We start from the raw sequence: 112577 nt of genomic DNA, 5'->3' as shown, positions 1-112577 counted from the left end.
GCAGCAGCGAGACGGTGAAGCCGATGCCGCCCAGCGTTCCGGCCGCCAGCAGGTCGGGAATCTTCAACGCGGGTTTCTTGCCGCGCATTCCGATGCGCACTGCCACCCAGCCGAACAGCGTGATTCCGATGATCTTGCCGACCGGCAGGGCCACGGCAATGCCGAAGAACGCTGGCGACAGTTCGGACGGAGATACCGCCGGGATCACCACGAATGCGGCAGCGAACGCGAAGACCGGCAGGATCGCACCGTTGACCCAGGGCTCCAGCACCTCGCGGGCACGCACCGACGGCGTGTATGCGATGGCCAGCCCCAGCATGACGCCAGCGATGGTCGCATGGATGCCGGAAAGCAGCACCAGCGCCCAGACCACGACTCCGACGATGATCATGGCGGTCACGATGAGCCGCGGATGCCGGGTCGGCAGCATGCGCGACAGCACAGCGAACACCGCCACACCGACGAGAGAGAGTACGAGGTAGAGCCAGTTCAGGTCGTGTGCAAAGAGCACCGCGATGAAGATGATTCCGATGATGTCGTCGAGGATCGCCAGCGCGAGCAGGAAGACGCGGACCGCGGCCGGCAGCCCCTTGCCGAATACCGCGAGCACACCGAGTGCGAACGCGATATCGGTTGCGGTCGGGATCGGCCAGCCGGTCGCCGTATCGCCACTGCCGGCGAACATCAGATACACCGCGATCGGAACGAGAACGCCTCCGGCGGCGGCAATTGCCGGTTGCACGGCCTTATGGGGTGTGTTCAGCTCACCGCGCGTCAGCTCATACTGCAACTCCATCGCCACGGCGAAGAAGAAGATCGCCAGCAGCCCGTCCGAGATCCAGTGCGCCACCGACATGTCGATGCCGACTCCGGGGATCGCGATGTGAAACCCCAGCACCTGATCGATCGGACCGAAGGTCGGCAGATTCGCCAGCAGCAACCCGAGTGCAGCGGCGACCAGCAGGAGCACCGCCGGGAACTGCTGCGTGCGCAGAAGGTTCTTGGATTCAGACATCCGTCCCATGCTATCTCCGCCCGGTTCGCCTGCCCCGGTCGTCACGTGGTCAGAAGCGGTCGCCACTCGGGGATAACCTCGAATAGTGACTCCCGAGCCCACCAACACAGAGGCCATCCGCGTCATCGGCCGATTCGAAGCCGGACGCGGGATTCCCGACGAGATGCGTGCGGACGTACGCATGCTCGGCGCCCTTCTGGGCCAGGTGCTGCGCGAATGCGGCAGCCCTGGACTGTTTGAAGATGTCGAACGTCTCCGCCTGGCGACGATCCAGGCGTACGAAGAAGAGAGCACGGACGCGTTTGAGCGCGCGACGCAGATCGCGGACTCGTTCACGGTGCAGCGCGCTGATGAGGTTGCGCGTGCGTTCACCTGCTACTTCCACCTGGTGAACCTTGCCGAAGAGCACCAGCGGGTGCGCATTCTGCGCGAACGCGCTGGCAAGCCCGGACGTGAGAATGCAACCGACACCGTCGCGACCGCCTATGCGCAGTTGCGCCGGGAGGTCGGCGATGACGAGGCCCGGCGTCGGCTGGAGGATCTCCGCTTCCACCCGGTCTTCACCGCGCACCCCACTGAGGCACGCCGTCGGGCGGTTTCTGCCAGCATCCGTCGCCTGTCAGAACTGCTCACCCAGCACGACGCGGCCAGCGCCGGTGGCTCTGAGGAGCACCGCGCACGCCGACGGATGCTCGAAGAAGTCGACACGCTCTGGCGCACCGCACCGCTGCGCGGGCAGAAGCCCTCGCCCACCGATGAGGTGCGCACCGTGATGTCGGTGTTCGATGAGACGCTGTTCACCACTGTCCCGCACGTGTACCGTCGCATCGACGATGCCCTGCGCGGCGAAGATTCCGGCGCTAGCGCTCCGATCGTTCCCGCCTTCGTGCGCATCGGATCGTGGGTGGGCGGTGACCGCGACGGGAACCCGTTCGTGACAGCTTCGGTCACCAGAGAAGCCGCCCACATCGCCTCCGACCATGTTCTTCGCGGACTCGAGCGCGCACTCGACCGCATCGGACGCACGCTCACTCTCGACGCCGAAGGCACGCCTCCCAGCAGTGCCGTCGTCGCCCTGTGGGATGCTTTTGCGGCATCGGATGCCACCACCGCAGCCGAGATCGCAGCCCGCGCACCCGACGAGCCGCACCGCCGGGTGCTGCAGGCGCTGTCGCGTCGCATTGCCGAAACCCGCCTCCACCTGGAAGGCGGCTACCAGGCCCCCGAGGAGCTGCTCGCCGATCTGCGTGCTGTGCAGGATTCACTGGCAGCATCCGGGGCGAAACGGCACGCCTTCGGTGGCATCCAGCACCTGATCTGGCAGGTGGAGACCTACGGCTTCCACCTCACCGAACTCGAGGTGCGCCAGCACTCGCAGGTTCACCGCGAGGCCCTCGCCGAACTCGATGCCGGCGGCGCACTCAGTGAGCGCACACAAGAGGTGCTCGAGGTGTTCCGTGCGGTCGCGGAGATTCAGCGCACCTATGGCCTGCGGGCTGCCGGGCGCTATGTCGTCTCGTTCACGACATCGGCTGAAGACCTTGCGAACGTGCACCGCCTCTCGCGCTACGCGCTCGGCGATGATGTTCCCGAGCTCGACGTCGTGCCACTGTTCGAGACGTTCGCCGATCTGCAAGCTGCCCCCGGGATCCTCGCCGAGGTCGTCACCTTCCGCGAGTTCCAGTCCCGTCTGGCCGCGACCGGAAACCGTTTCGAGGTCATGCTCGGCTACTCCGACTCGTCGAAGGACGTCGGCCCCGTCGCCGCAACACTTGCGCTGTATGAAGCGCAGGAGAAGATTGCCCTGTGGGCGAAGGATGCCGGCATCGCGCTGACCCAGTTCCACGGTCGTGGCGGCGCCCTCGGCCGTGGTGGCGGGCCCGCGAACTCCGCGATCCTCGCCCAGCCTCCGCACTCCGTCGACGGCCGGTTCAAGCTCACCGAGCAGGGTGAGACGATCTTCGCCCGCTACGGCGAGCCGGCCATCGCCATGCGACACATCGACCAGGTTGCCGCAGCCACGCTGCTGGCCTCGTCTCCCACCGTCGAGGCGCGCACCAGCGGTGCTGCAGCCCGCTTCGCTGATGTCGCAAGCATCATGGATACGGCCTCACGCGAGTGCTTCTTCTCGCTGGTGAAGGCGGACGGCTTCGCACCCTGGTTCGCCACGGTGACGCCGATGGAGGAGATCGGGCTGCTCGCTCTGGGCTCTCGCCCCGCACGCCGCGGTCTCTCGGTCGAGTCCCTGGAGGATCTGCGAGCGATCCCGTGGGTGTTCGCTTGGACACAGGCGCGCATCAACCTGGCCGGCTGGTTCGGCCTGGGCACGGCCCTCGAGGCCGTCGGTGACGAGGCTCTCCTCAGCGAGGCGTACCGCGAGTGGCCGCTGCTGCAGACGATGATCGACAACGTGGCGATGAGCCTGGCGAAGACTGATGAGCGCATCGCGCGTCAGTATCTGGCGCTCGGTGACCGTGACGATCTCGCACAGCTGGTGCTGGATGAGCTCGCCCTCACCAAAGAGTGGGTCATCCGCCTCACCGGAGGCACGGGTCTGCTCGAGAACAAGCCGATCCTGCAGCGCGCCGTGACACTGCGCAGCCCGTACGTCGATGCGCTGTCGCTACTGCAGCTTCGTGCACTGCGCGAACTGCGCTCGCCCGCCGCTGTTGCCGAGTCGACCACGGAGACAGCCGAAGGGTCTGGCGCAGCAGAAGAACAGCGCCGACTGCTCCTGCTGTCGGTCAGCGGCGTCGCAGCGGGTCTGCAAAACACCGGGTAAGCCCGCCCGAAAACCTCGCGTGTGATGACTGCGAAACACGCGAGGTACAGTGGGAACTCGTGCCGGACCTTGCACGCCCTCTTATGCGACACGATCGCACCTCCTTGACACTCTTCAGAAAGTCGTCCCGCGTGACCGCTACTCTTACCGAATTCCACCCGCTCGCCGAGACCGTTCAGCCCGTGTTCGATACGGTTCTGGCGCGCAGCCCGCATGAACCCGAATTTCAGCAGGCAGTGCATGAGGTCCTCGGAACGATCTCTCCCGTGCTGGAACAGCACCCGGAGTACGTCGAGGCCGGCATCCTGGATCGCATCGTGGAGCCGGAGCGCCAGATCATGTTCCGCGTACCGTGGATCGACGACGCCGGAAAGATCCAGGTCAACCGCGGCTACCGCATCCAGTTCTCGTCTGTTCTCGGCCCGTACAAGGGCGGCCTGCGCTTTCACCCCTCGGTGAACCTGTCGATCATCAAGTTCCTCGGATTCGAGCAGATCTTCAAGAACGCGCTCACCGGTCAGGGCATCGGTGGCGCGAAGGGCGGAAGCGACTTCGACCCGCACGGCAAGACCGACGCAGAAATCATGCGCTTCTGCCATTCATTCATGGGCGAGCTGTACCGTCACCTCGGCGAGCACACCGATGTTCCCGCTGGTGACATCGGAGTCGGCGGCCGTGAGATCGGCTATCTGTTCGGCGCTTACCGCAAGATCACCAACCGCCACGAGTCCGGCATGTTCACCGGCAAGGGCACCGGCTGGGGCGGCGCCGAGGTGCGCACCGAGGCCACAGGTTACGGCGCAGTGTTCTTCGCCCAGGAGATGCTCGCCGTCCACAACGATTCGTTGCAGGACAAGCGCGTCGGCATCTCTGGCTCCGGCAACGTCGCGATCTACGCGATCCAGAAGGCCATGCAGCTCGGCGCGACGGCGGTCACCGCATCCGACTCTTCCGGCTACGTCGTCGACGACGCCGGCATCGACCTTGATCTGCTCCGTCAGATCAAGGAGGTCGAGCGCGGCCGCATCGTCGAATACGCCAAGCGTCGTCCCGGTGCCCGCTTCATCGAGGGTGGCAGCGTCTGGGAAGTGCCCGTTGACATCGCGGTGCCTTCGGCAACGCAGAACGAGCTCAACCTCGCCGATGCTGAAGCGCTTATCGCCAACGGCGTGCGCGCGGTTTCGGAAGGCGCGAACATGCCCTGCCTGCCGGAGGCCGTTGAGGCATTCCAACGCGCTGGCGTGCTGTTCGCGCCGGGCAAGGCGGCAAATGCCGGTGGCGTTGCAACCTCGGCGCTCGAGATGAGCCAGAACGCGTCCCGTCAGCGCTGGACCTTCGGCGACAGCGAGAACAAGCTGCGCGAGATCATGTCCAACATCCACGACGCCGCCTTCCAGTCGGCTGAGAAGTACGGTGTTCCCGGAGACTACGTCGCCGGTGCCAACATTGCGGGGTTCCAGCGGGTTGCTGCGGCGATGCTCGCCCAGGGCGTCATCTGATCTCTCGCTTCTTTACGAAACGCCTCATGCTTCTCGGAGCATGGGGCGTTTCGCTACGCCGGGGTGTCGTCGGCGTGCCGAGCGAGTGACGAGGCGTAGCGCTCGGTGAGCTGCACCATGAGGTCGGGAGTGTCCCGGTCCACCCCGAACACGTGTCCAGGAAAGTCCAGTTCCGGCTGCGCCTCGGCGATCTCCTCGGCCTGATCAGGCGAGAACAGCTGCAGCGGATCTCCGGCAGCCACCCAACCGATCGGGACGACAGTGCCCTCCGGGAGGACAGCGCGACGCTGCACGATCGCGTTGACACGCACTTCGCACCGAGGACCGATGATCGCACCGTTGAAGATGCGCGCGCCCGAGGCGAAGAAGACCTCCTCGCCGACCGTCGCACCGGCGATGCTCGCCAGCGTGCCGACGAGGGTGTGGTCGCCGATATGCACGGCGTTGGCCGCGGTCGCACGGATCAGGGAGTTCTCCATCACGATGACGTGCTCGCCGAGTCTGATCGCACCGCCCTCGGCCGTGATGACGGCGCCGTGCAGCACCTGGCAGCCGGGACCGATCTCCACGTCACCGGAGATGACGGCGGTGGGCGCGATGACAGCAGTGTCATGAATCCGGGGCCGAGCCCCGAGGTGCTCGTACAACATGCCGCCAGACTAGCGCGTTGTCCGGCAGGAGGTCGGAGTCATCGTGCGTCGAGCCATTCTGCGAAGGTCTGCTGTCCGAGATCAGCGTGGACGCTGGGCAGCGCCGAACCATCCCGCATCGCGCGCCCCCACTCTCCAGGAAGCGACATCGCGGGGATCCAGCCGCGTGCACCCTGCGATCGGGCGTAGGCGCGGACCATGTCCACGAGTTGCTCTTCCCGAGGTCCCGCAAGGTCAGTGGCTCTTCCCGTCGGAGCGCCCTCTGCCAGATTCACCAGCCGCTCGGCGACTTCTCGTGCGGCAATAGGCTGCGTGCGCATCCGCAGGGCAACGTGGAACGGACCGAATGCCCCGCGCTCGTACACTTGGCCCGCGAACTCATGAAACTGCGTGGCGCGCAGAATGGTCCACGGGATTGCACCCGCCATCACGGCACGCTCGTGAGCGAGCTTGGCGCCGTAGTACCCGGCGTCGACCCCATCGATGCCGACGATCGACAGCGCGATGTGATGGCCGACTCCGGCTGCCTGCTCAGCCGCGAACAGCGTATGCGTGGTCGCCTCGAAGAATGCGGTCGCCGTGGACTTGTTCATCGTGGTGGTCGCGGCGACGTCGATGACGATGTCGACACCGCGCATGGCATCCGCCGCACCTGACCCGGTGACCAGATCGACCCCGACGCTGCGCGCGAGCACGACGACATCATGTCCGCGAAGACGCGCGACCTCCACCACGTGCGCTCCGACTTGTCCAGTGCCCCCTGCGACCGCGATTCTCATACGATCCAGCCTGCCGTGCGCCGACCACGCACACAACGCCCTCTCTCAGGCAGCAACCACCGGCTCGGGGAACAGCGCGGTGATCAGCTGCGCCACCCACCCGAGGATGTCGATGTCGGCCGGCATCGGCACGACAACTGCTTCTCCCCCGGCGACGAGCTTCGCTTTCGGATACAGGCGCTGCAGTCGCACCTGCATCGAATCCGCCAGATGTGCCGGCGCGACGCGCAGGTTCGATCCCATAACGACCACATCGCTCAGGCCAGCTGCGGCTGCTCGACGGCGCAGGCGAGCGACGGCGAAGAGCCCTTCGACCTCTTCGGGCGGTGTGCCGTAGCGGTCGGTGAGCTCTTCGATCACGAGGTCGATCGCGTCGTCCTTCGCCGTCGCGGCGGCCGCCGCTGAGAGCTTCTGGTACGCCTCCAGCCGCAGCCGCTCGCTGTCGATGTAGGTCTCCGGGATGCGGGCATCCACCGGCAGTTCCATCCGCAGCTCGGTGCCGCCGTCGGTGTCTTCGCCCCGGAAAGTCGCGACTGCTTCGCCGACCATTCGCAGGTACAGATCGAATCCGACACCGGCGATGTGACCGGCCTGCTCGCCTCCGAGCATGTTGCCGGCACCGCGCAGCTCGAGGTCTTTGAGTGCGACCTGCATGCCGGATCCGAGATCGTTGTTCACCGCGATGGTCTGCAGTCGGTCGGCGGCGGTCTCAGACAGCGGCTTCATCTCGTCGTACAGGAAGTATGCGTATGCGCGCTCACGACCACGACCGACTCGGCCGCGCAGCTGGTGCAGCTGCGAGAGGCCGTACTTGTCTGCGCGATCGATGATGATCGTGTTGGCGTTGGAGATGTCCAGGCCCGTCTCCACGATCGTCGTCGAGACGAGCACGTCGAACTTGCGCTCCCAGAAGTCATCGACGACCTGCTCGAGCTGATGCTCGCCCATCTGTCCGTGCGCGACCGCGATCCGCGCCTCCGGAATAAGTTCGGCGAGTTCTGATGCGACCCGTTGGATCGACTGGACGCGGTTGTGCACGAAGAACACCTGTCCCTCGCGCAGGATCTCCCGTCTGATCGCCGCCGCGATCTGCTTGTCACTGCGCGGACCGACGAAGGAGAGGATCGGATGCCGGTCCTCCGGCGGCGTCTGCAGGGTCGACATCTCACGGATGCCGGTGACCGCCATCTCCAGCGTGCGAGGAATCGGCGTGGCGCTCATAGCCAGGATGTCGACGTTCATCTTCAGCTTCTTGAGCTTGTCTTTGTGCTCGACGCCGAACCGCTGCTCCTCATCGATGATGAGCAGTCCCAGATCCTTGAACAGCACCTGGTCGGTGAGAATGCGGTGGGTTCCGATGACCATGTCCACCGAGCCGTCAAGCAGCCCCTCCAGTGTGAGCCGTGCGTCCTTGTCGGTCTGGAAGCGCGAGAGGGATTTGACCTTCACCGGGAATCCGGCGAACCGCTCGGTGAAGGTTTCCAAATGCTGCTTCACGAGCAGCGTGGTGGGAACGAGCATCGCCACCTGCTTGCCGTCCTGAATGGCTTTGAACGCCGCGCGCACGGCGACCTCGGTCTTACCGAAGCCGACGTCTCCGGACAGCAGCCGGTCCATGGGGATCGGCCGCTCCATGTCGGCCTTGATCTCGTCGATGGTCTGCAGCTGGTCGGGAGTCTCCGCGAACGGGAAGGCTTCTTCGAGCTCACGCTGCCACGGTGTGTCCGGCCCGAATGCGTGTCCCTTCGCCGACATCCGCGCGGAGTAGAGCTTGACCAGTTCGACCGCGATATCGCGAACAGCTTTGCGTGCCTTGCTCTTTGCCGCTGACCAGTCGCTGCCTCCCATCTTCGAGAGTGTCGGCGCTTCCCCACCGACGTACTTCGACAGCAGATCGAGCTGATCGGTGGGTACGTAGAGCTTGTCACCCGGATAGCCGCGTTTGGAGGGCGCGTACTCGAGCACGAGGTAGTCGCGGGTGGTCTTGGTGGCGTTGCGTCCGCCGGTGGAGACTTCTCGCTGGGTCAGTTCGACGAATTTCGCGATGCCGTGCGTGGCATGCACGACGTGGTCGCCGTTTTTGAGCTGTAGCGGGTCGACGACGTTCTTGCGGCGCGAGGCGAGCTTTCGCACGACCCGTTGATCGCCACCGATCGTGCGGCCGTAGAACTCGTTGTCGGTGAGGACGGCGAGCTTGATCTCGGGCACCTGGAAGCCGGATTCGAGATCACCCATCACGAGCGTCGCGATACCTGCCTCGGGCGCTTCGGTGAGCGACTCGACCGTGCGCGCTGCCAGCCCGCGGTCAGAGAGCACATCGTTCGCACGGTCAACGAGGCCGGAGCCGGAGGCGACGACCACCACGCGCCAGCCGTCGGTGAGGCGCGCAGCCACGAACTCGATGGCACCGTCGACGTTGCCGTGGAAGGACGGAATGATCGACGAGTCGATGTTCGCCGCCGCGTCGTCATCGGTGGCGAAGGGGCTTAGCCGCCACCAGACGCCGTCGCGCTCGCGCACGATCTCGCGCAGGCGCGCAACCGTGAGGAAGTCGCCCGCGCCGAGATCGATGGGAGCGGATGCCCCGGACGTCGCTGCGCTCCACGCCGCATCGAGGAACTCCCGGTTCGTGTCGCCGAGGCTCTGGGCCCGAGCACTGGCTCGTTCCGGATCAATGAGTGCAGTTGCGGTCCCCTCGGGGAAGTACTCGATGAGCGCTTTCAGCGGGCCCGACACCGCCGGCAGCAGCGATTCCATGCCCTCAACGGGGATGCCCTCCGCCATCTTCTCCAGCATCCCGGCGATCGCGGGAAAACCGGCGATAAGAGAACGGGCGCGCTCGCGCACGTCGGAAGTCAGGAGCAACTCGCGCGTCGCTGCCAGCTCTACCCGGTCGACATCACCGGGCAGCGAACGCTGATCGGTGACCGAGAAAGCGCGGATCTGGTCGATCTCATCGCCGAAGAATTCGACGCGGAACGGATGATCGCTGGTCGGTGGGAACACGTCGAGGATGCCGCCGCGCACAGCGAACTCGCCACGACGCGAAACCATGTCCACGCGCGAGTACGCTCGTTCGACAAGCTGTTCGACCGCGTCATCGAGCCCGAGCCCGCGCGCGCCGAGGCCCAGCACCACGGGAGCAGTGTCGCCGAGATTGCCGGCGATCGGTTGCAGCGCAGCGCGCACGGATGCGACGACGATGAGCGGGCGCTCTCTGGTCCAGGTGGTGATCCGACGCAGCGTCTGCAGTCGCTGTCCCACCGTGTCTGGGCTCGGACTCAGCCGCTCATGGGGCAGCGTCTCCCAGGCCGGGAACCGCAGGATCTCAGCATCCGGAACATACGAACCCAGCGCCAAGGCGAGCGATTCCGCACGTCGTCCGGTCGGCGCGATCACCAGCAGGGCGGGCGGACGCCCCACCGCTGCCCGCTTGCCGAGCAGCCCGGCGATGGTGGGAACATCAAGCCCATCGACGAGCCCGAGATCGGCATCGGTCTGCGCCCAGGTGAGGGCGTCTTCGTACAGGGTCGCCTCTTCCAAGGCGCGCAGAATCCCGGGAACAGTCACCAGATGAGCTTAGTCGCTGCCTCGGACACGGGACAGGCGAGCAACCATTACGATCCCGAGAACAAGTCCTCGATTTTCCCATGGATCAGGGGTAAAATCGACCATCCCACCCCTGGAGGAACGATGGTCGATGCCGTCGTCCGTGCTGACAAGTCCGGCGCGGGCAGATATGCGTTGCGGCGACGTGAGCTTGCCGATGCCGCACTGGCAGCCATTGCCGCACGGGGCTTCGCCAACACCGGTCTCCGCGACGTCGCCGCGCACACCGACCTCTCCCTCGGCATCCTGCACTATTACTTCGACGACAAAGACGATCTGATCGGCCAGGCCATCTGGCAGTACAAGTCCGAATGCGTCCAACGCTACGACCCGATCATCGCCACCTCACGCAGCGGCGCGGAACTCGCCGAACGATTCGCCCAGGCGATGGCCGCCACGTTGCGTGATGAGGCCGACATGCACCGGCTCTGGTACGACCTGCGCAACCAGTCACTGTTCCAAACCGGGTTCCGCGACACGATCGTCGCGCTGGACGGACTGCTGTCCGAGATGGTCTGGGCGGTGATCTCGCGCTACAGCGAACTCGAAGGCCGCACGCCCACGGTCGATGCCACAGCGGCGTACGCCCTGTTCGATGGCATCTTCCTCAACGCCCTGATCGCCTTTCTGCGCGGTGAGATCACTGCCATCGAGCGGCTCAGAATCGCCAGCATCCAGCTTCTGCGCCGCGCCGTCTGAGCCGCTCTGATCGGCGGATCGCGGTCAGGAGGTCGCCGCGGCCCGCAGCAACGCGTGGCCGACGGCTCGTGCGATCGGCGCCTTCTCCAGCGCTGTGCGCACCCGCAGCGTGCTGATCGTCACAGAGCCCTCGCTCCAGCGCACGGTCGCCGTGCTGGTCGCCGCTCCCCGCAGCCACCCGGAGAAAATCGCCGAGTGCACGATCGCTGCACGCAGTGGACCGGGGGTGCCGCTGATCACGAACTCGCCGAGCAGATCTTCGAAGGCGATGCCGAGGATCGTGTCGCCGGGAACCTCAGCGAAGGCACCGCGTCGATCCAGCCACTCAGTACGGGGCACCCAGTCCCCGTCCCCCGCGCGCAAGGCCAGACGCGCCGACGGCAGATAGTCGAACGCCGAGCCCAGGGCATCCTGCGTTTCCGCGAGGACGAGCACACGCCCACCCGAGCGGGCGTGCTGCTGCGCTTCAGCGGTGAATGAAAGTGACACGAGCAGATCCGCTTCGACGTCGACCGGCACGCCGAGCGCGCTCAGCCACTGGGCCGTAGCTTCGTCTCCCGCCCGCACTGCACCACCGGTCCACGCGGTGTCAGCGACGACCAGGATGTCCGCGGCATCGCGGGCGAGCAGCGCTCCCCCGCCGTGCAGTTCAGCCTCGACACGGTGCTGTCCAACAGCCGCGGACACGGGGATGTTCAACATCCGCTCTTCTCGATCGCCGGGCACGGCGTATTCGAGAGCCGTCTCACCGTCGACGCGCACGCGGATGACGGCATCCTCCGGCAGACCGGCTGGCGAAGGCAGTGACGTCACCATGACCGGCAACTCCGCGCCGGCATAGAGGCTATAGGTCTGTGGGCGCAGCGCCACGGCATGCTCGCCGTTAGCAAGCGCGAACTCCGCGGTGTACTGCTTGGGCCTGCGGTTCATGTCGAACAGGCCGTTGGCCTCCCACTGCACATCGCTGAGCTGCGTGAGCACGTAGCCGCTGATGTCGTCATGCAGGCGGATGCTGGTGGTCTGATAGCGGTTGGCGACCAGCTGCGCGTGGTGCAGCTGACGAACCAGCTCCTCCCACGAACCGAACGCCTCTTCCAGCCCCAGCGAGCGGAACCGCGGCATGAGCCCCGTTCCTTCCGCCGCGCCGAACGCCCAGTCCGCCCCGAGGGCGAACCACCAGGGTTCAGCGCCATCCGCGTCGTACTGATCGAGCGCATGCGGCAGCGCCCAGTTACCGAACTCGCTGAGCACGAGCGGTTCGGCGCCGGTGCGCTCAGCATCGCCGTGCGGCGAGAAGGTCCAGTCCGGGCGCGCGGCGAAGTCGGCGATCTTCTCGTCCCACAGTGCGCGACTCTCCGGAATCCCGCGGTAAACGTGAAAATCATCGATGTGCGTGCGCACATGGAAGTTCGGTTCGCAGGCTGAGTTGTCCACGACGAGGGATCCCGCGGCGTACTGCTCGATGTCATCGAACACCTCGCGCAGCCAGGTTCGCTGCGTGGCGCTGGCGAGATCGATCCCCCAGGACTCATTCATGATGGTCCAGATGACGATACTCGGATGATGGGCGTCGAGATCGATGAGGCGACGCAGCAGCGCGTGTCCATCGGCGGCGGTCTCCGGCGTCCAGGTCATCCAGCTGGGCAGCTCCGTCCACACGAGAATCCCCAGGCGGTCGGCGATCTCGTAATAGCGCGGATCGGGACGCTTGATGTGCACGCGCAGCATGTTGAAGCCGAGCGCCTTGGTCTGACGCAGCATGTCTTCCCAGGCCGCGAAATCCTCTGGAGCCAGGGTGGCACCGGGGTGGTAGTCCTGATCGAGAACAGCGCGCAGGTAGATCTCCCGGTCGTTGAGGAAGAACCGTCCGGCGTCCGCGCGGAAGCTGCGGAAGCCGCTCTCGCGCGTGACCTGGTCGGTGATCTCGCCCGCCTGCTCCAGCGAGACCTCGACCGTGTACAGATTGGGGTGGTCGAGGTCCCACAACTCCGGGTTCTCGACTGTGACTGAGCCGGCGATATCTGTGCCCTGCACTGCGAGTGCAGCGGCCGTAACAACAGCTCCATCGCGCAGCAGCCGAACCCGCGCAGCATCCGCTCCCGCCGTCGCCGAGCCCGCGATGGTCACTTCGCCGCTTGCGGCGTCCGTTCGCACAGCAAGCGCGAGAAGGTGAACCGGGTGCCGTTCTTCCAACGTCACCGACTGCCAGATCCCCGCGGTGGTGCCGTACCAGGACTGCTTGCCCAGGGGATGCTCCAAGAAACCCGCCTCATCGGCCGAGCCGTAGCGCGGCGGGTAGGAGACGGTGACTTCCAGAGTGTTCGTGCCGTCGACGACAGCATCCGTGATGTCGAATTCGAAGGGCTCCCACGCACCGATGTGCGTGCCGATCTCGTTGCCGTTCACCCGCACCAAAGCTGTGTGGTTCACCGCTCCGAAGCACAGCACCAGGCGCCGTCCAGCCTGCTTGTGCAGCTCGAGTGCACGCTGGAAGCGGACGGTCTCGTGCGAATCACCGTGGCCGGGAACCTGAGTAGTCCAGGTACCGGGGACCGAGACGTGATGCGTCTCGGACTCGCCAGGAAAGTGCAAGAGCCAGGCGCCGTCGAGACTGACGGCGGCGCGGTGGGCGGTTGACATGGGGCCTTCTTCCAAAAAGTGAGGGGTGGGGTCAGGTGGACCCCACCCCTCAGAACTTCGGTGTTACTTGATTTCCTGCGTGACGCGTGCCTGTGCCTCGCCAAGGGCGTCAGCGACGTCCTTGCCGCTGAACCAGACCTCGTCCAGCTGAGCGTGGATCAGCGACTTGACCGCCGTCCAGTTCTCGATCTGCGGCACGAAGCTGATGCCGGTCAGAGCGGTCTCGGTGTAGTTCGCACGCTCCGGAGCGTTCAGGTACTCCTCGGACTCGATGATCGAGACCCGCGGTGCGATGTGCCCGGTGGCAATCGACCAGGATCCGCTGTTGTCGTAGAGGAACTTCGCGAACTCGAGCGCAGCACGGTACTTGACCGGGTCGTCGCCCTTCTGGCGCGGCAGCACCCACATGTGCGAGGACGCCCATGCGGCCGGTGCCTCGTAGATGGTCGGCAGGTCGGTGACCGTGTAGCCGAAGTCGAGGGTCGCTGCGTACTCGTTGATCGCCCACACGCCGTTGAGCAGGATCGCGGACTGCTGGCTCTTCCATTCGTCGATGGAGCCGGCGTAGTCGGCGTCGGTGTGCATGTAGCCGGCGTCGAGCATCTCGTTGATGAGTTCGAGCGCGGCGGCCGCCGCCTCGGTGTCGACCTCGGCGCTGCCATCGGCCGAGACCACGTCGCTGCCCTGCTGGCGAACCAGGGAGTAGAAGAAGCGCCAAGCCATGTCATCGTTGGCGAAGCCCGCGGAGAACAGCATCAGGCCGGTCTTGTCTTTGACGTCCTTGCCCATCTGCAGGAGCTCTTCGGGGCTGGTCGGCAGCACCGGGCGACCATCCTCGCCGATGTAGCCCGCCTCGGCGAGCACGTCGGTGTTCACGTGCATCACCAGCGCGTGCGCGTCGAAGGGAACGGCGTAGGTGGAGCCGTCCCACATGACCGACTTCTGCGCCTGCTCGGTGGCATCCGTCATGTCGATGTCGAACGACTCGGGGTCGAACGCCAGCAGCTGGTCGCGGGTGGCGTAGTCCGACATCGAGTAGTCGTGCAGGTTGGCGATGTTCGCGGGCTCGCCACCGGCGACAGACGCGTTGAAGGCGTCGTAGTACGAGTTCCAGTCGGTGCCGCCGAGGCGGTCGACGGTGATGCCGTTGTCGTTCTCGGCGTTGAACTTGTTGGTGAGGATCTGGATCGCTTCGCACTCGGTGGTCGCCAGCGCCGGGTCGGTGACGCCCTGAGTGCTCTCCTCGCAGTCGCCGAACATGCGCGACATGGTGATGGTGGTGCCCTCGAGCTGGTCGGCGGTGACAGCGGCGATCTGCTCATTCAGATCTCCGGCGTCGCCGGTACCGGCTCCGGCTTCAGCGCCGGTGCCGCAGGCGGTGAGCAGCAACGCCGCTGCAGTCAGCGACGCTGCCGCAACAGCAGTCTTGGTCTTTCGCATGGTTTTCCTTTTTGTTGTGTGGACAGTGGTACTACTTGCTGCCCGAGGTCATGGAGATGCCTCGGATGAGGTGTTTCTGGAAGAAGATGAAGACCAGCAGCAGCGGCAGCGAACCGATCAGTCCGCGGGCCATCAGACTGCCGAGTTCAGTCGCCTGCGCGAAGTTGCCCTGCAGGGATGCCAGACCGGTGGTGATGGTGAACATCTCCGACTTCGTCGCCGACACGAGCGGCCACAGGTAGTCGTTCCAGGTCTGCACGAAGGTGAAGATCGCCAGAGCGATCATCGAGGGCCGGGCCAGCGGCAGCATGACGGAGAAGAAGGTGCGCCAGGGTCCTGCACCGTCGATGCGCGCGGCTTCTTCGACCTCTGCCGGAACCTGCGAGAAGAACTGCGTCATCAGGAACACGCCCAGCGGCGCGGCGATGCGCGGCAGGATCAGCGCCGCATAGGTGTTGTGCATCGATACGTCGGCCACCATCGTGAACAACGGGATGAACATCGCCTCTTTGGGGATCATGAGCCCTGCGAGCACGCTCGCGTAGACGATCGTCTTGCCGCGGAAGGTGAAGCGCGCGAAGGCGTATCCGGCCATGGCGCACAGCAGCACGGTGAGCAGCGTGGTGAAGATGGTCACGATCGCGCTGTTGATGAACCAGCGGCTGGTGAGACCGACGCTGAACACCCCGAACAGGTTCTCCAGTGTGAAGCCCTGCGGGATTAGCGTCTGGGTCTCTTTGGTCAGAGCCTGGTTATCACTCAGCGAGAGCGACAGCATCCAGAGCATCGGAATCAGCCAGACCAGCGCAGCGACGATCATCGCCACGTGATACCAGGCAGTGACGACCCCACTGCGGCGGATGCGAGCCGGGGCGGCCCGCTTGTCGGAGACGGTCATCGCCATCGTCTGTGCACTCATTTGCTGTCGTCCTTGCCGAGGGTACGCATCTGGATGACCGAGACGACGAGCATCACCGCGAAGAGGAACAGCGACATCGCCGATCCGTAGCCGAGCTCGAAGTCGCGGAAGCCCGCCTCATAGATGTGCTGGATCAGCACCAGGGTGGAGGTGCCCGGTCCGCCGCCGGTCATGATGTTGACCTGGCCGAAGACCTGGAACGAGGCGATCACCTGCATCACCATGACCAGCAGCAGCACGTGTTTGATGCCAGGAAGCGTGATGCTCGTGAACTTACGCCAGGCGCCCGCGCCATCCAGCGACGCCGCCTCATAGAGGGCCGGGTCGACGTCCTGAAGCCCTGCGGAGAAGAGTACGAGGTTGAATCCGACCGTCCACCAGACGGTGGTGGCGATCACGGCGAACATCGCCACGCTCGGGTTGGACAGCCAGGGGATCGGATCGATGCCGAGCGGCTCGAGCATCGCTGAGAGCAGCCCCTGGTTCGGCGAGAGGAAGTATGTCCACACCAGCGTCACGACCGACACCGGCAGGATGTAGGGCACGAAGAACACCATCTGGTAGATGCGGGTTCCCCGACGATTTCCCTGCAGTGCGAGAGCCATCACCAGGCCGAGACCGGCGATCAGCGGCGTCGAGATGACTGTGAACAGGAGCGTGTTCTGCAGCGCGGTCCAGAAATCCGGATCGAACCAGAATCCGCCCTCGGACGGGTGGAAGCCCAGTGCTACGACGATCGCCAGGATGCCGGCGACGCCCAGGCCCACGCCGATGGTGAGTCGACGACGCAGCAGCGGGCGAATCAGCAGGGCGATCGCCGCAATCACCAGCACGGCCCGCGGCAGGAGCAGGTGGGTCATCGACCAGGTGATCTCGTGGCCCCACAGCATCCGCTCGAAGTTGTCGAGACCGATGAAATCGCGGGTGGCGCCGAGGAGGTCCCAGTCGTGGAAACTCATCCATACCGCCTGCAGCACCGGATAGATCACGAAGATCAGGTACAGCACCAGGAAGGGCGCAGTGAAGGCGATGCCGTATTTGAGGCCACTGCCGCTGCGCTGTGATGCTCGGCGCATGCGGCTGCGCTCGATGGTCGAGGGGCTCGACATCCGTTCTCCTTTGCCACGTTGCAAACTTGCAATAGAGTTATTTTTGCCACGTGGCATACGTTCTGTCAAATGCGTCTGCGAGGATGGGATCGAACCGTGACCGAAGAAGGGCCTGAATGAGCGCGAGCATCAATGATGTGGCGAAGCTCGCCGGCGTTTCACCACGCACGGTGTCGAACGTCGTGAACGACTTCGTCCATGTGCGCGACAGCACCCGGCAGCGCGTGCACGCTGCCATCGAAGAACTGGGCTACCGGCCCAACATCTCCGCGCGTCGGCTGCGACAGGGGCGCACCCGGATCCTCGGCTTCGCGGTGCCAGAGCTCTCCCAGCCCTACTTCGCTGAGCTGAGCGAGCTGGTCGAAATCGCTGCGCAGAAGCGCGGATACACCGTCATCGCGACACAGACCGGCGGCATCCGCGAGAACGAGCGGCGCGTCCTGCGCGACCTCAGCTCCCATATCGTCGACGGACTGGTGTTCTCACCGATGTCGATGGAGAAGGAAGAGCTCTACCGCACTCCCCCGAATGTGCCCACCGTGCTCATCGGCGAGCAGATCTCCAGCTCGCGCTACACGAACATCGCGATCGACAACGTCGCAGCGACGGCAGACATCACCCGGCACCTGCTGGAGCGTGGACACCGCCGCATCGCCACGCTGGGTGCGTATCACTCCGAGCTCTATCGCAGCTCCCGGCTGCGATTGAGCGGCTATCGCCAGGCTCTCGACGAGGCAGGCATCCCCTTCGACCCGGAACTCGTGCTCTACACCGATCGCTTCGGTCGACAGGCGGGGCTGGAGGGCATCACGCAGGCGTGGCAGGCGGGCACCCGCTTCGACGCCCTCGTCTGCTTCACCGACATGCTGGCGTTCGGCGCCATCCGCGCCTTCGCGAACATGGGCGTGCGGGTGCCGGAAGACGTCGCGATCACCTCGATCGACGATGTGCAGGAGGCCGAATTCTCGGTGCCATCGCTGACCACGATCGCCCCGGACAAGCAGGCCATCGCCGATCGGGCCGTCGATTCCCTGCTCGCGCTTCTCGATGATGACACTCTCGAACCGACCAACGTCGACATCGGCTACGAACTGATCGTGCGGGAGAGTTCCGGCCGCGGCTGACCTTTCGAGCGTCGGATACCGATGGCAGGATGATGCCATGCCGGAGATGCCGGAAGTCCACGGGCTCGTCACTTTCCTCGGCGAGCGCACCGTCGGACGGACGATCACGCGCACGAGCGTCGGAGAGATCGCAGCTCTCAAAACGTATGATCCGCCGAATACCGCGCTGGAGGGGGCAGCAGTCACAGCCGCCACGCGGTACGGCAAGTTCGTCGTGCTCTCCTGCGGTGAGGATCTGCATCTGGTCTTCCACCTCGCCAAAGCTGGTTGGCTGCGCTGGTACGAGAAGCTGCCATCAACAGTGATCAGACCCGGAAGATCTCCGATTGCGCTGCGTGTCGCCCTCGACGACGGCAGTGGGTTCGATCTCACCGAGGCCGGCACGAAGAAGTCACTCGCCGTCTCCGTGGTGCGAGATCCCGCAGACGTTCCCGGCATTGCGCGGCTCGGACCGGATCCGCTGAGGGAATCGTTCACCCGAGACACCTTCGCCACGCTGATTGCGGGGCGCCGCACGCAGATCAAAGGACTGCTGCGCGATCAATCGGTGATCGCGGGCATCGGAAACGCCTACTCCGACGAGATTCTGCACGCCGCGCGCATGTCGCCGTACGCGATCGCCGCAACACTGGCCGATGAAGAGATCGATCGTCTGTTCCGTGCGATGCAGACGACGCTGACGGATGCTGTCGCCGCAGCATCCGGAAAACCACCGGCCGACCTCAAGGACGCCAAACGCGCGGGGTTCCGGGTGCACGCGCGCCGCGGCGAGGCGTGTCCGGTCTGCGGCGATGAGGTGCGCAGTGTGTTCTTCGCCGAGCGTTCGCTGGAGTACTGCCCCACCTGCCAGACCGGGGGCAAGATCCTCGCGGACCGCAGGCTGTCACGGCTACTCAAGTGACATAGGCGCAAATCCTCTCTGCCCGACGCGGAATGAAATGTGCGTCCACGCGTTGAGTACACTGAGCATCAACGTGCTCCGGGGTCGGTGTGAATCCGAACCGGCGGTGACAGTCCGCGAGTGTCTGAGATATTCAGATGCCGATCCGGTGGAATTCCGGGACCGACGGTGATGCGAGAGAAATCTCGCTAGTCCGGAAGGGAGGCAGCACGATGCGCGAGAGCGCGCCGTCTATCATCCCCGGAGGAAAACCGAAGGACGACGGATGGCAGTGAACGACGCAGAGCGCCGCGCGATGACGCGTGCGCTTGAGCTCGCCGCCCTCGGACCCCGCGGGATCAACCCGCAGGTCGGGGCTGTGATCCTCTCCCCCGCCGGCGACATCATCGCCGAAGGCCGGCACCGTGGTGCCGGCACTCCGCACGCCGAAGTCGACGCGCTGTCGCAGTTGCCGCCCGGTGCGGCTCGCGGCGCAACCGCCGTCGTCACCCTCGAACCCTGCAACCACACCGGCCGCACCGGCCCCTGCGCCCTGGCGCTCATCGAAGCAGGGATCAGCCGCGTCGTCTACGCGCTGGATGATCCCGGTGCCACATCCGGTGGCGGCGCCGACAGGTTGCGCGATGCCGGTGTGGATGTTGATTCCGGCGAACAGACAGACGCCGCCCGCGCGGTGATCTCCGATTGGTTGACCGCTCAGCGTGCGGGCCGCCCGCACATCACCGTGAAATGGGCGCAGAGCCTGGACGGACGCGCGGCTGCGACCGATGGCACCAGTCAGTGGATCACGGGCCCGGATGCACGCGCCGATGTGCACCGCCGCCGGGCCGAGGCCGACGCGATCGTGGTCGGCACCGGCACCGTGCTCGCCGATGATCCGGCCCTCACCGCACGTGACGGCGACACCCTGTACGCGCATCAGCCGATCCCCGTCGTCATCGGGTCCCGCGCGACACCACCGGATGCTGCCGTGCACCGCCACCCGCACGATCCACTCTTCTTCAGCACCCGCGATCTGCACGTCGTGGTCCGCGACCTGCATGCTCGCGGCATCCAGAGCGTGTTCATCGAGGGCGGCCCGACGCTGGCTAGCGCGTTCATCGCCGCTGGCCTCGCTGATCGTGTGCTCGCCTACATCGCCCCGGTCCTGCTGGGTGGCGATCGCCTGGCGCTGACTGACATCGGCGTGCCGACGATCGATGCCGCCCGCCGTCTGACGATCGACGAGTGGGTGCCGCTCGGCGCCGATCTCTTGGCGATCGCGCACCCGACCGCCCCAGAACCGCAGAGCAAGGGAGTCCGCTGATGTTCACCGGAATCATCGAAGAGATCGGCGAGATCACTGCCATCGCCCCGTCTGGTGACGGCTGGCGGTTGACAGTGCGAGCGCCGCGCGCTGTTCAGGATGCTGTGCACGGCGAGTCGATCGCGGTCTCCGGCGTCTGCCTCACCGTGGTCGAGTCGACCTCAGACTCCTTCGCCGCGGATGTGATGAAGCAGACGCTCGACGTATCGGCGCTTGCGACAGTATCCGTCGGCACCAGCGTCAACGTTGAAAAGGCGATGCCCGTCGGTGCACGTCTCGGCGGCCATATCGTCCAGGGACATGTCGACGGCACGGGCGAAGTTCTGGAGGTGCGTCCTGGCGTCGAATGGAGCGTTCTGCGTGTCTCGCTGCCGGCCGAGCTTGCACCGCTGGTCGTCGACAAGGGTTCGATCTCGGTGGATGGCACATCCCTCACGGTGAGTGCGGTGTCAGACCCTTCACTGACCGCGTCGCACTGGTTCGAAATCTCGCTCATCCCGGAAACCCTCACCGCCACCACGCTCGGAACCCGCGCCGTCGGCGACCGCGTCAATCTCGAAACTGACATCCTCGCCCGCCATGTTGAACGCCTCCTCGCGTTCCGGGCTGTCTCGGAAGGAGGCTCGCGATGAGCCTTGCCACCATCGAAGAAGCTCTCACGTCTCTGCGCGCAGGGCGTCCCGTCATCGTCGCCGACGACGAGAACCGTGAGAACGAGGGTGACGTCATCCTCTCCGCAGAGCTCGCCACCCCCGAGTGGGTCGCCTGGACAGTGCGCTGGTCATCCGGTTTCATCTGCGCACCCATGCCCGCAGATCTCGCCGACACCCTCAACCTGCCTCCCATGGTCGAAGCCAATGAGGATGCCCGCTCCACCGCATACACGGTCAGCGTGGATGCCGCAGAAGGCGTGACGACCGGCATCAGCGCCTCCGACCGCGCACACACCCTCAACGTGCTGGCGAACCCGCAGTCGACAGCGACGAGCGTCATCCGCCCAGGACATGTGCTGCCGCTACGCGCTGTCGACGGCGGCGTACGTGAACGCGGTGGCCACACGGAAGCCGCGGTCGATCTGATGCGACTGGCAGGCCTGGAGCCCGTCGGCGCGATCGCCGAGGTCGTCGACGAAGACGGCAGCATGATGCGTCTTCCTGGCCTCAAGGAACTCGGCAAGCAGTACGAGATCCCGGTGATCACGATCGAACAGCTCATCGCCCACCTGAATGAGACCGACCCGCTGGACGCGCCAGTGACGTCATCGCACGCAGGTCGGCGCCGAGTGAGTCTGCGAGCGGATGCCACGGTGCCCACCTCGCACGGCACATTCCGTTTTCTCGCCTACAAGGATCGCGTCACCGGCACGGACCACATCGCCGTCGTTTCGGGCGAACTCGACGAGACTGCGCTCGTGCGCGTGCACTCCGAATGCCTGACCGGCGAGGCTTTCGGGTCACTGAAGTGCGAGTGCGGTCCGCAGCTGGACGCCTCGCTTGAGGCAATCGAACGCCAGGGTGGCGTCGTCATCTACATGCGCGGGCACGAGGGACGCGGCATCGGGCTGATCAACAAGCTGCGTGCTTACAGCCTGCAAGAGGAGGGGCTCGACACGGTCGACGCGAACCTCGCTCTGGGCCTTCCGGCAGATGCCCGCGAGTACGCCTCAGCGGCCGGCATCCTCAGCGATCTCGGCGTCTCGAAGGTGCGCCTGCTGACGAACAACACCGACAAGGTCACCAAGCTGCGCGAGCTCGGCCTCGATGTCATCGAACAGGTTCCGCTGATCGTTGGCGTCGGCGTCAACAACCATCAGTACCTCGAAACCAAGCGCGATCGCATGGGTCATATCCTCGGCGCAGCCGAGCTGGCCGAAGCCCTTGCCCAGGGAAAGGACAACGTATGAGCGGCGCAGGAGCCCCTTCGACAGGAACCGAGAAGATCGACGGCGCCGGACTCCGCGTCGTCGTGATCGCCGGCACCTGGCACGACACCATCACGGACGGTCTGATCGCCGGATCCGAGCGGGTGCTCACGGCATCCGGTGCCTCTTATGAGGTCGTACGCGTGCCCGGATCGTTCGAGCTCGCGGTCGCAGCGCAGGCTGCGTTCGCCGGCGGTGCGGATGCTGTGGTCGCTCTCGGTGTCATCATCCGAGGCGGCACACCGCACTTCGAATACGTGTCTGCTGCGACGACCGATGGGCTCACCCGGGTGTCGCTGGATGCCGGAAAGCCGATCGGCTTCGGTGTGCTGACCCTCGACGACGAACAGCAGGGCATCGATCGCGCGGGTCTCGCCGGCTCGAAGGAAGATAAGGGCGCCGAAGCGGCGGATGCTGCACTGCGTACGGCGCTGCTCATCAAGCAGCTGCGCGACTGAGGGTCGCCTATCTGGCACTTTCTTCGGTGTCGGCCTACTGTGAGGACATGGAGACCCTGCGCCACGTCGTCGTATTCATTCACCTCATCGGCTTTGCCACGCTCTTCGGATCGTGGGCTGTGCAGGCCTTCGGCGGGAAGCGCGAGTTCACCCGCCTGATGAGCATCGGAATGGCGATCGCTGCTGTTGCAGGTCTCGCTCTTGCAGCCCCGTGGGGCATCGAGGGTGACATGAACTACGCAAAGATCGGCACCAAGCTCGTGGTTCTGCTGATCATCGGCGCACTGTTGGGCATCGGTACATCGAAGCAGCGCAAGACCGGCAGCGTCGCACCGGCCGTCTTCTGGCTCGTGGGCATCCTGACGCTCGTCAACGCCGGTATCGCCGTCCTCTGGTGACTCGCCGGGCTGCTTGTCATGACAACAAGCTGTGATCTTGCCTATAATCGATCCGTTGCCGTAAACGCGCGCCCATCACAGAGGCTGAGGCGCTGCAACCCCTGAGAAGCTCCGCCATACCCCTGCACCGGCGGAACCGATCCGCGGCTTATCCACCCTGCCTCACGATCGGAGAATCACATGCGCTACTTGCTTCGCACTGCTGTCGTCCTGTCTGCTTCCGCCCTCGTCCTCACTGGCTGCGCAGCCAGCGGCGGCGGCGAGTCCGGCGGAGAAGCCGGCGCTCTGAAGGGTTCCGGCAGCGGTGACAGCTGTGTCATCGACGCGACCGTTCCCGTCGGCGCGGCGCTCAGCCTGACCGGTGGTGCTGCCAGCTACGGCGAGTCGCAGCAGAAGGGCCTCGAGCTCGCGCTTGAGCACCTTAATGCTGAAGACGGCGTCGAGTACGACCTGACCATCGAAGACGACGGCACCGACCCGCGCCAGGCGATTTCCGTGTTCGAGGGCTTCGCTGCCAACGGCACCAGCGCCGTCATCGGACCTACCCTCTCCAACACCGCTTTCCAGGCACAGCCGGTCGCGCAGGAAGCGGGCCTTCCGGTCGTCGCCATCTCCAACACGGCAGAGGGCATCACCGCGCAGGGCGACTTCATCTTCCGCGACTCGCTCACCGAGGGCCAGGTCATCCCGCAGACGATCCAGGCCGCCACCGAGAAGCTCGGCCTGGAGAAGGTCGTCGTCATGTACAGCAACGATGACGCCTTCACCGAGTCCGGGTACGAGGTCATGGCATCCTCTCTCGAGGACTCCGGCGTTGAGATCCTCGACACACTGACCTTCTCGGTCAGCGACACTGACTTCCGCAGCCTGCTGACGGCCGCCAAGGAACTCCAGCCCGACGCGATCGTCGTCTCCGCGCTCATCGAGGCGGCAATCCCGCTCGTCACCCAGGCCCGCGAGCTCGGCATCGACCAGCCCATCATCGGCGGCAACGGGTTCAACAACCCGCAGCTGATGGCGGATGCTGGCGAAGCCGCTGAGGACGTCATCGTCGGCGCTGCCTGGAACTCTGCTTCTGACAGCCCCGAGAACACCGAGTTCATGGCGGCGTTCGAGGAGAAGTTCGGCTCGGCGCCTGACCAGTTCGCTGCACAGGCATACACCGGTCTGCTGGTCATCGACCACGCGGTTCGCGTGAACTGCTCGGGCGAGCGCACCGATGTCCAGGATGGCCTCACCCAGGTGAAGGATCTGGCGACCCCGCTGGGCTCGCTGACAATCAACGCTGACCGTGACGCTGAGCACCCGGCAGTGGTGCAGATCGTCAAGGACGGCTCCTTCGCCGTGATGAACTAACCGTCTCCCTCCCTGAGGACACACCATGCAGCAGTTGCTCAATGGCCTGTTTCTCGGTTCGATCTATGCGCTGTTCGCTATCGGGTTCACCCTGGTATTCGGCATCCTGGATCGGCTGAACCTGGCTCATCCCTCGGCGTTCGCCGCTTCGGCATTCGTCGGAATCTGGCTCACCGAGGCCTACGATCTTCCGATCGGCGTTGTGCTGATCCTGGTGTTCCTCTTCGGAGGCATCCTGGGTCTGCTCATCGAACGCATCGCCTTTCGCCCGTTGCGGGACCGACCAGACGCGCACTTCGCGGGTCTGATCTCGTCCATCGCGCTCGGCGGCATGGTGATCGCACTGCTGCAGGCATTCTTCGGACCGAACACCCGCCGCTTCCCGGCGGGGACGGTATCTGATGAGTCCCTTCAGATCGGCGGGGTGACAGCAAGCTATCTGCAGCTGGCAATCCTCGCGATCTCGCTGGGACTGATGATCGCCCTCACCATTTTGGTGAAGCGATCGTCACTGGGACGCTCGATGCGGGCGGTGGCGGAGAACCCCACCGCCGCCCGCGTTCTCGGCGTGAATGTCGACCGGGTAACCTCCCTCACCTTCGCGATATCGACGGCGCTCGGCGCTGTTGCGGGTGTGTTGTTCGCTCTGAACGTCAATAGCGCCCAGCTCGGCATGGGAACCGCGATCGAGCTCAAAGGGCTCGCCGTCATCATCGTCGGCGGTATGGGCTCTCTTCCCGGCGCGTTGATCGGCGGGCTGATCCTCGGTATCGCCGAGGTCTTCACGATCCAGTACGTCGGATCGAGCTGGCGTGATCTGATCGCGTTCGCTCTGCTGTTCCTGATTCTGCTGCTGCGACCACAGGGACTGTTCGGTAAGCGGAAGGTGCGGGAAGTCTGATGTTCTTCACGGAGTCGACTCTCGTCTTCATCGCGATGAACGGCGTCTTCGCGTTCTCGTTCTACGCGGTTCTCGTCGCCGGCCAGCTGAGCCTTGCTCAGGCCGGATTCGCTGGACTGTCCGCATTCGTCGCAGCCAGCATCGCCCCCGCTCCGACCGAGTGGGGCCCGCTCCCCACCCTGCTGTTCGCGATGTTCGTTGGCATGGTGGTGGGCGCTCTCGCCGCTGTCATCCTCGGTCTTCCGACGATGAAGCTGCGCGGGGTGTTCCTCGCCATCGCGACCCTCGGATTCGCCGAGGCGATGCGCATCTTCATCCTCAACGCCGAATGGACCGGCGGTGCGCAGGGCATGTCCGTGCCGAAGATCATGACCCCGGTCATCGCCTGGGTCGTGCTGATCATCGTCGCTTACTGGTTCTGGCGTCAGACCCGCTCACGCTACGGCCGGGCGCTGGAGGCGATCCGCGAGGACGAACTCGCCGCGCGTTCCATCGGCATCAACGTCGGCGGGCACCGCCTGACCGCATTCGTCTCGGCCGGTGTGCTCGCCGGGCTCTACGGCGTGATGTGGGCGTATTACATGCGCCTGATCGCACCGGAGGACTTCGCGTTCGAAACGGCCATCGATGGTCTGGTCACCGCGGTGGTCGGCGGAACGGCGAACTTCTTCGGACCGATCCTCGGCAGCGGCTTCCAGACCATGCTTCCGGAGATCCAACGCCTCATCGGGATCGAAGCGGGCTGGATCCGCCCGTTCCTATCCGGGCTGCTGCTGCTCATCGTCATCCTGTACCTGCCCGGCGGCATCGCGAGCCTGATCCCGCGTCGCAAGCAGCGCATCGATATCAGCGCTCTCGACATGGATGCTCCGGCAACCGGCCGCAGCCACCCCGCCGCGGGTGAAGTCATCGCCGAGTTGAAGGGTCTCTCGAAGGAATACGGCGGCGTACACGCTGTGCGCGGCGTCGATCTGACCATCCGAAGCGGCGAGGTCGTCGGCCTCATCGGACCCAACGGCGCCGGCAAGACCACGCTGGTCAACATGCTCAGTGGCCTGATCCCGCCGTCGGGCGGATCAGCGACGGTGCTTGGCGTGCAGATCGGCAAGACCCCGGTGCACAAGTTCGCGGCAGCGGGTGTGACCCGCACCTTCCAGCATTCGAAGCTCTTCAACCGCCTCACCGCTTTGGAGAACGTCCTCATCGGCGCCCACCTGGTCGCGAAGCCCACGTTCCTGCGTCGACTGATCTGGCTGCCCTCGGCGCGACGCGACGAGCGTCTCGCGCTGGAGCACGCCGCGCGCTGCCTGCGCCGGGTCGGTCTGCTCGACAAGGCGGATGTCACGGCCACCGCGCTGTCGTACGGCGACCAGCGTCGACTGGAGATCGCGCGGGCCCTTGCCGCCGATCCTTCCCTGCTGATCCTCGATGAACCGGCCGCCGGTATGAACCACGTCGAGGCCGAGGGCTTGTCGGAGCTCATCCGTTCGCTGGCGTCGGATGGCCTGACCATCATCTTCATCGAACACAACGTCGGCATGGTGCTGGGCACGTGCGACCACATCATCGTGCTGAACTTCGGTGAGGTGCTCGCCGATGGCACACCCGATGAGATCGCAGCCGATGAACGGGTGATCGAGGCGTACCTCGGCTCGGCCGACAGCGCGGATACGGAGGCCGATGACCATGTCTGAACCACTGCTCAGCGTGAAGGACCTCGTGGTCTCGTACGGACGCGTAGAGGCCGTCCGCAGCGTCTCCTTCGATGTCGCCCCGGGAGCACTCGTGACGCTGGTCGGAGCCAACGGCGCCGGCAAGTCATCGATCATCAATGCGATCTCGGGCATCGTGCGTCCGGCTTCGGGAACGATCACCTACGACGGTGCAGACATCACCCGCACCCGTTCGCACAAGCTGGTTCCTCGGGGCCTCGTCCAGGTGCCGGAGGGCCGTCAGATTCTGGCGACCATGACCATCGCCGAGAACCTGCGGATGGGTGCCCGCTCACAGGGGCGACGTGCCGGATCCGCGATCGACGAGATGTATCAGCGGTTCCCGGTGCTCGGTGAGCGTCGGTCGCTGGCAGCGGGTTCACTGTCGGGCGGCGAGCAGCAGATGCTCGCCATCGCCCGGGCCATGCTCGCGCAACCGCGTCTGGTGCTGATGGATGAGCCGTCCATGGGGCTGGCTCCGAAGATCGTCGACGGCGTGTTCGAGGTGATCTCTGAGATTCGTGCCACCGGCGCCACGGTGCTCCTGGTGGAGCAGAACGCTCGTCGTGCGCTGCAGGCAGCGGACGAGGGACACATCCTGCAGAACGGCTCAGTCGTGCGCTCGGGTGCGGCATCCGATCTGCTCGCCGATGACGACATCATCCAGGCGTACTTGGGTACCGGAGGCACAACCGCGTGAGTGTCTCCCGCCGGCGCATCCGGCGCCGCATCCCCACCTGGTCAGCCGTAGCTCCGCTGCTCGGATTCCGTCGTCCTGTGCTCGATCCCGTCGAGCGACGGCTGCGCGCAGCGTTGACGGTGAAGGATCTGGCGCAGGTAGCTCGGCGCACGACGCCGCGCTCCGTGTTCGACTATGTGCACGGGGCAGCGGAGGACGAGCTCAGCCTGCGCCGGGCGCGCTCGGCATTCTCCTCGGTGGAGTTCTCGCCCCGCGTCCTGCGCGACGTCGGCGCCGTGGACACGTCCACGATGATTCTGGGGCGTCCGGCCTCTTTCCCGTTGATCATGGCGCCCACCGGATTCACCCGGATGATGCATCATGAGGGCGAGATCGCGGTCTCACGTGCTGCGGCGCGGGCCGGAGTTCCATACAGCCTCTCGACGATGGGCACGACGTCACCGCGTGCCCTGCAGGACGAGGCACCAGGAGACAACTGGTTCCAGCTGTACCTGTGGAAGGACCGCGAGGGAACGCTGCGGCTGATCGATGAGGCACGGTCCTCCGGTTTTGACACCCTCGTGCTGACCGTCGATACGCCGGTTGCCGGCAACCGGCTGCGGGACACCCGCAACGGCTTGACGATTCCGCCTGCTCTGAATGTGAAGACGATGTGGGACTTCGCCCTGCATCCGAACTGGTGGATCAATGTGCTCACGACCGACCCGATCGAGTTCGCGAGCCTGCGTTCCTTCGATGGCACGGTCGCAGAGCTCGTGGCGAAGATGTTCGATCCGACGCTGAGCTTCACAGATCTCGCGTGGCTGCGCGAACAGTGGGAGGGCAAGCTCGTCGTGAAGGGCATCCAGTCTGTTGAGGATGCCCGGCAGGTGGTGGATGCTGGCGCTGACGCACTGGTCGTCTCGAATCACGGCGGCCGGCAGCTCGACCGCGCACCTACTCCCCTGCGACTCCTACCCGAGGTCGCCGCTGCTGTGGATGGCCAGGCACAGGTCTTCTTGGATACCGGCATCCTGTCGGGAGCGGACGTGCTTGCAGCCGTCGGTCTCGGCGCCGACGCGTGCATGGTGGGCCGGGCGTACCTGTACGGCTTGATGGCTGGCGGCGAGCGCGGCGTCGATCGGATGCTGGAGATCATGCGCGCGGAAGCGGTGCGCACGATGCAGCTCACTGGTGTGAGCTCGATCGGGGAACTGCGCGGACGCGTCAGCTTGGGCTGACGCCACTTCGGTCAGACGAACATCACGCGAGGCGGCGGTTCGTCGATATACGTGGCGCCCGTTGGGCTCGTCCATGCGATCGCCCCACCGGGAAGCTGGGTGGCAGACCATCGATATCGTTCGTCGAGATCCGGATGCTTGAGCGTGTGATGCCCTTTGCAGAAGTGCGAAAGGTTGCAGATCTCGGTTGCTCCGCCCTTGGCGTGGTCATGATTGTGATCGATCTCGCAGCGGTGTACGGGCATCCGGCATCCGGGGAAGCGGCAGTGTCGATCTCTCGCCCGTAAAAATCGCTTCATCGAGGCTGTTGGCACGTAATTGTCAGTGGAAACGGCCATCCCCTCCGGATCGAGGAACAGGCGGGACCAGGATGTCGCTCTGCTGGCGAAGTCTCGAGCCAGGTCGGGGAGAACCGGCCCAGAGCCGTCGAGCTCAGCCATCCGCTCGTCGTCACCGGTGAGGGTGCTCGCGGTGAGCGTGATCTGCACGGTCGCCTTGATCGATTCGGCTGCCGTGCCCGTTACTGATTCGGCCTTTCCCGCCAGGAGGAGATCCATGATGATATCTGCGCGGATCTGGCCCATCGTTCGCCTGTCGGCATCGGGAGAGGTGTCATTCTTGTTCTGTTCGAAGACCACTTTGGCCATGGCTGTGGCACGATCCAAGGCGGCTCTGCCCAGCACTTCGGGCGTCGTGATGACAAGCTGGCCCATACCGTCGCTGAGAGAGTGGAACTGCGCGTTTCTCGTCTCGCGTGCGCTGCGGTGTCTTTCGCTGACACTGGCGGGAGCGATTGCTGCGACAAGTGCTTTGGCGTGCGCTCCGGTGCGGGCCGGGGTCTCGCCGACGGCGAACTCGAGTATGCGCGCCTGATACTGCGCGTAGGCATCTGCATCGCCATACGGCAGCCCGATTGTCGGCGGAATGATGACATCGACGTGTCGCTTGCTGATCAGCCCTGCCGCGTACGCCTTCGCGATTTCGGGGAGCTCTCGCCTCAGAGTGTCTGCTCGGCAGAAGTCGCCTTCTACCGTCCCCTGCGACATATTCGCCGCCGCCGCGAACTCGGCGGCCATCGAACGGAATGCCACGTCATGGTCGAAGGCACCCGGAGGCAGCTTCTCGCGCAGCATCGCGAACCGCTCGCCCATGATCTCGGCGCGCCGAGCCTCGAGCCGCGAGACTTCGGTTCCGAGCGTGGTCCATTCGTCCCGCAACGCGGATACGCGCTGGAACTCAACTTCGATGGGAGAGATATCTGCCATAGGTCAAGTATGGCATCTATCTTCTAATCCAACAAGGGCATACTTGCGTACTATCGAAATTATATTCGAAGTATCAGTAGCTGGCGAGCACCCGCTGTGCAGCGCCGTCCAGCGTGATGGTTCCGCCATAGGGAACGATCCACTGCGGCCTGGTGTGCCCGAATGGCACACCAACACAGACCACAGCATCCGCGTTGTAATGGGCGACGGTTTCGATCACGACGTCGCGCTGCGCATCCCGCAGCGCCTGTGCCTCATCCGGCGAAGGGTGGAACTCGAAATCGCTGACCGGCGGACGCGCGAAGACGACCCCTGAGACCGCCGCGAGGAGACCGCGCTCCCCCAAGCCGCGCAACCAGCGCCCCACCCATTCGGCCGAGGGACGCTCTTCGCTCGTCTCGGCGATCAGGATCGTACCCTCAAGCGCCGACAGTGCGGGCAGTCGGTCTGCGAGGGCCAGTTCATCGATCGATTCCAGGCAACCGCCCCAGGTGCGCCCGGATATGCGCACGGCAGGGCCCGCCCAGCTCCACGCTTCTGTAGGCACGCGATCACCGAACTCTGTGAGGGCGAGCGGATCTTCCCAGCGCTTGCCGACATCCTCGGACTCCCCCGGCTCGGTGAGCTCAAGCTCCCCACCACCCAACAGAGCCGCGCGTAAAGAGCGCAGATGAACGTCATCCACGGCGGGGCCGGGCCCGAGGTGTACCGCCGTTGACCCGCCATAGAACCCCGGGATGCCGATGCCCCAGAGCCAGTTCAGAATGTTGGTGTTATCGCTGTAACCGATGAACGGCTTCGGGTCGGCCTGCGCGAGCGTCGCGTCGAGGTGCGGAACGACAAGGGTCTGATCGTCGCCGCCGATGGTGGCAAGGATCGCTCGGATGCTGGGATCCGCGAAGGCCGCGTTGACATCCTCCGCCCGGGCTTCTGGTGACGCGTCGAGCTGACGGGTGGTCGGATACTCGACCGGGATGAGCCCGGTCAGCTCAGTCAGTCGCCGCAGCGCCTGCTCATGGATCTCCGGAGCCACCGCTGGCGCGGCAAACGCGGGCGAAAGGATGGCGACACGGTCGCCGGGAACAAGCTTGGGCACAGTCAGCATCCACTGATTCTCTCGCATGACCAGGCGTCAACATTGCTTGACGAACCCGAATCGTCAACATATATTGACGTTATGACTATTCGCACCGCACAAAGCCTCGAACCGGATGGCGAGCCGATCGCTGAACTGCACCGACTCGCCGGGATCCGCAGTGAGATCGCCCGCACCGAAGAGACACAGGTGCGGCGTGCGCGACTGGCCGGATATTCATGGCAGGCGATCGCCAGCGCGCTCGGAGTGACAAAACAGGCCGCACATAGGAAGTACGGTCGTAGGTAACCCCTTACTCAGATCGAGGTCTCGTATGTCTCGCACGGCGACCAGCCGCCGACGCGGACGCGGCGCACCGCAGGACGGCCCGCGCGCCACGTTCCGCCAGCTTCTCCCCTTCCTGTTCGAGCACAAGCGCACGCTGATCGTCGTCGCGATCCTCAGTGTGTTCGGAGCGGCCACCTCGCTCGCCCAGCCGTTGCTGGTCGGACAGGTCATCGTCGCGGTGCAGTCCAATCAGACGCTGGGAGTGCTCGTCTGGCTGCTGGTCGGCTTCGTGATCGTGTCATCCGTCATCTCCGGCTACCAGCACTATCTGCTGCAGCGCACCGGAACAGCCGTCGTGCATTCCAGTCGCCGTCAGCTCATCGCCCGCATCCTGCACCTGCCGATCCGCGAGTTCGACGCGCGCCGCACCGGCGATCTCGTCTCGCGCGTCGGGACCGACACGACGCTGCTGTATGCCGTACTCACGCAAGGACTTGCAGATGCCGTCGGCAGCGCGATCCTGTTCCTCGGCGCTCTGATCGCCATGCTGATCATCGATCCGATCCTGCTGCTCATCATCGTCGCCGTCGTGGGGCTCTCGCTGGCCGTGGTGGTCATGCTCAGCGGCCGAATCCGCACCGCCTCCACCGCGCAGCAGGTGAAGGTCGGCGAGCTCGCCTCGGCGGTCGAACGCGCCGTCGGTTCCATTCGCACCGTGCGCGCATCCGGTGCCACCGAACGCGAGACGACGTCGGTCTCACACCTGGCCGGCGAGGCGTACGGTTTCGGTGTGAAGATTGCCAAGGTGTCCGCTCTGGTCGTGCCGATCTCCGGTGTCGCACTGCAGCTGTCCCTGCTCGCCGTGCTCGGTGTGGGAGGATTCCGCGTTGCCGCGGGCGCTATCACCGTGGCCTCGCTCATCACGTTCGTGATGTTCCTGTTTATGATGCTCATGCCGCTGGCCACGACCTTCGGCGCCATCACCTCGGTCAACCAGGCGCTCGGCGCCCTCGGCCGCATCCAAGAGGTGCTTGATCTTCCCACCGAAGACCAGGAAGATGCCGCGATCGCCGCCGCCGTCCGAACAAGCGATGCTGATGCGGCCGCTGATCCTGCCACCGGGCGGGCAGTCGTCCCCGCGCTGTCGTTCCATGACGTGCGCTTCCGTTATCCGGATGCTGTCATCGCCGCCCGCGAGGCCGCCACGACCGAGGCGCACACCGTCCTCGTCGATGCGCACCTCGAAAGCAAGACGGATGATTCAGCCCTCGCGAAAGAAGAACATCGCGACGTACTCCGCGGCGTCTCCTTCGCAGTTCCACGCGGCTCCCGCGTCGCACTCGTCGGACCGAGCGGTGCAGGAAAGAGCACGATCCTCTCGCTGATCGAGAGGTTCTACGACCCGACTGGTGGTTCAATCCGCCTCGATGGTCACGACATCCGCACCTATCCGCGGACGGATCTGCGCGCGAACTTCGGCTACGTCGAGCAGGATGCCCCGACCCTCGCCGGCACGTTGGCCGATAATCTGCGGTTGGCGTCACCGGAGGCCACGGATGCCGACTGCGAACGTGTTCTGCGTGCCGTGAACCTGGGCGACGTGCTGGATCGCGGAGCGCTGGGACTGGAAACACCCGTCGGTGAGGATGGTGTGATGCTCTCCGGCGGTGAGCGTCAACGCCTCGCAATCGCCCGCGCTCTCCTCACCGAGGCCCCCATCCTGCTCTTGGACGAGTCGACATCATCTCTCGATGGGGTGAACGAGCAGCGCATGCGCGAAGCGATCGACGCGGTCTCTGCTGACCGCACGCTCATCGTGATCGCGCATCGGCTGTCCACCGTCGTCGACAGCGACCAGATCATCGTGCTGCAGGCTGGCGAGGTCGTGGGGCAGGGAACGCATACGGAACTCATCGAATCGACGCCACTGTACCGCGATCTGGCACGGCACCAGCTGCTGGCCTAGTCCCCCGAGCGGCTTAACGCGACGACAGGATGGCGGGACCACTCAGCCATGGGTATGTCCCTGCCATCCCGCCGTCGCGGGTCTTTACTTGGCCTGGGCGAGTCGGTAGCGCAGCGAAGCGAGCTCGGTGCGCAGCGCAGCCGGCAGCTTGTCACCGAAGGTGTCGTAGAACGCCTCTGTCGAGTCGGCTTCCTGCCGCCAAGCATCCGGATCAACAGCGAAGAGCTCGTCGAGATCCTGCTGGGGGATGTCGAGGTTGTCCAGGTTGAGATCGTCGATGATCGGCAGACGCCCGATCGGGCTGTCGACGGCGCCCACCTCGCCACTGATGCGGCGGATGATCCAGTCCACGACGCGCGAGTTATCGCCGAAACCGGGCCAGAGGAACCGGCCGTCTGCGCCGCGACGGAACCAGTTGACCTGGAAGATCCGCGGTGCACGGTCGAAGCGCAGCGACCGACCGACCTTCAACCAGTGCGCGAAGTAGTCGCCCATGTTGTAACCGCAGAACGGCAGCATGGCGAATGGGTCGCGGCGCAGTTCCCCGAGAGTCCCCTCAGCGGCGGCGGTGCGCTCGGAGGAGATCGTCGAGCCGAGGAAGACGCCATGCGTCCAATCCGTCGCCTCGACGACGAGCGGGACGTTGGTCGCACGACGACCGCCGAACAGGATGATGTCGAGCGGAACCGCTTCTTCCCAGTCGTCGGAGATCTGCGGGCACTGAGCTGCAGCCACGGTGAATCGAGAGTTCGGGTGTGCTGCGGGACGACCCGAGTCGGGAGTCCAGTCATTTCCCTGCCAGTCGACGAGGTTCGCCGGCGGGGCGTCCGTCAGGCCTTCCCACCACACGTCTCCGTCCGGGCGGAGTGCGACGTTGGTGAAGATCGTGTTGCCCCACAGGGTCTCGATCGCGGTGACGTTGGTTGATTCGCCGGTGCCCGGTGCGACGCCGAAGAAGCCAGCCTCGGGGTTGATCGCCCACATCCGGCCGTCTTCGCCGGGGCGGATCCAGGCGATATCGTCGCCGAGGGTTTCCACCGTCCATCCGGGGATGGTCGGGCGCAGCATGGCGAGGTTCGTCTTGCCGCACGCCGAGGGGAAGGCCGCGGCCACGTGGTAGGCCTTGCCCTTCGGGTCGATCACGCGGATGAGGAGCATGTGCTCGGCCAGCCAGCCCTCATCACGGGCGATGACCGAGGCGATGCGCAGTGCGAAGCACTTCTTGGCGAGGATGGCGTTGCCACCGTAGCCGGATCCGTAGGAGTAGACCTCGAGCGTGTCGGGGAAGTGGACGATGTACTTCTCGTCGCTGCAGGGCCACTCGACATCCTGCTCGCCTGGTGCCAGCGGCGCACCGACGGAGTGCACGGTCTTGACCCAGGGTGAGCCTTCAGCGATCTGACGGGTGACCGCGTCGCCGACGCGGGTCATGATGCCAATGGATGCTACGGCGTAGGCACTGTCGGTGACTTGAACGCCGATGTGCGAGAGCGGACCGCCGACGGCACCCATGGAGAACGGCACGACGTACATCGTGCGCCCGCGCATCGAGCCGGTGAAGATGTCGGTCATCGTTTCGCGGATCTGGGTCGGGTCCGCCCAGTTGTTCGTGGGACCAGCATCCTCTTCGCGCTCGGAGGCGATGAAGGTGCGCGCTTCGGTGCGCGCGACGTCGCTGGGGTTCGAGCGGGCCAGGTATGAGCCGGGCCGCCATTCGGGGTTGAGCTTGATCAGCTTCCCCTCGTCAACCAGACCGCGCAGCACCGCATCGTTCTCTGCTGGTGAGCCGCTGACCCAGTGCACGGAATCCGGCTGAGTAAGTGTTGCGATCCCGTCGACCCACGCGACCAGGTCAGCAAAGGCCTGCGTGTCATAGGTCGGCACAGCACCGAATGCCCGTGTCGGTGCAACAGCAGGGATGCGAGGTGTGAAGGTTTCGGCCATGGCCATGTCTGCTCCTTCGAAGAGATCGGCGTGTACCTCAATTCTTGACAGGATTCCGGTGGGGTTTCGGACTGATTGAGGTTAAAGAAGTGCGATTCTTTCGTTATGATCAAGGAATGAGCGACTCCGGCATCCATCTCACGACTCTCGGTCACCGCATCCGTCATCACCGACTCGCCCACGGGTTCACCCTCGATGAGCTCGGCGCGCAGGTCGGCGTCGCGGGTTCCCAGCTGAGCCTCATCGAGAACGGAAAGCGCGAGCCGAAGCTTTCCCTGCTGCAGGCGATCGCGCAGGCGACCGATACCGAGGTCGCCGATCTCATCTCCGGTGAGCCGCCCAACCGCCGTGCGGCGTTGGAAATCGAGCTGGAGCGCGCTCAGGTCAGCCCTGTGTTCCGCCAGCTCGGCATCACACCGGTTCGAGTCTCCAAAGGCATGCCCGACGAGACGATCGAGTCGATTCTCGGATTGCACCGCGAACTCCAACGTCGCGAGCGCGAGGCCATCGCCACTCCGGAAGAAGCGCGACGCGCGAACACCGAACTACGCCTGCGGATGCGAGCGCAGAACAACTACATCGGAGACATCGAGAAGCTCGCCGAGAAGCAACTGAAGGCGGCCGGGCACGTCAGCGGGGCGCTCACCCACCGCACCGTGATCATCATGGCCGAGAAGCTCGGCTTCGAACTCATCTATGCGAACGACCTGCCCCGGTCGACGCGCTCGATCACCGACCTCGAGAACAGCCGTATCTACCTGCCACCGGCATCCATCCCCGGCGGCCACGGCCTGCGCTCCATGGCGCTGCAGGCGATGGCGCATCGTCTGCTCGGGCACACTCCCCCGACCGACTACGCGAATTTCCTCGAGCAGCGCCTGGAGATCAACTACTTCGCGGCCTGCTGTCTGATGCCAGAAACCGCGTCCGTCGCTTTCCTGCAGCAGGCCAAGAAAGACCGCAACCTCGCCGTCGAGGACTTCCGCGATGCCTTCGGTGTGACCCACGAGGCCGCCGGAATGCGGATGACGAATCTGATGACCGAGCATCTAGGAATGCTGCTGCACTTCCTCCGCGTCGACGACACCGGCGCCATCACGCGCGTCTACGAGAACGATGATCTGCTCCTGCCGATGGATGTCACCGGCGCTGTGGAGGGCCAGCCGGTGTGCCGGAAGTTCCAGGCGCGCTCGGCGTTCACGCAGCAGAACCGCACCACCGAGCGTCACCAGTACACCGATACCCCTGCGGGCACTTTCTGGTGTGCGACGCAGACCGGAACCGCTGACGACGGCGAATACTCGATCACCGTTGGCGTGCCTTTCGACGATGCCCGCTGGTGGCGCGGACGAGAAACCGCCGAGCGTGCAGTGTCGTCCTGCCCCGATGAGGCGTGCTGCCGGCGCCCCACACCGGATCTGGCCTCGCGGTGGAGCAACAAGGCTTGGCCGAGCGCCCGCGTGCACACGCATATGTTCTCGCCATTGCCCCGCGGTGCATTCCCCGGCGTGGACGAGAACGACGTCTACACGTTCCTCGCCCGCCACGCCGAGTAGCTTTCCCCCCTTCACCCCCTTGCGAGTGTCCAGTTGTGGCTCCCTTTTCGCGCAAAACACAGCCACGCGCGAACACTCGAAACTAGATCAGTGGGTGATGAACGCTAAGTAGCGGGAGAGCGCGGGGGCTGCGTCGAGCGCGGTGCTGTGCGCGAACAGCTCGGCGATCGGTTCATCGCGGTGGCGACCGACGGCGGTGGAGTGACGCCAGGTGCCGGCCACGACCCCCTCGGCGACGATGATCGGACGCACCATGCCGTTCTTCGCTGGCCCGACCGTCGCGACATGCTCCGAAGGGCAGGCAACGGTGCGGTCAAGGTAGGAGATGTAGTACTCCTCAAAGGGTCCGAGCGCGACGACAGCGGCACCCTGTGACTGCCGCCTGGGGCGCGGATGTGCGATGAACTGCCCGTCGTCGAGCTGTCGGATGCGATCATCATCGACGGATGCCGCGGCCGCGGCCCGCGCGCCACCCAGGGTGATCCCTGCCCACCAGGCGAAGTCCTCCGCTGTCGCCGGACCGTGGCCGCGAACGTACCGGATGAACAGCTCAGCGGCCGGATCGCTCGGCCACGCGGCGCCAGCGACATGCTCTTCGACAAGCACGAAGCACTGCTCACGGGATGCACCGTCCGGGCGGGCCACGACAGGTCCCTGGCAGATCATTCCGCGCAGTGCAAGGCTCTGGATCGCGTGTAGCCCGCGCTGGTTGCTCGGATCGATGCCCACCTGCTCGAGGATCACGAAAAGCTCAGCGCGGGTCAGCGCGTTGCCGCCGGTCAGCGCCACTCGAACAGCGCGCTCGACGGTCGAGAGCGTCTCAGCGTCGAGTCCGAGTTCGCGGTAGCGCGGAGCTGCCATGCGCAGCTGTCGCTCACCTGTCACCTCCAGCATCCAGCCGAGGTCTTCAGCGGGGACGATGTGCAAGGTTCCGCGCTGCGTCCACGCGCGCACGAGTGAGCCCTGGTTGAAGAGCCGGTCGACATCACGAAGCGTCGGTGCACCGGTGGTGCGTGCGGCCAAAGCCCAGCGCCCGGCCCAGAACTCCTGCGCCTGCACCGCGAGCATGTGGCGCGCAGCATCCAGCACCGAGCGAGCCGGCGCACTCAGCCGGTGCGAGCGCAGGCGCTCCGCGCGGAGCAGGTGTGCGTCCATCGCTCCATCTTGCCGGGTGGCGTAGACGTTCGTCAGCACGTACCGCCGCGGCGTTTTCGCGGCCTGCTCCGGATAGCCTGATCCCATGACTGCGATCACCGCTCGTGCTGCCCTTCTCGACATGGACGGAACACTCGTCGATTCCACGGCCGTGGTCGAGCGACTGTGGTGGGAATGGGCGGCGCCGCACGGCCTCGACCGGAACACGGTGCTGGAGACCGTGCACGGCAGACAGGGTTGGCAGAGCATGTCCCTTCTGCTGCCGGAGCGCGATCATGCGGTCAATCTCGAGGAGAATGCACAGATGCTCGCCCGCGAGAGCGCCGAGGTCGACGGCGTCGTTGAGATCCCGGGTGCGGCTGCATTCCTGCGCGCACTGGCGCCGTTCCCGCACGCGATCGTCACATCGGCGAACGATGCTCTGATGACCGCACGGATGGCAGCGGCCAGTCTGAAGATCCCCAAGATCGCCATCACCGCGGAACGCGTGACGAGGAGCAAACCCGATCCAGAAGGGTTCCTGCTCGCCGCTTCAAGCCTCGGCATCGCCCCCGCAGACTGCGTGGTGTTTGAGGACTCCGGTGCGGGCATTCGTGCGGGACTGGACGCGGGGATGAGCGTCATCGGCGTGGGCCCGCACGCGCCCCGGTTCGCGCCAACGCATCACATCGAGGACCTCACGCAGGTCACCATCGCACCGACCGCCGGCGGGTTCGAGATTCAGATCAGCTGAGCGCGTCGATCGCGTCGCGAAGGATGCCGTGGGATCGCGCCAGCGCGGCGGTGGCATGCTCGGTATCGGCGCCGGTCGCCAGGGTGAGCAATGCGAGTTTCACCGAGCCGCCTGCCGCCTGCAGTGCCTGCGTCGCGTCCTCGATGCCCACACCGGCAAGCTGCGTCACTGTGCGGATCGAACGTGCATGCAGCTTCTCATTCGTGACGACCAGATCAACCATCACGCCGCGGTGAGTCTTGCCGAGCTTGATCATCGACAGGGTCGTGAGCATGTTAACGACGAGCTTCTGCGCGGTGCCCGCCTTCAGCCGCGTCGAGCCGGAGATGAACTCGGGCCCCGTGACCACTTCGATCGCGATCTCCGCCGCCGCGCCGATGTCCGAGCCGCGATTGGAGGCAACGGCTGCGGTGAACGCACCGATGCTCCGAGCGTATTTCAGTCCGCCTACGACGTACGGCGTGCGACCGGATGCCGAGATGCCGACGACGGTGTCGCGTTCGGCCAGCCCCAGTTCTTGAAGTGCGTGCCCCGCGGCTTCGATGTCGTCCTCGGCGTCCTCGACCGCTGATCGAATCGCCGTGTCACCGCCGGCGATCAGACCGACCACCATCGATGGATCGGTTCCGAATGTGGGTGGGCACTCGCTGGCGTCGAGCACGCCGATTCTCCCCGCGGTGCCGGCGCCGATGTAGATGAGCCGGCCGCCCCGACGGAATCGTTCGGTGATCCCGTCGACAGCGCGCGCGATCTCTTCGGCATGCTCGGCAACCGCGACCGGAACCCGCTGGTCCTCGGCGTTCATCCTTCGCACCAGCTCTGCGGTGTCGAGCAGGTCGAGGTCGCCACGTTCGCTTGTCACCGCCTCGGTGTCGAGGTGCGCCAGTACGTCCAGGAGCGCGGAAAGGCGGGTGGATTCATTCGGCACGATGGACGACCCTTTCATGCGGCAGATCGGTGCGACGCGTGAGAAGCACTGCCCCGTCGAAAGCGTCGCCGATCGCTGGGGCGACCGTGCGTCCGGCCGAGACGAGGGCGCGTTCGAGTTCGCGGCGGAACCAGGGGTGCGCCGTGAGGCCACCATGGAGGACGACCTCGGGGTCAGCGGACGCGGCGACAGCGGAAGCGGTGAGCAGGCCGATCGCTTCCCGCACAATGCCGGCGGCCACGTCGTCACCAGCTTCGGCTGCGTCAAGCACGAGAGGTGCGACGGTAGCCAGCCGACGAGCCGTCGCAGCCTCCTCGCCGAGCCACACGAGGACGTCGGCTGCGGGCTCGATCAGTGTGCGCAGAGCATCGGAGAGGGCTGTGTCGGCACCGAGCCCGTCTCGGAATCGCAGCGTCGCACGAATACCTTCGCGTCCGATCCAGGATCCACTGCCGAAGTCGCCGAGTTCTGGGCCCCATCCGTCCACGAGGCGCACACCGTCTGCATCGATGCCGAGCGCCGCAGCACCCGTGCCCGCGAGCAGGAGTGTTCCGGATGCACCGCCTCGTGCGCCGGCATGGGCGGTGACGACATCAGAGGTCACCGATGTCGGCGCTCCTGTCACCTCGGCGAGCTTTCGAGCGAGAGCGACGGCGGCATCGGACGCGGTCCACGCCCCCGCTGCGCCGATACCGAGCGCGCTGATGTCTCCGTGCTTCGGAAGCAGCGGAAGGATCGCAGCGAATGAGGCCTCAAGTCCGTCGCTCGTCGCGAGGCCGGGCGCACCTACGCCCGTACGCACAGTGCGCCCTTCGGCACTGATCACGGCAACCCTGCATTGGGATTTACCGAGATCGACCGCGACGATAGTCTGCACGATCGGCACCTCTCCACTCTCACGTCTTGGCATTGGTCGAAGCTTTTCGAAAAGACTCTACAGTCAAGTTACCCCTAATGAAAAGAATTTACCGCGTTGCGCACTCGACTGCGGCATAGTGTTATCCCAGACCCCAAAGGAGCACGGATGAGCATTCAGTCCACGATCGAAGCCGCCGCTTCGACGCTGCCGCCATCCCTGGCCCGCATTGCGACAGTCGTGAGGGAGAACCCATCCATCGTCATTGACATGACGATCAATGAGCTCGCCCAGGAATGCAGCACCTCGGTGGCCTCCGTCGTACGTTTCTGTCGCGCGATCGGCTTCAGCGGCTACGCCACCCTGCGCATGGCCCTGGCCACGGAACTCGGCAAGGAAGCCGCCCAGTTCCCCACTCGCGGCGCCTCGGGCTCGGAGATCTCTGACGATGACTCCCTGCGCGAAGCCGTTTCCAAACTGGCAGCCCTCGAACTTCTCGCCATCGAGGAGACCATCGGGCAGCTGGACTTCGACGTTCTGGAGGCAGCGATCGATGACATCGATCGCGCGGAACGCATCCTCCTGTACGGTATCGGCGCCAGCCAATTCGTCGCTGAAGATCTCACCCACAAGCTCCTTCGTGTCGGCCGAAACGCCCACGTACTCACCGACCCGCACGAGGCGGTCGCTGCAACCGTCCTCAATGCGGGTCGCACCGTCGCCATCGGATTTTCCCACTCTGGGGAGACCAACGAGACTGTACGGTTTCTCCGCACCGCAAGCGACAACGGCGCCTCCACCGTCGCGGTCACCTCGGCAAAAGGCTCTCGCCTTGCCCTCGCCTCCGACCACGCGCTGTTTACGGAAGTGCGAGAGTCCTCGTTTCGCGCCGGAGCCATGGTGAGCCGCATCGCCCAGCTCGCACTGATCGACTCTCTCTTCGTGGGCGTCGCCAAACGCCGCTTCGCTGACACCGTCGACGCCCTGCAACGCACTCGTGAGGCCACCCGCGCCCTGCGTGACTGAAATCACATCTTCGGACGCGTCGGACAGATCGTCATGTTTCCGTGATGTAAATCATCTTCACGTCTCTCGACATTTATGAACATTCTCGCCATACTGGGGTGATCCACAACGGCGAGAGGACGATGACGTTGATGCAGATCCCCGGCACTATCACGGTGCGAAGCTTCCGATCAGGTGATGGCACCGAGCTCGCCGAAGCCTGGACGAGAGCGGCTCCACAGGATGGGATCACCGCTCGCCGACTGCGTGATCTGATCCTCCTGGATCGCAACTTCGATGCCGATGGCCTGTTCATCGCCGAGGATCAGGGAACGATCGTTGGCGCCGCCTATGCCGTGCGCCGTCGAATCGCCCATGACGGCGACGACCTCGAACCGACCATCGGATGGATCCCGTTCTTCTTCGTCGTACCCGGACACCGCAGCCAGGGCCTGGGCCGCGCGTTGATCACCCAGGCGTTCGATTGGTTGCGCGCTCAGGGGATCCGCGAAGTCATCTTTTCGGCCTACACGCCGAACTACGTACTTCCCGGTCTTGATGCCCAGCGTTACCCCGCGGCGTCGGCCCTGCTCGCCTCGATGGGCTTCACCCGATTCGAGCATCCGAGCGCGATGGACCGCTCACTGATCGGCTACGAGATGCCCGTCGAGGTGCGTGAGCGCGTCGACGCTCTGCGCGACGACGGCTGGTACCTGGGCACTCCCAGCGACGATGACCTCGTACCTCTCATCCGCATCGCCGGAGAATCATTCAACTCCGATTGGGCGCGCGCGATCCGCGAAGGAATCGTCGGCGGCATGCCGACCGAGCGCATCATCATCGCCAAGGACCCCACAGGCACAGTGCTCGGTTGGGGTATGCACGGCACCTACGAGTCAGTCATCGAACGGTTCGGCCCGTTCGGTGTGCTCCCGGAAAGCCGCGGCACCGGGCTCGGCAAGGTATTGCTGCATCTCACCCTCGAGCGGATGACCGCACTCGGCGCGCACAGTGCCTGGTTCCTCTGGGCTGACGAGGGCTCGACAGCCTCTGCGCTCTACGCGAAGACCGGCTTCACGGCCACCCGTTCATTCGACATCCTGCGTGCTGAGATCGGAGAAACCAAGAATGTCTAAGACCGTCATCGCCGTCGGCGGCCACATCGGCGATATGGAACTGACCGCTGGGCCGACACTCGCGAAGGTCGTGCTCGAGGGCGGCCGCGCCATCATCATCGACTGCACCTACGGCGAGCGCGGGCATCCGACGCTCCTGCCGAGCGTGTACCGCGAGCAGAAGCTACACGAAGCGAAGTTTTTCGCGGAGACCATCGGTGCCGAGCTGATCACCCTCGACTACTCTGACGGCTTCTTGCCGGATGATGAGGCGGTGGCTGAGCAGATCGCGGCGGTGATCCGCGAGGCGAAGCCCGACATCCTCATCACCCATTGGTTGCACTCGATGCATCGGGACCACGAGCGGGCTGCGCGGGCCACCGAGCGCGCAGCGTTCCTGGCTTCCATACCGATCGAGGAGATCGATGCGGAGCGTCACTCGGTGCCCACCATCCTCTACGCCGAGAACTGGGAAGACATGGAGGGTTTCGCAGCAGACACCTTCTTCGACATCCCCGAAGAGGCGTACGAACGATGGCGCACCGGTATCCAGGAGCACGCTTTCGCCCGAGGAGAAACCTACGGCTTCCGCTTCATCGACTATTACTCGGCCCTCATGCAGGTCAAGGGATGCCTCGTCGGCGCGCAGCGCGCCGCAGCGTTCAAGAGTGCGGGCACGGAGAAGTTCGCGCTCGCCGGCCCCTGACCCACCCTGATTCACATTCACAACATCCCAAAGCAAAGGAAAGCCATGAAGAAGACAGTCCTCACGGCGACAGGCCTCGGCATCGTCGCCGCTCTGACCCTGTCCGGCTGCGCCGGCACTCCCGATTCCGGGGCCTCCGGCGACGGCACGCAGGAGATCACGTTCCTCACCCACTGGGGTCCGGATCAGGTCGCCATGCTCGAAGCCGCAGGTGACGCGTTCACCGCAGACAACCCCGACATCACCCTGACGGTGCAGTCAGTGCCGTTCGGCAACCTTCTTTCGACTCTGCGCACCCAGGGCACTTCGGCCAACGGACCGACCATCGTCGGCGCCTATGACGCGTGGCTTCCTGAACTCGTGCGCGACGGCCTCGCCGCACAGGCTCCGGCCGATGTCACCGACGATGTGACGGCAAACTGGCCGAGCGGAGTCGTCACGGCGGCCAGCAGTGCGGGTGACCTGTACGGCATCCCCAATGAGATCGACCTGTACGCACTGAACTACAACACCGCACTGTTCGAGGCGGCGGGCATCACCGAGGCACCAGCGGACTGGGACGCGCTCGTCGAGGATGCCGCCGCGCTGACCACCGGTGACCAGCAGGGCATCGGCTTCATCACGGGCTGGAACAGCGGTGCGGTGCATCCCTTCCTCTCACTGCTCGCCTCGAACGGCGGCACCTTCCTCAACGAGGACGGCACGGCGTCGAATCTCACCAGTGATGAGGCGTTGGAGACGGCCGAGCTGTACGAGACGCTTGTGAAGGCCGGATCGACGGACACCTCGAAGTCGACGGCCAACGCGAACACGACCGGCCCGTACCTCGACAACTTCGTCAACGCCAAGACCGGCATGCTCGTCATGGCGAACTGGTGGGAGAGCTCGCTCAAGGATGCTATGGGCGATTCCTTCTCCGACGTGGCGACTGCACCGATTCCCGTGGGCCCCAGCGGCACGGAGTCGAGCTCGATCTCGTACTCGTGGATGACGATCGTGAACAGCAAGGCAGACGAGGCCAAACAGGATGCTGCTTGGAAGTTCCTCAGCTATCTGAACGGGTCTGATTCGGGCGAGAACGGTTCTTCGGCGATGGGTGACATTCTCATCTCGATGGGTATCATGCCGACTCGCAATTCGGATATCGAGGCGCACGCTGACACACTCGGCACCCCCTTCCTGTCTACCTACGCCGAGGCCCTGGATGCTGCGACTCCGTTCCCGACCGTGCTCGGCGGACCTGCGGCAACCGATGCTCTGCAGGTCCAGATCGAAGCACTGCTGAACGGACAGATCGATGCGAAGACGGCTATGGAGAATGCCGCCCGCGACGTCGACGCCGCACTCGAGGCGGCCCAGTAGTAACACCGACAGTGAAGCGGGACTCCGCATAGGAGTCCCGCTTCCGTCCGAAAGGCACCACCCGTGACGACCGCCACGACATTGCGCGCACTCCCCGACGCCGCTCCTCCGACGCACCGCCGACGACGGAACAAGACCGCGAGATGGTCAGCGCTGTTCCTTAGCCCGGCGATGATCGTCATCGGCGTCTTCACTGTCGTCCCGATGCTGATGACGATCTGGATCAGTCTGAACAAGTGGTCGATGTTCACCTCGATCACAGACATGACTTTCGTCGGCTTCGACAACTACGCACGGCTTCTCGGCGACCACTCGCGGATGCAGGCGATTGCCAACACCGGCGTCTACGTCGGGCTTTCAGTGCTGATCACGATCCCGCTCGCGCTGCTGATCGCACTCCTGCTGTACTTCCCGAAGCTCAAGGGAAAGGGCGTGGTGCGAACGCTTCTGTTCGCGACCTATGTCATCCCGACGATTGCGATCGTGATCATCTGGGGGAACATCTACTCCCCCGGGTACGGACCTCTCAGTGCGATGGTCTCCGCCGTCGGCCTGACGCCGCCGGGATGGCTGAGCGATCCCCAATGGGCGCTCGTGTCGCTCGTGATCTTCAACGTCTGGCAGATGCTCGGTTATTACGTCATCCTGCTCATCGCCGGTCTCACCCAGATCAACGAAGAGCTGTATGAAGCGGCCCGCATCGATGGCGCCGGCCTCATCCGCCAGACGTGGTCGATCACGATCCCGCTGCTGCGACCGTCGCTGGTCTTCGTCGTGCTGATGACGTTCGTTAACTCGATCCAGGTGTTCGACCCGATCTACCTGCTCACGCAGGGAGGTCCGGCCAACTCCACCAACGTCGTCGGCTTCGAGATTCAGCGCTCGGCGTTCCAGTACGGCATGGCCGGTGATTCCTCTGCCCTGGCTGTCTCGCTCTTCCTGATGATCGTCGCTGTCGGCGGCGTGCTCGGGATCATCATGAAGGGACGCACACGATGAGCGCCGATGTCTCTGTCACGGTCCGTCGCCGGGTCGGAAAGACCGTCCAGTACGTTCTGCTCGCGATCGTCGCTCTGATCCCGCTCTTTCCGCTGTACTGGCTGCTCATATCGGCGCTGAAGACCCCGGCGGAGTTCTCGTCGATTCCACCGACGTGGTTCCCTGCGATGCCGACGCTGGATCCGACGATCACCGCACTGACGGCGGTGCCGTTCTTCCAGTCGATGGTGAATAGCATCATCATCGCCGGCGGGGCGACGATCTCGGTTCTGATCACGAGCATCCTCGCCGGATATGTGTTCGCCAAACATCAGTTCCGCGGTCGCGATCTGCTGTTCTGGGGCATCATCGCGACGATGTTCCTGCCGCCGATCGTGACGATCGTGCCGTTGTACTACCTCGTCTCCAGCATGGGACTGTCGGACACGTATCTGGGTGTGCTGCTGCCATGGCTGGCGAACGCTTTCGGCATCTTCTTGATGCGGCAGTTCATCCAGGACATCCCGGACGAACTGATCGAAGCGGCACGCGTCGACGGCGCGGGAGAGTTCCGCATCGTCTGGCAGTTCGTCGTCCCGCTGCTGAAGCCCGCGATCGTGACGCTCGCGGTGTTCATGTTCGTCTACGCCTGGAACAACTTCCTCTGGCCGCTGTCGATACTGAAGTCGGAGGCGCTGTATCCGGTCGTGCTGACGCTCAACCGGCTGATGTCCTACACGATGAGCTTCGAGTATCAGAACGTCGTGCTGGCCGGAGCAGTTATCGCGTCGCTGCCGACCCTACTCGTATTCCTGGTGACGCAGCGCGTCTTTGTCGCGGGTATCGCCGCGAGCGGAGTGAAGGGCTGAGTCCGCGTCCGGATGAGGTGGCGGCACGGTTGCTCCATGCCGCCACCGAAGTTCAAGCGGTCGGCGGCAGCCCGAGGTCCTCTTCGCGCACGGTGCCCTGGAACGACCACGGGAAGTCGATCCACAGATCGGTGTCCTTCCATGCGAAGTCCGGCTGGATGATCGTCGAAGGCTTCGTGTAGATCGTCACCGACCGCACGTCAGCACCCTTGTCTTCGAGCAGCTTCACGGCGAGAGCGAGCGTACGGCCCGAGTCGGCGACATCGTCAACGAGCAGCACTCGACGACCGTCGAGGTAGGCCATGTCGAGTTCGGGCGGCAGCACCTCGGGGGCATCCAACACGGTTCCGATGCCGGTGTAGAACTCGACGTTGATCGCACCGCAGTTCTTGGCGCCGAGACCGTAAGCGATCGCGCCAGCAGGCAGCAGTCCGCCGCGAGCGATGGCTACGACCACTTCTGTCTGGAAACCGCTTTCGAGGATCCTGCGCGCCAGGTCTCGCGTTGCCGATCCGAATCCGTCCCAGGTGAGCGTCTCGCGCTCGATAGCTGTCATTGCTCCATTCTCTCCCCTTTCGCGCGCTACCATCGACATGTCCGGTTCAATCACCGGTGCTCGAAAAAAGGGCACAAAGCCGACGGCGCAGTGATGCACCGCGCGAGACACATACGGAATCTCTCATCGATGCCGTCTCGAAAGGCTTTAGCATGCCCACTGTCTCCGCCCACGTGGCTCTCACCCTCGCTCAGCACATTGACGCCGTCTTCGGTGTGATGGGTAACGGAAACGCATACTTTCTGGATGCCATCGAGAAGCAGACCTCCGCGGTCTTCACGGCCGTCCGGCATGAACAGGGGGCGGTTGTCGCAGCCGACGCGCATCACCGCGCCTCCGGCCGGATCGCCGCGGCGACCGCGACGTACGGCGCCGGCTTCACCAACACACTGACAGCACTTGCCGAGTCCGTTCAGGCGCATGTGCCGCTTGTGCTCGTCGTCGGCGACGAGCCGACTTCCGGCCGCCGCCCCTGGGACGTCGATCAGATCGCTTTGGCGTCAGCCGTCGGTGCGCGCACATATACGGTCGGTCGAGCGGATGCTGCGGCGACCACAGTCATCGCCATCGAGCATGCTCTGACCTACCACGTACCGGTGGTGCTCGCGATTCCCTACGATGTCGCGGCACTGGATGCTGGCCCCGTTCCCCCCGCACCAACCCCGCGAGTGCCCGCCCCGCTCTCCCCCAGCGGTGAGTTCGGTGCGGGGATGCTGGATGAGATCGCCACCGCCCTTCGCGGGGCACAGCGCCCATTCCTGCTCGCCGGCCGCGGCGCCTGGCTCGCCGGCGCCAGCGAAGCGCTGGGAGCCTTGGCCGATGCCAGCGGTGCACTAACTGCGTCCACGGCTCTCGGGCGCGGGGTCTTCCCCGCGACGCAGTACGACCTCGGCGTCACCGGAGGCTTTGGCGCCGAAGGCGCGATGGACCTCATCCGCCAGGCCGATGTCGCCGTGGTCTTCGGCGCATCGCTTAACCAGTTCACGATGCGCTTCGGCGAGCTGTTCGCGCCGGGAACCCGAGTTTTCCAAGTGGATACGGCGCCGGCCGCAACTCATGCGCATGTCGGCGGCTTTGTTCGCGGTGATGCGCGACTGGTGGCCGAGGCGCTTGTCGGTCGACTCAACACCAATACCTCACCCGCCTCGCAGTCCGTGCGCGCTGAACCGGCCGATATCGGCGAGCCGCAGGCCGCTGCTGCCACCTGGAGGGAAAGCGTCGACGTTTCTGCAGCCCGCACCTATGATGCCGGCGATCCCCTCGCCGCTAATGGCCGCTTGGACCCGCGTTCGGCAGCGCGCCGTATCGGTGAGCTGTTGCCCGAAGATCGCGTCGTCGTATCCGATGGCGGACACTTCATCGGCTGGGCGAACATGTACTGGCCCGTGGCGTCTCCTGATCGCATGATGATGATCGGTACCGCATTCCAAGCGATCGGACAGGGCTGGCCGAGCGTTGTCGGGGCTGCTCGAGCGCGGCCCGAGTCGACGATCGTGCTCACCAGCGGCGACGGTGGCGGCCTGATGGCGATCGCCGATCTCGAGTCCGCCGTGCGCGCTGCTGGCGGTCGCGGCTGCGCCGTGATCTGGAACGACGCCGCTTACGGCGCCGAGGTCAACCTCTACGGACTCAAAGGCCTGGCTGAAGCACCGATGCGCATTCCCGAAGTGGACTTCGCAGCTTTCGCCGCAGCCGTCGGCGCGGAAGGCGTCGTTGTGCGCGCCCTGGCAGACCTTGACAGGCTCGGCACCTGGACTTCAGAGGACGCCAGCGCGCGGCGCTTCCTTCTTCTCGACCTGCGCATCTCCGGCGACGTCATCGCGCCCTATCAACAGGAGATCATCCGTGTGAACTCCTGAACGGGCAAGACCGGTGCAGGCTCGGCTCCGCTCAGCCGGCGTAGTCGGGCAGCTCCTGGAGCGTCCAGCTGTTGCCGTCCGGATCGTCGAAGGTGACGAAGCGTCCCCATGATTGCTCGTCGACGCCGCCTGCCTCGACCCCGGCATCCTGCAATTGCTGCAGCGCAGCATCGGCATCCGGCACCACGACCTGGATCGTGTCTTGCTGCCCCGGCGCGAGCTTTCCGCCCAGTCCGACGCCGAATGCAATCGAGCATGCCGATCCTGGGGGCGTCATCTGCACGAAGCGGAGACCTTCGTACGGGACTTGATCATGATCGGCGTTGAAGCCGATCTTGAGGTAGAAGTCCTTCGCCCGGTCGACATCAGTAACCGGCACGAAGATGAGTTCGATTTTCCAATCCATCATGCACTCCTCCTGACGGGCATCGGCGCCCGACCAGTGTCAAAGATACGCCCGGGGTCAGACATTGCGCATCCGAGTCTTTTCAGATCCAGCCCTTGTCCTGCGCGATGCGCACAGCCTGTGCCCGGTTGCTCGCGCCGACCTTGCCGATGGCGGCAGACAGATTGTTTCGCACCGTACCCGCAGACAGGAAGACCTCCGCGGCGATCGCTGCGGCGCTGCGCCCGTCTGCGGCCAGTCGCAGCACCTGCTGTTCTCGATCGCTCAGCGGATTGGCCCCGTCGAAGAGGCTGGCTTCGGCGAGCGCAGCATCCACAACGCGAAGCCCCGCGTGCACCCGCCGCACCGCGTCCGCGAGCTGCTCGGCGGGAGCATCCTTCACCACGAATCCGCTGGCACCAGCATCCAAGGCGGCCCGCAGGTATCCGGGTCGCGCGAATGTCGTCACGATGAGCACCCGCGTACCCGGATTCGCCGCGCGCACGGCACGAGTGGCGGCGATTCCGTCCATCCCGGGCATCTGGATATCCATGAGACACACGTCCGGTGTGGTCTGCGCCACCAACTCCACGGCCGCCTCTCCGTCTCCGGCCACACCGACCACGCTCAGGTCGCCCTCCAGCTCGAGAAGAGCCGCCAGCGCACCCCGCAGCATCGCTTGATCGTCCGCGATCACCAGCCGAATCATTCGAGCGTCGCTCACCACGTCACTTCCACCTGCGTGCCTCCCGTTTTACCCGGGCGCACGGCAAACACGGCGCCACTTGTCGTCGCTCTCTCACGCATACCGTGCAGGCCGTTGCCCTCGGTACCGGCGAAACCACGACCGTCGTCAAGCACAGTAAAACTGCCCGGCGCAATACCCACCGTCACAGTGGTGGCGGCGGCATGTCGCAATACGTTCGTCGTCGCTTCGCGGAGTATCCAACTCGCCGTCAATGACTGCGCAGGCGACAAAGCTCCAGCATCGCCATCGATGACCATCGCCACATCCGCCGCTCTCAACGCATCTCGACACGATTCGAGCTGCTCGATCAGTGCCGCGCTCCGAACACCCGCTACCGTCGCCCGCACTCCGGCGATGGCCTCGACCGCGAGGGCTTCGATATCGGCGAGCTCGGCCTTGGCCCGTTCCGGGTCACTGTCGATCAGCCGGCGCACGAGCTGTGCTTTCAAGCTCACGACAGTCAGGGAGTGGCCCACCACGTCGTGCACGTCTCGCGCAACGGCTTCGCGTCCCTCACTCGTGGCGAGCTCGAGTCCGAGCGTCTCTGCCTGGGCCGAACGGATGATCAGGGTCGTCGAAACCGTGTTGACCACCGCGAGCAGGATGATGATCGCCAGCACGGAGAGGTACGTCGTACCTCCCGGCGCGAAAAAGACTGCCGCTGCTGTGATTGTGATGGTTGCGATCAGCGTGACCCAGTGCGCGAGCCGCGTGAGTCCATATGACGCGAACGACATGATGAACGGCAGGAAGCTCAGTGCGCCGCCGCCGCTGGCCGGCACTGTCAGCGCTGCGCACAGGATCATCCCGGCGAACGCCATCCACTGGCTCGGCTTGGGTGGTGTCGTGAGTCCGCCGCCGCCGAAGCTCATCCCGTAAACGAATCCGGCGACATAGATCACGACGAACGCACTGAGGGCGACCCAGCCCGTGATGATCCAACCGGAGGCGGCATCCGATCGCAAAAGCGCCATCACCGGGTAGAAGAGGAAGACCAGCCAGACAGCAGCCATCACCCAGCCGAATCGCTCCCACGGAGAACCGGCGCCGACTCGGCCCTGTCGACTTCCTGGTGCGGCCCAGGCCGCGGGAACGGCACCGGCGGCTGCTGCCACCGATGCGTCCCGCGCGCCTCTGGTCACGTCATCCGTCATGCCTTCGACCCTATCGACGCGAACGCGAGCGCTTGACACCGACGGCCACGAGAATGGCGAACAAGACGAGCCACACCACGATATTCAGCAACACCATCCACAGCGAGTCGGTCTGCCCGGTCGTGAGCGTACCGTCAGTCAACGGCCAACGGCTGAGCGCTACGAAACCGTAGAGCGGCGTGAAGCGTGCAATGTCGAGCATCGCACCGTCCAGAGGCATGAAGACGTTCCCGAAGAACGCGAAGAATGTCATCGAGATCGAAGCGAGCGCAGCGGCGGTATCGGAGTTGAAGAACAATCCGACGCCCAGACCGTACAGCCCGAAGATGAGGCCGAGTCCGAGGATGATTCCTGCGCACGCCCACCAGCGCCAGACGTCGGTTGTTTCTGCCCCGGTGGCCAGCCCGGCTGCGAACACCGCGAGCATGGCGAGTGCTGCGAAGATGACAGCGGTCACGAGCTTGGTAGCCGCGTATCCCGCAGTACTGAGCGGTGTCATCGCCAGCTGACGGCCCCACCCCTGCTTCGCTTCCGAGGCGGCAAGCGAGGTGATCGAGCTCATGGCAACGGCGGTGCCGTAGGCGGCCATCGACACCATCACGTAGAACTTGACGTTGCCATGCCCCGCAGAGATATCGCCGTAGCCCATGCTCGCACCGAACAGCAAGTACATCGCCACGGGCATCCCGAGCGTGAAAGCGAGTGTGTAGGGGTTGCGGATCTGGCGCATCGATTCGATGCGCAGCATCGTGGGTGAGATTGAGATGGTCATGATCAGTTCTCCGTCAGGGCTGTAAAGGCCGTCTCGAGGGTGGGGGCAGCGATCTCCAGATCGTGCGCTCCGGCGTTCAAAAGGACGGATGCCACGACATCCGAATCCTCCGCCCGCAGGCTGACGCGATCACCGTCGACGCGGACGTCGGTGACGCCGTTGGTCGTGCTCAGGATGCTGAGGAGTTGATCCGCACCCGTGGCGGGAAGGTTCGCAGCAAGCGTGCGGCCACCGAGGTTGACCCGCAACTGCGCAGTCGGCGCGTCCGCGACGATCCGACCACGGTGCATGACAACTGTGCGGCGAGCGAACTGCTCTGCCTCTTCGAGGTAATGCGTGGCGAAGATAATGGTGCGCCCGGCGTCGGCGTCGGCGCGCATGACGTCCCAGAAGTGGCGGCGCGCGGTGACATCCATGCCGGCGGTTGGTTCGTCGAGCACAAGGATGTCGGGGTCGGCGACCAGTGCCAGCGCGAATTTCACGCGCTGTTGCTCACCGCCCGAGCACTTGGCGATCCGGCGGCTAGTGAGCGGCTCCAGGTCTGTGCGAGCGAGCACGTCGGGCACTCGCGAAAGCGCCTCCCGGCCGTGCAGGGATGCGATGATCTCAACGGTCTCGCGGACGGTGAGGTCCGAGAGCAGCCCACCGGTCTGCAGGACGCCGGCGATCGTTCCGGCCTTCGCCGCTTTTGCGGGCTTCTCACCGAACACCGTGACCGTGCCGCCGCTGCCGTCGGTGAGGCCGAGCAACATGTCGAGCGTCGTGGTCTTTCCGGCACCGTTCGGGCCGAGGAGGGCGACGACTTCGCCTCGTCGGATGCTGAGATCCAAGCCGTCGACCGCTTTGACTGCGCGGTCGCCGAAGCCGAAATGCTTGTTCAGGCCCTCGAACGAAACGGCGGTGTCGGATGCCGTGACGGATGGCCTCGGAGAAGTAGATGTGCTCGCTGCTGTGCTCATGGATCCAGTCTGGCCACGCGGCGCCACGGAATCCGGAGTCTGCTGTCATCTCATTCGCGTGACATGTGTCACGCCGCCGAAACGGGTGTCTCGCAACTAACGGTGTATGCCGAGAAAACAGCGATTGGTTGTGACACATAGTTGTGAGACTCGACGCCGCCGCGTTGTTTCCTGAATTAGCTTCTCATCAGTGATTTGGCGCCGAGACGTCTCGTAACCGTAGGGTTGCGAGACAGCGCAGACCAGGCGGCCCGTGCAGGGGGTCGAGCTCGCTCCTCTTAGCCCCACGACCAGTAGCGACATTGTGTCTCTCGCCCACCGGGGATCCTCCTCGGCCATGGCACTGGTCGACGATTGCGGCCCATTGCATCGAGGGATGTCCTCGATCCCGCCGAGTTGCAGGGACCATACTTGGACTCATGACGATGGACCGAGGTGCGCAGAACGCGCACAGTTCGTCAACGAGTGGTCAGGATCAGTCAGCGGCTGAAAAAGAACTCCTGGATAGTCTTTACGTCGCTCATGCTGAGGCAGAGATGGTTGGTTGGGACTTCTCGCAACTGGATGAACGGTGGACTGTCGACGAACCGTGGTGGGACTTCGAGAACGACTGCGTTGAAGCGATGCGCGCGACCCGCAAGGGCATTCTCGATCTCGGAACCGGTGGTGGTGAGCGCCTTTCATCCCTCGTGCGCTCTATTCGTGGAGCGCGAGAACCCCTACCTCGGATCTGGGCGACGGAGGGATGGGCACCGAACGTTCCGATTGCGCGAGAGCGCCTTGCGCCCTGGTCCATTCCTGTTTTGCAGTACGACACGGATGCGGGCGAGTTTCTGCCGATCCCTGAGCGGAGCCTAGGGCTGGTGATGGCCCGCCACGAGAGTTACGACGCCTCCGAAGTGGCACGAGTCCTCGCCCCCGGCGGCCGGTTTCTAACTCAACAAGTCGACGGCTTTGACGCCCCCGAGATCCACAAGTGGTTCGGGAGCGACTTCTCTTATCCAGACGTCACAGCAGACGTTTATGTCCAACGCCTCCGGAATGCAGGAATGCGGACCGACCAAGTTGACCAGTGGGAGGGACAAATGCGGTTCGCCGACACTGCCGCCCTGGTCACTTACATCGGGCTCGTCCCGTGGGACGCACCCGGGTTCTCGATCGAAGCACACGCTCAACGCCTCATAGATCTCGAGGCCTCAGCGCCGATCGTTGTGACTCAACGTCGATTCAGGATCTACGCCACTCAGGAATAGAGCGTCGCTCCGAAGGCGACGCTTCCGGATCGTTCGGCACCGGAGAGCAGGCGGTCAAGGCCGATGGTGGCGTCCCGTGTGCGATGCATCCCTGCGGGAGAGGGTGTCTCGTAACCTCGGTGTCTCGAAACCCATGGGATGCGAGACAGTGCTCGGCTAGCGAAGATGCGTGTTTCTTTCCCGACAGCCGCAGCCTGATCGCGCTAGAAGCGCAGCGGCCTAGTTAGGCCGCACTGACGGAGCTTTGTCGACGAGGTCGGCCAGCACGCAGGTGCGAGATCAAAGACGTCGCCGAAATGGCAGCCCCAGCTGAAACGGTCGCGAAAGGAACAAGCGCGACGAACGCGAAGACTGCGGAGGCCATCACTGCTCCCAATAATGCGCAAACAACAGAGAGGAACGCTGGCATCCCAGCGGCTTCCAAGAGACCCCCGAGTGCGACCGCGACCGCACTGCAGAAGACCAGAACATACGCGGCGGCCGTAAACCAGAAGTAGTGGATGGGGATGTGTTGACCCGCCGTGATCGCATCATCGCGGGCCCACCCCACGGCCCAGCTCGCGCTGAGGAGTAGGGAACCGACGATCCCGATGCCGGTGGCAACGACACCTTGGATAGTGACCGTATTGGTCGCTGCCGAGACTACCGATGCGACAGCGAGTACCAGCAGGACAGGAGACACCCATGCCCACAAGATCGTCGGGAGCAGGCCCGAACCCGCAACAACGCTCGCCACAGTCCATGCGACGAACACGGCGATAAGAGCGCTTCCCAGCGCCACGGGAACCATCCAACGAATCCGCTCCTGAACGCCTCGCCGCATCGCGGCACGTCGCTCCGTTTCAGGGAGCTTCTGCCAGCCCTCGTCGTCTGCGCGGGCGAGAAAGATCCCCGTTACGTAATCCTCGTTCTCTCGCCGCCATCGCGCAGAATGCCATCTCAGTGCGGCACGCACGTCGCGCTCTAGTTCGTTCATGCCAAACCACCTGCCAAGGATGCCTCGCGGACCCGGAGCCGGCTTCGAGTCACAGCGACTTGTGCGGCCTGTCTGGTGAGACGCTCGCTCAGTTCCTCGAGCCCGGTTTCGGTCAGCTCGAAGTACCTGCGAGCTCGACCGTTTACGATCTCGTCGCCGACCGGTGTAATGAGTGCACGTTCCGCCAACACCTCAAGGGATGAATAGACAGTGGTCAGCGGTAGCTTCGGTTTGTCCAGGAACGACATCGCTTCCTGGACGATTGCGTATCCGTGCTTGCGTCCGGACGACAGAGAACTTAGCACTGCGAACTGTAGCTCGGTGGAAGACATACTCGGACACTATCCGATATTCCGAAAGAACGGAATATCGCGTCACGTTCAGGGCTACTTTGAAGTTCATTACGAACGCAAACTTCCGGTCAACAGATTGTGGGCTTGCAGGTGGGACGCACTTCGACCAACGTCCAGCGGATCCGCAACTCGGATCGGTGCGTGCTGCTCCGCTGGGCCGAAGTGTCTCGCAACCTCGCTGTCGCATAACCCATGGGTTTCGAGACGGCAGGGCGAGCGTCTTGATTGTTGCGGCCGCCATATATTGTCTGTGAAGGCCGGGGTTCGATATGCCCGGTTCGCTCGCCGCCAATCGACTGACGTAGCGTGTAATACATGCCCGCCAGCTCTAGTGACGAAGAACTCAACGCGCTATTGGCCCTCGCGTACTCTGCTGAAGCGCACGGCCTTTCGCTCGACGAGCAAGCCCGCTTGAAAGAGCTGCAAACGCCTCGCGCGACGGACGAGCCGCAGAGTTCCGAGGACGAAACCGACGAGATGCCTGAGGCGGAGGCACACCGTCACCCAATGGACTCGGCGTCCACGTCCAGGGTGTTCGGATGGCGCGGGCTGCTGTCTGCCGCCGCCGCTTGTCTAGTGCTGGGCGGGCTGGTCGGTGGGTTCGTGGGGGCGCTGAACTCGTCCTCGCCATATCTAAGCCCGGACGAGATATTGGCCACTTACGGCAGTCAGTTCACCAGTGAATTGGAGATCGAGCCCCCCTCGGACGTCGATTACGATTCGGGGTCTCTGTTCCTCTCGACTGTCATTAACGACAGGCCCGTCTGGATCGGAACGCAGGATGAGGGCAAGAGCACCTGCATGTACGTCGACTTCGGGGTCCCCGATGCCAATGCTGGAGCCTGTGTCGAAACTGCAACTGTGGGCAGTATCGGGGCCACCTCAAACAATCCGAAGCTATCCCCGGAAGATCGCGGAACCTACACACTCATGATCTTCGAGGATGCTTTGCCCTTTGTAACGTATGCACCGCCCTCGCTGTAGCTCGGTCCAACCGATCCTGCGCAGTTTCACGCGTCGCTGCGTGCGTATTCCTAGAGCGACGGGCACCGAAGCCTCGCGGAGAGTGTCTCGTAACCCAGATGTCGCATAACCCATGGGTTTCGAGACACCCAGGTTACGAGACACGTCCGGCGACTGCTCGAGCAGGCCAAGTTCACGATCAGCGCAAGGAACCCGCGCAACGCCCGCGCGCGCGGTAATCCGCATGATTCCGTAAGCGGATCCCTCACCGGTCGGCGCGATTGCGCCCGCTGACGAGCGCCCAGCCAACAGCGGCCACTCCAACAAGCGTCGCGAGGACAGCAATGACGAGCACCGTCGCGTCAGCGGGGAGCATCGCACAGCCTGCGGGGACGTCATCATAGGGACACGTTCGCCACGGCTGGAACAGATAGATGACCGTCACGACCACTCCGACCACCGCGACCAACGCGCCGGTCGCGAAGACTATGCCCTGCACTTTCAGACTCATCGCCTAACTGTAGCCGCCGATTTCGTGGCCGACCTCGCTGTGGTGAGCGCTGAGGGGTCGGTCAGCGTCCCGTGGCAATTCACCGATCGCGCAGCGCACAGTCGTCAACGACGGTGTCCGGATGCCCACCCGACGAAGATGCCCGCGCGGGTGCCTCATACGCGACACGGCGGCTGTCTCGTATCCCTAGGGTTGCGAGACGGACAGGATGACGCGCTCGACCTCATGCGCATGACGCCCCCTCACCAGGCTTATTGGCGGGCGGGGTAAACGCGACACCCAAGGTTGCGGAACTCCACGAAAGCGACAACGTCGGGGGAATGCCCGTTCAAGGACCGGCTTACGGGACAGGGATACTGCACCTTATCGAGCTGCTCAGCACTCGCCACGGTCAGAGGTGGTAACCGACCACCTGTGGGCTTCTTACTCAGGCCGTTCGGTTGGCGGGTGCTGGCCTTTCGGTAGCGCGAGAAGCGCGAGGACTGTGACGAGTGCGAAGCCGCCCATGATGGCAAGGATGCTGGGACCTGCGCCGAGGGCGATCACTTCCTCCGTCGTTTTGCCCCGCGCGAGAATCAACTGGAAGAAGAGTCCGACGGCGACGGCCGCGGTCGCACCGACGCCGACCGCGCTCACGCCGCGACCAAGAGGCGTCCACTGCCAGCGTTGGACGCAACCGATGGTTACGCTCACTGTCATCAGCGCGACGAAAATTCCGCCGAATGTCCATGCGTTAATGACGGCCTCGGGTTGCAGGAATGAGTCTGCGGTGTTCCCTGACCAGTGCGAGGGAATTTCGGCGGGGAGATCACGCCACGATGATGTGATCAGCCAGGTCACCGTCACTAGCAGAATGGGTGCGACGATACCGACGAGGATCACTCTCACCCGCCCCGACAATGCCAGTGCGAGGGCTGCTGGTTCCTCGTTCACGGTCATACGCTCGCTTTCTTTACCAGCGAGATGAGGTTTAGGAGGATGCTCGCGGGTTCTTCGGGACGGTCGAGGGTGATCGCAAACTGCTTGTCATCGGTTTGCGTGATCACCAGACCGGGCCCCCTGCGCAGGATAATCGCCGAGCGTCCGGGCATGATCCGGTACCCCCAGCCGCCCCATTGCGTCGGTTCGAGTGTTGCCGCTTCGACGGAGGCAAAGTTCTCAGGAGCAATCCGTTTCAGAGGAATACCAAGTAGCAGTGAGGTGACGCGGAAGCCGCGCCAGTCCACGGTGACACGGAAGGCACAGAACACAGCGACAAGCAGGAATGCGGCAAGGTAGGGAATCAGTGTCCACGCGACTGGACCGATGCCCTCGCTCGCGATGAGTGGTGCGAAGATCACGACACCCAGCACGAACACCACAATCGTCATGGAAATGAACAGCCACGATGACACAGTGCGACTCCATGCAGCCGTCTGCGCTGGAGCGAGCGTCAGCGGTTCAACCTGTACCGGTTCGTTCACGGCGACCGGTGGCCCCCCAACCGAAGGAAGTAACAGCAGCGGTACAAGTGCATAGAAAGGTGCGATCCAGCTCGGAACACTCCACGCGCCAAGTTCCACGGTGTACGGATCGGTAACGCCGAGTGCTGGTGCGGCGCTCATCAGCCACATACTCAACGCATACGCGCCGACTGCCGCCGCGACGCCACCGATCGCGCGCTGGGTCCATTTCCTCTTCATCTGGATCAGTAGGAGGACCGTCCCTACAAGCGCCGCGCCAGCGGCGACCACGAGAAGCCAGCCCAGGTATGCGGTGGCAGTCGTCGCCGCATCCGCCGGACCGCTGGCACCCCAGTGCGTCGGTAGCTCGCTCGGCAGTTGGTCGTTCCACAGCGCCCAGGTGATCAGGATCGCGGCAGCAGGCAACCACAGGGAAAGGACCGCCAGAGCCGTGCGAAGCCCGCTCATACCGCGCCTCCCATCAGACGGTCGATCCGTGCGTGTACATCCTGCGGAGAAAGTCCGAGTTTGCGCGCCTCTGTTGCGAGCTGCGCCGCAAGCTCGCTCACACGCACGCTCAGCGACCCAGCATCCTCCCGCACGAACGCACCACGCCCCTGTCTCATTTCGATCAATTCCTCATCTCGTAACTGCTGATACGCCCGAAGCACCGTGTGCATGTTCACCCGAAGCGACACCGACAACTCCCGGGCTGGGGGGAGCCGTTCGCCGGGGGAAAGATCACCAGAAGCGACCGCAGCACGAATCTGCACCGCGATCTGCTCAGCCAGCGACACCGGTGACCCCTGATCCACACGAAACAACATGTTCTAGATTATATGCAAACATTCATGCTTGTCACTGTTCCAGTTCTCACCGGCCAGCACCCCCGCCGCCTCGCTCAGGGTTCCCCTTGCGGGCACGGACCATTAGTAGTCCAAACTGCCGAAATTCTTCTCGTCGGATTCCACGCAGCGATCGTTCGGCCGTTAACCAGCCGTCGCGTCAGGTGGAGCAGAACTCGCCGTTGAGTGTCTGACGCGTAGATGTGGTGGTGAGTAGGCGCGATGAGGATCCCGGGGCCCGTTGTGGCCTCGGGTCGTTCGAGGTCGTGCTCAGGCTGCGTGTGCTTGGTAGGGCTGTGTTCGGGTGAGGATGTGCCAGATCGCGATCAGGAGTGAGTGTTCGATCGCGACCAGCGCGCGTAGCGGTCCCCGGCGGGCAGCGAGGCGCTTGTAGCGGTGCTGGAAGAAGGATCCGTTCGTGTGGGCTGCTGCCATCGCCGCGATCCCGAGAGCACCTTTGAGGTGCGCGTTTCCTGCCCGGGTGTGGGAGTGCTTCGAGATGCCGGCGGACTCGTGCTGTCCGGGGCAGACTCCCGCCCAGGACGCGAGATGGGCAGGGGTTTCGAACGCGGTCATATCGGCTCCAATCTCGGCGAGGATGTTCGCGGCTCCCGTGGCGCTGATCCCGGGGATCGTCGCGATCAGTTCCCGAGCATCTGCCAGCGTGTTCTCGCGGATGAGTTCATCGATCAGATCGGACAGTGTGCTGATCTGGGCGTCGAGGATATCGATGCGATCCAGTTGCAGCCGAGTCAGCGTGGCGTGGTGCCCGGTGAAGTTGCCTCGCAGCGCGAGCTGGAGCTGATCGATCTTGGATCGCAATCGGCCCAGCGAAAGCTCCGCCAGCACTGCAGCGTCCTGCTCTCCGTCGATCAGTGCATCCAGGAACGCTCTGCCCGACTTACCGAGCGTGGCCGAAGCGACCGAGGTGTATTTGATGCCGGTGGATTCGATCAGCTTCTCCAACTGTGAAATCTCCCGCGTCCGCTGCCGACTCAGACTGGTGCGTTGGCGTGTCAGATCCCGCAGTCGGCGGATCGGCCACGGTGGCACGAACGATCCTCGCACCAGGCCGTGCGCGCCGAGTTCGGCCAACCATTGCGCGTCGGACACGTCGGTCTTCCTGCCGGGGAGGTTCTTCGCATGCCGGGCGTTGACGAGCATCAGATTCAGGTGTTCTTCGAGACCGTAGTAGTAGGGCTTCCAGTAATCACCGGTCGCTTCCATCACCACCAAGGTGACCTGCTCCACTCGCAGATGATCAGCCAGCGCGGCGATGTCGTGGCTCATCGCCCCGTGCACCGAGATCTGTTTGGCAAAGGTGCCGCGTCGGGCACCGGGGACCCGGACGCAGACCTTCGCGTCGCGTTTGGAGATATCCATCCCCGCACACCGTTCGTGAATGACTTCCATGATCGTTCTCCTTCCATCACCATTGAGGAAGAGGTAGTGGCCGCGGCAGGCGGAACTGGGCAAATAAAGTGGAATCTGACGCACGTGCTCTGAAGGCAACACTTCACGAATCCCTACGACTGTCCCGCCGACCAGGCTCATAAACGGGCTCTACGGCACCAAAGACACAACGGCCGTGACGCCGCGACCACCACCCCGTATCTCCAGGGTCCGCTGAACCAGCCATCCCGACAAGGCACCAGACGCGCAAGCATCTGCGCGTCCTCAAGAAAACGCGCCGCAGGCGCGCGGGACCGCTCGTAACCTAAATGCCTCACAACCCATGGGATGCGAGACGGCCGTCTTGGTTACGTCGGCGTCGAATGACTTATCGGCGGGCGGCGTGCCGCTTGCGTTGACTGGGCAGGAACTCGAGAAGTACTGGAATGAGGACACCGAGTGCACAGACGATCGCTACAGCCGCAGTGCTCATGCTCTCGATCGTCGCATCGGAGATGCGACACCCAACATTAAGCAGCGCGACGATTGTCCTGAATTTGAACGAGCCAGGTCAGACACCACGTATGTCAAACTCCCTCTACGTCCCGTTACCACTCCGGTCGAACCTTCCACGCGACGAACGCGCTGGCTGCGAAGAGCGCACCGAGCACCCCCGGTATCCAGGGGTGGATGGAGACTTCCGGATCAAAAGCGGTCGGCACGATCAGAATCAAAGCCGCGCCTGACGCGACTACGACGGCGAAGAAGACGAGGAACCACAGGACAGATCGTTTCATGGCGTATCGACCTCCGCTGAAAGTAGCCACAAGTGAGCGGTTTAGCGCGACCGTAGCACGTCGCCCGCTCGTGATCAGGAGATGTCCACAAGGAAGCAGCTACGAGCAATCCCGGAAGCTCCGGGAGAGGCAATGCGAATCTGTCTCGTAACCTTCGTGTCTCGCAACGCATGGGATGCGAGACGGCTCGTCATCGTCGACTCCACTGGATCCAGGCCTGGTGACTTGGCGTAATTTTCGTAATACACTAAATACATGGGAGCAGAAGAAACAATCAACGGCGTGCCCGTCACTGAAGAACAGATCGCCGAATGGGCAGCTGAGGCAGAGGCCGGCTACGACATTGGAGCGTTGAAGAGGCGCGGTCGCGGTCGTCCCGGCCGTGGTGCACAACCATCACAGGTCGTCGCCTTACGCCTCACGATCGAGGAACTCGCCGCGATAGACATGGCCGCCGAGCGAGAGCACAAGACCCGTTCGGAGCTCATTCGCGAAGCGCTGGCGGCGTACGCCGCGTGAAGGTTCACGACTCCGCGCTCAGGCACGGCGTTTCATCCGAAGATTCCATCCAAGCGGCATCGTGGCCGACCTGGATCGAGAGCCTTGACGACGAATCGCCTGCCCGCGAGCTTCGACTGGGATTCGACACACATGGCCGGTTGCTCGAGACAGTTGTTCTCGTGTTCGACAGCGGTAATGAGCTCATCATTCACGCCATGAGGGCCAGACCCCAGATGCTTGAACTCCTGCCATAACCACGGAACCCGACGGGCTGCGGCCCCCATGGTCTACCCGATCGCTCTCAAGTCGTGGACGATAGCCTTATGGCCGCGCTTGAAGAGAATCCTCGCCACACTTCTACGACGCCCGTCGTCACCATGGTGTTGGCTGCGATCATCGGCGTGCCGATCGGACTCTACGGGTCCATATTCGGGCCTTACTATTCGGTCGCAGTCGGCGCATTTCTGGTCATCGTTGGAGCCATCGGGACCGTGCGCGGTGCCCGCTGGAACCGCATCCTGCTGATCTTCGGTGCCGCAGTCATCGTCGGTGCGGCGTCCTACTTCATGATCGGTGTTCTGACCCCCGATGGGGCGGGTAGTGGATTTGGCAACGGCTGCGCCGCCAGTGGCTCCTGCGAATGAGTTGATGGTCATCGCGAGCCTTCGTTCTGCCCCACAGCGCACCGAAACCCCAATCGCGAAGAGTGTCTCGCAACCTTGGTGTCTCGAAACCCATGTGTTACGAGACGCCCCACGGCTACGGCGAGCCTAGGAAGGTTCGATGCCTTCGACACGTAGCTGCTCTCGCTGGAGCTCTTCTGCGTCGGCGGAGCTAGCCCATAGATCTACGAGTCGCCCTTCCTTGACGATGCTGATGCCGACGCCTGGAACACCCCAGTTCACGATCGTGTATTCATTGAGGTTGGTGTCGCTGCTTTGGTGCCACGCCACGGCCCCTACCTCTCGCACCTCCAGAGAGGTGCCGTCCGGAAGTCGGACTAGTGATCCGACAAGGTCGCAACCCGGATCACCTTGAGACGAGAGATCGGTCGCATCGATGGGCGCTGGTGGGCATTGTACGAGCTTGTCAGCTCCTGGTGGGATGGTCACGCCGTGCCCAGTTGCTCCTGCGCAGGCAGACAACGAGCCGGCAATAGTCACCATCGACAGTGCGGCCAGGAAGCGACGTGCGGTGCTCATGGTTCGGAGCATATCTCGCTGGTCACGAGCGGCGGCGTGAGCCGCACTGAAACCCAGACTGTCTCGCAACCTCGGTGTCCCATAACCCATGCGATACGAGACACCTCTGTACAACTCGGATGGTGTTCACGCTCAGGCAACGGCGGTGAGACGTTTCGTATCCGTAGGGTTTCGAGGCACCGATTGCGGCTCGGAGGGCATGAGAGGGCCAGCCAGGCCATATGCCCTGCGTAGCCTGTTCTCCAGTAAGAAACTGCTACCGCCGACTGGCCCATAGTCTGATGATCAACTATTACTTGGCGACCGTCCACCGCATTGCAACATCTCCCGCGCACCATGACTCGTTGACACTCTTGCGCCAAGAGTATGATTGCTGCATGAGTACTCCTCTTACGCAACCATCGTTCTGGATTTTGACTGCGCTGGCGTCGCATCGGCGACACGGCTATGAAATTCTGCAGGCGGCGGCCACCGCGTCTGAGGGGCGGGTCGCGTTAAAGGTACCCACGCTCTATGCGGCGCTGGAACGTCTCGAGGCTGACGGGTCGATCCGCGCTGATGGTGAGGAGATCGTGAATGGTCGGGCGAGGCGCTACTTCATCATCACGGACGAGGGTACGGCCCGACTGTCAACAGAGGTCGAGTCGATGGAACAGGCGGTACGCGCGGCGCGCAACCAGCTGGCGACACACAAGGCCGCGATTGCGTTTCCATTGGCGGTCTGGGCATGAGCCGCCGCGAAGGCGACGCGTTCGAGCGTCTGCTGATCTGGTACCCGAAGTGGTGGCGTGAAGTCAACGGAGACGTGTTCCTCGGTGCGCTGCGCGATCACGCCGAGCATGAAGGACGAGCGACGCCGTCTCGCGGCGAGGGCTTGTCTGCTGTGGTGAACGGTGTTGCGCTGCGCCTGGATACGAGGGTTGCGCTCTGGTCGTCGGTGGTCGCGCTCGTGCTGAGCGCGGGCGCGTGGCTGCTCGTCCTGTTCAGGCTCGGTAGCGCCTCGACCGGGATCATCACGTCAGGGATCGCCCCGATCCTGACGCTGGTCGGGCTCATCGCTCTGATGCGCTCCCGCGGATGGATGATGCCGCTCCGCGCCCTCATGGCGCTCTTCGTGCTCTCATGCGCACTGGTTCTTGCCGTCCTCGCGCAACTGTCGTGGGCGCAGGGCTTCATCCTCGCGGATGCGAACCACGCGCTCTCTGGGATCTCCGCTGTGTGGGTGCCCCTCTTCATCGCTGGGTGGGTCTGCGGCGGCCTTGGACTCGCAGTTCTCTTTGACGGAATCCTGGGTCACACTCGCACGCCCTGGTTCGGTCGCCTCTCCATCGCTCTTGTTGCGGGCGCGTTGATTGCACCTGTACTCGGGGCGGGGCTACTCAATCCAATGATGTCGAGCATCGTCGCCGCCGGCGTTGCTGTGCTGGCACTCGGCACCCTCGGACGACGGGACACCGTCCCGGCGCGCACGCCGGCGGCTCCAGCACGTTCCCATGACTCGCTTCACGCAGCGCAGTGGCTGGGCTGGCTCAGCGCCGTCGGCGGACTCGTCGGTGTGGCCTACGCGTTCACCGGAACTGTCTGGTCTTCTGCGGCGACAGACGGCACAGTGGCCATGGGGCAGGGCATCACGATTTCGCTGACTGCAAGCATTCCCTTGATTGCCGCGGTAGGTATCGGCGCTTCGAAGCGTCGAGGGCTCATCGTCGTGTGGGGTCCGCTCTGCCTCGCGGTCCTCGCTGTCGTTGCGGTCACCATCGCGTATACCGCCGCTCCCGAGTGGGAAGATATGGGGCCGTGGATGATGGCGTCGGCAGCGCTGGGTGGTGGTGGCCTCGCCTGGTGGCTCACGCCGCGTCTGCGTGGATCGTTCGGTTTCCGCCTCGCCGCGGGAATCGCTATTGGAACTGCCTATGCAGCACTCCTCGGCATTATGGCGGCCCCCGCTTTCGCGTTCGTCGTTCCGATCCTTGGTGTGATCGTGGCTCTTCGCGCTTGGCGTGGCGGCCGAGCCGCACAATCCCACGCTGCCCGCGAGGCGCCAGTGAGCCCGGTGTCGGCATGATGCGTGGACTCCGCGTCGCTATCGCCCTTATGACGCTGGCGATGCTGACGGGATGCGCGGCGTTCGGCCAGACGCCGTCACCCACGACCACCTACACGGACGCCTCAGGCAACACCACGGTTGTCGAGTGGGCGGACTACCCCGCGCATGCCGGTCAAGACGGAGACGCGCTCATCAGCTACCCAGATCAGGCGGAACTGCCGCCGCTGGCAACAGATCTCATCAACGAAGTCGCCGACGCGGTCAGCGACGCATCAGGTATCGACCTCGTCCCGACCACACCTGAAACGACCTGGTTCTCGGACAGCAACTGGCACGAACAGGTGGGGAACGGATACGGTGGCGAGTCTCTGTTGATCACAGTCAACTGTTGCGAGTTCACCTCGGACACGGCGCCGGACCGGACGAAATGGTCGGCGATTCTGGCAGAAGCCAGTCGTGCCGCCGAGGCGTCCGGTTTTGGTACATTCATCATCGATGATCAGATGGAACGTTGCGGGGAGAACGCCGACGATTGTTGGATTTTATCTGCCACCGCCACAGACGGGCCCCAATGGGTATCGCTGTCCATACAGGACGCCGCGCTGGACCCGACCGGCGACGCCGAGCAGGATGCCGAGAAGTTCGGCTGGCCGACGGCAACGATCTCTCTAGGTTACGGCGCCTCAGTGGTCCAAGCGGGGAAGCAGGAGGAGTTCGAGCTCGCCATGCACGACTTCATCGGACTGGATCGTCCGGACACGACGACCTCGGATTAACTGAGACGCGAATCGACTGGCCGAAGTGTCTCGTAACCTCGGTGTCTCGTATCCCATGGGTTTCAAGACACCTTGGGAATTTTCGGCGGTCTGGTTCAGACTGTGTGAATGGAGTACGGCGGAGTAGTTCCCACGGATGCCCCCGACCCGAGCATTGAGTCCGAGGCGCGGTTGCGGAGCCTTGACTTTCCGGTGTTCCAACTCAAACCGCAGCCGTCGCTGACGCGCGCACCGATCGCCGGTTTCGCGGAGAGCTATGGCGCAGCCGGTCTGGAGGAGCTTTCCGTATCTTTCACTTATACGTTGTGGAAGTATCCCGACGACCATTCCGATCCACGCAACGAGATCGAGATGGACGAGCGAGCACGTCGGTCCATCGATGAAGAGCCCCCGTGGGGCCGTGCGGCATGGCTGATCGAGCAAGCACAGATCTTCCGTTACCCGATGCTCTGGGAAGCGGTCTGCACCGCCTGGCTTGCTTCGCCGGATCGTGAGCGGCACTCACTTCCGCAGCAGCTCGTTGACCATACCAACCACGTTCTGCGCAACAGCTTCCGTGAAGAGCTTGGCCTTCCCGCCGGGTTCAGCACACGCAATGATTGGAACGCCACGGTCACCGCCGTGACGGAGGCCTCCGTCAACGTCGACGGTCGCGACCGTCCCGCCGTGCAGATCGACACCGATCCCTTTGTCTACGCTGTCGGGTTCCGCATCGATGAACATGTCGTTTGCACGAGCGTTCTTCCGCGTGAGAGCCTGCCGTGCCTTGACCTGTCCCTGACAACCTACGAGTAGACGGCCGACAGCCACGTCGAACGCGGATCAGAACGGCGTCGTCGGGTCGCCCCGGTCTTAGTCGAGTGTCTCGTAACCGCGGTGTCGCATAACCCATGGGATACGAGACAGTCGCCCCAATCCCGCGGCGATCGAGTTGTTCAAACACTGCTACGAAGCCAAATCAGCGGCGAAAGATCTGCTGCTCGAGGCCGTCGAACGCAACGCTGACGACCTGCGTTCATCGCTCCGGATGCTCGAGGCCGGCACCTCCGCCGGCGAAAGGCCGGCGCCTAGCTGGCGGTGGTGGCAGCGGCGCGTTTAAGCCCCGCCTGAGCTCCGGTCGGTCATTGGTTGAGCCTGTCGACGTCCGCGATGATGTCGAGGCGTGTGAGCAGCAGTTCGCCAGCGTTGGCCATGTTCGAAATCGCAGCGATTGTGACGAATACCGCGATAAGGACGAATGCCGCGATTGCGGGGAGTGCGTATCGACGCTTGACGGTGAGAATGAGGGCGGTGACTGCGCTGAGGATTGCGATGGTCTGACCAGCCACCGTGGCAAAAGCCATTCGAAGCGCGCCATCCACGGTAAGCGCGTCGTAACTGTTCAGCGCGATGCTGAGCGCAACGGGGATCAAGATAATCCCCACGATGAGAATGGCGGCGCGACTGACGCGCCAAGACCTCTTCGCTCCGAGAGGCTGCTTCGTCAGCGCTTGCGCGGTCATGACTCGACGATACCGGCAGGTACTCCGGTCCGCTACAGGATTGCGCCCCTCCACCGATCCTCAGGTGAGATGGGTGTCTCGTAACCTCGGTGTCTCACAACCCATGCGGTATTCACGCTCAGGCAACGGCGGTGAGACGTCTCGGATCCGTAGGGATAAGAGACAGCTTCAATGCGCCCGTTTGACACTTGGTCGGATATTTCTTTGGCGGGGCCCGGCGGGAATCGAGGGCCCAACGATTAGGTCGGTGGCGAAGCAGCCTAAGTGTGTCTCGTGAACAACCCTCAAAGGAGGCAACGCGGCTCCTGGAAACGTGTGTTTGGCTCGACATTTGGAGGCTTTCCTCCGTCAAAATTGACACTCTAACTACTTAGAGAGACAATATAGTCATGAGCGCGACAATTCAAGACGGTTTTCAACCGCCAGGCGGTGAGTGGCCGAGCGATTGGCTGCGGGCGACACTTGGACTTTTCGTGTTGCGCGCGCTGGAAGCAGGCCCGTCTTATGGTTACGCGATCATTGGGCAACTTGAGCAGCATGGTCTCGGCACGATCAAAGGCGGCACACTTTACCCGTTGCTCACCCGATACGAAACGGCAGGGATGGTCGTCACGGAATGGCGTCCGGGCGAAGCTGGCCCGGGTCGAAAGTACTTTGCTCTAACCAAGCTCGGTGGCACTGAACTTGAGCGGCTGCGCCACGAGTGGACGCGCTTCACCGAAATAAGTAACAACTACCTGGGAGCCACACGTCCCCGCAAGGAGAGCATCGCATGACTACCATTACTGCAGACAAGAAATGGTTCGATGAGTTCATTGTGGAGCTTCGTTTGCGCGATGTGCTCGGAAGTTCGATTGGCGACGCGGTAGCGAGTGCCCGTGAACTTCTCGCGGACTCAGGTCAGAGCGCAACGGAAGCGTTCGGCCCTGCGCGGGTCTACGCCGCTTCACTCGAGCTACCTCGAGAGCCAGGAAGAGGCTGGGCGTCTAGGGGGCTCTGGCCATCGCTACTCGGACTCGCTGCCTTCTTGCTGTTCATTCAAGCAGGGACTGCTTGGGCGCAAGGTGAAGCCATTCTGATCTCTCCCGCTCAGCTAGCCCTCATGGCCGCTCCGGTGCTCTTAATCTCCTTCTTGCCGCTTTACTTTCGGGCCGCGATCCGGCGGCTATGGCTGCTCGTTCTCCTGGTCTTTACCGGTGGAGTACTCGGGTTTCTCGCGGCTGCCGTGGCACCGGCGACACCATCCGAAGCTTGGCTCGCCTTCGACCCGCTCCCCTGGCTCATGGGCAGCGGGGCGGCAATGATCCTCTTGTCGACCTTGAACACGATTCGAACGCTTCGACGCGGCACAATCGATGACATCACAGACCCTATGGCCGCGCTACCAACAGGTCCCGCGCACGGTCTGCGAGTGTTCGTGATGGTAACCAACTGGCTCTTCCCCATCTCCGCGATCATCATGGGCCTGGTGATTCTTCTCCTCACAAGGTGAACGCGTCGACCTGGTTGGTGTCTCATAACCTCGGTGTCTCAGAACCCATGGGACACGAGACATGTCGGTGCGCGTGTTTGGAGCGCTCGTGCACTCGTCGAGAGCGCACCCTGCGTAGACGCTCTGGACGTCGGCGTGGGGGAATGGCATCGTGGACGGATGCGAACGTCTGAACGCGGAATTAAGATTGCCTGGGGCGGATTGATCTTCGCAAGCATCTTTGCCATTGTCTGTTTGGTGTTGCTCCTTCTCGGCGCAGTCGGGGGTGGTGTCTGGTTCACCTTCGCTGCCATGGTCTTGCTCGCTTTGTCTCACGCGACCACCCTCCTTCGGGATCGTCGTCAGCGACTGCGCGACTGACTGCCGCTTCGAGCACGCATGTCGTACTGATCACTCTCGTTGGTGGTCATCGTTCCCCGCTTCTTCGAGCAGATCCCGATAGATCCGCCAGTACGTGAGCGGAACCGACATGTATCGTGCTGCCATGGACGAAATGACGGACGCGACCTTGGTACCCAGTCCGGAATCGGTTATCGCGTTGATCGAACTGGTAACAACGTTGGGGTGGCCGGACAGGGATGCTGATCAGGGCAGCTACTTTCGTCAGCTGGGCTTCCATCAGGGAGAAGGGCAAGAAGGCTTTCACCGGGGATACGGGGGTGAGCTCGTCAGTACTGGCATGCCCGTCCTTCATGCCTCTTGGGCGTCACACAAAGGTGAGCTGTTTTCGACAAATTTCTTCCTGTACGAGGGAATCAATAGCCAGGACAAGAGTGCGGCCCTCGGATACCGCTCCATCTTCTCCCGGCTTCAATCCGTGTATGGTCCACCCGCCGACGTCACTGCCAGCGAATTCGACGACGCATCTTCGGTCTGGGAAATCAACGGGACCACGATCGAGATGTATTGCTTCACTCGGCCCTCGCCTGTGCTGCAGCTCGGATTCAGCCATAAATCGCGGAACGCGGCCTTCGAAGCAAGTCTGACGAGTTGGAACCTTCCCCTGCCCGGTGCCCGGGACCGCTCATAACCCATGGGATGCGAGACACTGGCTGTGATTCGGCTGACGTCACGGTCCATGCGTCGGCGAGGACTCCAGCGAAATCCTCGTCGTATGAACCCGCGGACCACGCCGTGGCGCTACGACAGACCTCGGGCGTAACTCCTTCTGGCCGCCTGGCTGCGCATTCAGACTGCCTATGCTGGCAACGTAACAGTGTGGCTTCTGAGCGAGAATGTTTCAGTTAGTCACTGACATGTCAGACATCGTGGGGTAGTCGGTGTAGCCGACGGCGGGGTCTTTAGCGCTGTCCGGGTAGAACGTCGAGGGAATCGGCGTGTTCAGAGCAGCGCCCACGGCGATACGCTCTGCGAGGTCTGGAGTGGCGATGTAGTCACGGCCGAATGCCACCGCGTCAGCACTCCCGCTCTCGATGTGGCGCGCGCCATCGTCGGCGGTCATCTCCTCGTTAGTGATCACCGGCCCGTCGAACAGTCGGCGAAGATCACCCACGAGGCTGTCCGAGCCTTCGGTCTCGCGGACGAACAGGAAGGCGATCCGGCGCTTTCCCAGTTCCTCAGCGACGTAACCGAACAGAGCACGGGGATCGCTGTCACCCATATCGTGCTCTTCACCGCGCGGACGCAAATGCACACCCACGCGATCCGGCCCCCAGACCTCCTTCACAGCATCGGTGATCTCCAGCAGGAACCGGGCGCGGTTCTCGACCGTGCCTCCGTACCTGTCGGAGCGGTGGTTCGTGCTGTCCTGCAGAAACTGGTCGATCAAATACCCGTTGGCCGCGTGGATCTCCACACCGTCGAAGCCGGCGCGCTTAGCGTTGTCCGCCCCGCGGCGGAAATCCTCAACGATGCCGGGGATCTCTCTGAGCTCAAGTGCGCGAGGCTGAGTGTATGCCCGCTTGGGACGCAAGCGACTAACCCGTCCCGCCGCGGCAACAGCGCTAGGAGCAACGGGGAGTTCGCCGCCTAGGAGTTCCGGATCAGAGATCCGCCCAACGTGCCACAGCTGGAGGACTATGCGCCCACCGGCCGCATGCACCGCCTGCGTGACCTTCTGCCACCCGGCGACCTGCTCGTCGTTCCAGATACCCGGCGTGCCGTAGTAGCCGACTGCCTGCGGGCTGACGGAGGTCGCTTCACTGATAATCAGACCCGCTCCGGCTCGCTGCGTGTAGTACTCGGCCGTGAGGTCGTCGGGGACACGCTGGTCACCGGCCCGCGCCCGGGTCAGGGGTGCCATTACGATCCGGTTAGGGATCGTAATGGAGCCAAGATCGAGCGGACTCATCAGTAGGGACACGCGGGTACTCCTTCACTCACGGCATGCATCAGACAGCACAGGACACTCTCAACCCGATCAGCAGACGACTCACGGCGAGCACCCCCAGAACCCAACCGGAAGAGGGGCGCGCGTATTCCACCAACGGGGTCAAGATCACAGCCTCAGGCCGCAGTCCGCCGGTGGATCTCCGCCGCGCATGACCACGAACGAAGCGCCTAGAAGCGCCAGCCAAACCAGCAGACCGAAAACCCCAAAGGCAACCCCGATCCCGCTCTCCGACTCATCCCAGTAGATCCTCTTGAAGAAGCCACCTGACCAACCGAGGCCGGTCAGATTTAACCACCCTGCGCCGAACACCCCGCCTACCGTCGCCACGGCCCATAGCAGGATCCCGGTTATCTGACGCATGCAGCAGAGATGATCTGATCAGCGGCATCGTTGTGCGGCCGCGGATTTCGGAGCGAAGGGCCACCACATCTTGGTAAGCGTGGGCGATGGCTCTCGTGATTGAAGGCAAATTCCGGGCAGCCTGCTCGCAATCCAAACGATCGTCCCGGCGATGGTGACGGCAGCGACTAGTCCGGCAATGTGGCCGACAAGCGAGCCGATACCGCGTTCTGGGAGAAGGAATCCATAGGGCACCCAGCCATCTGTCACACCGCGAACAAGAACAACCGCGAGCCACACAGTCGGATACGGCAAGAGCAACCAGAGCCAGCGCCAACTCAGACGCGGACGATCGCCGATCAGTAACCAGTCGAGTACGACCAGAACGGGGAAGAAGCTATGAAGGGCGATGCTCACCCATGGTTGGTGCCGACCCGGTTCCCGGCACGAGCAGGTTGTAGATCACTGCGACCACTATCAAGTATGAGACCGCGAGTGCCCGCAACACCGTGAGCATGAGCGGCGCACGCCTGCCTGTGAGTGCGAAGGCTCCGGTCGAGATCAGGACGATGATGGCGATCAGACTGGTTTGATTCGTGAAGTATCCGAAGTAGTCAAACGGATTCCCGTCTCCGACAGCGATGCGAAGAACGTAGGCGTAAATCAGGATCGCCATCACGATGCTTCCGACCGCGAGCCGCCCGACGGCCACACCAGACGCTCTTAGGCGCGGGGTTGCAATGGAGTTCACGACTGAGAGCCTACGAGACGGATAACCACTATTCGCAGGCGAGAAGCCGTCCCCACCTGGCATTCGACGACCTGCGAGGATGGTCGCATGATCGAGTTCGACGACGCGGGCGTGACCGTAGGCGATGTGACGCTCTTGGCCCCTGTCTCGGTGACGGCGCAGCGGGGGGAAGCGTTGATTGTGCGGGGTCGGAACGGGACGGGTAAGTCGACGCTGCTGCGCGTGCTCGCTGGCGTCCGGAAGCCGTCGCGCGGGACGGTGCGGATTGGCGGCGCTGGTGTAAACGACCGTGACCGTGGATTCCGGCGACGGGTCGCCGTGATGATCGGTCTGCCGCCGATGGCTCCGGACCTTACGGTGTTGGATCATGTCCTGCTTGTAGCGGCAACGTGGATGGACGACTCAGCCCAGGCCGCCAATCTCGCTCGCGACGTGCTCACGGAACTGGGGCTGGATGCGCTGGGTGAGCGATTCCCGCATGAGCTGTCTTCGGGGCAGACCCAGTTGTTCGGTCTCGCGCTTGTCTTGGCACGCCCCTTTGAGGTGCTAATCCTCGATGAGCCGGAGCAGCGGTTGGACACCGAGCACGTCGAATCTGTCATCCGCGTGCTGCGTGCTCGGCGCGATAACGGTGCGACGCTTGTGGTGGCCACTCACAGTCCGCTTCTCGCTGACGGGTTGGCAGATCGAACGCTCCGGTTGGATGCGTCGGCATGAGTACCCGGACCGGAGCAGCGTTCACGATCTGGCGCGCACGCAACGTCCGTACGCTCGGTGACCGCAGCTTCGTGGTCTACATGGCGTTCATGGTCGCACTGGTCACGGTGATACCACTGGTGCGTGCGGTGTGGCTGAGTGCAATCAGTGCGGAAGGGGTAGCCCTGTTCGCGGCACCTGCTGCGCCGGGAGTGACGGTGTTTATTGTCGCGGGCCTGTGGGCGGGTGGTTTGCTGTTGGGCCGTGATCGTGGCCCCGCGATGCTCCCACCGTTTCTGAATTACGCTCTCGCCGCCAGCGACCTGCCCCGATCTGACACGTTCCGCGGCCCGCTGCTGCGCGCTGGCGCACTCGTGACCGCGTTGACCATGATCGTCGCCGGATTGGTGGCGGGAAGTCTGACCAGCCAGGGGCTCGTTAGTCCGCTCAGTGTCGTGGCATTCACCTTGGTTGGTGCAATGGTCGGGACCATCGCGACCGTGGCCTGGCTGGCAGGTCAAGCGTTCCCGCGCCCCGCAGTTCCGGTCGCCCTCGGCCTGATCGTGGCTGGAGCGCTCAGTGCGGTCGTCCCGGCCGCGCAACCGTTCACCCCCTGGGGCTGGGTCGGGATTGCCTACCCCGGCAACGCTGCGCCGCATGTCCTGCCCGCATTGTTAGCCGTGACCGCCGCGTGCGTGGCCTCAGTGCCGGCGCTGATGAACAGGCTCGGCCTTATGGAGCTGTCGGCGCAGGCTGCGCGCTGGGATGCGGCGACTGTCCATGCCGCGGGCATGGACTTCAGCACCGCTGCCTCTCTGTACCAGGTAAGGCCGCACCTCGGTCGCGGCATCCGCGCCGTCCGAGCAATGCGCCGGTTATCGGGGACGTTCTTGATCCGTGACGTAATCGGGGCGGCTCGGACGCCGGGCCGGTTCATCGTTGCTGTCCTCGCTCTCGCGGGCGCAGGAGTGCTCATTACATTTGCGTTCGCACCGGCTACTCCCGGCTGGCTGCTGGGAGCTGCCGCTGGCCTGGTCATCTTCGCAGCCCTTGGCCCCCTCACCGACGGAATTCGGCATGCCGCAAGCGTTGCCTCAGACTTCCCTCTGTATGGGATCAGCGACGAACGCCTGCTCGCTAATCACTTGATCTTTCCGCTGGCCGTCATCGTTCTCGTGCTGCTCACGGCAGTCGCCATATGCTCTGCCGTCGCCGGCATCGGCCCGATCACACCGATCCTCAGCTCGCTCGCAGTCGGGATACTCGCACTCTTCGCCCGAGTCAGCAACGCACTCAAAGGCCCGCTCCCGCCCGCCCTGCTCACGCCGATTCCGACGCCGATGGGGGACCTAGGCGCGGCAATCCGAATGACTTGGGCCGTGGATAGCCTGCTAATCGCGGGACTGGCCGGTGCAGCGGCGGCACTTGTGCTCCATACTCCCACCTTGCTCATCGGGGTGGCCGCTCCCCTCGCTGGTGTGGTCATCAGTCGCTGGCGCTGCAGGGGGTAAGTGGACCCTTGTCTCGTAACCTCGGTGTCTCAGAACCTATGCGTTTCGAGAAGCCGATTGCGGTTCGGGTGGCGTCAGTGCTCAGATGGCGTGTATGAGACGTCTCACATCGCTAGGGTTCTGAGACACTTTCGTCAGGTCGTGTATCCGCGCTCGTGCTTCGTCGGCACGGGCCGAGGGAAAAGGCCACATCCCCTGGAAACGGCCTTGCTACTCTCGAGAATATGATCTTGTTCGGCGGAGTCGCGGCACTAGTCGGAGTCATGCTGTTCCACGTGGCACTGGGAATGACGTTGCATGCGAACCCGACGACCAGAATCCCGTTCAATCGAAACGCTGCGATCATCCCGGGTGGATCAGTTGCGATGCGCGTTATCGGTGCGGGTCTTATCGTTCTCGGAGTGGTTCTACTCAGCACGAGTGCCTGGTATTGGCCTTTCATCGTCGTCTTGGTCGGCCCAGTCACGGCGGTGACAGTCGTCACCATTCACAACCGGAAAGTCACGAACCAGCTGGCCGAACACAAGGCCAGCGCTCAGTAAAGGTGCAGCCTTGGCTGGTCCCGCACCGAATGCGTCAGCGTCGGGCAGCGTGCCTCTTGCGCTGACTAGGGAGTAAACCGAGGAGCACTGGGACGAGGATTCCGAGTGCGCAGACGATAGATACAGCTGCTGTGCTCATGCACTCGATTGTTGCATCGAGGACACCACCGCCAGGTAGCCGTCAAAGGTGCCTTCGGACGTGTCTCGTAACCTCGGTGTCGCTTAACCCATAGGTTTCGAGACCGTCGTGACGCGGATTTGGCGCGACTAAGCTCGCGTCATGGATTCCTTCGAGGTCGTGGTCGATGGCGAGTTGTTCCGTATCAGCAAGAGGCGCGAATCCAGTGCCACCGTCAGCTACGACTTCAGCTGGTTGAACGGACCGGCCAACGGAACTTACGGCTTCAGCGTCGGTCTCGCTGCCAATCGCTCCGTGGAGACCGAGGCATGCAATGCATCGGAGTTACCCAGAGAACGACTGATCGCGGCGGTGCAGGGCTTTGTGGACTCGTTCTACGAAGACAGTGGAATAGGTCAAGAAGATTTCCCCGATCATGTCCCAGCACGGAGACGTTGAGACATAGCCCTCCTCCGAGAGCGGTGTCTCGCATCCCATGGGTTGCGAGACAGAGGAGCTAGGTAACTCCGGGGATCCGCGGGGCTCCCGGCCAGTGGGCGTGCATTGGCCTGAATGGCATGCACACCCGCCGTCAGCAGCAATTCTCCGAGCACGCTGGCGAACGTCGCACGAGGGTGTCTATGACTGCGCTGACGTCTTGTCTCGGACACAGCACGCAGCGAGCCCGATCCGCAATGCAGTGCTGTTGCGTTCGACGTACGGCTAACGGGACGGGCCAAACGCAAGCAAATGACTACCCGGCATCAATCGACTCGTGGAGTCGCAGAAGCATGGTCAGTGACCCGCCCACCTCGTCCACCTTCCGGAAGCCCACGCGCTCGTACAGGTGCCTCGCGTAGTTGTCCGGCTCCACGCTCAGGCTTAACGCCGTCAGCCCTTGCTCGCGTGCGGCATCAATTAGCGCGTCGAGCAAGCGGAATCCGATCCCGCGTCCCCGCCAGGCCCGCACGACACCCATCGATAGCTCGGGTGTGGCGGCGTCCACGAAGCCGTAGCCACGGTCACTCTCGGACAACAATCGAACCCAGGCGGCTCCTATGGGCTGCTGTTCGTCCAGCGCGATGACACCAAGATCATCCGGGCGTTGCCAGCCCGTGATGTAGTGCGCGAGCTCCGGCTGGCTCAGAACCTCTGCGACGCTGCCGTTCGGCCCGTCAGGTCGCCAGAAGGCCGCTGCAACGAGTATCTCGGCGAGAAAGGGGCCATCCGAAGCATCAGCACGGCGAATGATTAGAGACACCACACCATTGTGGCTGCTCACCGATCCATTGCGGACACCCCGAGCGGTCCCGCAAGGGTTCCGGTCAACGGAACGGTTTGTCTGGTCGGCTTGGGACCTGTGCAAATTTGCGGCCCTCTTCGGGGATGCGGGATGGCAGCACGTGGCGGGCTCGCGCGAGAGCGGCGCCCAGTACTTGGCATCGTTCTCGGGCGGTGCCAATGCCGGCATCTTCTCGGACCGGGCGTCGAAGGCCCAGCGCTATGTCATCCTCTCTCATTGCGAACGACTAGCGGTGCGATACTCCGATGCGGTCAGTCCAAGCACCGCGCGGAAGTCGTTTGCGAGGTGCGCCTGATCGGCGTAGCCGAGCTCGGCGGCGACATTCGCGAGCGACGCGTCGGCGTCATCGCGCATGCGCTGCGCCGCCTCCTGCAGTCGTCGGCGGCGAATGACAGCGGCCGGCGATACTCCCACGGTCCGGTGGGCGAGCCGCTGGAGGGTGCGTACTGAGACGTGCAGCCGCTCGGCCGCGTCTTCCACGCGCAGCATGGCGGCATCCGTTAGGAGCAGATCTGCCATCTCGTTCGCAAGGCGGGATTCGTGGGTCGGCGGTCCCACCCGATCGACGAGCCAGGCCGCCATAGCGGCGACCGCGGCGTCGGCGTCGGGCATCGCGGCTACGACGAGGCAGTGAACCTCGGGCGCATCGAGCGTCGTGAACGTGTCGACGAGCGTGCTGGGCGTGTCATAGAGCCGCGCGAATGCCGCTGGTCGCAGCAGGGCACCCACAGCCCACCCGCTTCCGCGGAGAACGCGTTCCGACACCCGCGTGGTGGCGCCCCACAGCGTCACACCGGTCGGCTCGACGACCAGATTCGCGGCGGGGTACGAGAGGATCGGCTGGCGCGACTCGACTCCTGCGGGCAGGTTCCACTGCGGGATCCAGAACCACGCCACGAGATCGGATGCCGCATCCGGTGGCGGCATCCGCGTGAACCGTGGAAGTCGATCCCGGTACAGCACCCCGCGGGTCGGGTCGGTCACGCACTCCAGTGTAGAACGTGGGGCCGACATCGCGCGGGTTGTCGCGAATCTCCAAGCCGCAGGCGCCCTTCACCCCACACGATGGGGTCATGACAACGACCAACCGCACCGGGGTGACCGGTGCCCACACCATTGACGGCCGCCCAAATGTCGCGACGACGCTCACCCCGTTCCTCGCGATCGCCGGGGCAAAGGTGGCTCTGGACTTCTACCGTGACGTCTTCGGAGCTCGGGTGACTGATATTACCGAGTTCGACGGGCTCGTCGTGCACGCCGGCCTCGACTTCGGACTGGGGCTGCTGCAGATCGGAGAGCCGAGTCCGGCCTACGGGACCGTGCGCGCGCCGGAGGGTGATGAGAACTGCTACTCGATCGGGATCTACGTTTCCGACGTCGACGCAGTCACCGCCCGCGCTGTGGCGGCCGGTGCCGCTGTGCGCGAGGAGCCGTCGACGTTCGTGTCGGGCGATCGGTTCGCCAGCATCCGAGATCCGTTCGGCGTCCGCTGGTCGGTGATGACACGCGTCGAGGACCTCTCCGAAGAGGAGAGTGCCGCGCACATCGCCGAGTGGGCGGCGTCGGTCGCCGCGGAGTGACGCGGGCGAGTCGACCGGCTTGTATGTGTTGAAGCTCTGGAAAGGAGACAACATGAACCCTTGGGCGATCGAAGCAGATGCGATCACCAAGACCTACCCGCGCGGGATCCGGGCCGTTGACGGCGTGACACTGCGGGTGCGCCCCGGCGAGGTCTACGGTCTGGTCGGACCGAACGGCGCGGGAAAGACGACGCTCCTGCGGATGCTCACCGGGCTAGTATCCCCCACAAGCGGGAGCTTCCGAGTCCACGGCAGCACACTCGGTTCGCTCATCGAAGGACCGGCGTTTTACCCGTCGATGTCGGGGCACAGCAACCTCACCCTGCTCTGCGAGTACTGGGGGATGCCGCGCTCCGATGCCGACCATGCACTCGACCGGGTCGGGCTGAACACGTCGGATCGGCACCGCCCCTACCGGCAGTACTCGCTCGGCATGAAGCAGCGGCTCGGCGTCGCGGCCACACTGCTGGGTGACCCCCGCATCGTCGTGCTCGACGAGCCGACCAATGGCCTGGATCCGGAGTCGATCGTGGGTATGCGTCAGATCGTGCAGGAGTTGCGTGCAGACGGATGCGCGGTGATGCTGTCTAGCCACCTGCTCAGCGAGGTCGAGCTCGTCGCTGATCGGGTCGGTGTGCTTGCGGAGGGCCGACTGATCGCGGAGGGAGATGTGGACGACTTGAGGCGTCGACTTTCCGGGGGACGCTGGGTCAAGGTCGAGGTGGACTCACCCGACCGCGCTGTGGCCGTCGCCGAAGAGCTCGGGCTGACCTCATCCGAGGAGACGGCGATGCGCATCCAGGTTCGGCTCGACGACCGGGTCGAGCCCCACCTACTGAACAAGGCGTTGGTCGCCGCGGGTGTGGAGGTCAGTGCGCTCGTCGAGGTTCGGGAGTCGCTGGAGACAGCGTTCCTCGGACTCATCTCCGAACCGACCCGGGGCGAACTCGCTGAACAGGCTGGGCCCGACGCCCGCATCCAGACTCAGACCCAGTCCGCGAGGAGTCGGTCATGACCACAGGGCCTGTCACGCTCGTCGCAGTACCCCCGCGAGCGCCCCACTTCGGCAGCGCGCTTCGCGGTGAAGTCGTACTCACCGGGCGCCGCGTGGCGGTGTGGGTGTCGCTGGGCGTGTGGGCGGCATGCATTGTGGTGTTCGCCTACCTGGCGAGCTACCTCACCACGGTGGGTGCCGAGTGGTATACCGCCCAGCAACAGGAGCAGATCCTGCAGACGATGCTTCCGCGGGGTACCGCCTACTACCCGCTGGCATCTTTGCCGCTGTATGGTGCGCCCCAGTTCGCGATTCTCGGCGCGGTCCTGGGCGCTTCGGACTACGCACGTGGCACGATCCGCACGATCGTGTCCCGATTCCCGCGCCGTGCATCGCTTCTGGTGGCGCGACTGGTCAACGTGGCGCTCATCGCGGCGCTGGCCGCGGCCGTGACGTTGCTGACCAGCGTGCTCAGCAGCGTCGGAGTCGCCGTCGTCGCCGATCGCGGCATGGAGTTTCCGCCCGTCGGCGATCTCATCGTCGCGTTGCTTATGGTCTGGCTCACAGCCACCGCGTTCATCGCGCTGGGCTTCGCGATCGGCAGTCTCACCCGAAGCGTTCTGGCAGCCGTGGCGATCGCGGTCGGTTGGGTGCTGGGCGTGGAATCCCTGGCGATCGGCCTACTCGCGCCGGTCGTGCCTTTCTTGGAAACCGTGCAAGGGCTGTTGCCGGTCGGGGCAACGTCATCGCTGGCCGCCGGTCTCGTTCCGGACGGACAAATGGTCGCGGGCGTCACGGCGGTGACCACGCCAGGCGCCGCCATCGCGGTGCTCATCGGCTGGACCGTGATCGCCGGCGCCACCAGCTGGATCCTTTTCGCGCGCCGCGACCTCGGCTGACGTGTCATGTTCCGCCGGATCCCATAATGGCCCCGCATGCCGGGGGACTATCCCCGGCCAAGAGGATGGCTGACCCGGTGTCGTCGGGGAACGCGGGCGTCGAAGCGATCGGCGATTTGACGCCGCCGTTGACCTTGAGAGGAGGCTCACAATGGTAATTTCGCCGATCATCCTGCGTGGCTGTCATACATCGCCTCCCCATTCGCTCTGGCGCTGGTCGTCGTGGCCGCCACACTCAACGACTGAACGGACGATTGATGAGCATTGCATTCCTGCTGACCACGCTCGTGGTGGTCGCCACCCCCGGCACCGGTGCCGTGTACTCCATCGCCGCAGGCCTCTCCCGCGGCACCAAGGCCGGCATCGTCGCCGCGTTCGGCTGCACCCTCGGTGTCATCCCGCACATGGTCGCCGCAATCACCGGGCTCGCCACGATCCTGAACGCTTCCGCGATCGCGTTCCAAACCATCAAATGGCTCGGTGTGGCCTACCTGCTCTACCTGGCCTGGCAGACCCTTCGCGACAAGTCAATGATCGACGTCGACGCCTCCACCACTCCGGTATCGTTCTGGCGGGTCATCCGCACCGCGGTGCTCATCAACCTCCTCAACCCCAAACTGACGATCTTCTTCTTCGCATTCCTGCCCCAGTTCGTCCCCGCGCGCGCGGCCAACGGCACCTGGCACATGGTGTGGCTCAGCCTCGTATTCATGACCCTGACGTTCATCGTGTTCGCCCTGTACGGGGTGTTCGCGGCCACGATGCGCACCCACGTCATCACCCGTCCGAAGGTCATGGCGTGGTTGCGCCGCACCTTCGCCGCAACCTACGTCCTGCTCGCTGGCCGCCTCGCCCTCGAAACCCGATAGCCCGCCACGATCCAGCTACGGCCCGAAGCCGCTCGACGAATCCCCCCGGCTCGCCGTCACCACCACGGCGGCACCATTTCTCGAACGGGCATCCGCCCTGCTCGCGCAACGTCGGCCTCGTTCGGACTCCCCTCCCCGACGGCCGTACTGACAGAGTTCTGTCAGTACGGACACGGTCCTGTCATCATCGATGACCGTATGGAATGCTGACTGGGATGGCAGGCGCAGCAGAGGGGTTCGAGTTCACCGTCGTTGGTCCCCAGGTGGAGATCCGTCACCACGGGCGACACGCGGCAACGCTCCGCAACGCTGCCGCGCGAAAGTTCCTCGCCGACGTTGAGCGCCGTGACCCCCAGCAACTGATGGCACGAGTAACCGGGAACTACAAGCACGGCAACGAGCGATCCAATCACCATCGCCCGTAGTCAGCGCGTGCTGCCCACGAAAGGGATGCGAGATGGTCGTCACGCTCGCGATCGGCATCGATCGTCGAATGAGCTCACAGCCTCGGCTATCTCGCATCCATCACGCTCCGCACTTGACCCGTTTTTCATATCTCAGCTTCGCTGCGCAAAGACGATCAGGGACTTTTCCCGACGAGTTCTTCGTGCGGGACGGGACGGTTCGACTTCTTGGTGATGATCACGGAAGCGATCGACCCCAACACGAGAAATATTCCGAGCGCCTGCAGCGGAGTGAAGCTCTCCCCGGCTACTGCCCATCCAAGCGTTATGGCCATTACCGGGCTGAGCAGACCGAGGAATGCAGTGGTGCTCGCGGGAAGCCTGGAGATGCCTCGAAACCACATGACATATGCAAATGCAGTACCCACAAGGGAAAGGTAGACGTAACCACCCAGGTTTGACGGCGTTAGCGCGACGTTGGGGAGCCCCTCGGCCAAGACCATGACCCCGAGGAGAGTGAGTCCGCCAGTAACTAGCTGCCAAGCGGTCGTTGTCAACGGTGGCGCGGGCTGCCCCCACCTCTTAGAAAGCACGATCCCTGTGGCCATGGAGAGCGTGCCGCCGAGGGCGGCCAGGACACCAATAACATCAAGGCGAGCTTGAGCTTGGAGCGTAATCATGCCAACTCCGAAAACGCCAATGAGGCCCGCCGTTATGACGCGGGCTGTCAACCGTTCGTGGAGAAGTCTGCTGGCCAGAACCGCGACGACAAGCGGTTGGATACCACCAACGATCGCGGCAACGCCACCAGGCAATCGGTACGCCGCGATGAAGAGCAACGCGAAGAACGCCCCGATATTGAGAACCCCGAGCACCCAGGACTTCCACCACCATGCGCCCCTCGGCAACTCGCGACAGACGGCCAGGAGCAACAGGCCAGCGGGAAGTGCGCGCAGCGTTGCTGCAAGTAGCGGGCGACCCTCGGGCAGAAACATGGTTGTCGTCAGGTAAGTAGTCCCCCACAGGATTGGCGCAAGGGCAGTGGTCAAGACCAGGAAACCTCGATTGCTAAGCACTTAGCTAGTGTAGCTAAGCGCTTAGCAAAAGCCTAGGCTCAACTTATGACAGATCAGGTAGAGCGCATTCTTGAACAGTGGCGAACGGAAAAGCCCGAGCTCGATGCCTCACCGATGGCCGTCATTGGCCGCTTGAGCCGCGCGGCTCTGGCTATCGAATCCCGACTGGCCGACACCTTCGCCCAACACGGCCTAGATGCGTCGTCCTTCGATGTGCTGGCCACGCTGCTGCGCAACGGCGCCCCTTACAGGCTTACCCCGGCAGAACTCGCGCGGGAATCAATGATCTCCACGAGCGCGGTAGCGCAGCGATTGAACAAGCTGGAGGCCCGCGGGCTCGTGGCGCGCGAGGCAAACCCAGACGACGGCCGCGGCACGCTCGTTGCACTTACCGACTCGGGGAAGGAAGTGATCGAGAAGGCGCTGCCGGACCATATTAGAACCGAACGAGCCATCCTGTCGTCGCTGAGCAGACAAGAGCAAACCACCTTGGCACTGCTTCTGAGCCGAATCGGCAATGCATAAGATTCCCACACTGCATCGGTTCGCCCATCCGGCTTGACTCTGCCGTAACGTCAACTGGAATGGTTGTGAATATGACAGAGAAAACAGGACCGATCATCGACCGTTCGATCTACCCCATGCCCATGTTCATCAACCTCGTAGTCAGCGACCTTGCTGCGGCGGAAGCGCTATACGCCCAAGCGGGGTTCGTGACTCTCGCGACGATCCCCGGGCCCGGCGGCATCCCCTCGCTGGTTCACCTGCGACGCGAGAAGTATCAGGACATCTTGATGACACAAGGCGCTCCGGGAGGCGGCACAACGTCGGCGTCATTTGCTGCCGGTGACGTCGACCTAGACAGAGTTGCCGACAGCCTGCGAACGGCGGGTGCTGGGGTCTCCGGTCCGCTCAACACACCCTGGTTCACGACAGATGTGTCTTTCTCTGACGCAGATGGCAACACCGTGACCCTGACCGCGCCACGCGCGGCCGATCAGGCTCAGGCGCAGGTTTGGGCGAGTGATCAGATTTCCGGCGACTTCGACCTTCCCGACGGCTTTTCGTTCGGCTCAACGCCCCGGCAATAGGAGGGAATAGCTGTGCAGGAATGGCCGATCAAGGAAGTGGCCCGGGCAACTGGGCTCACCAGCCGAACCCTTCGACACTATGAGCAGATCGGCTTGCTCCACCCTTCACGGGTGGCGAGCAACGGCTATCGGTTCTACGGCGAAGCAGAGCTGTCTCGGCTGTACAGGATCCTCTCTCTGCGGGCACTCGAATTGCCGCTTGCCACGATCCAAATCGCCCTCGACGACGACAAGTCGCTCGCTGAGACGATCCAATCGCACCTCGCGCTCCTCGAAGAGCGCAGAGAACGAACCAACCAACAGATCACCGTCGTGAGGCAGACATTGAACGCGGTACAGAAAGGCCAACATATGAGCATCGAAGAGGTGTTTGCTGGCGTCGATCAGAGCCAGTACGAAACCGAAGTACGACAGCGCTGGGGCGATGACGCCTGGGAACGCAGTGCGAAGCGCCGCGACCAGATGACGGACGAAGCGCGTCGGGCTGACGATGAACGCAGCTTGGACGTGAACGCTGCGCTTCGCGAGGCGGCCGAGTCGAACGTGGACCCGACGTCGGATGTATTTCAGACTTTGGTCGGAGGCCACTACAAATGGGTCACGGAGTACTGGAACGGGCGAAAGCCCGACAGGGACGCGTACACCGGACTTTCTCACCTCTACGTCACTGACCCACGGTTCGCCGCTACCTACGGCGGTCAGGCCAACGCTGAACTCATCCGCACGGCAATCCAATCCTGGATCGAGACGAACCTCCCGTAGAGCCATCAGGCCCGGGAGCGATGCACCAAGCAGCGCGTCGCGGCAGCACGATCAGGCTGGCAAGAACACACCATCAAAGAAGGCGCCGAGCTCCGATGTGGCTTCCAGCGGCAGCACGGCCGCGACGTACTGGTCGGGCCGCACGACCACCACAACGCCGTCCCGCGCGAGCTCGCGCTCGACGAAGATGTCGGTGTCCGTCCACACGTTGGGTGTGGCGGCGTAGACCTTCTCCCAATCCGTAAGACCCAGCGGTCCCGTCTTCGGTAGGAACAAGTCCGGCGCCTCCAGCAACGCGACATCCTCGAATGCCTCCTGATAGACGACCTTGGCATCGATGACGGCATCCTCATCAGCATCCGCCGAAGTCACCCGAGCGATCATCGGCGAGACCGCCGTTGCCCATTCCCGAAGGCGCACACCGCTCGCATCCGCGAACGCATAAACACGCCAGCGACCATCCGCCCTCGCATGGTGACCAAGATGCACGACGTTGCCGTCACACACCCGCACGACCTCGGCGGATTTGAACCGCTTCCCGATCGGGAACCCCGCCGCGAGCGCCTGATGGGCGGAACCGCCCGTGATCGCCGACGGCGGGTACTGCGTCATGAATCCCGAAGGGAACTCGGCGGTGGCGAGGTAGTAGTTCGCCAGCTCCTGCGGGTCGGAAATCTCCTCGGGTTTGCGTGCCATCAGACTTGACCACTCGCGGTCGAAATCGATCAGCTGCTGCGCAACCGGCTGCCGCTCTGCCGAATACGTCGCCAGGAGCGACTCGGGGCTGCGACCGGTGAGCACCGATCCGAGCTTCCAGCCCAGGTTGAATCCGTCCTGCATCGAAACGTTCATGCCTTGGCCAGCTTTCGCGCTGTGCGTGTGACAGGCATCTCCGGTCAAGAACACACGCGGAGCACGCGTGTCATCCAGAGCATCATCGAAACCGTCCGTGACGCGGTGGCCGACCTCGTAGACACTTGACCAGGCGACCTCCTTCACGTCGAGCGTGTACGGATGCAGAACCTCATTGGCCTTCTCGATGATCTGGTCAATCGGCGTCTGGCGCACCCGGTGGTTGTCGTCGGTCGCGACCGCGCCGAGGTCGACATACACACGGCTGAGATATCCACCCTCGCGGGGAATGTGCAGAATGTTCCCGGCCTTCGCGTTGATCGCGCATTTCGTACGCCAATCGGGGAAATCGGTGTTCACGAGCACATCCATGACTCCCCAGGCATGGGCTGAGAATTCGCCCACATGCTGACGTCCGATCGCCTCACGCACACCGCTTCGCGCCCCGTCGCATCCGACGACGTACTTCGCACGGATCGTGCGTTCCTCACCCGCGCGCTCCCCCGCCGTGTGCCGAATTCGCACCGCGACCGGATACTCACCTTCGCCATCGCGGGAAAGATCGAGGAACTCGATGCCGTAGTCGGGGATGATCCGGCCGGGCGCGAAGGCTGCCGCCTCGGCGAAGTAATCAAGCACGCGTGCTTGGTTGACGATCAGATGCGGGAACTCACTGATCTTCAGTCCATAATCCTCCGTACGCGTGGTGCGGATGATGTTGTCGGGGTTGTCCGGGTCCGGCCCCCAGAAGTTCATATAGGCGATGTTGTATGCCTCGGCAGTGATCCGTTCGGCGAATCCGAAGGCTTGGAAAGTCTCGACGCTGCGCGGCTGGATGCCATCGGCCTGGCCGAGCACGAGACGACCGTCGCGGCGCTCGATGATCCGTGTCGTGACATCGGGAAACTGCGACATCTGCGCAGCCAGCAGCATGCCGGCGGGTCCAGAGCCGACGATCAGCACATCCGTCTCATCCGGCAGGTCGATTGGGCGTTCGACACCCCAGCCCGCAGCCGGGACGACCCGTGGGTTCTCAGAAACGTAACCGTGGTGATGAAACTGCATCTTGATGCTCCTTGGTGACGTCGTTGTCTCGGGCTGGATGCAGAATGCTTGCGGCCCGATCTCAGGATGATATACGATTTCAAATACATCGCACAAGAGCGAGACTCACGACGCAAGGAGGCGCCCACTGTGACGGACTCGATTGCCCGCCCAGGCAAGATCATCGCAATCCACCTCAGCTATGCGTCCCGTGCTGATCAGCGCGGACGGCGCCCAGCCCACCCCTCCTACTTCTTCAAGGTCGCCAGTTCTGTTGCAGCATCCGGCGACACCGTCGAACGCCCCGCCGGCACCGAGCTGCTCGCCTTCGAGGGTGAGATCGCGCTCGTCATCGGCATCCCTGCACGCCGCGTCAGTCTGGAGGATGCCTGGTCGCATGTGGCATCCGTCACCGCCGCCAACGACCTCGGCCTCTACGACCTACGAGCCAACGACAAGGGCTCGAACGTCCGCTCCAAGGGCGGAGACGGCTACACACCTCTCGGCCCGAATCTCATCGATGCCCGCACGATCGATCCATCCGGCATCCGGGTGCGCACCTGGGTCAATGGCGAGCTTCGTCAAGATGACACGTCTGCGGGACTGATCTTCCCGCTCGCGCAGTTCGTCGCCGATCTCTCGCAGCACTTCACGCTCGAGACCGGGGATGTCATCCTCACGGGGACGCCGGCCGGATCGTCCGTAATCGTTCCCGGCGACGTCGTCGAGGTGGAGGTGGATGCCCCGAACGCACCAGGCGCACCGTCATCTGGCCGGCTCGTCACCACCGTCACGCAGGGCTCGGCCGCGTTCGACGAATCGCTCGGGTCGCTCCCTGCTGTCGATGACAAGCAGCGTGCGGATGCCTGGGGAACGGCCCCGACCGAAGATCGTCCGTCTCGTTCAACGACCGGGTTGAGCGTCGAACTCCGCGCGAAGCTCGAAGCCGCTCCCACCGCTGGGCTCTCCGCCCAGCTACGCAAGCGCGGACACCACTCCTGCTTCATCGACGGCGTCGCCGTCAACATCGCCGGCACGAAGATCGTCGGCACCGCGCGAACGCTGCGCTTCATCCCCGCCCGCGAGGATCTATTCGCCAGCCACGGCGGAGGCTACAACGCTCAGAAACGTCTGTTCGACGCTGTCGAAGAGGGCGAGATCATCGTCATCGAGGCGCGCGGGGATGCCACCACCGGCACTCTCGGCGACATCCTCGCCCTGCGCGCCCACGCCCGCGGCGCTGCCGGGGTCGTCACCGACGGCGGTGTGCGCGACTTCGATGAGGTCGCGCGCATCGGTCTGCCCGTGTTCTCGCAGGGCGCCCACCCGTCGGTACTCGGTCGCAAGCATGTGCCGTGGGACCTCGATGTGACCGTCGCCTGCGGCGGTGCCGCCGTCCAGCCGGGAGACATCATCGTCGGAGATGGAGACGGCGTTGTTGTGATCCCTCCGTCACTCGTCGAAGAGGTCGTCGAAGCAACACTGGCCCAGGAACAGGAGGACGCCTGGATCGCCGCACAGGTCGAGGCAGGGCATCCGGTCGATGGGTTGTTTCCGATGAATGCCCAGTGGCGTGCGAAGTACGAGGCGGAACGCGCATGACCAAGACCCTCAGCAAATCGCAACGCGCGTACGACTGGCTCAAGGAGCGCATCGCCGGGCAGACCTACACCCCCGGCTACCGACTCGTGCTCGGCACGATCGCAGGGGAACTCGACATGAGCGTGGTGCCGGTGCGCGAGGCGATCCGGCAACTCGAAGCCGAAGGACTCGTCCACTTCGAGCACAACGTGGGCGCGAGAGTGGCGATGGTCGATGATGCCCAATATCGGCACAGCATGGAGACCCTCAGCATCCTCGAGGGCAGCGCGACAGCGCTTGCGGCGCGGCACCTCACCGCTGATGATCTGAAGCTCGCGCGGGCAATCAATGCACAGATGATCGAAACGCTGGAAAATTTCAATCCTTCCGCGTTCACGCAGCTGAACCAGCGCTTCCACGCGGCGCTCATCGCACCGTGCCCGAACCCGCGCCTGCACGAACTCGTCACGCTGGAGATGTCGCGACTCAATCGCCTGCGCGACTCGACCTTCAGCTTCGTGCCCGGTCGCGCGCACGACTCGGTGCGCGAACACGAGCAGATCGTGGCGCTGATCGAGAACAGTGCACCGATCACAGAGATCGAGCGTGCAGCCCGGCTGCACCATGCATCCACTCTTGACGCCTATCTGACCCAGACGCAACCCGACGAGGCCGTCGGCACGCATGTGCACTGACACCGGAGGAACAATGACTGATTCACGTATCCCCGCAGATCTCCCCGCTCGCATCCAGCATTACATCGATGGCTCCTTCGTCGATTCGGTCGACGGCGACACCTTCGACGTGCTCGATCCGGTGACGAACGAGAACTACACCACTGCCGCGGCCGGCAAGAAGGCAGACATCGATCTCGCTGTCGCCGCTGCCAAACGTGCTTTCGAGGACGGGCCGTGGCCGAAGATGCTTCCGCGCGAGCGCTCGCGCGTGCTGCACAAGATCGCCGATCTCGTCGAGTCTCGCGATCAGCGCCTCGCGGAACTGGAGTCATTCGACTCCGGCCTACCCATCACGCAGGCGCTCGGTCAGGCCCGGCGCGCTGCGGAGAACTTCCGTTTCTTCGCCGATCTGATCGTCGCGCAGGCGGATGACACGTACAAGGTACCGGGGCGTCAGATCAACTACGTCAATCGCAAGCCGATCGGGGTCGCAGGCCTGATCACCCCGTGGAATACGCCGTTCATGCTCGAGTCCTGGAAGCTGGGCCCCGCCCTCGCCACCGGCAACACGGTCGTTCTCAAGCCCGCCGAGTTCACTCCGCTTTCGGCATCTCTGTGGGCTGACATCTTCGAGGAGGCTGGGCTCCCGCAGGGCGTGTTCAACCTCGTCAACGGTCTCGGAGAGGATGCCGGTGACGCGCTTGTGAAGCATCCCGATGTTCCGCTGATCTCGTTCACCGGCGAGAGCTCCACCGGCCAGCTGATCTTCGCCAACGCGGCCCCGTATCTGAAGGGTCTGTCGATGGAGCTCGGCGGAAAGTCCCCCGCGATCGTCTTCGCCGACGCCGACCTCGAAGCCGCCGTCAACGCGACGATCTTCGGGGTGTTCTCCCTCAATGGCGAGCGCTGCACGGCAGGCAGTCGCATCCTCGTCGAAGACTCGATCTACGACGAGTTCGTCGAGAAATATGCAGCTCAGGCGAAGCGCGTGAAGGTCGGTCTGCCCAATGACCCGACTACCGAGGTCGGTGCGCTCGTGCACCCGGAGCACTACGACAAGGTGATGAGCTACGTGGAGATCGGCAAGAGCGAGGCGCGCCTGGTCGCCGGCGGCGGACGCCCCGAAGGTTTCAACACCGGCAACTACGTCGCACCGACGGTGTTCGCCGATGTCTACCCCGATGCCCGGATCTTCCAGGAGGAGATCTTCGGCCCGGTTGTCGCGATCACCCCGTTCACGGGCGATGAAGAGGCCCTCGCACTGGCGAACAACACCAAATACGGCCTCGCCGCGTACATCTGGACGAACGACCTCAAACGCGCACACAACTTCGCTGGCGACCTTGAGGCTGGCATGGTGTGGCTGAACAGCAACAACGTGCGGGACCTGCGCACCCCGTTCGGTGGAGTGAAGGCATCCGGTCTCGGGCACGAGGGCGGCTACCGCTCGATCGACTTCTACACCGATCAGCAGGCCGTGCACATCAACCTCGGCGAAGTCCACAATCCCGTCTTCGGAAAGAACTGACCCTTCCCGCCTTCCCGCACTCCCGCCTTCCCGCTCAGGTCGCATTTCCTGCTGTTAAAACCGCCGCAAAGCGACACGAAGTGCGACCGGAGCACGAGAATCTCAAGCAAGGACGCTGATATGACCAATCGTGAAGACATGACCCTGACTTCCTCGGGGTACTACGTGAGCGCGGAAGCTCCGATCCACTCGGACAACGCCGTCGCGACCCCGGTCGCCACTCCCCCGGATATCCTCCGCTGCGCATATATGGACCTCGTCGTCACCGACCTCGCGGCATCCCGTCAGTTCTATGTCGACGTGCTCGGGCTCTACGTGACCGAGGAAGACGACGATGCGATCTACCTGCGCTCGACCGAGGAGTTCATCCACCACAACCTGGTGCTGCGCAAGGGACCGATCGCTGCGGTCGCGGCATTCTCGTACCGGGTGCGCAGCGCGGAGGACCTTGACCGTGCCGTCGAGTTCTACACCGAACTCGGATGCCGCGTCGAACGACGCCCGGATGGCTTCGTTAGAGGCATCGGAGACTCGGTGCGTGTCGAGGACCCCCTCGGCTTCCCCTATGAGTTCTTCTTCGAGACGACCCATGTCGAGCGACTGTCCTGGCGCTATGACCTGCACACTCCGGGCGAGCTGGTTCGTCTCGATCACTTCAACCAGGTCACCCCGGACGTGCCCCGCGCCGTGCGCCACTACCAAGACCTCGGATTCCGCGTCACCGAAGATATCCAAGATGAGCACGGCACCGTCTATGCCGCATGGATGCGCCGCAAGCCCACCGTGCACGACACCGCTGCCACCGGCGGTGACGGCCCACGCATGCATCACGTCGCATTCGCTACGCATGAGAAGCACAACATCCTGGCCATCTGCGACAAGCTCGGAGCGCTGCGCCGGTCGGATGCGATCGAACGCGGCCCCGGCCGCCACGGTGTCTCGAACGCCTTCTACCTGTACCTGCGCGACCCCGATGGGCACCGCGTCGAGATCTACACCCAGGACTACTACACCGGCGACCCGGACAACCCGGTCATCACCTGGGACGTGCACGACAATCAGCGGCGTGACTGGTGGGGCAACCCGGTGGTGCCGAGCTGGTACACCGACGCCTCGCTCGTGCTCGACCTCGACGGCAACCCGCAACCGGTCATCACGCGCACTGACGACAGAGAGATGGCTGTCACCATCGGAGCGGACGGTTTCTCGTACACGCGTAAAAACGAGGGCGAGGACTCGATGCCCGAATATAAGCAGGGCGAGTACAAGCTCGGCCACCAGCTCTAGAAGAAAGGCGCACCGGATGCTGACTCCTGAGGTGATCGAGCAGATTGCAGATGAACTCGCTGAGGCCGACCGCACGCACGGCGTGATCCCCCGCATCACCGCGCGGTTCCCGGATGCCACGATCGACGACGCCTATGCCATTCAAGGCATATGGCGGGACAAGAACCTCGCTTCCGGGCGTACGCTGGTCGGCCGCAAGATCGGTCTGACCTCGAAAGCGATGCAACAGGCGACCGGGATCACGGAGCCCGACTACGGCGTGATGTTCGACGACACCGTGTACCGCTCTGGTGCCGACATCCCCTTCGATGACTTCTCGAATGTGCGGATCGAGGTCGAGCTCGCTTTTGTCCTCAAGCATCCGCTCGAGGGCCCGAACTGCACTCTCGAGGATGCTCTCGCCGCAATCGACTACGCCGTCCCTGCTCTCGAAGTGCTGAACTCACATATCGAGCTCGAAGGCCGAACGATCGTCGACACCATCAGCGATAATGCCGCGTACGGAGCGATGGTTCTCGGCGACGTACATCTGAGTCCGGATGAGATCGACCTGCGCTGGGTTCCCGGCGTGCTCTCGCGCAACGGCGAGATCGAGGAGACCGGCGTCGCAGCAGGCGTCCTCGGCCACCCCGCCACAGGGGTCGCGTGGCTGGCGAACAAGTTCCATCAGCATGGTGCACGGCTTGAAGCCGGCGAGATCATCCTCGCAGGCTCCTTCACCCGACCGATGTGGGCGCACAAGGGCGACGAGGTACGGTGCGACTACCGAGAGATGGGAACCATCACATGTCGTTTCGTTTAGAACCTGCGCCGTCGTTCCGGGAGCGTCTGGCGAGCGCCGAGCGCCCACTGATCGGAGCCTGGATCTGCTCCGGCAGCCCGATCGCGGCGGAGATCGTGGCGGGTTCCGGACTGGATTGGACACTGATCGACGGCGAGCACAGTCCGATCGGCCTCGAATCGACGCTCGCGCTGCTGCAGGCGGTCGCGCCGTATCCGATCGCCCCGATGGTGCGGGTGCCGAGCAACAACGCGGTGCTGATCAAGCAGTTCCTCGACGTCGGCGCGCAGAACCTTCTGGTGCCGATGGTCAACAGCGTGTCGGATGCCGAAGCCGCCGTCGCTGCGACCCGCTACCCGCCGCGCGGCATCCGGGGCGTCGGCAGCGCGCTTGCTCGCGCCGGACAGTGGGGCCGCACCGAGAAATACCTGCAGCGAGCGCACGAGATCACCTCGCTCTCGGTGCAGATCGAGACGGATGCTGCGGTGCAGAGCGCCCGCGCAATCGCTGCGGTCGATGGTGTGGACAGCGTCTTTATCGGGCCGAGCGATCTGGCGGCATCCATGGGGCTGCTCGGCCAGCAGGAGCATCCGGATGTCATCGCTGCCGTCGAGCACACGATCACCGAAGTGCTCGCTGCTGGCAAGCCGGTCGGTGTGAACGCCTTCGTGCCGGCAACCGCGCGTCGCTACCTCGACGCCGGGGCCGCCTTCGCCCTTGTCGCCGCCGACGTGTCGATTCTCGCGCGGGCCACCGAGAAGCTCGCCGCGGACTGGATCCCCACTGCCGACACCGCCGAGCGCGAAAGTTACTGAGAGCTGCTCCGTCGCGTCGCGGCTCCTGCGGTTGTTACGCTCCCCCTGCTCCGGTCGCAATTGGTGTTGCTCTGAAGCCGTTTTAACAGCATCAATTGCGACCGGAACGGCGGTGTGGTGTGGTGTGGTGTGGTGGGCTAGAGACTGACGAAGAGCAGCACTGCCGCCATCACGACGCCGGAGCCCAGCATCGTCACGAACGTGTAGCCGAGGATGTCGCGCATCTTCAGTCCGGCGATCGCGAGCACCGGTAGTGCCCAGAACGGCTGGATCATGTTGGTCCACTGGTCACCGTAGGCAACTGCCATCACGGCGATCGAGGGGTCGACTCCGAGCTGGTTCGCGGCATCCAGCATGATCGGACCCTGCACGGCGAACTGTCCGCCGCCCGAAGGTACGAAGAAGTTCACGATGCCGGCGGAAAGCAGCGCCAGCACACCGAATGTCATCGGCGTCGCGATCGAGACGAAGGCATCCGAGAACAGTTGGATAAGGCCAGAGCTCGCCATGATCCCGAGAATGCCGGCGTATAGCGGGAACTGCAGCAAGATCTCGCCGACGTTGGATGCCGCTTTCTTGGTGAGGTGGATGAGCTCGAACGGGTTGCGCACCAGCAACAGGATGAGTGCCAAGAACGACCAGTTCACTATGTCGAGGGTGAGAGTTCCGCCCTGTACGAAGTGCACGATGAGGTACGCGACGAGCCCCAGACCGACAACCAGCGTGAGGATGCGCGAGGCATCAATGCGGTCGGCGGGTGTGACAACCTCGTCGTCGTACTCGTCGGTTTCCTCCGAGCCGACATGCTCGGGAAGCTCGTAGATCGGGTCGTTGCCCTTCGGCCGGATGAAGTACATCAGCGCTCCGACGACGATGATCACGCCGAGCGCCGCGAGCAAGTTCCACGTGGAGAACGTGGTCTGGGTGATCGGCAGCACTTCGCCGCCCAGGCTCGGCGCGAGGAAGGAATCCGGAGTCGCCGCCGTCAGCGGGCCAGACCCCGAATACCCCATGTGCCAGACGACGAAGCCCGAGTAGCCGGAGGCGACCAGTAGCGGGAAATGCACCTTCATGCCGCGCTTGCGCGCTTCGACGGCGATCTCGCGTGCCAGCAACGTTCCGACGATGAGTCCGAGGCCCCAGGTGATGAGGCTCGCGATCGCGGCGATGACGAAGACGAAGACGTAGGCGAAGCCGGCGTTGCTGGGAACACGGGCAAGCCAGCGCAGCAGCTTCTGCACGGGGCGGGTGTTCGCCAGCATGTAGCCGAGCAGCAGGATCAGACACATCTGCGTCATGAAGGCCAGCAGGCCCGACAAGCCGTCGCCCCAACCCTTCACGACATCGACCGGACTGGTCTGCGTCAACGTCATCGCCAAGACCGCGACGATCAACGTCAGTACGATCGCGAACGTCAGCGCGGAGGGGATCCACCGTTCAAGAAAGCGGTTGATCGGACGCATGACACCCCGCTTTTGGCGGGCCTGCTGTGTCTGAGACATGGTGAACTCCTTCGTTCAAAACTGAATCTGCTTTCACCGTAGCAACGGATCAACGCTGAACCGGTCAGCCAACCCGTTGATCTTCGCGCCCAGCCTATTCCGGTCGCAATTGGTGTTGCTCTGAAGCCGTTTTAACAGCATCAATTGCGACCGGAGCGGGATTGAGTGCGCTCGTGAAAGCGGTTTCTCCGATAGTCTTCGTGCATGCCCCGCGTCAGCACAGACCGCCCGCACAAGCACGCCCGCGTCAGCGCGATCCTCGATGCGCACGGCGCCGATGAGCTGCTGCTGACCACGCCGGAGAATCTCGCGTGGTACTTCGACGGAGCCCGCGTGCAGGTGCCTTTCGGGGGCGCAGCCGTGTGCTCGGCCCTCATCCATCGCGACGGATCGGCGGTTATCACCGCACTGGAGAACGAGGCGGACCGGCTCGCCGCAGAAGAGATCGCTGGCGCCGAGTTCCGCAGCATCCCGTGGTTCGCCTCCCTCACCGAAGCAGCCCCGGACACGCTTGTCGACACGGCCGTCGCCGATGAGCTGCGCGCTGCGCGTGCGGCGCTGCTGCCCCAGGAACGCCAGCGGTACGCAGCGCTGGGCGCGGATTCCGCCGCCGCAGTGACCGCGGTCCTGCGCCATGCCCGTCCAGATATGACCGAGCATGCTCTCGCCGCCGAGCTCGGCCGTGCCGTGCTGGCTATCGGCGCGACACCGAACGTCATCCTCGTCGCCGGCTCGTCACGCGGAGGCGTCCAGCATCCGCTGCCCACCGATGCGGTGCTCGGCGATCAGTTCCTCGCGGTCGTCACGGCGGTCCGTCACGGCCTGCACGCCAGTTTCAGTCGCTGGGTGCGCTTCCGCGGCAGCGAAACGACCGATGAACGGGCCCTCCGCCTCGTCGAGGCAGATATCTTCGCCGCAACCCGGCCGGACCGCGCACTGAGCGAAATACTCAGCGATATCGGCTCCGCCTACGTCCGCCACGGCTTCGGCAACGAGGGCTCCCCCGCCTGGCGCGCACACCACCAGGGCGGCCCCACCGGCTACGTCGGCCGTGATCCCAAGGCTTCGCCGACCAGCACCCAGCGGGTGGTCTCCGGTGGAGCGTTCGCGTGGAACCCCTGGGTTCCGGGCGCGAAGCTCGAAGACACCGTGATCGCAGACCATACCGGCGTCACCACACTCACCACCGATCCCCTGTGGCCGACGGTGAACGTCAACGGCCTGGCCCGCCCCGACACATTGGACCTGTCATGACTTCAGACAACAGCGTGCGCCTCGACGAGATTCAGATCCGCGATCCTTTCGTGCTCCTCGACGAGAGCACCGGCCGATACTGGCTGTTCGGCAGCACCGACCAGAACATCTGGGACGGTCCCGCGACCGGCTTCGACACCTATCACAGCGACGATCTGCAGACCTGGCACGGACCGATCCCCGCCTTCCGCCCGGCCGCCGACTTCTGGTCGCACACCCAGTACTGGGCGCCCGAAGTGCACGCCTATGACAACGCCTTCTACCTTTTCGCGACGTTCACCGCGGAGGGGCATCGCCGCGGTACCCAGATCCTGCGCGCCGATCACCCCGAGGGGCCGTACGAGCCTTGGTCCGACGGCCCGCTCACGCCCCGCGCCTGGGAGTGCCTCGACGGCACGTTGCACGTCGAGAATGGCATCCCCTACCTTGTGTTCTGCCACGAGTGGAAGGACGTCGGCGACGGTGAGATCCACGCAATAGAGCTCGCCGCAGACCTTCGCAGCACGATCGGCGAGCCTCGACTGCTGTTTCGGGCATCCGAAGCGCCGTGGGCACGCAGCATCCCGCGTCCCGAGTTTGCAGAGGTGTTCGTCACCGACGGTCCTTCGATGCACCGAACGGCGGATGGCCGACTGCTGATGGTGTGGTCAAGCTTCGGAGATTCCGGCTATGCGATGGGCGTAGCAACATCAGCTTCCGGTGGGATCGCCGGCCCGTGGATCCAGTCTGAAGCACCGCTGTGGCCGGCTGACGGCGGGCATGGGATGGTCTTCACCACCACCGAGGGGACGCTGCTGCTCACACTGCACAGCCCGAACCGCACGCCCGATGAGCGCGCGCACTTCTTCGAGTTGCAGGAGACTCCGGCGGGGCTGCAGCTCAGAACACCGGCGGGATGAATTCGACGGCCGCGCGATCGGCTTCGTGCTGATCGACGATCGTGACCCTCTCATTCGGCGCGATCGTCATAGCCAGCTCCGCACCGGCAAGCACGAGCACCCCGGCCACGGGCTGGGCGGCCAGTCCGACGACGGCGACGACCTCACCCGCCGCATCCGTCTCAACGCGCCACCCGCGCGGGAACGAGAACTCCGGCTGTCCGTCGCGGTACACCTGAACCAGTTCGTCATCCGCGACCAGCTCCCACGCGACCGAACCCACGGTTCGGGCGTGACCGATCGCCTCCGCGGCCGTTCCGCGCTCCAGCCGCGTCGGGGCGAGACCGGAGAACCACAGCGTGCCGTCCGCGCGCTCGAGCACGCCGGAATGCCGCTCGAGTGCGTCCAAGAACCACAGGATCGAGGGCGAGTACACCTCGGTGTACCCGGCATCTCCCGACCACGGGTCCACGCACTGCGGGAACCGGTCAGCTGCGACGAGCGCGGCAAGCAGGGGCTGTGCGGTCAGCGCCAGCTCTGCGACGTGGCCGTGGCGTTCAAAGGCTTCCGGTGCGCGCAGTTGCGCAAGCATGTTCACCGGGCCGCCCCAGGAATTGCGTGAGGCGTCATGATCGAACCGGGGGTCGTCCATCGCGATCGTCGTGAACCCGTAGTGCGCGAGGAACTTCCGGGTGTTCATCAGGTGCCGCCGGAGCGCGTCGGCGAAGAACGGCTCATCCCCCACCTCACAGGCCAGCACTCGCAACAGCACGTCCGACGCGATCCGCACGGGCATTCCTGACCGGTCCCGGTCGTAGAACAGCCCGTCGTCTTCATCGAAGCACTGCGCCCAGAGCGCATCGAGAGAGGCCTCGGCCCGTTCTCGCCACGGCGCACCGTCCTCGCCCAACTCGTCGGCGATCGCCCCGAGGTAGACCCGCTGACATGCCACGTTCGCCGTCAGATCGGGTGCGATGTACGGCACGGCGGTGGCGGCGGGGTCGACGTATCGGGCATCCGCACCAAATGCGCGATCCGGCGCGAACCAGAACCGGGGCGAGAGATCATGCCCGGTGTCGAAGGCGCAGAATGCTTCGACCGCCCCCGTCTCGGCGGTGTCGCGATAGCGCGCGAGCCAGGCGTCGTAGCGGGCCATCGCGGCGTACATCACCTGCAGGAACTGCCGATCGCCGGTGCGCTGATAGTGCCGCCACACGACGCGCGCCAAAGGTGTGACGATCTGAATCTGACTGAACCCGGGCCCTGCCGGAGTCACCTTGTACGGGATCATCCCGTCGACGCGCTGATGCGCGGCGAACTGCAGCAGCGTGTCTGTGCCGATGCCGGGTGCGAAGCGATCGAGGACCTCGACATTGATCGTTCCGGTGCTCTCCAGCCAGCATCCGTCATAGACGCCGCCTTCGTTCAGCACGGGCGGGCCATCGATGGAGCGGATGCACCGGTCAAGCTCGGCGAGCGCATCATGCCAGCGCTGCTCGAGCGGTCCCCCGACCGCGACGAAGCGGACCCCGGATGCTTCGAGCTCGGCGCCCAGCGGCGAGCCAACAAGTCCGGCACGCGGGATCGGCTTCGCCGCCCGCAGACGTTCCAGTGCCTCGGCACGAACGGTCGCAGTCATCTTCTGTCTCCCTCAGACGCCAGTGGGGCGCCGGCACCGTCGGCGCCCACGCCCCACTGTTCGTGAATTACTGCAGAGCTGCGCCGAGCTCATCGATCCAACGCTGCGCGGCTTCCTCCGGTGTCGCACGCTCGAAGAGAACCTCCGACTCCATGCGCTGGGAGAGCTCGTTGAGAATCGACCCACCGGCAGGCTGCGGCGGAGCCACAACGCCTTCCTCCAGCACGACATTCACATAGTCTGCCGCGACCTGGCCGGGCCCGCTCAGCAGCGGGGAAACCACCGCGAGCGTGTCTGGGTTGAAGGGCACGCCTCGCGTGTCAAGGATGAGCTCGGCTGCCGCAGGCTCATTGAGGAACCAGTTCATGAGCAGGGCCGCGGCCTCGGGGTGAGCGCTGGCCGCGTTGATCGACCAGAACGCGGAGGGCAGCAGCGCCACACCGGAAATGTCGGTTGAGGTCGGCGGCAGGACCATCTGAACGTTCTCGCCGGCACCGGCGTACACGCCCATCAGGTTGCTGTAGCCGAAGGTGACTGCCGCTTGGCCGAGTGTGAACGGCTGCTGGTCCGGCGGCAGCGCCCAGTTCGCCGTGACGACGGATGGGTCTGGCAGTGCACCGCCTTCGAGTAGCTGCTTCTCGATCTCGTACCAGCTGGCGATGTCGTCGACGTCTACACCGAGCTGACCATCCCAGTCGTAGATGCCCACCTCGCTGAGCTGTCCGGCATATGTGCCCATGATGTCTTGCACGCGCAGATCGATGCCGTGGACAGGCTTTCCGTCCGCCGTGGTGAGACCGGCGCTACCGATCTCGTTCGTGACTGCGACCAGGTCATCCCACGTCCAGCCATCCGCGGGCACATCGACGCCAGCCTGGGCAAAGATGTCGGCGTTGATGAAGGCCGCTGTCGCGTTACCGCCGGTGGGCAGGCCATAGAGCTGGTCATCGACGAGGGCGCTGGTGAGCGAGAAGTCCGGATACTTGCTCGCGTCGAGCTGCTCAGAAACCGTCGACAAGTCCAGCAGCGCACCCAGCGCACCGTATTCCTGGGGCTTTGCCCCACCCAGAGCGAACACGTCCGGGGCCGTGTCGCCACCGGCAGCGAAGTCGGTCGCAAGACGATTGAACAGGTCATCGGGAGAGCCGACCGGCGTCTCGACCACAGTGATGTTCGGGTACTCGTCCTCGAACAGGTCGATGACTTCGCCGAACAGTGTCGCCCGGTTGTCATCTCCCCACCAGGAGATCTCCAGTTCGATTTCCTCTTCGGGATCGAACTCACCGCCGCCGTCTGCGGTTCCTGTTCCTGCGGAGCAGCTGGTCAAGACCAGCGCGCTGGCCACCATCGCGGAGCCGACGGCTATGCGAGAGCGTGTCGTACGCATCATTGCGCCTCTTTCGGGTTGGGGCCGCTGCCATGGCGGCCGAACGTCTGTCGGGTTTTTGGAGCGGATTTTCGCTTCGATGAACTCGGAGGAGAAACCGCTTTCTCGAGTGAAGCTAGCATCCACCGAGAGGGGTGTCAATCGATTCTGCGGAGTGGACAACAAATCGTTGCACAGCACAACATCAGACCTGCCACGCCGCCCTCACTCGCCAGCAGGCCGCACGGGAGGCCGCCCCCAAGATCGCTCAGGGCGCCGGGTCCGAGACCGCTCCCGAAGAGTCCCGCACCTCGACACGCGGCTGGAACACGACGTTCTGCCCCGGGCTCCCACCCTCAATGAGGTCGTGCATCCGCCCCCAGGCGAGCACGCCCAGATCGGCGTGAGACACCGACGCCGTCGTCAACGCGGGGGCGAGGTACTGCGCCAGCGGAATGTCGTCGAAGCCGGTCACCGAAATATCTTCAGGCACGCTCAGACCGAGCGTTCGCAGCCCACCAATCAGCCCGATCGCGACGAGATCGTTGAACGCCAGCGCAGCGGTGGCTCGACTGTCATGCACAGCGACGGCCGCCTCGCGACCGTCATCCGAGCTCGCACCGGCGGGGATCCGCGCGATGGTCACATCGGGGTGAGCACGCTGGAAATCGTCGAGCCCCAGCTCGCGGCGGGCGTTCGAGGCGCTGAGCTCTGGACCGAAAACATACGCGAAGGAGCGGTGCCCGAGCCCGTAGAGGTGCTGGGCAAGGTCAGCGATCCCGGCACGGTAATCGATTGACAACGAAGGAGCGGAGACCCCCGACACAGAACGGTTGATCAACACCAGCGGATGCAACTGCGCGGCCAGCGCCGTGAGCTCAGCCTCGGGCATCCGTGGTGCACACAGCACGATCGCGTCCGTGCGCCGCCTGATCTCGAGCGCGAGCGCCGCTTCATCTTCAGGAGACTCGGCAGAGTCTGCCACCAGCACCCGATAGCCATCCAGCGCCGCCGTCTTGCTCAACCCGGCCAGCACCGACTGAAAAGCCGGGTTTGCAAGGTCAGGGACGACGAAAGCGACCGCGTGCGTCCGCCCGAGGGCGAGGCTTCGAGCCAGCGGACTCGGCGCATAGGCCAAGTCGCTCGCCGCCTGGCGAACCCGATCGGCAACACTGCTGTCACCGGCGAACCGGCCATTCATCACCCGAGAAACCGTGGCTGGAGAAACGCCGGCATGGCGCGCCACATCGGCGATCGTGACACTTCCACGCTGAGCGGTCATCGATTCCTCTTCCATCCCGATCCGGCTTCGGACAGTGCCACTGTACTGTCTCGGCTTGACGAATCGACGTGGACACGTCAATAATCAGAACACTCGTGAAACCGCTTTCTCGAAGGTGAGCCCGTCGGCTGCCATCGACAGGCACGGATCAGACAAGGAGGTCACGTGAGCAGTCTCGGAGAACTACGCACGATAACGCGTTCACGTCGCGCCACGGGGGCGCGCGTCAAAGAGAAATACCCGGATGGCAAGGCGGCATGGGTCTTCATGCTCCCCTGGCTGATCGGCATGCTGTGCCTGACCATCGGTCCGATCGTTGCGTCACTGTACCTGTCGTTCACCGACTACAACCTGCTGCAGCCGCCCATCTGGTCAGGCCTGAACAACATCGTCGAGATGTTCAACGACCCGCGCTTCTGGAACTCGTTCCGCGTGACCGTCGTCTACGTCTTCGTCAGCGTTCCCCTGCTGCTCGCACTCGCACTGGGGCTGGCCGTTCTGCTCGATAAGGGCCTGCGAGGCTTGTCGTTCTACCGCTCGATCTTCTACCTTCCCTCGCTGCTGGGCGGCTCCGTCGCGGTCGCAATCCTGTGGCGTCAGGTGTTCGGCAAGGACGGCATCGTCAACGGGTTCCTCGCCTGGTTCGGCATCGACGGTCCCGGCTGGATCGGCCACCCCGACTTTGCTCTCGGCACGCTGATCGTGCTGAACATCTGGACTTTCGGCTCCCCCATGGTGATCTTCCTCGCCGGGCTCCGCCAGATTCCGGAGATGTACTACGAGGCGGCGTCGATGGACGGTGCCGGCAGAATCCGCCAGTTCTTCGCCATCACGTTCCCGCTGCTGACCCCGGTGATCTTCTTCAACCTGGTGTTGCAGATCATCTTCTCCTTCCAGTCCTTCACACAGGCCTATGTCGTCTCCGGCGGCACCGGTGGGCCGAGTGATTCGACGATGTTCTTCACGCTTCTGCTGTACAAGGAAGCCTTCACCGAGCTCAACATGGGATACGCCTCGGCGATGTCCTGGTTCCTGCTCGTGGTGATCGCAGCCTTCACAGCGTTCAACTTCTGGCTCTCGAAGTATTGGGTGTTCTATGACGACTGAAACCGAGACCCTGCTGCGCCCGCCCTCTTCGTCACGCCGGCGACGCGAGACGGCAGGCCGACGCCGAGCCGGCGGCCGCTCACTTCGCGCGCTCGGCAAGCACGCGATGCTCATCATCATCTCGGTGGTGATGCTCTACCCGCTGATCTGGCTGGTGGTGTCGAGCCTCAAACCCAATGACCAGATCTTCCGTGATCTGAGCATCTTCACCGCCGATCTGACGTTCGAGAACTACCAGAACGGCTGGACCGACCTCCAGCATCCATTCGGGGTATTCCTGATCAACTCCTCGATCATCGCCTTCGGCGCGATCCTGGGAAACCTGCTGTCCTGCTCGATGGCCGCCTACGCCTTCGCGAGACTGCGCTTCCGCGGCCGAAACTTCGCCTTTGTGCTGATGCTCGGCTCGATCATGCTCCCGTTCCAGGTGCTGCTGGTGCCCCAGTTCGTGATCTTCAAAGAGCTCGGCTGGCTGAATACGTTCCTTCCGCTGATCGCGCCGAAGTTCCTGGCGACCGAGGCCTTCTTCATCTTCTTGATGGTGCAGTTCATCCGCGGACTTCCCAAGGAGCTGTTCGAAGCTGCCCGTGTCGACGGGGCCGGCCACTTCCGCAGCTATTTCCAGATCACGCTTCCCCTGATCGTGCCCTCGTTGGCGACCACCGCCATCTTCACGTTCATCTGGACGTGGGGCGACTTCTTCGGTCCGCTGATCTATGTGCGACTGCCAGAGCTATTCCCGGCTTCGCTCGCCCTGAAGGGCTTCCTCGATGCCCAATCAAGCTCGGACTACGGCTCGATGTTCGCCATGAGTGTCGTCTCACTGATCCCCCTGTTCCTCATCTTCCTGTTCGGCCAGCGGTTCCTCATCAAGGGCGCCGCGACCTCAGGCATCAAGTGATCGAAAGGATCAGAAGATGACCCGCCTCCGCTATGCACTCGTCGGCTCCGGCTCACGCGCGCAGATGTACCTCGACGCGCTCGCAACCACACACGCGGACGTAGCCGAGCTCGTCGCTTGGACCGACACCAACCCCGGACGCCAGGACTGGTCGCTGGCGCAGCATCCGGAATTGGGCACACCAGCGCGCTTTGCGCCGGATGCTCTCGCCGATGCCGTCCGCGAGCATCGCATCGACCGCGTGATCATCAGCTCCCCCGATTTCACGCACGCGGATCACATCGTGACAGCGCTGGATGCCGGTGCCGATGTCGTGGTTGAGAAGCCGCTCACGATCGATGAAGCGGGCGTGCGGCGTATCGCCGAGGCCGCAGAGCGAACCGGACGTGAGGTGACAATCACCTTCAACTACCGCTATTCACCGCGCAACAGTGCACTGAAGCAGCTGATCGATTCCGGTGAGATCGGGGCGGTCACCAGCGTGCACTTCGAGTGGGTGCTGGACACCGCGCACGGCGCCGACTACTTCCGGCGCTGGCACCGCGAGAAGGACCGCTCCGGCGGGCTTCTGATCCACAAGGCCAGCCACCACTTCGACCTGGTGAACTGGTGGATCAACGACACCCCCACGCGCGTGTTCGCCTCCGGTGGGCTGCGGTTCTACGGCGCCGAGAACGCCCAGAAACGCGGGCTGGGTCCGCGTCCTGAGCGCGGGACGACCGATTCGCCGTTGCGCGATCAGTTCAGCCTCGACCTGCGCACGGACCCCACGTGGAGCGGGCTCTACCTCGAGCAAGAGCAGCACGACGGCTACCTGCGCGATCGCGACGTCTTCGACGCCGGCATCACCATCGAGGACAACCTCTCACTCGTCGTCGACTACGCCGGCGGCAGCACGATGTCGTACTCCCTGAACGCCCACGCCCCCTGGGAGGGGTACACGGTCGCCGTCAATGGAACCCGTGGCCGTGCGGAGCTGACCGTCATCGAACGCGGCTCCGTGCTCGTCGACGAGCAGGGCCGCACCGTCGTTGACCCGAGTGCACGTCCCGACCTCGTGCGCGACGATTCGGCGCGCCCGGTATCGGAACGGCTCGTCGTGCAGCGGCACTTCGAGACCGCTCGCGAAGTGCCTATCGCGGAGGCCGAGGGCGGACACGGTGGTGGCGATGCGATGCTGCTGCGCGATGTGTTCCTCGGCGCGCAGCCGGACCCGCTGGGACGCACCGCGGATTGGACTGACGGGGTACGCAGCATGGTCGTGGGTCTTGCCGGTAACCGGTCCCTCGCTGACGAGCGCGCTGTGCGCATCAGCGACCTGGAACTGGGCAGCGCCGGTGCCGCTGCCGCAGGCATCCAAGAATGAGCTCTGCCATGAATACGGAACTGCATCCCGGCCTGCATCCTGGCGCGCGCGTGCTCGTCACCGGCGGCGCCGGGCGACTCGGCCGCAGCGTTGTCCGCGAACTCGCCGCAGCGGGGTACGACGTGGTGAGCGTCGACCGCACGCGCAGTGATGCGCTGGAGACGCCGCAGATCGCCATCGATCTGCTGGACGCGGTGGCCACGCACGATACGTTCGTCGAGATCGCGCCGGATGCTGTGGTGCATCTTGCCGCGATCGCCGTTCCCGGCTCACTCCCGGACGCCGAGGTGTTCCAAATCAACACGCGCCTCGCCTGGAACGTGCTGGAAGCGACGATCGCCGCCCAGGCGAAGGCGCTGCTGGTCGCATCGAGTCCGACCGTGATCGGCTACGGATCCCCCGAGGGCTGGCGTCCGTCGTACCTTCCGCTCGACGAGGATCATCCCCTCGCCCCCTGGAACGGCTATGCCGTATCGAAGGTGGCCATCGAGCAGATCGTACAGATGGCGGTGCGCCGCTACGGCCGCAGTGTCCGCTTCGGCGTGTTCCGACCGTGTTACGTGATCGCCCCCGAGGAATGGCAGGGCGAGCGCACCCAGCAGGGCCACACGGTCGCCGAGCGGCTGGCCGACCCAGGACTGTCGGCCGTCGCCCTGTTCAACTACGTGGATGCCCGAGACGCCGGTGACTTCGTGGGTGCCTGGTTGCAGCACACCGACGGGGTGCCCAACGGCGAGGTGTTCTTCGTGACCGCTTCGGATGCCCTCGTGCAGAACCCGACAGCGCCATCGCTGGCGCAGTTAATTCCGGAGACAGCGGATGCCGCAGCATCCGTCTCCGGACGCGCCGGAGTCTTCTCCGGAGCCCGCGCAAAGCAGCTGCTCGGCTGGACCGCCCGCCGCACGTGGCGAAGCGAACTCCGCCAACCCGAACTATCCACGCCGCAATCTCTCCCCGACGACCAGGAGGCCTCTCATGTCTGAGCTGACCATTCCCGACCGCGTTCTCTTCTTCCCCGTCACCGCGTTCGACGACGACGATCGAGTGGATGCCGATCTCGTCGAGCAGCATGTTTCCGAGCGGGTCGACCACATGCCCGGTGCGGTGTTCTCCGCGTGCGGGACGGGCGAATTCCACGCCCTCTCCGCATCTGAATATGCCGTTACGGTCGCGGCGGCCGTCCGAGGTGCTGCCGGCCGGGTTCCGGTGCTCGCCGGCAGTGGTGGTGCCCTCGGCCATGCCCTGGAGTGCGCGCGCAGTGCGCAGGAAGCCGGCGCTGAGGGTCTGCTCGTCATGCCGCCGTACCTCGTGCAGGGTCCACAGGCAGGACTGGTCGCCTACGTCGAGCGGATCGCCGCGGAAACCGACCTGCCGCTGATCGTCTACCACCGCGGTGCGGCGCAGTTCACTCCGGCATCCATCACCACCCTGCTGGGCAATGACCGGGTGATCGGCGTCAAGGATGGCGTCGGTGATCTGGCGCTCGCGCAGCGCTTCGTGCGCGATGCCGCATCCCTGGCCGATGAGCCGCTGTTCTTCAACGGACTGCTGACCGCGGAGATGACGCAGGCCGCCTACAGCGCGATCGGCGTTCCGCTGTACTCGTCTGCCGTATTCGCGATGGCACCTGATATCTCGGTCGCCTTCTTCCAGGCCCTGCGCGGTGATGATCTTCAGATGCAGCAGGCACTGCTCGACGGGTTCTTCGCCCCGCTGATCGAACTGCGCGATGAGACGCCGGGCTTTGCGGTGGCGCTGGTCAAGGCCGGGGTCCGGTTGGGCGGTCTGCCGGTGGGATCGGTACGCGCTCCGCTCGTTGATCCGACGGCGGAGCAGGTCGGCCGGCTCGAGCGCCTACTCGAAACTGGGCGTGAGTTGATCGCATGATCGGCGGCGACACCACTGTCGAACGTGTCGAGACGCGTTCGCTACGCATCGCGTTGCAGCGACCGTGGGGATCAGACGTCACCGAGATCCGAGTGATCGTCGTCACGGTGCACACCATCGACGGGCGGACCGGTCACGGGTTCTCGTGGACTCCCTCCATCGGCAGCAGTGCGGTTCGAGCCATGATCGACGACGACCTCGCCCCGTTCCTCATCGGACGGCCCGCGTCACCTGCGGTGTGGGATCAGGCGTGGGCGCATCTGCATGAAGCGGGTGGTGGCGGAATCACCACGATCGCGCTGGCCGGGGTCGACCTTGCGCTGTGGGATCTGCAGGCTCGGAGCAGTGGATGCTCCGTCACCACGCTGCTCGGACGCCGGCATGACCGGCTCGCCGCCTACGGCAGCGGCGTGAATCTGCACTACCCGATCGATGAACTCGTCGCCCAGGTGCGGCGCTGGGTTGACCGCGGCTATTCGGCGGTAAAGATCAAGGTCGGAAAGCCCGACCTTGCGGACGACCTCGAGCGCGTAGCGGCGGTGCGCGAGGTACTCGGCCCCCACCGCCAGTTGTTCATCGATGCGAACCAGCGTTGGGATCTCGACAGCGCCAGTCGCGCGATCGTCGCCCTGCAGGCCCATGACATCGGCTGGATCGAAGAGCCCCTGCGCGCAGACGACCTCGCCGCGCACATCGAGCTGCGCAAGCGAATCGACGTGCCCATCGCTGTCGGCGAGAATCTACACACCGTGCACCGGTTCCGTGATTTTCTGGATGCCGGCGTCGTGGACATCGCGCAGCCGAACATCATCCGCGTCGGAGGCATCACCCCGTTCCTGCGCATCGCTGAGCTCGTGCGCGAATACGATGCCCAGCTCGCTCCGCACCTGCTGCCGGAGCTGTCGGCACAGGTCGCGTTCACGCTCCCCGAGACGTGCTGGATCGAGGATGTCGAGGATGCCGGCTTCGCCGACCTCGGCGTCCTCACGGCTCCGAGCGGGATTCAGGTGCACGACGGGTGGGCCACGGGGGAAGCATCCGTCGGCCTGGGAATGAACTTCAAGAGATAGGGCGATCACGATGATGACGAATCCGCAGAATTTGACCGACGACACCACCCTCGACGAGGTGCAGCACGCCGCGGAAGCCGCGGCGAGCGCCTTCGCTGTCATGTCACGCTCTGACGAGCCGACCCGTGCCACATGGCTGCGGGCGATCGCGGACCGGCTCGATGCTGAAGCGGATGAACTCACGGCGATTGCGAACGAGGAAACGGCGCTCGGGCTCCCCCGTCTCACCGGAGAGTTCGCCCGCACCACCGCACAGCTGCGGCTGTTCGCGTCGGTCGTGGAAGAGGGGTCCTATCTCGAAGCGGCAATCGATCATCCGAATCCGACGGCGACGCCGCCCATTCCGGACCTGCGCCGAATCCTGCGCCCCATCGGGCCGGTCGCTGTGTTCGCAGCATCCAACTTCCCGTTTGCGTTCTCCGTCGCCGGCGGCGACACGGCATCGAGCCTCGCTGTCGGATGCCCGGTTCTCTTAAAAGCGCATCCGGGGCATCCGCGCACATCCGTCGCCACCGCGGCGGCCGTCGCCGATGCGCTCGCCACAGCGGGAGCACCTGCCGGGGCGTTCTCGCTGATCACCGGCTTCGATGCCGGTCTCGCACTCGCCAGTCACCCGGCCGTGCGCGCAGTCGCCTTCACTGGATCAGTGCGCGGCGGTCGTGCTCTGCTCGATCACGTGACCGCCCGGCCGGAGCCAATCCCGTTCTACGGTGAGCTCGGAGCGGTGAACCCAGTCGTCATCACCGCTGCGGCAGCCGCGGCCCGCAGCGATGAACTGGCAGCAGGGCTCGCTGATTCCTTCCAACTGGGAGTCGGGCAGTTCTGCACGAAACCCGGGCTGGTCTTCGTGCCGGCGGGATCATCCCTCCCCCAGCAGCTCGCGGAACTCCTGCGTGCACAGCCGCGCATGCTCACCCCCACGATTGCTGAAGGCTTCGCCCACCGGCTAAGCAGCATCAGTGCTGTGCCCGGCGTGGACATCATCGCGTCTGACGCCAGCGGGCCGACCGTCGCGGTGACGGATGCGGCGACCCTTCTCGGGCACGCAGATCAACTGCTGGAAGAGGTCTTCGGCCCGTTCACCCTGCTGGTGCGCATCGACGAGAGTGATGACCTCACCGCGGTGCTGCGCGCACTGCCGGGAACACTTACGGCAACTGTGCATCACGAACCCGCCGAAGACGTCGAGGAGCTCGTCTCTGCACTGAGCGATATCGCCGGGCGAGTGCTGTTCAACGGCTGGCCCACCGGAGTGGCAGTGAGCTGGGCGCAGCACCACGGCGGGCCCTGGCCCTCGACGAACACGCAGTTCACGTCGGTCGGCGCAGCCGCGGTTCGTCGTTTTCAGCGACCGATCGTGTTCCAGAACGCTCCGGAGCAGGTACTGCCCCGTGCCCTGCACGAGCAGAATCCGCTGCGCATCCCCCGGCGCGTCGACGGTGTGCTCACGGTTGCCGACTCGGTGTAACTCGCGCTGGCCCTATCCGCCCGCGGTGCTGCCTGACCGCACTCCCGACACTGACCCCCACCCTGCGCCCCAACCACGCGCCCCGACACTGTTCCGGTCGCAATTGGTGCTGCTCTGAAGCCGTTTTAACAGCGTCATTTGCGACCGGAGCAGGGTCGGCGCGGGAGGTGGTGACCCGGCACGGGGAGGTGGTGACCCGCGCGGGCCGCGCGGTCACCCGAACGGGTCGGCCAGCAGCCTGGCGAACGCCGTTTCCGCGGCGCCGATCAGCAAACGGTCGGCGCCGAGGTCGGCGGAGTGGATCACGAGGCCCTCGGCCGGAGCAGCCAGTGCGCGCTCACGCACCGCGAGGTCGAATGCGTCAGGGTCGTGGTCGCGCAGCATCGGCAGGAATCCGCCGAGCACCACGATCGACGGGTTGAGCACGTTGACGGCATTGGCGAGGGTGACCGCAAGCACGCGTCGTTGCCTCTGCACCTCGGCGATGAGCTCGTCATCGTCCGATTCGGCGAGCGCTCGTGCGAGTTGGGTGTCATCAGCGGCGCTGAGACCGGCAGCATGCACGAGCCGTGCCCTGTTGACTTCGTCTTCGAGCACGCCGTCAACGCTGATCCGATCGGCTTCCGTGCCGATGCCGGGGTAAGTCTGCCCCCATTCCCCGGCGTAGCCGCCTGCCCCCGAGATGAGGGTTCCGTTCAGGATGAGCCCACCGCCGATGCCACTGGCACCGCCGTTGAGGTAGACGACATCGCGATGCTCACGTGCCGCGCCGAACAGCTTCTCGGCGCGAGCACCCAGCGAAGCGTCGTTGTCAACGATGACGGGCGCGTCGAGCGCTGCCGCCAGCGGTGTGGTGATGTCCTCATCGCGCCAGCCCAGGTGCGGGGCGAGCCCGACGACGCCATCGGATGCCCGCACGAGCCCGGGAACCGCAACGCCGATCCCGACCAGTCGGCAGCCCCGCAGAGAGTTCTGCTGCCACTCCTGTATGACCCGAACGGCGATGGCCACGGCATCCGCGGCACTGGGCACACTGTCCAGCGGCACGCGCGTGCGCTCCCGGAGCCCGCCGCCCAGGCTGACTGCTCCGATCTCGATCGCATCGACCTCCGGGTTGATGCCGATCGCTGTCACGTCGGGGTTGGCGCTGACGACGGGGCTCGGGCGCCCGACACGGCGAGTGGGATCAGGGTTCTGCTCCACCACCAGCCCCGCCGCAGCCAAGCCGGTGACGAGGTCGGCGACCGTCGAACGGTTGAGTCCGGTCTCTGCGGTGATTCGCGCCCGCGAGCGCGGACCCTCCTGATGGACGAGACGCAGCACCTCGCCGAGGTTCTTTCTGCGCACGCCTTCGATCCCGGATGCCCGATCCGCCATGTCTCTCCTCAACGCACGCGATTTGTTGTTCCTGTCACGATATCCGCAGGAACGTCGATCGGATGCCGGATGCTCAGCGCGGCGTGTATTCGAATCGACGCACGTTCAGCACTGTGCTCGTCATGGCCCCGTTGCTCGTGCCGTAGACACCGAACCACAGACCCAGAAATCCGCCCGTGGCCACGGTGTCGAGCGTGCGCCCGTCGGCAACGGCGACAGCCACCACTTCACCGCTGGGAACAGTCACCGCGAACGCATATTCCTGTTCCCGGACGCTCAGTGTCAGATCGAGTCCCGCTGAGGGCGAAGCATCCACGATCGTCTCACCAAGAAGCGTCTCCGCTCCCGCCTGGCGATGCATCACCGCGACGCGGGTGCCGTGCGCCACGGCGCTCAGTGACATTCGCACCTGGTCGTTCTCGGACTGCCGGACGATGAGCCCGACTTCTTCGCCGCCCCGAAGATCGGATGACAGCGTCGTCACGACATCGACATCACGATGCTGCTGACGCACACCGAGGAACGCTGAGACCGTGGCGTCGACGGGTGTCGAGGTGCGCAGTGGCAACTCCCACCCGTCGCCCTCCGGGTGCGCGATCTGCGCAGGCAGCGCCCTGGCCGATGTCCAGCGCGGGTCATCGGCGGCAACCACCCCGGAGGCGGCACCCTGCATCACGCCCCGCGTCTGCTCGGACGCGAACGGCACATCCACCGACCAGGGAACACGTCCCTGCCCCGGCGCGAACACCGGCCAACCGTCCTCCCACGACACCGGAACGAGAAAGCACTCCCGGCCGAGGTTGTAGTGATAGCCGCCGTAGGGGCGCATCGCCAGCAGAACCGACCACCAGCTGCCATCGATCGCCTGTACGAGATCCGCATGCCCGACGCCGACGATGTCAGAACCGCGCCCCAGGTGACGGTGCGTAAGCACGGGGTTGCCCCTGTTACCGATGTAGGGCCCGGTCACTGTCTCTGCCCGCGCAACCGACAGCGCGTGATGGAACTCAGTGCCCGCCTCAGAAGCCAACAGGTAGTAGGTCCCGTCGATCTTGTACAGGTGCGGCCCCTCCGCCCAGACGGCGCCGAGCACCGCGCCATGCCAGAGGATGTGTTCCTCACCGACCAGCGTCATGCTCTCGCGGTCCAGCTCGCGCAACCACACCTCAGTCTGGTGATGCCACTGAGGTTCAGCGGCGAGACGGGTACCGTGCATCCAGATCCGGCCATCATCATCGAAGAAGATCGAGGGATCGATACCGTCGACATCGAGCCAGACCGGATCCGACCAGGGGCCTGCGGGGTCGGTCGCCGTCACTACGAAGTTGCCGCCGGGCGAACCGTCGTTCTGGCCGACGAGCGTGCACACCAGCCAGAACAGACCGTCATGGAATCGCAGCGTCGGAGCGTACAGGCCGCCGGAGGATCTGACCCCATCCATGTCGAGCATTCCCGGACGGTCGATCACATGACCGATCAGCTCCCAGCTGACCAGGTCACGACTGCGCTGCACGGGAAGACCCGGCTGATATTCGAACGTCGAGGTGACGAGGAAGTACTCCTCCCCGACCCGGCAGATCGTCGGGTCGGGAAAGCACCCCGGCAGAATCGGATTCTGAACAATCGCCATCAACGCGCGAATTCGACGGCGGCGACGTGCACCTCGGCGGTGACAACCCGGCGATCGGACGGCGCGATCACGTGGGCATCGCCCGTGATTTTCAGCGTCGCCCTGGCAGTCGCCGTTCCCGCAGCCTCGCTCGCTGCCGCATCCGCGCCGACCCATACCTCGACCGCGCCCGGCTCGACGATACGCGTCATCGATCGGTCGCTGAAGGCGAACCGCTGCGTCGGCACCGAGAACGACACTGTCGCTGACTCCCCGGCTGCCAGCGTCACGCGCTGGAATCCGAGAAGCTGCACGACCGGCCTCGTCACCGATGCGGTGACATCGTGCCCGTAGAGCTGCACGATATGGTCGCCGACCCGAGTGCCGGTGTTCGTCACCGTCACGGCGGCGCCGAAGGCAGCACCCGCCGCCACTTCCTCGTCGATAGCCAAATCCCCGTAGGAGAACGCGCTGTACGACAGCCCGAATCCGAAGGGGCGCACGGGTGTGGGATCGGTAGAGGTGACTTCGGAGCGGCCACCGAGCGGCGGATGCAGGTAGGTGAACGGCTGTGCGCCGGCTGACCGCGGCAGC

109 protein-coding genes and 1 riboswitch (2 of these 110 running past the window's edge) are annotated in these 112577 nt (G+C 64.3%); of the genes, 65 read left to right on the top strand and 44 right to left on the bottom strand.

Translation table 11 applies throughout. The features are described 5' to 3' along the window. A protein-coding gene (gene nhaA, locus ACSS7Z_RS04650; RefSeq protein ID WP_438253318.1) for a Na+/H+ antiporter NhaA crosses the window boundary here: on the bottom strand, positions 1-1015 show its 5' portion. Its footprint begins 152 nt before the window's first position; only the first 1015 of its 1167 coding nucleotides appear in the window; it begins with the start codon at positions 1013-1015; its stop codon lies beyond the left edge, outside the window. A 163-nt stretch (positions 1016-1178) separates the two neighbouring features. On the opposite strand from nhaA, the gene ACSS7Z_RS04645 reads away from it, so the two are divergent. Both ACSS7Z_RS04645 and gdhA read left to right on the top strand, forming a co-directional pair. Then, positions 1179-3797 (top strand): phosphoenolpyruvate carboxylase, encoded by a 2619-nt coding sequence (locus tag ACSS7Z_RS04645; protein ID WP_438253692.1) that lies wholly within the window; start codon positions 1179-1181, stop codon positions 3795-3797. Positions 3798-3928: 131 nt separating this feature from the next. Beyond that, entirely contained in the window at positions 3929-5296 is a 1368-nt protein-coding gene (gdhA, locus tag ACSS7Z_RS04640; RefSeq protein WP_438253317.1) for an NADP-specific glutamate dehydrogenase, read from the top strand. A gap of 53 nt (positions 5297-5349) precedes the next feature. Here the strand turns inward: gdhA and ACSS7Z_RS04635 are convergent, their stop codons facing one another. The 3 genes from ACSS7Z_RS04635 to mfd are packed head-to-tail and all read right to left on the bottom strand — an operon-like array spanning position 5350 to position 10295. After that, complete coding sequence (locus ACSS7Z_RS04635) at positions 5350-5946, bottom strand: gamma carbonic anhydrase family protein (RefSeq protein ID WP_438253316.1); 597 nt, start codon at positions 5944-5946, stop codon at positions 5350-5352. Positions 5947-5984: 38 nt separating this feature from the next. Continuing rightward, a complete protein-coding gene (locus tag ACSS7Z_RS04630) occupies positions 5985-6725 on the bottom strand; it encodes an SDR family oxidoreductase (RefSeq protein ID WP_438253315.1) in 741 nt (246 codons plus the stop codon). A gap of 45 nt (positions 6726-6770) precedes the next feature. After that, positions 6771-10295: a transcription-repair coupling factor gene (mfd, locus tag ACSS7Z_RS04625; RefSeq protein WP_438253314.1), complete on the bottom strand. Its 3525-nt coding sequence runs from the start codon at positions 10293-10295 to the stop codon at positions 6771-6773. Positions 10296-10418: 123 nt separating this feature from the next. Between mfd and ACSS7Z_RS04620 the strand changes: the two genes are divergently transcribed. Then, on the top strand, positions 10419-11033 hold the full coding sequence (locus ACSS7Z_RS04620; protein ID WP_438253313.1) for a TetR/AcrR family transcriptional regulator: 615 nt from the start codon (positions 10419-10421) through the stop codon (positions 11031-11033). A gap of 24 nt (positions 11034-11057) precedes the next feature. On the opposite strand, the gene ACSS7Z_RS04615 is transcribed toward ACSS7Z_RS04620, so the two are convergent. From ACSS7Z_RS04615 to ACSS7Z_RS04600, 4 genes are all read right to left on the bottom strand, one after another. After that, complete coding sequence (locus tag ACSS7Z_RS04615; RefSeq protein ID WP_438253312.1) at positions 11058-13673, bottom strand: glycoside hydrolase family 2 protein; 2616 nt, start codon at positions 13671-13673, stop codon at positions 11058-11060. Positions 13674-13736: 63 nt separating this feature from the next. After that, the gene (locus ACSS7Z_RS04610; protein ID WP_438253311.1) at positions 13737-15113 is read right to left on the bottom strand and encodes an extracellular solute-binding protein; all 1377 of its coding nucleotides are present in this window, start codon (positions 15111-15113) and stop codon (positions 13737-13739) included. 31 nt (positions 15114-15144) lie between these two features. Next, positions 15145-16032 (bottom strand): carbohydrate ABC transporter permease, encoded by an 888-nt coding sequence (locus ACSS7Z_RS04605; RefSeq protein WP_438253310.1) that lies wholly within the window; start codon positions 16030-16032, stop codon positions 15145-15147. Then, on the bottom strand, positions 16029-17141 hold the full coding sequence (locus ACSS7Z_RS04600) for a carbohydrate ABC transporter permease (RefSeq protein ID WP_438253309.1): 1113 nt from the start codon (positions 17139-17141) through the stop codon (positions 16029-16031). Before ACSS7Z_RS04600 ends, ACSS7Z_RS04605 begins: the two co-directional genes overlap by 4 nt. A gap of 116 nt (positions 17142-17257) precedes the next feature. On the opposite strand from ACSS7Z_RS04600, the gene ACSS7Z_RS04595 reads away from it, so the two are divergent. From ACSS7Z_RS04595 to ACSS7Z_RS04540, 12 genes are all read left to right on the top strand, one after another. Continuing rightward, entirely contained in the window at positions 17258-18265 is a 1008-nt protein-coding gene (locus tag ACSS7Z_RS04595) for a LacI family DNA-binding transcriptional regulator (RefSeq protein ID WP_438253308.1), read from the top strand. Between the two features lie 37 nt (positions 18266-18302). Continuing rightward, positions 18303-19166 carry an Fpg/Nei family DNA glycosylase gene (locus tag ACSS7Z_RS04590; RefSeq protein ID WP_438253307.1) on the top strand — a complete coding sequence of 288 codons (864 nt, stop codon included), beginning with the start codon at positions 18303-18305 and terminating at the stop codon, positions 19164-19166. 70 nt (positions 19167-19236) lie between these two features. Beyond that, positions 19237-19380, top strand: a riboswitch (FMN riboswitch). A gap of 51 nt (positions 19381-19431) precedes the next feature. Further along, positions 19432-20472 carry a bifunctional diaminohydroxyphosphoribosylaminopyrimidine deaminase/5-amino-6-(5-phosphoribosylamino)uracil reductase RibD gene (gene ribD, locus ACSS7Z_RS04585; protein WP_438253306.1) on the top strand — a complete coding sequence of 347 codons (1041 nt, stop codon included), beginning with the start codon at positions 19432-19434 and terminating at the stop codon, positions 20470-20472. Next, positions 20472-21104: a riboflavin synthase gene (locus tag ACSS7Z_RS04580; protein WP_438253305.1), complete on the top strand. Its 633-nt coding sequence runs from the start codon at positions 20472-20474 to the stop codon at positions 21102-21104. Before ribD ends, ACSS7Z_RS04580 begins: the two co-directional genes overlap by 1 nt. Next, on the top strand, positions 21101-22375 hold the full coding sequence (ribA, locus tag ACSS7Z_RS04575; RefSeq protein ID WP_438253304.1) for a GTP cyclohydrolase II: 1275 nt from the start codon (positions 21101-21103) through the stop codon (positions 22373-22375). Before ACSS7Z_RS04580 ends, ribA begins: the two co-directional genes overlap by 4 nt. Next, positions 22372-22851, top strand: a complete 480-nt coding sequence (gene ribH / locus ACSS7Z_RS04570; RefSeq protein WP_438253303.1) for a 6,7-dimethyl-8-ribityllumazine synthase — start codon at positions 22372-22374, stop codon at positions 22849-22851. Before ribA ends, ribH begins: the two co-directional genes overlap by 4 nt. Before the next feature lie 47 nt (positions 22852-22898). Next, entirely contained in the window at positions 22899-23249 is a 351-nt protein-coding gene (locus ACSS7Z_RS04565) for a Fe-S protein (RefSeq protein ID WP_438253302.1), read from the top strand. Between the two features lie 180 nt (positions 23250-23429). Then, on the top strand, positions 23430-24605 hold the full coding sequence (locus ACSS7Z_RS04560; protein WP_438253301.1) for an ABC transporter substrate-binding protein: 1176 nt from the start codon (positions 23430-23432) through the stop codon (positions 24603-24605). Positions 24606-24630: 25 nt separating this feature from the next. Next, positions 24631-25506, top strand: a complete 876-nt coding sequence (locus ACSS7Z_RS04555) for a branched-chain amino acid ABC transporter permease (protein ID WP_438253300.1) — start codon at positions 24631-24633, stop codon at positions 25504-25506. After that, positions 25506-27200 (top strand): branched-chain amino acid ABC transporter ATP-binding protein/permease, encoded by a 1695-nt coding sequence (locus ACSS7Z_RS04550; RefSeq protein ID WP_438253299.1) that lies wholly within the window; start codon positions 25506-25508, stop codon positions 27198-27200. The genes ACSS7Z_RS04555 and ACSS7Z_RS04550 overlap by 1 nt, the downstream gene beginning before the upstream one ends. Beyond that, a complete protein-coding gene (locus ACSS7Z_RS04545) occupies positions 27187-27918 on the top strand; it encodes an ABC transporter ATP-binding protein (protein ID WP_438253298.1) in 732 nt (243 codons plus the stop codon). Before ACSS7Z_RS04550 ends, ACSS7Z_RS04545 begins: the two co-directional genes overlap by 14 nt. After that, on the top strand, positions 27915-29138 hold the full coding sequence (locus ACSS7Z_RS04540) for an alpha-hydroxy acid oxidase (protein ID WP_438253297.1): 1224 nt from the start codon (positions 27915-27917) through the stop codon (positions 29136-29138). The genes ACSS7Z_RS04545 and ACSS7Z_RS04540 overlap by 4 nt, the downstream gene beginning before the upstream one ends. Before the next feature lie 11 nt (positions 29139-29149). On the opposite strand, the gene ACSS7Z_RS04535 is transcribed toward ACSS7Z_RS04540, so the two are convergent. Both ACSS7Z_RS04535 and ACSS7Z_RS04530 read right to left on the bottom strand, forming a co-directional pair. Further along, positions 29150-30403: an HNH endonuclease signature motif containing protein gene (locus ACSS7Z_RS04535; RefSeq protein ID WP_438253296.1), complete on the bottom strand. Its 1254-nt coding sequence runs from the start codon at positions 30401-30403 to the stop codon at positions 29150-29152. A gap of 73 nt (positions 30404-30476) precedes the next feature. Further along, the gene (locus ACSS7Z_RS04530) at positions 30477-31508 is read right to left on the bottom strand and encodes a S66 family peptidase (RefSeq protein ID WP_438253295.1); all 1032 of its coding nucleotides are present in this window, start codon (positions 31506-31508) and stop codon (positions 30477-30479) included. Between the two features lie 72 nt (positions 31509-31580). Here ACSS7Z_RS04530 and ACSS7Z_RS04525 point away from each other — a divergent pair, with 72 nt between their 5' ends. Continuing rightward, positions 31581-31787 (top strand): AsnC family protein, encoded by a 207-nt coding sequence (locus ACSS7Z_RS04525; protein WP_438253294.1) that lies wholly within the window; start codon positions 31581-31583, stop codon positions 31785-31787. A gap of 25 nt (positions 31788-31812) precedes the next feature. Then, entirely contained in the window at positions 31813-33732 is a 1920-nt protein-coding gene (locus ACSS7Z_RS04520; RefSeq protein WP_438253293.1) for an ABC transporter ATP-binding protein, read from the top strand. Positions 33733-33816: 84 nt separating this feature from the next. On the opposite strand, the gene ACSS7Z_RS04515 is transcribed toward ACSS7Z_RS04520, so the two are convergent. Further along, the gene (locus ACSS7Z_RS04515; protein WP_438253292.1) at positions 33817-35682 is read right to left on the bottom strand and encodes a phosphoenolpyruvate carboxykinase (GTP); all 1866 of its coding nucleotides are present in this window, start codon (positions 35680-35682) and stop codon (positions 33817-33819) included. A gap of 110 nt (positions 35683-35792) precedes the next feature. On the opposite strand from ACSS7Z_RS04515, the gene ACSS7Z_RS04510 reads away from it, so the two are divergent. Continuing rightward, positions 35793-37232 (top strand): helix-turn-helix domain-containing protein, encoded by a 1440-nt coding sequence (locus ACSS7Z_RS04510; protein WP_438253291.1) that lies wholly within the window; start codon positions 35793-35795, stop codon positions 37230-37232. Positions 37233-37319: 87 nt separating this feature from the next. Here ACSS7Z_RS04510 and ACSS7Z_RS04505 read toward each other — a convergent pair whose 3' ends face one another. Beyond that, positions 37320-38474: a winged helix DNA-binding domain-containing protein gene (locus tag ACSS7Z_RS04505; RefSeq protein ID WP_438253290.1), complete on the bottom strand. Its 1155-nt coding sequence runs from the start codon at positions 38472-38474 to the stop codon at positions 37320-37322. Between ACSS7Z_RS04505 and ACSS7Z_RS04500 the strand changes: the two genes are divergently transcribed. Then, on the top strand, positions 38473-39120 hold the full coding sequence (locus ACSS7Z_RS04500; RefSeq protein ID WP_438253289.1) for an HAD-IA family hydrolase: 648 nt from the start codon (positions 38473-38475) through the stop codon (positions 39118-39120). The genes ACSS7Z_RS04505 and ACSS7Z_RS04500 overlap by 2 nt on opposite strands. On the opposite strand, the gene murQ is transcribed toward ACSS7Z_RS04500, so the two are convergent. Together murQ and ACSS7Z_RS04490 are read right to left on the bottom strand one after the other, a co-directional pair. Further along, the gene (gene murQ, locus ACSS7Z_RS04495; protein ID WP_438253288.1) at positions 39113-40048 is read right to left on the bottom strand and encodes an N-acetylmuramic acid 6-phosphate etherase; all 936 of its coding nucleotides are present in this window, start codon (positions 40046-40048) and stop codon (positions 39113-39115) included. The two genes, ACSS7Z_RS04500 and murQ, sit on opposite strands and share 8 nt — an antisense overlap. Further along, positions 40038-40925, bottom strand: coding sequence for an N-acetylglucosamine kinase (locus tag ACSS7Z_RS04490; protein ID WP_438253287.1), 888 nt, complete (start codon positions 40923-40925; stop codon positions 40038-40040). Before ACSS7Z_RS04490 ends, murQ begins: the two co-directional genes overlap by 11 nt. A 147-nt stretch (positions 40926-41072) precedes the next feature. On the opposite strand from ACSS7Z_RS04490, the gene ACSS7Z_RS04485 reads away from it, so the two are divergent. From ACSS7Z_RS04485 to ACSS7Z_RS04460, 6 genes are all read left to right on the top strand, one after another. Continuing rightward, the gene (locus ACSS7Z_RS04485; protein WP_438253286.1) at positions 41073-41930 is read left to right on the top strand and encodes a MurR/RpiR family transcriptional regulator; all 858 of its coding nucleotides are present in this window, start codon (positions 41073-41075) and stop codon (positions 41928-41930) included. A gap of 122 nt (positions 41931-42052) precedes the next feature. Next, complete coding sequence (locus ACSS7Z_RS04480) at positions 42053-43045, top strand: GNAT family N-acetyltransferase (RefSeq protein ID WP_438253285.1); 993 nt, start codon at positions 42053-42055, stop codon at positions 43043-43045. Beyond that, the gene (locus tag ACSS7Z_RS04475) at positions 43038-43730 is read left to right on the top strand and encodes a PIG-L deacetylase family protein (RefSeq protein WP_438253284.1); all 693 of its coding nucleotides are present in this window, start codon (positions 43038-43040) and stop codon (positions 43728-43730) included. Before ACSS7Z_RS04480 ends, ACSS7Z_RS04475 begins: the two co-directional genes overlap by 8 nt. 45 nt (positions 43731-43775) lie before the next feature. Further along, positions 43776-45092, top strand: a complete 1317-nt coding sequence (locus ACSS7Z_RS04470) for an ABC transporter substrate-binding protein (RefSeq protein WP_438253283.1) — start codon at positions 43776-43778, stop codon at positions 45090-45092. A 63-nt stretch (positions 45093-45155) separates the two neighbouring features. After that, on the top strand, positions 45156-46091 hold the full coding sequence (locus ACSS7Z_RS04465) for a carbohydrate ABC transporter permease (protein WP_438253282.1): 936 nt from the start codon (positions 45156-45158) through the stop codon (positions 46089-46091). Beyond that, a complete protein-coding gene (locus ACSS7Z_RS04460) occupies positions 46088-46939 on the top strand; it encodes a carbohydrate ABC transporter permease (RefSeq protein WP_438253281.1) in 852 nt (283 codons plus the stop codon). The genes ACSS7Z_RS04465 and ACSS7Z_RS04460 overlap by 4 nt, the downstream gene beginning before the upstream one ends. 52 nt (positions 46940-46991) lie before the next feature. On the opposite strand, the gene ACSS7Z_RS04455 is transcribed toward ACSS7Z_RS04460, so the two are convergent. Next, positions 46992-47495, bottom strand: a complete 504-nt coding sequence (locus ACSS7Z_RS04455) for a phosphoribosyltransferase (RefSeq protein ID WP_438253280.1) — start codon at positions 47493-47495, stop codon at positions 46992-46994. Positions 47496-47647: 152 nt separating this feature from the next. Here ACSS7Z_RS04455 and ACSS7Z_RS04450 point away from each other — a divergent pair, with 152 nt between their 5' ends. Next, positions 47648-49354 carry a thiamine pyrophosphate-binding protein gene (locus tag ACSS7Z_RS04450; protein WP_438253279.1) on the top strand — a complete coding sequence of 569 codons (1707 nt, stop codon included), beginning with the start codon at positions 47648-47650 and terminating at the stop codon, positions 49352-49354. A gap of 31 nt (positions 49355-49385) precedes the next feature. Here the strand turns inward: ACSS7Z_RS04450 and ACSS7Z_RS04445 are convergent, their stop codons facing one another. The 5 genes from ACSS7Z_RS04445 to ACSS7Z_RS04425 all read right to left on the bottom strand — a co-directional run bounded on the left by ACSS7Z_RS04445 (position 49386) and on the right by ACSS7Z_RS04425 (position 53372). Then, positions 49386-49760: a VOC family protein gene (locus ACSS7Z_RS04445; protein ID WP_438253691.1), complete on the bottom strand. Its 375-nt coding sequence runs from the start codon at positions 49758-49760 to the stop codon at positions 49386-49388. Positions 49761-49842: 82 nt separating this feature from the next. Continuing rightward, positions 49843-50448 (bottom strand): response regulator, encoded by a 606-nt coding sequence (locus ACSS7Z_RS04440; protein WP_438253690.1) that lies wholly within the window; start codon positions 50446-50448, stop codon positions 49843-49845. Positions 50449-50459: 11 nt separating this feature from the next. After that, a complete protein-coding gene (locus tag ACSS7Z_RS04435; protein WP_438253278.1) occupies positions 50460-51641 on the bottom strand; it encodes a sensor histidine kinase in 1182 nt (393 codons plus the stop codon). A 10-nt stretch (positions 51642-51651) separates the two neighbouring features. Then, positions 51652-52413 (bottom strand): ABC transporter permease, encoded by a 762-nt coding sequence (locus tag ACSS7Z_RS04430; protein WP_438253277.1) that lies wholly within the window; start codon positions 52411-52413, stop codon positions 51652-51654. 2 nt (positions 52414-52415) lie between these two features. After that, positions 52416-53372 carry an ABC transporter ATP-binding protein gene (locus ACSS7Z_RS04425; protein WP_438253276.1) on the bottom strand — a complete coding sequence of 319 codons (957 nt, stop codon included), beginning with the start codon at positions 53370-53372 and terminating at the stop codon, positions 52416-52418. A 419-nt stretch (positions 53373-53791) separates the two neighbouring features. Between ACSS7Z_RS04425 and ACSS7Z_RS04420 the strand changes: the two genes are divergently transcribed. Then, on the top strand, positions 53792-54625 hold the full coding sequence (locus ACSS7Z_RS04420; protein WP_438253275.1) for a class I SAM-dependent methyltransferase: 834 nt from the start codon (positions 53792-53794) through the stop codon (positions 54623-54625). A 223-nt stretch (positions 54626-54848) separates the two neighbouring features. Here the strand turns inward: ACSS7Z_RS04420 and ACSS7Z_RS04415 are convergent, their stop codons facing one another. After that, entirely contained in the window at positions 54849-55601 is a 753-nt protein-coding gene (locus ACSS7Z_RS04415; RefSeq protein ID WP_438253274.1) for a hypothetical protein, read from the bottom strand. Beyond that, complete coding sequence (locus ACSS7Z_RS04410; protein WP_438253273.1) at positions 55598-55933, bottom strand: PadR family transcriptional regulator; 336 nt, start codon at positions 55931-55933, stop codon at positions 55598-55600. The genes ACSS7Z_RS04415 and ACSS7Z_RS04410 overlap by 4 nt, the downstream gene beginning before the upstream one ends. A 336-nt stretch (positions 55934-56269) precedes the next feature. On the opposite strand from ACSS7Z_RS04410, the gene ACSS7Z_RS04405 reads away from it, so the two are divergent. Continuing rightward, positions 56270-56938 carry a hypothetical protein gene (locus tag ACSS7Z_RS04405; RefSeq protein WP_438253272.1) on the top strand — a complete coding sequence of 223 codons (669 nt, stop codon included), beginning with the start codon at positions 56270-56272 and terminating at the stop codon, positions 56936-56938. Positions 56939-57182: 244 nt separating this feature from the next. On the opposite strand, the gene ACSS7Z_RS04400 is transcribed toward ACSS7Z_RS04405, so the two are convergent. From ACSS7Z_RS04400 to ACSS7Z_RS04375, 6 genes are all read right to left on the bottom strand, one after another. Beyond that, positions 57183-57428, bottom strand: coding sequence for a hypothetical protein (locus ACSS7Z_RS04400; RefSeq protein WP_438253271.1), 246 nt, complete (start codon positions 57426-57428; stop codon positions 57183-57185). A gap of 423 nt (positions 57429-57851) precedes the next feature. Beyond that, entirely contained in the window at positions 57852-58361 is a 510-nt protein-coding gene (locus ACSS7Z_RS04395; protein ID WP_438253270.1) for a hypothetical protein, read from the bottom strand. Between the two features lie 2 nt (positions 58362-58363). Then, on the bottom strand, positions 58364-59338 hold the full coding sequence (locus ACSS7Z_RS04390; RefSeq protein ID WP_438253269.1) for a hypothetical protein: 975 nt from the start codon (positions 59336-59338) through the stop codon (positions 58364-58366). After that, the gene (locus tag ACSS7Z_RS04385) at positions 59335-59667 is read right to left on the bottom strand and encodes a GntR family transcriptional regulator (protein ID WP_438253268.1); all 333 of its coding nucleotides are present in this window, start codon (positions 59665-59667) and stop codon (positions 59335-59337) included. The genes ACSS7Z_RS04390 and ACSS7Z_RS04385 overlap by 4 nt, the downstream gene beginning before the upstream one ends. Before the next feature lie 318 nt (positions 59668-59985). Beyond that, positions 59986-61128, bottom strand: coding sequence for an IS110 family RNA-guided transposase (locus tag ACSS7Z_RS04380; protein WP_438253267.1), 1143 nt, complete (start codon positions 61126-61128; stop codon positions 59986-59988). 587 nt (positions 61129-61715) lie between these two features. Then, positions 61716-61904, bottom strand: a complete 189-nt coding sequence (locus ACSS7Z_RS04375; protein ID WP_438253266.1) for a hypothetical protein — start codon at positions 61902-61904, stop codon at positions 61716-61718. Between the two features lie 255 nt (positions 61905-62159). Here ACSS7Z_RS04375 and ACSS7Z_RS04370 point away from each other — a divergent pair, with 255 nt between their 5' ends. The 3 genes from ACSS7Z_RS04370 (at position 62160) to ACSS7Z_RS04360 (ending at position 63049) form a co-directional block, all read left to right on the top strand. After that, the gene (locus ACSS7Z_RS04370; protein ID WP_438253265.1) at positions 62160-62423 is read left to right on the top strand and encodes a ribbon-helix-helix protein, CopG family; all 264 of its coding nucleotides are present in this window, start codon (positions 62160-62162) and stop codon (positions 62421-62423) included. Next, the gene (locus tag ACSS7Z_RS04365; RefSeq protein ID WP_438253264.1) at positions 62420-62659 is read left to right on the top strand and encodes a toxin; all 240 of its coding nucleotides are present in this window, start codon (positions 62420-62422) and stop codon (positions 62657-62659) included. The genes ACSS7Z_RS04370 and ACSS7Z_RS04365 overlap by 4 nt, the downstream gene beginning before the upstream one ends. 69 nt (positions 62660-62728) lie before the next feature. Further along, on the top strand, positions 62729-63049 hold the full coding sequence (locus ACSS7Z_RS04360; protein WP_438253263.1) for a hypothetical protein: 321 nt from the start codon (positions 62729-62731) through the stop codon (positions 63047-63049). Between the two features lie 126 nt (positions 63050-63175). On the opposite strand, the gene ACSS7Z_RS04355 is transcribed toward ACSS7Z_RS04360, so the two are convergent. Continuing rightward, positions 63176-63607, bottom strand: coding sequence for a hypothetical protein (locus tag ACSS7Z_RS04355; RefSeq protein WP_438253262.1), 432 nt, complete (start codon positions 63605-63607; stop codon positions 63176-63178). Positions 63608-63984: 377 nt separating this feature from the next. Between ACSS7Z_RS04355 and ACSS7Z_RS04350 the strand changes: the two genes are divergently transcribed. From ACSS7Z_RS04350 to ACSS7Z_RS04335, 4 genes are all read left to right on the top strand, one after another. After that, entirely contained in the window at positions 63985-64338 is a 354-nt protein-coding gene (locus tag ACSS7Z_RS04350) for a PadR family transcriptional regulator (protein WP_438253261.1), read from the top strand. Further along, positions 64335-65672: a hypothetical protein gene (locus ACSS7Z_RS04345; RefSeq protein ID WP_438253260.1), complete on the top strand. Its 1338-nt coding sequence runs from the start codon at positions 64335-64337 to the stop codon at positions 65670-65672. The genes ACSS7Z_RS04350 and ACSS7Z_RS04345 overlap by 4 nt, the downstream gene beginning before the upstream one ends. Before the next feature lie 29 nt (positions 65673-65701). Then, complete coding sequence (locus ACSS7Z_RS04340; protein ID WP_438253259.1) at positions 65702-66430, top strand: hypothetical protein; 729 nt, start codon at positions 65702-65704, stop codon at positions 66428-66430. Positions 66431-66538: 108 nt separating this feature from the next. After that, positions 66539-67225: a hypothetical protein gene (locus ACSS7Z_RS04335; RefSeq protein WP_438253258.1), complete on the top strand. Its 687-nt coding sequence runs from the start codon at positions 66539-66541 to the stop codon at positions 67223-67225. Between the two features lie 326 nt (positions 67226-67551). Here the strand turns inward: ACSS7Z_RS04335 and ACSS7Z_RS04330 are convergent, their stop codons facing one another. Next, entirely contained in the window at positions 67552-67932 is a 381-nt protein-coding gene (locus tag ACSS7Z_RS04330; protein WP_438253257.1) for a hypothetical protein, read from the bottom strand. A gap of 389 nt (positions 67933-68321) precedes the next feature. On the opposite strand from ACSS7Z_RS04330, the gene ACSS7Z_RS04325 reads away from it, so the two are divergent. The 3 genes from ACSS7Z_RS04325 (at position 68322) to ACSS7Z_RS04315 (ending at position 70454) form a co-directional block, all read left to right on the top strand. Further along, complete coding sequence (locus ACSS7Z_RS04325; RefSeq protein WP_438253256.1) at positions 68322-68708, top strand: PadR family transcriptional regulator; 387 nt, start codon at positions 68322-68324, stop codon at positions 68706-68708. Beyond that, positions 68705-69424 (top strand): hypothetical protein, encoded by a 720-nt coding sequence (locus tag ACSS7Z_RS04320; RefSeq protein WP_438253255.1) that lies wholly within the window; start codon positions 68705-68707, stop codon positions 69422-69424. Before ACSS7Z_RS04325 ends, ACSS7Z_RS04320 begins: the two co-directional genes overlap by 4 nt. 484 nt (positions 69425-69908) lie before the next feature. Continuing rightward, positions 69909-70454, top strand: a complete 546-nt coding sequence (locus ACSS7Z_RS04315; protein ID WP_438253254.1) for a hypothetical protein — start codon at positions 69909-69911, stop codon at positions 70452-70454. Between the two features lie 210 nt (positions 70455-70664). On the opposite strand, the gene ACSS7Z_RS04310 is transcribed toward ACSS7Z_RS04315, so the two are convergent. From ACSS7Z_RS04310 to ACSS7Z_RS04300, 3 genes are all read right to left on the bottom strand, one after another. Continuing rightward, positions 70665-71735, bottom strand: coding sequence for an alkene reductase (locus ACSS7Z_RS04310; protein ID WP_438253689.1), 1071 nt, complete (start codon positions 71733-71735; stop codon positions 70665-70667). 420 nt (positions 71736-72155) lie between these two features. Further along, on the bottom strand, positions 72156-72533 hold the full coding sequence (locus tag ACSS7Z_RS04305) for a Pr6Pr family membrane protein (protein WP_438253253.1): 378 nt from the start codon (positions 72531-72533) through the stop codon (positions 72156-72158). Next, positions 72514-72867, bottom strand: coding sequence for a hypothetical protein (locus ACSS7Z_RS04300; RefSeq protein WP_438253252.1), 354 nt, complete (start codon positions 72865-72867; stop codon positions 72514-72516). The genes ACSS7Z_RS04305 and ACSS7Z_RS04300 overlap by 20 nt, the downstream gene beginning before the upstream one ends. Before the next feature lie 87 nt (positions 72868-72954). On the opposite strand from ACSS7Z_RS04300, the gene ACSS7Z_RS04295 reads away from it, so the two are divergent. From ACSS7Z_RS04295 to ACSS7Z_RS04280, 4 genes are all read left to right on the top strand, one after another. Then, positions 72955-73584: an ABC transporter ATP-binding protein gene (locus tag ACSS7Z_RS04295; RefSeq protein WP_438253251.1), complete on the top strand. Its 630-nt coding sequence runs from the start codon at positions 72955-72957 to the stop codon at positions 73582-73584. Beyond that, positions 73581-75074, top strand: coding sequence for a DUF6297 family protein (locus ACSS7Z_RS04290; protein WP_438253250.1), 1494 nt, complete (start codon positions 73581-73583; stop codon positions 75072-75074). The genes ACSS7Z_RS04295 and ACSS7Z_RS04290 overlap by 4 nt, the downstream gene beginning before the upstream one ends. A gap of 224 nt (positions 75075-75298) precedes the next feature. After that, entirely contained in the window at positions 75299-75616 is a 318-nt protein-coding gene (locus ACSS7Z_RS04285; RefSeq protein ID WP_438253249.1) for a hypothetical protein, read from the top strand. Positions 75617-75896: 280 nt separating this feature from the next. After that, entirely contained in the window at positions 75897-76193 is a 297-nt protein-coding gene (locus tag ACSS7Z_RS04280) for a hypothetical protein (RefSeq protein WP_438253248.1), read from the top strand. A 295-nt stretch (positions 76194-76488) separates the two neighbouring features. Here ACSS7Z_RS04280 and ACSS7Z_RS04275 read toward each other — a convergent pair whose 3' ends face one another. Continuing rightward, positions 76489-76995 carry a GNAT family N-acetyltransferase gene (locus tag ACSS7Z_RS04275; RefSeq protein ID WP_438253247.1) on the bottom strand — a complete coding sequence of 169 codons (507 nt, stop codon included), beginning with the start codon at positions 76993-76995 and terminating at the stop codon, positions 76489-76491. A 255-nt stretch (positions 76996-77250) separates the two neighbouring features. Continuing rightward, the gene (locus ACSS7Z_RS04270) at positions 77251-78021 is read right to left on the bottom strand and encodes a helix-turn-helix domain-containing protein (protein ID WP_438253246.1); all 771 of its coding nucleotides are present in this window, start codon (positions 78019-78021) and stop codon (positions 77251-77253) included. Positions 78022-78110: 89 nt separating this feature from the next. Between ACSS7Z_RS04270 and ACSS7Z_RS04265 the strand changes: the two genes are divergently transcribed. The 5 genes from ACSS7Z_RS04265 to ACSS7Z_RS04245 all read left to right on the top strand — a co-directional run bounded on the left by ACSS7Z_RS04265 (position 78111) and on the right by ACSS7Z_RS04245 (position 81804). Next, a complete protein-coding gene (locus tag ACSS7Z_RS04265; protein WP_438253245.1) occupies positions 78111-78617 on the top strand; it encodes a VOC family protein in 507 nt (168 codons plus the stop codon). 52 nt (positions 78618-78669) lie between these two features. Beyond that, positions 78670-79632 (top strand): ABC transporter ATP-binding protein, encoded by a 963-nt coding sequence (locus ACSS7Z_RS04260; protein ID WP_438253244.1) that lies wholly within the window; start codon positions 78670-78672, stop codon positions 79630-79632. Beyond that, positions 79629-80510 carry a DUF2705 family protein gene (locus ACSS7Z_RS04255; protein ID WP_438253243.1) on the top strand — a complete coding sequence of 294 codons (882 nt, stop codon included), beginning with the start codon at positions 79629-79631 and terminating at the stop codon, positions 80508-80510. Before ACSS7Z_RS04260 ends, ACSS7Z_RS04255 begins: the two co-directional genes overlap by 4 nt. Positions 80511-80767: 257 nt before the next feature. Next, positions 80768-81379 carry a LysE family translocator gene (locus ACSS7Z_RS04250; RefSeq protein WP_438253242.1) on the top strand — a complete coding sequence of 204 codons (612 nt, stop codon included), beginning with the start codon at positions 80768-80770 and terminating at the stop codon, positions 81377-81379. Positions 81380-81594: 215 nt separating this feature from the next. Continuing rightward, positions 81595-81804, top strand: coding sequence for a hypothetical protein (locus tag ACSS7Z_RS04245; RefSeq protein WP_438253241.1), 210 nt, complete (start codon positions 81595-81597; stop codon positions 81802-81804). A 155-nt stretch (positions 81805-81959) separates the two neighbouring features. Here the strand turns inward: ACSS7Z_RS04245 and ACSS7Z_RS04240 are convergent, their stop codons facing one another. After that, positions 81960-82859, bottom strand: coding sequence for a DMT family transporter (locus tag ACSS7Z_RS04240; protein ID WP_438253240.1), 900 nt, complete (start codon positions 82857-82859; stop codon positions 81960-81962). A 45-nt stretch (positions 82860-82904) separates the two neighbouring features. On the opposite strand from ACSS7Z_RS04240, the gene ACSS7Z_RS04235 reads away from it, so the two are divergent. The 3 genes from ACSS7Z_RS04235 (at position 82905) to ACSS7Z_RS04225 (ending at position 84712) form a co-directional block, all read left to right on the top strand. Beyond that, positions 82905-83384 (top strand): MarR family winged helix-turn-helix transcriptional regulator, encoded by a 480-nt coding sequence (locus tag ACSS7Z_RS04235; RefSeq protein WP_438253239.1) that lies wholly within the window; start codon positions 82905-82907, stop codon positions 83382-83384. 71 nt (positions 83385-83455) lie between these two features. Next, positions 83456-83950, top strand: coding sequence for a VOC family protein (locus ACSS7Z_RS04230; RefSeq protein WP_438253238.1), 495 nt, complete (start codon positions 83456-83458; stop codon positions 83948-83950). 12 nt (positions 83951-83962) lie between these two features. Then, entirely contained in the window at positions 83963-84712 is a 750-nt protein-coding gene (locus tag ACSS7Z_RS04225; protein WP_438253237.1) for a MerR family transcriptional regulator, read from the top strand. 51 nt (positions 84713-84763) lie between these two features. Here ACSS7Z_RS04225 and ACSS7Z_RS04220 read toward each other — a convergent pair whose 3' ends face one another. Then, positions 84764-86629, bottom strand: a complete 1866-nt coding sequence (locus ACSS7Z_RS04220) for an FAD-dependent monooxygenase (RefSeq protein ID WP_438253236.1) — start codon at positions 86627-86629, stop codon at positions 84764-84766. 129 nt (positions 86630-86758) lie between these two features. On the opposite strand from ACSS7Z_RS04220, the gene ACSS7Z_RS04215 reads away from it, so the two are divergent. The 6 genes from ACSS7Z_RS04215 to ACSS7Z_RS04190 all read left to right on the top strand — a co-directional run bounded on the left by ACSS7Z_RS04215 (position 86759) and on the right by ACSS7Z_RS04190 (position 93277). Further along, positions 86759-88210 (top strand): fumarylacetoacetate hydrolase family protein, encoded by a 1452-nt coding sequence (locus tag ACSS7Z_RS04215; RefSeq protein WP_438253235.1) that lies wholly within the window; start codon positions 86759-86761, stop codon positions 88208-88210. Next, positions 88207-88884: a GntR family transcriptional regulator gene (locus tag ACSS7Z_RS04210; protein ID WP_438253234.1), complete on the top strand. Its 678-nt coding sequence runs from the start codon at positions 88207-88209 to the stop codon at positions 88882-88884. Before ACSS7Z_RS04215 ends, ACSS7Z_RS04210 begins: the two co-directional genes overlap by 4 nt. A 13-nt stretch (positions 88885-88897) precedes the next feature. Then, a complete protein-coding gene (gene hpaE, locus ACSS7Z_RS04205) occupies positions 88898-90394 on the top strand; it encodes a 5-carboxymethyl-2-hydroxymuconate semialdehyde dehydrogenase (protein ID WP_438253233.1) in 1497 nt (498 codons plus the stop codon). A gap of 120 nt (positions 90395-90514) precedes the next feature. Then, positions 90515-91681, top strand: a complete 1167-nt coding sequence (gene hpaD / locus ACSS7Z_RS04200; RefSeq protein WP_438253232.1) for a 3,4-dihydroxyphenylacetate 2,3-dioxygenase — start codon at positions 90515-90517, stop codon at positions 91679-91681. Positions 91682-91697: 16 nt separating this feature from the next. Continuing rightward, positions 91698-92483: a 2-keto-4-pentenoate hydratase gene (locus ACSS7Z_RS04195; RefSeq protein WP_438253231.1), complete on the top strand. Its 786-nt coding sequence runs from the start codon at positions 91698-91700 to the stop codon at positions 92481-92483. Beyond that, positions 92468-93277 (top strand): HpcH/HpaI aldolase family protein, encoded by an 810-nt coding sequence (locus ACSS7Z_RS04190; protein WP_438253230.1) that lies wholly within the window; start codon positions 92468-92470, stop codon positions 93275-93277. The genes ACSS7Z_RS04195 and ACSS7Z_RS04190 overlap by 16 nt, the downstream gene beginning before the upstream one ends. Positions 93278-93414: 137 nt before the next feature. On the opposite strand, the gene ACSS7Z_RS04185 is transcribed toward ACSS7Z_RS04190, so the two are convergent. After that, entirely contained in the window at positions 93415-94779 is a 1365-nt protein-coding gene (locus ACSS7Z_RS04185; protein ID WP_438253229.1) for a short-chain fatty acid transporter, read from the bottom strand. A gap of 204 nt (positions 94780-94983) precedes the next feature. Between ACSS7Z_RS04185 and ACSS7Z_RS04180 the strand changes: the two genes are divergently transcribed. Together ACSS7Z_RS04180 and ACSS7Z_RS04175 are read left to right on the top strand one after the other, a co-directional pair. Continuing rightward, entirely contained in the window at positions 94984-96033 is a 1050-nt protein-coding gene (locus tag ACSS7Z_RS04180) for a M24 family metallopeptidase (RefSeq protein ID WP_438253228.1), read from the top strand. Next, complete coding sequence (locus tag ACSS7Z_RS04175) at positions 96030-96932, top strand: glycoside hydrolase family 43 protein (protein WP_438253227.1); 903 nt, start codon at positions 96030-96032, stop codon at positions 96930-96932. Before ACSS7Z_RS04180 ends, ACSS7Z_RS04175 begins: the two co-directional genes overlap by 4 nt. On the opposite strand, the gene ACSS7Z_RS04170 is transcribed toward ACSS7Z_RS04175, so the two are convergent. From ACSS7Z_RS04170 to ACSS7Z_RS04160, 3 genes are all read right to left on the bottom strand, one after another. After that, positions 96913-98550 (bottom strand): MGH1-like glycoside hydrolase domain-containing protein, encoded by a 1638-nt coding sequence (locus ACSS7Z_RS04170; RefSeq protein ID WP_438253226.1) that lies wholly within the window; start codon positions 98548-98550, stop codon positions 96913-96915. The two genes, ACSS7Z_RS04175 and ACSS7Z_RS04170, sit on opposite strands and share 20 nt — an antisense overlap. Positions 98551-98617: 67 nt before the next feature. Further along, the gene (locus ACSS7Z_RS04165; protein ID WP_438253225.1) at positions 98618-99940 is read right to left on the bottom strand and encodes an ABC transporter substrate-binding protein; all 1323 of its coding nucleotides are present in this window, start codon (positions 99938-99940) and stop codon (positions 98618-98620) included. A gap of 244 nt (positions 99941-100184) precedes the next feature. Next, a complete protein-coding gene (locus tag ACSS7Z_RS04160; RefSeq protein WP_438253224.1) occupies positions 100185-101198 on the bottom strand; it encodes a LacI family DNA-binding transcriptional regulator in 1014 nt (337 codons plus the stop codon). A 165-nt stretch (positions 101199-101363) separates the two neighbouring features. On the opposite strand from ACSS7Z_RS04160, the gene ACSS7Z_RS04155 reads away from it, so the two are divergent. Genes ACSS7Z_RS04155 through ACSS7Z_RS04125 form a run of 7 tightly spaced genes read left to right on the top strand, consistent with a single transcriptional unit; the run spans position 101364 to position 108997 of the window. Then, positions 101364-102305, top strand: a complete 942-nt coding sequence (locus ACSS7Z_RS04155) for a carbohydrate ABC transporter permease (RefSeq protein ID WP_438253223.1) — start codon at positions 101364-101366, stop codon at positions 102303-102305. Further along, positions 102295-103206, top strand: a complete 912-nt coding sequence (locus tag ACSS7Z_RS04150; RefSeq protein WP_438253222.1) for a carbohydrate ABC transporter permease — start codon at positions 102295-102297, stop codon at positions 103204-103206. The genes ACSS7Z_RS04155 and ACSS7Z_RS04150 overlap by 11 nt, the downstream gene beginning before the upstream one ends. Before the next feature lie 16 nt (positions 103207-103222). Next, positions 103223-104572 carry a Gfo/Idh/MocA family protein gene (locus ACSS7Z_RS04145; protein ID WP_438253221.1) on the top strand — a complete coding sequence of 450 codons (1350 nt, stop codon included), beginning with the start codon at positions 103223-103225 and terminating at the stop codon, positions 104570-104572. An 8-nt stretch (positions 104573-104580) separates the two neighbouring features. Continuing rightward, positions 104581-105555 (top strand): NAD-dependent epimerase/dehydratase family protein, encoded by a 975-nt coding sequence (locus ACSS7Z_RS04140; protein ID WP_438253220.1) that lies wholly within the window; start codon positions 104581-104583, stop codon positions 105553-105555. Then, positions 105548-106459, top strand: coding sequence for a 5-dehydro-4-deoxyglucarate dehydratase (locus tag ACSS7Z_RS04135; RefSeq protein ID WP_438253219.1), 912 nt, complete (start codon positions 105548-105550; stop codon positions 106457-106459). Before ACSS7Z_RS04140 ends, ACSS7Z_RS04135 begins: the two co-directional genes overlap by 8 nt. Beyond that, a complete protein-coding gene (locus ACSS7Z_RS04130) occupies positions 106456-107529 on the top strand; it encodes a mandelate racemase/muconate lactonizing enzyme family protein (RefSeq protein ID WP_438253218.1) in 1074 nt (357 codons plus the stop codon). The genes ACSS7Z_RS04135 and ACSS7Z_RS04130 overlap by 4 nt, the downstream gene beginning before the upstream one ends. Positions 107530-107542: 13 nt before the next feature. Continuing rightward, positions 107543-108997 carry an aldehyde dehydrogenase (NADP(+)) gene (locus ACSS7Z_RS04125; protein WP_438253688.1) on the top strand — a complete coding sequence of 485 codons (1455 nt, stop codon included), beginning with the start codon at positions 107543-107545 and terminating at the stop codon, positions 108995-108997. Positions 108998-109210: 213 nt separating this feature from the next. Here ACSS7Z_RS04125 and ACSS7Z_RS04120 read toward each other — a convergent pair whose 3' ends face one another. From ACSS7Z_RS04120 to ACSS7Z_RS04110, 3 genes are all read right to left on the bottom strand, one after another. Further along, positions 109211-110374 (bottom strand): ROK family protein, encoded by a 1164-nt coding sequence (locus ACSS7Z_RS04120; protein ID WP_438253217.1) that lies wholly within the window; start codon positions 110372-110374, stop codon positions 109211-109213. Positions 110375-110447: 73 nt separating this feature from the next. Further along, the gene (locus tag ACSS7Z_RS04115; protein WP_438253216.1) at positions 110448-112004 is read right to left on the bottom strand and encodes a glycoside hydrolase family 43 protein; all 1557 of its coding nucleotides are present in this window, start codon (positions 112002-112004) and stop codon (positions 110448-110450) included. Next, positions 112004-112577: the 3' end of a beta-xylosidase/alpha-l-arabinosidase gene (locus tag ACSS7Z_RS04110; protein ID WP_438253215.1), read on the bottom strand. Its footprint extends 1805 nt past the window's final position; 574 of the gene's 2379 nt are visible here — the last part of the coding sequence; the start codon falls outside the window, past its right edge; its stop codon occupies positions 112004-112006. Before ACSS7Z_RS04110 ends, ACSS7Z_RS04115 begins: the two co-directional genes overlap by 1 nt.

It is taken from the genome of Microbacterium wangyouchuni (assembly GCF_051546305.1).
Lineage (GTDB): Bacteria > Actinomycetota > Actinomycetes > Actinomycetales > Microbacteriaceae > Microbacterium.
This window is presented reverse-complemented; position numbering and strand designations above follow the sequence as displayed.

Bases quoted from the DNA above. Each gene is read 5' to 3' on its own strand.
- ACSS7Z_RS04285 (WP_438253249.1), top strand. From the start codon at position 75,299: ATGATCTTGTTCGGCGGAGTCGCGGCACTAGTCGGAGTCATGCTGTTC.
- ACSS7Z_RS04630 (WP_438253315.1), bottom strand. From the start codon at position 6,725: ATGAGAATCGCGGTCGCAGGGGGCACTGGACAAGTCGGAGCGCACGTG.
- ACSS7Z_RS04315 (WP_438253254.1), top strand. From the start codon at position 69,909: ATGGACGAAATGACGGACGCGACCTTGGTACCCAGTCCGGAATCGGTT.
- ACSS7Z_RS04580 (WP_438253305.1), top strand. From the start codon at position 20,472: ATGTTCACCGGAATCATCGAAGAGATCGGCGAGATCACTGCCATCGCC.
- ACSS7Z_RS04335 (WP_438253258.1), top strand. From the start codon at position 66,539: ATGGAGTACGGCGGAGTAGTTCCCACGGATGCCCCCGACCCGAGCATT.
- ACSS7Z_RS04340 (WP_438253259.1), top strand. From the start codon at position 65,702: ATGACGCTGGCGATGCTGACGGGATGCGCGGCGTTCGGCCAGACGCCG.
- ACSS7Z_RS04165 (WP_438253225.1), bottom strand. From the start codon at position 99,940: ATGATGCGTACGACACGCTCTCGCATAGCCGTCGGCTCCGCGATGGTG.
- ACSS7Z_RS04140 (WP_438253220.1), top strand. From the start codon at position 104,581: ATGAATACGGAACTGCATCCCGGCCTGCATCCTGGCGCGCGCGTGCTC.
- ACSS7Z_RS04280 (WP_438253248.1), top strand. From the start codon at position 75,897: ATGGATTCCTTCGAGGTCGTGGTCGATGGCGAGTTGTTCCGTATCAGC.
- ACSS7Z_RS04615 (WP_438253312.1), bottom strand. From the start codon at position 13,673: ATGTCAACCGCCCACCGCGCCGCCGTCAGTCTCGACGGCGCCTGGCTC.
- ACSS7Z_RS04415 (WP_438253274.1), bottom strand. From the start codon at position 55,601: ATGAACGAACTAGAGCGCGACGTGCGTGCCGCACTGAGATGGCATTCT.
- ACSS7Z_RS04530 (WP_438253295.1), bottom strand. From the start codon at position 31,508: ATGCTGACTGTGCCCAAGCTTGTTCCCGGCGACCGTGTCGCCATCCTT.
- ACSS7Z_RS04600 (WP_438253309.1), bottom strand. From the start codon at position 17,141: ATGTCGAGCCCCTCGACCATCGAGCGCAGCCGCATGCGCCGAGCATCA.
- ACSS7Z_RS04515 (WP_438253292.1), bottom strand. From the start codon at position 35,682: ATGGCCATGGCCGAAACCTTCACACCTCGCATCCCTGCTGTTGCACCG.
- ACSS7Z_RS04350 (WP_438253261.1), top strand. From the start codon at position 63,985: ATGAGTACTCCTCTTACGCAACCATCGTTCTGGATTTTGACTGCGCTG.
- ACSS7Z_RS04520 (WP_438253293.1), top strand. From the start codon at position 31,813: ATGTCTCGCACGGCGACCAGCCGCCGACGCGGACGCGGCGCACCGCAG.
- ACSS7Z_RS04185 (WP_438253229.1), bottom strand. From the start codon at position 94,779: ATGTCTCAGACACAGCAGGCCCGCCAAAAGCGGGGTGTCATGCGTCCG.
- ACSS7Z_RS04470 (WP_438253283.1), top strand. From the start codon at position 43,776: ATGAAGAAGACAGTCCTCACGGCGACAGGCCTCGGCATCGTCGCCGCT.
- ACSS7Z_RS04565 (WP_438253302.1), top strand. From the start codon at position 22,899: ATGGAGACCCTGCGCCACGTCGTCGTATTCATTCACCTCATCGGCTTT.
- ACSS7Z_RS04430 (WP_438253277.1), bottom strand. From the start codon at position 52,413: ATGACCATCTCAATCTCACCCACGATGCTGCGCATCGAATCGATGCGC.
- ACSS7Z_RS04550 (WP_438253299.1), top strand. From the start codon at position 25,506: ATGTTCTTCACGGAGTCGACTCTCGTCTTCATCGCGATGAACGGCGTC.
- ACSS7Z_RS04345 (WP_438253260.1), top strand. From the start codon at position 64,335: ATGAGCCGCCGCGAAGGCGACGCGTTCGAGCGTCTGCTGATCTGGTAC.
- ACSS7Z_RS04525 (WP_438253294.1), top strand. From the start codon at position 31,581: ATGACTATTCGCACCGCACAAAGCCTCGAACCGGATGGCGAGCCGATC.
- ACSS7Z_RS04610 (WP_438253311.1), bottom strand. From the start codon at position 15,113: ATGCGAAAGACCAAGACTGCTGTTGCGGCAGCGTCGCTGACTGCAGCG.
- ACSS7Z_RS04445 (WP_438253691.1), bottom strand. From the start codon at position 49,760: ATGGATTGGAAAATCGAACTCATCTTCGTGCCGGTTACTGATGTCGAC.
- ACSS7Z_RS04460 (WP_438253281.1), top strand. From the start codon at position 46,088: ATGAGCGCCGATGTCTCTGTCACGGTCCGTCGCCGGGTCGGAAAGACC.
- ACSS7Z_RS04290 (WP_438253250.1), top strand. From the start codon at position 73,581: ATGAGTACCCGGACCGGAGCAGCGTTCACGATCTGGCGCGCACGCAAC.
- ACSS7Z_RS04380 (WP_438253267.1), bottom strand. From the start codon at position 61,128: ATGGAAGTCATTCACGAACGGTGTGCGGGGATGGATATCTCCAAACGC.
- ACSS7Z_RS04265 (WP_438253245.1), top strand. From the start codon at position 78,111: ATGACAACGACCAACCGCACCGGGGTGACCGGTGCCCACACCATTGAC.
- ACSS7Z_RS04645 (WP_438253692.1), top strand. From the start codon at position 1,179: ATGCGTGCGGACGTACGCATGCTCGGCGCCCTTCTGGGCCAGGTGCTG.
- ACSS7Z_RS04310 (WP_438253689.1), bottom strand. From the start codon at position 71,735: ATGAGTCCGCTCGATCTTGGCTCCATTACGATCCCTAACCGGATCGTA.
- ACSS7Z_RS04435 (WP_438253278.1), bottom strand. From the start codon at position 51,641: ATGACGGATGACGTGACCAGAGGCGCGCGGGACGCATCGGTGGCAGCA.
- ACSS7Z_RS04295 (WP_438253251.1), top strand. From the start codon at position 72,955: ATGATCGAGTTCGACGACGCGGGCGTGACCGTAGGCGATGTGACGCTC.
- ACSS7Z_RS04115 (WP_438253216.1), bottom strand. From the start codon at position 112,004: ATGGCGATTGTTCAGAATCCGATTCTGCCGGGGTGCTTTCCCGACCCG.
- ACSS7Z_RS04330 (WP_438253257.1), bottom strand. From the start codon at position 67,932: ATGACCGCGCAAGCGCTGACGAAGCAGCCTCTCGGAGCGAAGAGGTCT.
- ACSS7Z_RS04555 (WP_438253300.1), top strand. From the start codon at position 24,631: ATGCAGCAGTTGCTCAATGGCCTGTTTCTCGGTTCGATCTATGCGCTG.
- ACSS7Z_RS04210 (WP_438253234.1), top strand. From the start codon at position 88,207: ATGACCAAGACCCTCAGCAAATCGCAACGCGCGTACGACTGGCTCAAG.
- ACSS7Z_RS04320 (WP_438253255.1), top strand. From the start codon at position 68,705: ATGACTACCATTACTGCAGACAAGAAATGGTTCGATGAGTTCATTGTG.
- ACSS7Z_RS04440 (WP_438253690.1), bottom strand. From the start codon at position 50,448: ATGATTCGGCTGGTGATCGCGGACGATCAAGCGATGCTGCGGGGTGCG.
- ACSS7Z_RS04505 (WP_438253290.1), bottom strand. From the start codon at position 38,474: ATGGGATCAGGCTATCCGGAGCAGGCCGCGAAAACGCCGCGGCGGTAC.
- ACSS7Z_RS04325 (WP_438253256.1), top strand. From the start codon at position 68,322: ATGAGCGCGACAATTCAAGACGGTTTTCAACCGCCAGGCGGTGAGTGG.
- ACSS7Z_RS04545 (WP_438253298.1), top strand. From the start codon at position 27,187: ATGACCATGTCTGAACCACTGCTCAGCGTGAAGGACCTCGTGGTCTCG.
- ACSS7Z_RS04260 (WP_438253244.1), top strand. From the start codon at position 78,670: ATGAACCCTTGGGCGATCGAAGCAGATGCGATCACCAAGACCTACCCG.
- ACSS7Z_RS04535 (WP_438253296.1), bottom strand. From the start codon at position 30,403: ATGGCAGATATCTCTCCCATCGAAGTTGAGTTCCAGCGCGTATCCGCG.
- ACSS7Z_RS04400 (WP_438253271.1), bottom strand. From the start codon at position 57,428: ATGAGTCTGAAAGTGCAGGGCATAGTCTTCGCGACCGGCGCGTTGGTC.
- ACSS7Z_RS04605 (WP_438253310.1), bottom strand. From the start codon at position 16,032: ATGAGTGCACAGACGATGGCGATGACCGTCTCCGACAAGCGGGCCGCC.
- ACSS7Z_RS04355 (WP_438253262.1), bottom strand. From the start codon at position 63,607: ATGAGCACCGCACGTCGCTTCCTGGCCGCACTGTCGATGGTGACTATT.
- ACSS7Z_RS04405 (WP_438253272.1), top strand. From the start codon at position 56,270: ATGCCCGCCAGCTCTAGTGACGAAGAACTCAACGCGCTATTGGCCCTC.
- ACSS7Z_RS04410 (WP_438253273.1), bottom strand. From the start codon at position 55,933: ATGTCTTCCACCGAGCTACAGTTCGCAGTGCTAAGTTCTCTGTCGTCC.
- ribD (WP_438253306.1), top strand. From the start codon at position 19,432: ATGGCAGTGAACGACGCAGAGCGCCGCGCGATGACGCGTGCGCTTGAG.
- ACSS7Z_RS04120 (WP_438253217.1), bottom strand. From the start codon at position 110,374: ATGGCGGATCGGGCATCCGGGATCGAAGGCGTGCGCAGAAAGAACCTC.
- ACSS7Z_RS04620 (WP_438253313.1), top strand. From the start codon at position 10,419: ATGGTCGATGCCGTCGTCCGTGCTGACAAGTCCGGCGCGGGCAGATAT.
- ACSS7Z_RS04510 (WP_438253291.1), top strand. From the start codon at position 35,793: ATGAGCGACTCCGGCATCCATCTCACGACTCTCGGTCACCGCATCCGT.
- ACSS7Z_RS04125 (WP_438253688.1), top strand. From the start codon at position 107,543: ATGACGAATCCGCAGAATTTGACCGACGACACCACCCTCGACGAGGTG.
- ACSS7Z_RS04170 (WP_438253226.1), bottom strand. From the start codon at position 98,550: ATGACTGCGACCGTTCGTGCCGAGGCACTGGAACGTCTGCGGGCGGCG.
- ACSS7Z_RS04390 (WP_438253269.1), bottom strand. From the start codon at position 59,338: ATGAGCGGGCTTCGCACGGCTCTGGCGGTCCTTTCCCTGTGGTTGCCT.
- ACSS7Z_RS04175 (WP_438253227.1), top strand. From the start codon at position 96,030: ATGACTTCAGACAACAGCGTGCGCCTCGACGAGATTCAGATCCGCGAT.
- ACSS7Z_RS04360 (WP_438253263.1), top strand. From the start codon at position 62,729: ATGGCCGCGCTTGAAGAGAATCCTCGCCACACTTCTACGACGCCCGTC.
- ACSS7Z_RS04635 (WP_438253316.1), bottom strand. From the start codon at position 5,946: ATGTTGTACGAGCACCTCGGGGCTCGGCCCCGGATTCATGACACTGCT.
- ACSS7Z_RS04560 (WP_438253301.1), top strand. From the start codon at position 23,430: ATGCGCTACTTGCTTCGCACTGCTGTCGTCCTGTCTGCTTCCGCCCTC.
- ACSS7Z_RS04245 (WP_438253241.1), top strand. From the start codon at position 81,595: ATGGCAGGCGCAGCAGAGGGGTTCGAGTTCACCGTCGTTGGTCCCCAG.
- ACSS7Z_RS04180 (WP_438253228.1), top strand. From the start codon at position 94,984: ATGCCCCGCGTCAGCACAGACCGCCCGCACAAGCACGCCCGCGTCAGC.
- ACSS7Z_RS04590 (WP_438253307.1), top strand. From the start codon at position 18,303: ATGCCGGAGATGCCGGAAGTCCACGGGCTCGTCACTTTCCTCGGCGAG.
- ACSS7Z_RS04420 (WP_438253275.1), top strand. From the start codon at position 53,792: ATGACGATGGACCGAGGTGCGCAGAACGCGCACAGTTCGTCAACGAGT.
- ACSS7Z_RS04500 (WP_438253289.1), top strand. From the start codon at position 38,473: ATGACTGCGATCACCGCTCGTGCTGCCCTTCTCGACATGGACGGAACA.
- ACSS7Z_RS04480 (WP_438253285.1), top strand. From the start codon at position 42,053: ATGACGTTGATGCAGATCCCCGGCACTATCACGGTGCGAAGCTTCCGA.
- ribH (WP_438253303.1), top strand. From the start codon at position 22,372: ATGAGCGGCGCAGGAGCCCCTTCGACAGGAACCGAGAAGATCGACGGC.
- ACSS7Z_RS04130 (WP_438253218.1), top strand. From the start codon at position 106,456: ATGATCGGCGGCGACACCACTGTCGAACGTGTCGAGACGCGTTCGCTA.
- ACSS7Z_RS04485 (WP_438253286.1), top strand. From the start codon at position 41,073: ATGAGCATTCAGTCCACGATCGAAGCCGCCGCTTCGACGCTGCCGCCA.
- ACSS7Z_RS04190 (WP_438253230.1), top strand. From the start codon at position 92,468: ATGTCGTTTCGTTTAGAACCTGCGCCGTCGTTCCGGGAGCGTCTGGCG.
- ACSS7Z_RS04450 (WP_438253279.1), top strand. From the start codon at position 47,648: ATGCCCACTGTCTCCGCCCACGTGGCTCTCACCCTCGCTCAGCACATT.
- hpaE (WP_438253233.1), top strand. From the start codon at position 88,898: ATGACTGATTCACGTATCCCCGCAGATCTCCCCGCTCGCATCCAGCAT.
- ACSS7Z_RS04475 (WP_438253284.1), top strand. From the start codon at position 43,038: ATGTCTAAGACCGTCATCGCCGTCGGCGGCCACATCGGCGATATGGAA.
- ribA (WP_438253304.1), top strand. From the start codon at position 21,101: ATGAGCCTTGCCACCATCGAAGAAGCTCTCACGTCTCTGCGCGCAGGG.
- ACSS7Z_RS04455 (WP_438253280.1), bottom strand. From the start codon at position 47,495: ATGACAGCTATCGAGCGCGAGACGCTCACCTGGGACGGATTCGGATCG.
- ACSS7Z_RS04145 (WP_438253221.1), top strand. From the start codon at position 103,223: ATGACCCGCCTCCGCTATGCACTCGTCGGCTCCGGCTCACGCGCGCAG.
- ACSS7Z_RS04160 (WP_438253224.1), bottom strand. From the start codon at position 101,198: ATGACCGCTCAGCGTGGAAGTGTCACGATCGCCGATGTGGCGCGCCAT.
- ACSS7Z_RS04135 (WP_438253219.1), top strand. From the start codon at position 105,548: ATGTCTGAGCTGACCATTCCCGACCGCGTTCTCTTCTTCCCCGTCACC.
- ACSS7Z_RS04235 (WP_438253239.1), top strand. From the start codon at position 82,905: ATGACAGATCAGGTAGAGCGCATTCTTGAACAGTGGCGAACGGAAAAG.
- ACSS7Z_RS04375 (WP_438253266.1), bottom strand. From the start codon at position 61,904: ATGAAACGATCTGTCCTGTGGTTCCTCGTCTTCTTCGCCGTCGTAGTC.
- ACSS7Z_RS04255 (WP_438253243.1), top strand. From the start codon at position 79,629: ATGACCACAGGGCCTGTCACGCTCGTCGCAGTACCCCCGCGAGCGCCC.
- ACSS7Z_RS04425 (WP_438253276.1), bottom strand. From the start codon at position 53,372: ATGAGCACAGCAGCGAGCACATCTACTTCTCCGAGGCCATCCGTCACG.
- ACSS7Z_RS04230 (WP_438253238.1), top strand. From the start codon at position 83,456: ATGACAGAGAAAACAGGACCGATCATCGACCGTTCGATCTACCCCATG.
- ACSS7Z_RS04370 (WP_438253265.1), top strand. From the start codon at position 62,160: ATGGGAGCAGAAGAAACAATCAACGGCGTGCCCGTCACTGAAGAACAG.
- ACSS7Z_RS04250 (WP_438253242.1), top strand. From the start codon at position 80,768: ATGAGCATTGCATTCCTGCTGACCACGCTCGTGGTGGTCGCCACCCCC.
- ACSS7Z_RS04595 (WP_438253308.1), top strand. From the start codon at position 17,258: ATGAGCGCGAGCATCAATGATGTGGCGAAGCTCGCCGGCGTTTCACCA.
- ACSS7Z_RS04150 (WP_438253222.1), top strand. From the start codon at position 102,295: ATGACGACTGAAACCGAGACCCTGCTGCGCCCGCCCTCTTCGTCACGC.
- ACSS7Z_RS04220 (WP_438253236.1), bottom strand. From the start codon at position 86,629: ATGCAGTTTCATCACCACGGTTACGTTTCTGAGAACCCACGGGTCGTC.
- hpaD (WP_438253232.1), top strand. From the start codon at position 90,515: ATGACCAATCGTGAAGACATGACCCTGACTTCCTCGGGGTACTACGTG.
- ACSS7Z_RS04195 (WP_438253231.1), top strand. From the start codon at position 91,698: ATGCTGACTCCTGAGGTGATCGAGCAGATTGCAGATGAACTCGCTGAG.